We start from the raw sequence: 82,149 nt of genomic DNA on the forward strand, positions 1-82,149 counted from the left end.
TGCACCAGCGTGGCCAGGTAGCCGTCGGCGGCGCGGCACCGCCAGAACGCCCGCAGCCCGCGCAACTGGCCGCGGGTCATGTCTTCCCGCGCCTGCACCAGCACCACCCGCCCGGCCTGGGGTGGGCAGGCGTAGGCGGCCATGGCCAGACGGTTATGGTTGTAGACGTGGAAGTAGCGCTCGACCTGGGCGTCCTCGATACCGGGGTACATGCCGTTGAAGCGCACCAGCTTGTCGCGGAACTCGGCCATGTCGACGGTACCGATCTGCGCCCGGAAGGCCGGATCGTCCGAACCCTGGGTGTCGAGCAGGACCACGCTGACCTGCCCGTGTCCGGCCAAGCGCAGACGGCGGGCCATCTCGTAGGCCACCAGGCCGCCGAACGACAGCCCGGTGAGCAGCAGCGGGCCGTGCTTCAAAGGCTCGATCAGGCGCAGGTAGGCATCGGCCATCGCCTCGACCGTGGGCTCGGTGGCTTCGCCGGGGTTGAGCCCCGGCGATTGCACGCCGTACACACCAACCGCCTCGGGCAGCTCCTTGGCCAGCGACAGGTAGCAGAACGCGGTGCCGCCGGCCGGGTGGATACACACCACGTTGTGCCGCCCCTCGCCCTGGCGGAAGGTGATCAGGTTGCCGTTGTCCCCTTGAGTGGCGGCCCCGTTTCGCAACCAGCCGCCCAGGGCCTCGATGGTCGGGTGGCCGAGTACCACCCGCGCCGGGACCTCGACCTCGAAGGCCTGGCCGATCTGGTAGGCCATCTTCACCGCGGCGATGGAGGTGCCGCCGACGGCGAAGAAGTTGTCGCGAATGCCGATCTGTGGGGCCAGCAGCAGGCCTTTCCAGATCTGGTAGAGGGTCAGTTCGATATGGTCGCGGGGGCTGCCGAGGTTGACCTGGCGCGCGGCCAGATCGTGTTCGGCGCGCTCGGCCAGCGCCTGGCGATCGACCTTGCCGTTGGCGGTCAGCGGCATGGCGTCGAGCCACAGATAGCTGCTAGGCAGCACGGCGCTGGGCAAGGTGTCAGCCAGGTGCGCGCGCACGGCCTGTTCGTCCGGCCTGGCGGGCGCCACGCAACAAGCCACCAGGCGCTGGTGCTCGGCCTGCTCGCCGAGCATCAGTACCACGCTGGCCGTGATCCCGGGGAAGGCCTGCAGCCGCGCCTCGACCTCGCTCAGTTCCAGACGCACGCCGCGCAGCTTGACCTGGAAGTCGTCGCGCCCCAGGAATTCCAGTTGCCCATCGGCACGGTAGCGGGCCAGGTCGCCGCTGCGATAGAGGCGATCACCGGGCACGAACGGGCTGTCGATGAAGCGTTCGGCGGTCAGCGCCGGCAACCCGAGGTAGCCACGGGCCACGCCCACGCCGCCAATGTGCAGGTGGCCGGTGACACCGGGCGGCACCGGCGCATCGAAGTCGTCGAGCACATGGAAGCGGTTGTTGGCGATGGGCCTGCCGATCGGCAAGCGCAGGGCCGGCACCGCGTCACCCGGCGCCAGGGTCCAGATGCTGTTGATGACAGTGGTCTCGGTCGGCCCGTAGACGTTGTGCAGCCGCGCCTTGGGCAGGCGTGCGCGCAACAGCCGCGCCAGGGCCGGCGACAGCTCGCCGCCGCCGCAGAACACATCGCTCAGGCCGTGGCACAGGCTGGCCTCCTCCACCTCCAGGAACAGCTGCAGCATGGCCGGCACGAACACCATCGCGGTGACGCCCTGCTCGCGTACCAGCCGGGCCAGGTAGCCGGGCTCCAGATGCCCGCCGGGCCGGGCGATCACCAGGCGCCCGCCGGTGGCCAGCGGCCAGAAGGTTTCCCACGCCGAGGCGTCGAAACCGAACGGGATCTTGTGCAGCATCGCCCCGGCCTCGCCGCATACGCCCAGGCACCACAGCAGCAGGTTGCCCAGCCCGCGATGCGCGACCATCACGCCCTTGGGCAGGCCGGTGGTGCCCGAGGTGTAGATCACGTAGGCCAGGTGCTCAGGGGTCACGCCCACTTCATGGGCGGCCAGGTTGTCGGCGGCCAGGTGCGCCCAGCACGGGGCATCGGCCAGCAGGTCGAGGACCGGCGCCTCCCAGCCCGAGGCCTGCATGGCCCGGCCCAGGGTGGCGCGGGCCGCGCCCAGCGTCAGCAGTACCGCCGGGGTGCTGTCGCCCAGCATGTGGCCCAGGCGCCCGATTGGGTAGTCCGGGTCCAGCGGCACATAGGCGCCACCGGCCTTGAGCACCGCCAGCAGCGCCACCGGCAATGCCGCGCAGCGCTCCACGCAGACCGCCACGCGCACATCCGGGCCGACGCCCAGGGTGCGCAGGTGGCGCGCCAGGCGATTGGCCTGGGCATTGAGTTCGGCATAGCTCAGCGCCTCGCCCTCGAACACCACCGCGCAGGCCTGCGGGTTGCGCGCCACCTGCGCCTCGACCAGGCGGTGCACACAGTCGACCGGCGTCGGCAGCGGGGCCGGCCGGTTCCAGCCGTGCAGCACCTGCTCGCGCTCGGCCGTATCCAGCAACGACAGCTCGCGCAAGGGCCGCTTGGGATCGCCGGCCACCTGGGCGAGCAGATGGCGATAGTGGCCACTGAGGCGCTCGATGGTGCCGTGGTCGAACAGGTCGGTGTTGTACTCGACCAGCAGGTGCAGGGCACCGTCGCGCTCGCTCCACTCGAATGCCAGGTCGAACTTGGCGGTGGCGCTGCCAGTACCGTGAGGCGACAGTTCCAGGCCCGGCAACGCGACGGCGGCGCCCGGGGTGTTCTGCACCACCATCATCACCTGGAACAGCGGGGAATGGCCGGGGTCACGGGGTGGGTTGAGCGCCTCAACCACCAGGTCGAACGGCACGTCGTGGTGCGCGTGGATTTGCAGCATGTTGCCGCGCACTTCGCGCAGCAGTTCGGCGAAGGTCTGCGCCGGGTCGAGTTGCTGGCGGATCACCAGGGTGTTGACGAAGTGCCCGACCAGGGGTTCGAGCTCGGCCCTGCCGCGGTTGGCGAATGGCGTGCCCACGCACAGGTCGCGCTGCCCGCTGTAGCGCCACAACAGCACGTCCAGGGCGGCGAGCAGCACATTGAAGCGCGTGCCCTGGGTGTGCCGGGCCAAGGCGTCGAGCTCGGCAAGGGTGTCGGCGCCCAGTGTCGAGCTGAAGGTCGCGCCGACGAACCGCTGCACGGCTGGGCGCGGGCGGTCGCCGGGGATTTCCAGCAGGGTCGGCGCACCGGCCAGGGTGCGCCGCCAGAAGTCCAGCTGGCCCTGCAGCGCCGCGCCGTCCAGGCGTTGGCGCTGCCAGCAGGCGTAGTCGGCGTACTGTATCGGCAGCGGTGCAAGGCGCGCAGGCACGCCGCGCAGCAGCTCGGCGTAGGCGTTGGCGACCTCGTGCAGGATCACCCCCATCGACCAGCCGTCGGCGACGATATGGTGCACGCTGTACAGCCAAACATGATCCTCATCGCCCAGGCGCAGCAGCGTCGAGCGCAGCAGCGGGCCCTGGGCCAGGTCGAACGGCGCGTGGGCCTCGGCTTCGACGGCGGCGGCCAGGCGCTCCTGGCGCAGCGCCTCGGGCAACTGGCTCAGGTCCAGCACGGCCAGGGGCAGCGGCAGGCTCGCGTGCACCACCTGGCGCGGCTCGCCATCGACGCTGGCGAAGGTGGTGCGCAACATGGCATGGCGTTCGACCAGCACGTTCAGCGCTCGCTCCAGCACGGCAGCCTCCAGCCGGCCCTTGAGCCGCAGCGCCGAGGGCACGTTGTAGAACGGGTTGCCCGGTGCCAGCTGGTCGAGGAACCACAACTGCCGCTGCGAGAAGGACAGCGGGCAATCGACCTGCCCGTGCGGACGGCACGGGATCGGCGCGCTGTCGTCTGGCGCTGCGAGCAAGGCGATCAACGCCTGCTTGTGGGTCTTCAGCGCCGCCATCAGGGCGTCATCGAGAAACCCTTTAGGCGCCTTGCAGCGCAGCTTGTCGCCGTCCACTTCGAGGGCTACGCCATGGCGATCGAACAACGCCAGCAGTTGATGGGCGTTCATACTTCGAATTCCTCCATGTCGTTGTCGTCCTGCGCCGTCACGGCGAGTACCTCAGGCTGCGTGGTTGGCGTTGCATGGGCTGCGCGCAGGCCGCCCACCATCGAATAGACCAGCGCATGGTCGGCGCCCAGGTCGAACAACCCGGCCAACTGGCGCGCCTCCACCGAACCGACGCCGCACAGGCCCAGCCCCAGGTCGGGCGCGGCCATGGTCAGCAACTGCGCCATGGCGCCGGCCTCGATCAGACAGAACTCACGGCTGCCGTCACCGTACAGCGGGCGAATCGCCGCCAGGTCGGCAACGAAGAACAGCGCGAACGCCGCGCCCTCGTACACCGGCCGGTTGACGAAGTAGTCGTAGGTGTCGGCATCCAGCGCACCGTCGCCCATGGCCACCAGGCGATGAGCGACCGGGTCGTGGTAGTAGGCGCCGCCGGGCACCCCGAGCACCCGCCCCGGCTTGATGTACAGGTAGGTCTGCAGCGGATAGGCGCCGCCGGCCGAGGGGAACAGGTACTTCGCCTCGCCGTCGAGCTGCCCCTGGGCCAGCATCGCCAGCAGCCCGGCAAAGGCCTGCGCGGTGATCGGCTGTTCCAGGTAATGGCGCACCGAGCGGTAGTCACGATAACGCTGGATAAAGGCCGGATCGTCCGGCACGCCCAGGGGCACCTGCCGCGCATCGTCGGCGAAACGCCGCCGTGCGCGTTGCTCGGCCTTGAAGCGTGCGCGTTGCTGGGGATCGTCCAGCACCTCGTCGACCTGCGCCCTCGGCGCTTCGTGACGCTGGGGACGCTGGCGGTACAGCGCCAACAGGTTGAGCAGGGTCGGCTGCGCCAGCAGGTGAGCCACATGGGGACGGAAGCCCAGTTCGCTGGACAGCGCGTTGCTGATGCGCACGATGTCGATGGAGGTGGCGCCGAGGCTCAGCAGGTTGGCATCGGCGGCGATGGCCGGCTGGCCCAGTACCTGCTCGACGATCGCCACCAGTCGCTGTTCCTGCGGGCCGTCGAGCAGCAGCTGCGGGCCGCTGGCCGGCGCCTGCTCGGGTTCGGGCAGGCGGCTCTTGTCGACCTTGCCGTTGGCCGACAGCGGCCAGGCGTCCACGAAGGTGAACGATGACGGCAGCATGTACGCCGGCAGCTTGTCGGCCAGGTAGCCGGCGAAGTCGCCGACCTGCAGCGCCGGGTCGGCCTTGAGCACGTAGCCGGCCAGGCGTTTTTGCGCCTGGGCCTCGCCGAGGATGCGCACCACCGCGCTGTGCACGCCCGGGTGGCGATTGAGCACGGCCTCGATCTCGCCCAGCTCGATGCGATAGCCCTGGACCTTGACCTGGTTGTCGTCGCGGCCGAGGAACTCGATGTTGCCGTCGGGCAGCAGGCGCCCGAGATCGCCGGTGCGGTACAGACGCTCACCGCTCAGCGGGTGGTCGGAGAAGCTCCTGGCGCTCAGCGCCTCGTCGCGCCAGTAGCCCTTGGCCAGGCCAATGCCGCCGATGTACAGGTGGCCGGTGGCCCAGGTCGGGCGCACCTGCAGGGCCTCGTCCAGCACGTGGAAACGCTGGTGATCCAAGGCCTTGCCGTAGGGAATGCTGCGCCACGCCGGATCGACCTGGGTGATCGGGTAGCCGATCGACCAGATCGACGCCTCGGTGGCCCCGCCCAGGCTCATCATCTGCAACCCCGGGCGCAGTGCCCGGGCGCGTTCGGGCAACGCCAGCGGGATCCAGTCGCCGGACAGCATGGCCAGGCGCAGGCTCGCCGGCAGCGCCCTGCCCTCGCCCTCCAGGTACTCGACCAGCATGCCCAGCAGCGCCGGCACCGAATTCCACACACTCACCCGATGCCCCTCGACCAGGGCGGCCCAGTGCGCCGGGTCGAGGCTCAACTGCGGTTCGAGCATCACCACCGCCGCGCCCGCCGCCAGGGTGCCGAAGAAGTCGTACACCGACAGGTCGAAGCTCAGCGACGAGATGGCCAGCACGCGGTCCTGCGGGCCCACGGCGAAGCGCCGGTTGATATCGAGCAAGGTGTTGACCGCGCCCTGGTGGTCGATCACCACGCCCTTGGGCGTACCGGTGGAGCCGGAGGTGTAGATCACGTAGGCGAGGTCATCGGGGCGCACGTCCACTTCGCGCAGCGCTTCGGCCGCGCTGTGCGCCTGCTCGCTGACCGTCAGCGCGGTAATCTGCGCCGGCCACGCCACCTGCTCCAGCAGGCCGGGCTGGGTCAGCGCCAGGGTGGCCTCGGCGCGTTCGAGAATGTGCTGCAAGCGCGCCTTGGGCAGGGTCGGATCGAGCGGCAGGTAGGCGCCGCCGGCATACAGGATCGCCAGCGTCGCCACTACCTGCTCCCAACCACGCTGCATCACCACCGCGACCAGGCGATTGCGCTGCGCGCCGCGCGCTTGCAGTTGCGCGGCCAGTTGGCGGGCCTCCTGGCGCAGCTGGCCGTAGCTGAGCTCACGGGTGCCCAGCACCGCGACGGCCTGTGGCGTGGCCAGGGCCTGGCGCTCGAACAGCGCGTGCATCAACGGCAGGTCTCGTGGCGCCGCCGGTGCTTGCGGCAGGCGCGCCTGGGGCAGCAACTGCGGCGTGCTGGCGGCCCAGGCTTCAGGGGCGAGCAGGCGATCGAGCAGCGCGTTGTAGGCGGCGAACATCTGCCCGATCATGCCTTCGGGGAACAATGCATCGATGCTGTCCCAGTTGAACAGCAGGCGGCCTTCGAGCTCGAGCAGGGTGTGGTCGAGCCACACGTGCGGGGTCTGGGTGATGCTGTGTTCCAGCGTCGCGCCCAGGGCGTCGGCCAGGTTGAACTCGGCCAGCTCCGGCGCGGCTTCCGACAGGGTGCTGTTGAACACGATCGGCATCGCCGTCTGCTGCACGCCGCGGGCCTGGGACAATTCGCGCAGCACGCGCACGCCGCTGACCACCGAGTGGTCGATGTCTTGCCACAGGCGTGCCTGCACGGCGCGGGCCTTGTCGGTGAAGCTGGCGGTGCCGTCGATGGCAACCTCCAGCAGTACCAGGGAGGTGAAATCACCGATGATCGCGTCCACCTGCGGGTGCAACGGCAGGCGGTTGAACAGCGGCAGGCTGAGGGTGAAGCGCGGTTGCCGGCTCCACAGCGCCAGTACCTCGCTGAACGCGGTCAGCAGCATCACCGACGGGGTGACGCCGAACCGCCGGGCCATGGCCTTGAGCTGGGCCCACTGCGCCGCCGGCATGTCGCGATCGCGCCGGGTGAAGTGCGGGTTGGCGATGCTTTCCGGCTGGCATACCCGTGGCAAGTCCGGGGCCGGGGCCAGGTGCTCGATGCGCCCGCGCCAGTAGTCCAGGGCCTGCGCGTAGCGCTGGTCGGCGCGCAGCCGGCGCTCGGCCAGCACGTAGTCGCGGAAGGTCACGCCCGGCTCGGGCAGCGCCCGCTCGGGGTCGTGATAGAACCCCATCAGCTCGCGGGCGAGGATCTGCGTGCTGGCGGCATCGACCACCAACGCGTCGAGGCTGATATGCAGGTGGCTGATGCCATGGTCGAGCAGCGATACACTGAAGTCGAACAGCGGCCATCGGCTGGCGTCGAGCACCTGGTGCGACTGACGCTCGCGGGTGGCCAGCAAGGCCTGGTTGGCCGCTTCTGCGCCCAGGCCACGCAGGTCGTGCACGGCCATGCTGTAGCGCGGCACCTGCTCCAGCACTTGCTGGGTGCCATCGCCGAGGAACACCACTCGCAGCATGTCGTGGCGCAAGATCATGCGGTTGAGCGCGGCCTCGAAACGCGGCACATCGAACGCCGGTATGCGCAGTTCCTCGTAGCCGTGGGCGCTGACGCCGCCGAGGCTGACGCTGGCTTCGCGGCCGAACCAGTAGGCCTGCTGGATATCGGTGAGCGGGAACGGCGCGTGACGGCTCGCAGGATCGGGCCGCAGCGCCTGAACCTCGGACGCGGCCTGCCCGTGCGCCATGGCTTTGGCCTGGGCGGCCAGGTCCATGAGCACGGGCGCCTGGAACAGGCTGCTCAGCGACAGCTGCGTGCCCAGGCGCTGGTTGACCGCGTAGACCAGGCGCGTGGCCAGCAGCGAATGCCCGCCCAGGTCGAAGAAGTTGTCATGGATGCCGACCCGCTCGCACTTGAGCACCTCGGCCCAGACCTGGGCCATGCGCCGCTCGGTGTCGTCGCGTGGCGCCTCGAAATGCGCCGCGCCGCCGCGCTCGGGCGCCGGCAACGCCTGGCGGTCGAGCTTGCCGTTGCGGGTCAGTGGCAGTTGCTCCAGGCTGACCCAGGCGCTGGGCAGCATGTGCTCGGGCAACTGGCGCTGCAACGCGGCGCGCAGGGTCTGCGGCGCTTGCTCGCCGACCACGTAGGCCACCAGGCGTGGGTCGCCGGCGACGTCCTCGCGCAACAGCACGGTGGCGTCGCGCACGCCCGGTTGCTGGCGCAACAGGCTGTCGATCTCGCCCAGTTCGATACGGAAACCGCGCAGCTTGACCTGCTGGTCCGCCCTGCCCAGGTATTCGAGGTTGCCGTCGGCCTGCCAGCGCGCCAGGTCGCCACTGCGGTACATGCGTGCGCCAGGCTCGGTGCCGAACGGGTCAGGCAGGAAGCGCTCGGCACTCGCTGCGCTGCGGTTGAGGTAGCCGCGGGCCAGGCAGGCGCCGGCAATGTACAGCTCGCCGGACACCCCCACCGGCAGCGGATTGAGGTCGCCGTCCAGCACATAGAGCCGCGCGTTGGTGATCGGTTTGCCGATCGGCGGCAGTTCCGGCCAGTGTTCAGCCTCGTCGCAGGCGAGGCTGAACTGGCTGACCACATGGGTCTCGGTGGGCCCGTACTGGTTGCGCAGGCGCGCGCCACCCAGCCCGCAGACCAACCGGCGCAGCGCATCGTTGACCTGCAGCGCCTCGCCGGCGGTGACGATCTCGCACCCACCAGCCGGCCCGGGAGCGTCGGCCTCGGTCAGCGCGGCCAGTTGTTGCAACACGGCGAACGGCAGGAAGGCGCGCCCCGCCGCCTGGGCCACCAGGGTCGGGCGCAGGGCGACCAGGTCCTTGCGCCCGGCTTCGCTCATCAGCAGCAGGGTGCCACCCTGGCACAGGGTGCTGCAGATCTCCTGGAACGACACGTCGAAGTTCAGCGAGGCGAACTGCAGCACCCGGCGCGGCGCCGGGTCGTCGTCGAGTTGCCAGCCGATCAGGTTGTCCAGGGCGCGGCGGCTATGGGCCACGCCCTTGGGTCGCCCGGTCGAGCCGGAGGTGTACAGCACATAACCGAGGTTCGCCGGGCTGACCACCACCTGCGGATCGCTGGCCGGGCAGCCGGCCCAGCGGGCCGCGTCGCGATCCAGGCACAGCAGCTCGACCGTCTGTGGCAGGCCCGGGCACAGTGAGGCCTGGGTCAACAGCAGGCTTGGCGCGGCGTCGGAGAGCATGAAGGCCAGGCGCTCGGCCGGATAGGCTGGATCGAACGGCACATAGGCCGCGCCCGCCTTGAGGATCGCCAGCAGGCCGACGACCATCTGCGCCGAGCGTTCCAGGCACAGGCCGACCCGCTGCTCGGGGCCGACACCTTGGGCGATCAGGTGGTGGGCCAGGCGGTTGGCCGCGCGGTTCAACTCGGCGTAGCTCAGGGACTGCCCGTCGGCGACCAGCGCCACGGCACCCGGCTCACGCCGGGCCATGGTCTCCAGGCGCGCCATGCAGCCCGGCTGGCTGGCGGTGTCGCGGGCCGTACGGTTGAAGGCCTCCAGGACCTGCCCGCGCTCAGCGCCGTCCACCAGCTCAAACGTGGCGATCGACTGCGCGGGCTCATCGACCATGGCCTGCAAGAGGCGGCGCAGGTATTCGCCGAAACGCGCCACGGTAGCGGACTCGAACAACCCGCTGGCGTACTCCACGCCGCCGACGATCTCTCCGTCGCGCTCGCTCAACGCCAGTTGCAGGTCGAACTTGGCCACCCGCTGGCGCGCCGGCACGGTGCTGACTTCAAGGCCCGGCAAGGCCAGGGTCTGGCCCTGGTCCTGCTCCCAGGCGAACAGCACCTGGAACAACGGGCTGTAGGCCAGGCTGCGCGACGGGTTGAGCAGTTCCACCACCTGTTCGAAGGGCAGGTCCTGGTGGGCCTGGGCCTGCAACGTCAGCTGGCGGACCTGACGCAGCCATTGCGTCAGAGAAGGGGCGCCGCTGCGGGTAACGCGCAAGGCCAGGGTGTTGACGAAGAAGCCGATCAGCCCGTCCAGCGCCGGGTCCGGCCGGTTGGCCGAGGGTACGCCGATGACCACGTCGTCCTGGCCGGACAGGCGCATCAGCAGCAGCGACCAGGCCCCCAGCAGGACCATGAACAGCGTGGTGCCCTGGGCCCCGCACAGTGCCTTCAGGCGTGCGGTCAGGGCGCGGTCCAGCACCAGTGGCACGTAACCGCCGCGATAGTCCTGCACGGCCGGGCGCGGGTGATCGGTCGGCAGCGTCAACAGCGCCGGCGCGCCTTCCAGCGCCTGACGCCAGTAGCGGCGTTGGCAGTGCAGGCGCTCGCCGGCGAGCCACTGCCGGTGCCAGGCGGCATAGTCCACGTATTGCACCGCCAGCGCAGGCAACAGGGCCTCGCGGCCTTGCACGGCGGCGCCATACAGCGCCTCCAGGTCACGGGTCAGCACGCCTACCGACCAACCATCGGAGATGATGTGATGCTGGGTCAGCAGCAGCACATGCTCGTCCACCGCCAGGCGTACCAGGCAGGCACGCATCAGCGGCCCTTGGGCCAGGTCGAAGGGCCTTGCGCCCTCCTCCTCGATCAACGCCTCAAGGCGCGACTGCGCATCAGGCAGGCCGTGCAGGTCGACCTGGCTGAAGGCCATGCCCTGGTCCGCGGCGCCAATGAGCTGGCGACCCTCGCCCTCGATGCTGACGAAGGTGGTGCGCAGTGCTTCGTGGCGGGCCACCAGGCGGCCCAGGCTCGCGACCAATGCTGTCACCTGCAACGGGCCCTTGATGCACAGGTTCAGCGGCATGTGGTAGGCGGCATTGCCGCCCTCCAGCTGGGCCAGGAACCACAAGCGCTGCTGGGCGGACGACAACGTTTGCGCGCCGGATCGTTCGATTGCGACGATCGGCATGCGCGCCTCGTCCCGGCTGGCCTGGAGATGCTCGGCGAAGTCCTTGAGCCGCGGGTTTTCGAACAGCAGCGCCGGCGCCACTTCGCGGGCCAGTTCCTGGCGCACCCTGGCCAGGATGCGCATGACCAGCAGCGAATGGCCGCCAAGGGCGAAGAAGTGGTCGTTGCGCCCGACCCGCGCCAGGCCCAGTACCTCGGCCCAGATGGCCGCCAGGGTGGTTTCCAGCGTGCCCTGCGGCGCCTGGTAGTGGGCTTGCTCGAAGTCACCGGCCTGCGGTGCGGGCAGGCCGCTGCGGTCGAACTTGCCATTGGCGGTCAGGGGCAAGGCTGGCATGGCCACGTAGGCGCTCGGCAGCATGTAGTCCGGGAGATGCGCGCCCAGCTGTTCGCGCAGGGCCGCCGGGGTCAAGCCGGCGCCCGGCTGCTCGGCGTAGTAGGCCACCAGACGCGGCTCGCCCGGTGGGTCCTGGCGCAGCAGCACCAGGCTTTGCCGTACGCCGGCCACTTGTGCCAGGCGTGCCTCGATTTCGCCCAGTTCCAGGCGCAGGCCACGCAGTTTGGCCTGCTGGTCGCCGCGACCAAGGAACTCGAGCTGGCCATCGGCGTTCAGGCGCGCCAGGTCGCCGGTGCGGTACAGGCGCTCACCTGCCACATAGGGGCTGTCGATGAAGCGTTCGGCGCTCAACTGCGGCAGATTCAGATAACCGCGCGCGACACCGACGCCGCCGAGGTACAACTCCCCCTCCTCGCTCGCCTGCCCCTGCGCGTCGAGCAGGTAGACGCGGCAGTTGGCCAGCGGTCGACCGATAGGCAGCACGGCGTCGGCGATATCGAGCGCCGGTACTTCGTGGCAGGTACTGTCGATACTGGCCTCGGTCACGCCGTAGGCCTGCACGATCCGCACCCGCTCGCCGCACAGGCGGCGCAGCTGGCGGGCACTGTGGGCGGTCCAGACGTCCGAGCCGCACACCACGGTGCGCAGGAACGACAGGTCGCGATCGTTCGCCTCGGCCCAGTCCATCAGCGGGTTGAGCACCGCCGGCACGAAGTCGCCGAAGCCTACCTGCGCTTCGCTCAGCAGGCGGTACAGCGCGGGCGGGTCCATCAGCGTGTCACGCGGGCACAGCACCAGGGTGCCGCCAAAGCCCAGCGCGCGAATCAGGTCGGCGCTGAACACGTCGAACGAAAAGCCCGCCATCTGCAGGTGATTCAACGGTGCCTGCAGCGAATAGAAGCGGCCCCAGGCGGCGCTCAACGCAACCAGGCCACGGTGCTCGACCATCACCCCCTTGGGGATGCCGGTGGAGCCGGAGGTATAGATCACATACGCCAGGTGACGGGGCGTCAGGCCGATCGCCTGCGGGTCGGGATCAAAGACCGGCTGCTCGGCCCAGGCGTGCTCCTCGTCCAGGTCGAGTACCACTGCCGCCTGCTCCAGGCCAGCGAGCAACGCCAGTGCCCGGCCGTGGCCAAGCAGCACCGCCGGCGCGCTGTCGGCCAGCATGTGGGCCAGGCGCGCCCGCGGGTAGGCGGGGTCCAGCGGCACGTAGGCGCCCCCGGCCTTGAGCACCGCGAGCACGGCCACCAGCATGTCCAGCGATCGCTCGACGCACAGGCCGACCCGCACGTCCGGGCCGACACCCTGGGCACGCAGGTGATGGGCCAGGCGGTTGGCCCTGGCATTGAGCTCGCCATAGCTCAGCGCATCCTCGCCATAGCGCACGGCGATGGCTTGCGGCGCCCGCCGTACCTGCGCTTCGAACAGGCCATGCACGCACTGGTCGCTGTCGAACGGTGCGTCGTGGTGCCAGTTATCGGGTAAAACAGCGGCTTGCGCGCCGGCCATGCCGCGCGTGGAGGGGGTGTCGAACATCGGGCTGCCATCCGTGAGTATTGTTTTTATTCGGTGCGCGCAGGACGACGGGCGTCCTGCCGGTCGGGTCGGTCATTCGGGGGAGATCAGGGGCCAGGCGCGGCGCGGGCGCGCGCAGCAGTGAGGCGCACAGCGTACGACCGGGGGATGGCGCACGTGAAGGGACATGTGGCGAGCACGGGCGCATGGCCCGTCATATCGACGATTCCAGACTGCGTGACCAATTGAAACCTCACCATCCTTATGGGGGCATGCAAGGGCCACGAGCGTTGAGCCTGGGTGGTCCCTTCGGCTGCGTTACCGATGACCTGTGGGCCGTCGGTTTTCCAATTGCGCCGGGCTCCTGGCCCCGGGCGCTGGCGGATGATAACCATGAGGGTCCGCGGCAAGGCAACAAAAACAGAAAATTTAATGCTTGTTTGTTTGCCTGGCGGCCCTCCCCACTTACCGGTCAGGCCGCCAGGCCCCTTTCACTGCGCAGGCGCCACCGCCGGCGGTGGCTCGTTGGTCACCCGCAGGATCCCCCACAGCCCCGAGGCATTGCCGTACGCCGCATAGTCGCGGAACAGGTAGTCCCCCGGCACGGCGTTGGCGCCCCCGGCACTGGGCAGCATGAAGCTGAAGTGCGCCGCCGGCAGCACGCTTTCCTGCGCGCCCACATACATCGCCATCGGGTTGTAGCCGTAGCGCACCGAGCCGATGCCCGGCAGGCCCATGGGGTAGCCCTGCACATCGCTCTTCTCGGCCTGGTAGTTGTGCAGCGGCCACAGGTGCCCGTCGAGCTGGTAGGTGATGCCGCGGCTGCCACCGCTGGGCATCAGTACGTGGCTGCGCGCCGGCTGGCCGGGCTTGGCCCAGAGCACCGGGGTCTGCGGATCACCGCCGACCAAGGCATTGCTGTAGGCCATGTGGGCATTGGGCACATCGGCGAAGCCAAAGCCATCGGCATGGCCGAACGGCGCGTCCGGCGCCAGGCCGAAGCGCAGCCACAGCGGCTCGGTCTTGTAGTTCATCGCCATGTTGCCGTTGTCCTTCGGATCGCCGGGCACGCCGTTGCCCTCGGTGGCGATGCCCTCCACCGGCCGGCCATCGGCCCAGCGCATGTTCAGCGAGCGCTGCCACACGGTGACGAAGTCGCGGTAGTCAGGCTGGCCGCTGACCTTCACCGTGGCCTGGGCGCGGCTGGCGGTGTCCTCGGTCCAGGTCGCGCTTTGCGGCAACACGCTCATGGCGCCCACCAGGCCTTTCTGCGGCTGCTTGATGACATCCGCCGGGGTCAGGTTGAGGCCGCCGAACTCGATGGCCGTGGTGTTGATGTTGTCCACGGTGCGGCCCAGTTGCAGCACCGGCTTGCCTTCACGCTCCAGGTGCCCGGCGTAGTACTGGTACACCCGGTTCGGGTAGGCGCCGCTGTTGCCGGTGCGTGGCGGCACGGTCTGCACCGGGTTGAGGCCGACGTTGACGCCGTCCGACTTGGTGATGTCGTAGGCCAGCAGCTGCGCATGCAAGCCGACATGGCTGGACGGGCGCATCAGGTTGTTGTTGAACGCCGTGGAGCCCTCGCCGCCGGCGCGGTCGCGCTTGACCACGTTCTGCATCACCGCACTGCTGGGCAGGTCCGGCATCATCAACGGCAGGCGGTTCTCCAGGGTGATGCTGATGCAGTCGCCGGCGTTGGCGCGCAGCACCAGTGGCTCGACCGGCACGCCGGCCTTGAGCTTGCCGGTGCTCGCGTCGAGGTCGGCCTTGCGCACGTAGAGCACTGCGGTCGGGTCATGCAAAGGCGAACTGTGCCCACCCACAGTGAAGGTCGCGCCGTCTTCCTCGTCGGTGACGGTGGCCATGGGAATATCGACCTTGCGGCTGTTGAACACCAGGGTGCCACCATTGGCCTTGAGCGCGCCACCGACGTGCTGGCCGATGCCGGCCGGGTCATTGATGCTGACCCCGTGGCGGTTCTCGAGAATGTCGTTGGCCAGGGCCGCGACGATCTCGTAGCTGCGCTTGACCGTCGGCCGCGTGCCGATGCCGTTGGCGTTGGCCGTGGTCTTCGGACAGATGCCGTCGAAATTGACGGTGTTGCGCATGGCCACCGGCTGCGGATTGTTCGGCAGGGCGAACAGGTCGGCGCGTTGCGCGGTGTAGTTGCGCATGATGCCCCAGATGCCGTTCCAGTAGCCTTCCAGCGCCGCGTCCAGCGAGTACAGGTAGTCGCCGTTGGTGGCGGCGGAGCTGGAGATCATCGACACCGGTGCCATGAAGCCGAGCTGCTCGGAGATGCCCACCATCTGCGACGACTTCCAGCCCGAGTTGGAGCTGTTGCCGAAGCCTGAGCCGTTCTGCAGCCATTTCACGCCGTGCAGGGTGACGTTGTGTTCCTCTTCATGGCCGCCGGCATGCATGCGCAGGCGCACGTTGTCACCGGAATAGGTGCGCAGCAGCGGTGTGAACGGGTCACCCGGCTCGCTGCCCTTGTTGACGTGCGGCGGGAACAGCGTGGTGCCACCAGTGGGGCCGGTAGCCTGGGTGATCGCCGAGGGCGCCAGGTTCATCGCCGGGATGGCGCGGTCGGTGCGGCTCTGCATGGCGTAGGCCAGGTCGCCGCCGAGGCCATCAGCCTGCATGCCGCGCTTGCCGTCCGGGCCGACCTTGTTCGGGTCGAACACGCGCAGGGCCAGCGGTTCGTTGCGATAGTTGACGACGAACATGCCTGGGTCGTCCACCGAGATCGCCTGCGGGCACGGCCGGGTTGGGCAGCCTGGGCTCAGCCCGCCACGGGATTCGACCACCGACTCGAGCAGCGTCGAGGCCTTTTGCCGCACGGGCGGGTTGATGGCGTAGCGGAAGCTGTCGGCGGTGGCCGGATAGGCCTGGCCATCCGGTACGCCATTGGGCCCGGCGCCCACATACACGCCGGCTTCATAGGCGTGCTGGAAGTCGCTGTATTCGAGGAAGAACTCGCGGTAGCTGTCGTTCTTGCCATCGCCGTCGTGGTCGCCGGTCTGGATCACCGCCTGCCACGAGGTCGGGCCGCCATCCTGGCGAGTCGCCGGGTTGTACAGCTGTTCGCCGGTCTCGGCGTGGTACCAGGTAGAGCCTGCGGGTTCGGCCAGTACAGTGGCGTACAGCCCGAGCTGCTGGTGGGTCGATGGGCCGAGATGGTCATGGGTGAAGATGGTGCCCAGGCCACGGTCGACGTTGTGCACGTTCACCAGGGGGTCGGCGAACCAGCGTTGCATCGCGCTGCGCGCGCCAAGCCAGTCGGCCCGGCCGAAGCGTCCGAAGTACGGATGCTGCTTGGCTTTCGGGCAGGCGGCGGTGCCGTCGCGGGTATCGCCTTCGGTGCAGTTGTTGAAGCTGCGAATGGCGTGCACGCGCTCGACCACGCTGCCGGGCGAGAGGATGCCGTCCTCGTAGTTCCAGCCGTTGGCCGAGCCGTCGGCGGCGGTCAGGTCCCATTTGGGCAGGTGGATATGTTGGCCGATCACGTCGGTCGGGGTGCGAACCTGGTAGTCGTCCATCTCGTAGAACGATGGGATCAGGTTGGTGTGCACGTACTGGGTGCAGTCGAAGGTGTTCATGCGCATCACCAAGGGCTCTGGCGGGCGCTGCTTGGTGATCACCGGCCAGGCGTCTTCCCACAGGGCGAGGATGCGCGCCTGCGGGAAGTGGTAGCCGACCTTGTTGTACACCGCGTCGAACTGGATGTTGGCCGCCTTGTACATACGCGGCCGGTCGGCGGTGAAGGTGGACGAACCGCGGAAACTCATGCCGGTGAGGTTTTCGCCGCTGAAGAACTCGCCGACGCCCGAAGACTGGGTCAGGCGCTTGCCGCGGTCGTCCATGCACGGCTCATAGTACGGCGCGCCCGCCGTCGGCAAGGCGCCGTTGGTGCGGAAGGTCTTGGCCACCGGCGCGCTGCCGGGGATCAGGGCGAAGCTGGGATGCTCGGCCTTGGCATGGAACTGCATGGCCGCCTGTTCGACCTCGGTGCCCTCTTCGGGCAGGTAGATCGGCTTGGCCTTGTGCACCACCTTGGAGAAATCCAGCTTGGTGGTGGTGGTCACGGCGTCGCCACCGGCTGACACACCGTCGAGGGTGTGCCGGCCAAGGCCGCCATCCCAGCCGTCGACCTGGTTGGGGTCGAGGTTGGCCCACAGCGCCTTGCCGCTGTCCTTGAGCTGCCGGGCCAGCGTCGGGTCAAGCATGTCCAGTGGCGGGGTTGGCGGACGCTGGCCGACGCTGCTTTCCATACCGCCGATCCAGAACGGATAGCCGGGGTTTTTCAGGCTGCCGTCGGCGTTGCGATTGGGCTCGCTGCGGTCGACCAACGCGAGGGAGCCAACCGCACGCGGCGTGGCGGGGTCGCCGGAGTGATCGCCGCCCTCCTCTTCTCCGTCATCGCCATGTTCGGCGACCAGGGTCTCGGCCAGCTTGGGCACCACCGTGACCTTGCCCGGCATCGGCGCCATGGCCTTGCCGGGTAGCGGCACGATGGCCGGGATCGGCGTGCCGGCGATGATCTCGCCGTCGGGCAGCGCCCGGGCACCCGGGGCCGGCTTGCCATTGCGCAGGGCGAACGGCGTGGTGTGAAAGCCGTTCTCGCCCTCGCCGCTGACCGCCAGGCGGGTGCCTGGCTCGAACACATCATGTACCCGCCACATGGCCCACATGCCCTGGGCAAAGTGCGGATAGAAATGGCAATGATAGATGGCGTCGCCCGCTACCCGGTTGCGGTTGCCGGAGCCGCCGTTGGCGATTTCGTAGGTGTAGCCCACGCCCGGGCCGATGCCCTGGGCGTCGATATAGTCGGAGTTGTCATCGTTGGGGTTGAACAGCCACTGGTGCCCGTGCAGGTGGAAGATGTGCTGCTCGTGGCCATTGTGGGTGTTGCGGAACTTGGTGAAGTCACCGATGTAGCTGTGGTGCACGTTGGCCGGTTCCGCCGGGTACAGGGCCATGGTCGCCTTGACCCCGGTGGCGCTGGCCGGCGGCGTTTCGCCCGGGCGGATGTTCTCCAGCCCGACGTTGGCCGGGATATCCACCAGGGTGCCGATATCACCGACAGTGTGGGCACTGAGGAAGAATTCTTCGTAGGCGCACGACAGGCAGTCGTGCATCGGCCCCACGCCGAGACGATTAGCCACCACCTCGGCGCCCATGCCGCCGGAGCCGTAGTTGATCATGAACGAGTCGCGGGTCGGCTCCAGCACGTGGCCCATGACCGGGTCAGCCCAGTAACCGGGGAAGGCCTGGGTGGCGGCGACCTCGTCGGCGAACTGCGAGGCGAAGTCGCGGAAGGCTTCCAGGCGATTGGGCAGCGCCGGGTTGCGCTTGCCGACGCTTTCCAGCGGATAGGTGCTGGCAGGGAAGCTGCCGTCGGGGTTGGGGCCCATGACGATGGCGTCGGTCTCGCTGCTCTGGATCTCGTTGCCGTCGACCATCGCAATGATCGGCTTGCCGGCCTTGCCCTCGGCGATCCACGGCTCGACGTTGGGGTAGCGTGCCTGGTAGTCGATGACCGGCTGACCGGTGGCCGTGCGGCCGGTGGTGGCCAGGCGCATCTCTTCCTCGGTCAGGGTGTTGCGGTAGGTGCGCCCGGCCTTGGGCACCACCACCACCTGGCCGAACAGGCCGTTGGCGACGTTACCGCCGCCGCCCTGCCCGCCGAAGGTCGCGCCCTGGCTCGTAACGGCGAAGGCGCCTTCGCGCTCGGCGTACAGGGTGTAGCTGCGGGTGCCGCCCGGGGCGACCAGGAAGTTGCCGTTGCGCCCGGTGTTGGCGGCGATGTCGCCGATGCTGTTGACCGCCTGCAGGCCATTGACCTGGAAGCCCACATGGCGGTCGGTGACCTGCTCGTCAGCGACGAAGTGCTCGTTGCCCTCGTTCTCGACCTCGGCGCCCTCTTCTTCCTCGCCTTCGACTTCGTTCTCGTCGTGATCGATGCCGTGCTTGTTGGGGTTGGCCTGGTAGGCCAGCAGGTTGCTCAGGTTGACCGTCAGGCAATCACCCGCCGCCACCCGCAGCACGATCGGCCGCGGGCGCTTGTCCGGGCGCAGGGTGACCTTGCCCGGCACCGCGGCGCCGCCCTTGCTCAGGGGCGCGTGGTGCTCGTCCACCACGTCCTGGCGCAGGGCGAACATCATGCCGTTGGCGTTCTGCGCGCCGAGGCGGTTGAACATCAGGGGCTGGTCCAGCGCCACCACGTTGGCCACCAGCGTGCGCTGGCACTGCACGGCGGCCTCGCTGGATACCTGCCAGCCCAGCAGGGCCAGCAGGAAGGTGGACAGGACCGGGCCTTTGCGAGGGGTCGACATGGGGCACCTCCGGGGACACAGGGATACTGCGTGGAGGTGAGCAAGTGGCGTGCCATATGATTAACTGATTAATTTCAATTAGTTAAGCCATAAAAAATGGGGCCACTGGGGAAAATCCCCGATGGGTATGCCCCGAATCCGGGGCGGCTACGCAGCCCTCAAGCCAAGCGCCGACCCTGTGGGAGCTGGCTTGCCAGCGATGGGGCCAGTAGAGGTACACAATTACTGCAATAGCATTTAGTGATTGAACGCCAACGCAAAGGTGCAGTAAGCTCGGTCCCAATCACTGGAGAGCAACATGTCGAAACAAACCCGCAACCACGCCAACCACACCGGTCGCTCCGCGCACCGCGTGCTGGCCGTTGCCGGTCGTAACGCCGTTGCCAGCTTTTATTTTGGGTATTGGTTTAGCCACTAGGCGCCGATTACCCATCCGGCGCCCACCTTCGAGGGGCCGCCGAACATGAGAATACTCAAACCCCCGGTCGGCTTCCCGACCGGGGGTTTTGCTTTTCCGGGCCCACGAAACCTACCGATTACCTTGAGGACAGCGTCATGAACCACACCACCTACTACCGCACCTATGCATGGCGATTTAGCCAGTTCCGTTCGGGCCAGCCTGCCGCCTCCGTTCGGTCGATTTCCGGTGGCAATGCCGCACAGACACCCCATTTGACGATCAGTCGAACACCTCGATAGGGCCGACCGCGCGGGCCAGAACCCGCCGTCCGCCCAGGGAAAAAACGCCATGCAAGCCTCGAATCTCGCCCTGCCCCTGACCCAGCCGCACGCTGCCAACACCACCGTCAGCCAGCGCCTGCCCAGCCCGCACCTGCTCAAGCAGCAGATGCCGCTGTCCAGCGAACTCACCCAGCAAGTCCATGCCCAGCGCCAGGCGATCCGCGCCATTCTCGAAGGCCGCGACGAACGCCTGCTGGTGGTGGTCGGCCCCTGCTCGATCCATGACCCGCGCTCGGCCCTCGAGTACGCCGACCGCCTGGCCGCGCTCAGCCACGAGGTCGACGACAAGCTGCTGCTGGTGATGCGCGCCTACGTGGAAAAACCGCGCACCACCGTGGGCTGGAAAGGCCTGGCCTACGATCCGCACCTCGACGGCAGCGATGACATGCACGCCGGTATCGCCCTGTCCCGTGGCCTGATGCTGGGCATGCTCGAACGCGGCCTGCCGATCGCCACCGAGCTGCTGCAGCCGATGGCTGCCGGCTACTTCGACGACCTGCTGGGCTGGGCCGCCATCGGCGCGCGCACCACCGAGTCGCAGATTCACCGCGAGATGGTCAGTGGCCTGGCGCTGCCGGTCGGCTTCAAGAACGGTACCGACGGTGGTATCGGCATCGCCTGCGACGCCATGCGCAGCGCCGCCCACCCGCACCGTCACTTCGGCATGGACACGCAGGGGCATCCGGCGATCATCGAGACCCTGGGCAACCCGGACACCCACCTGGTGCTGCGCGGCGGGCACAAGGGCCCGAACTACGACGCCCAAAGCGTCGCCCTGGCGCGCCAGGGCCTGGCCAAGGCCGGCCTGGCGCCACGCATCATGGTCGACTGCAGCCACGCCAACAGCGGCAAGGACCCGGCGCGCCAGCCGGCGGTGTTCGAGGACGTGCTGGCCCAGCGCCTGGGCGGTGACCGCTCGCTGGTCGGGGTGATGCTCGAGGGCCACCTGTTCGACGGCTGCCAGACTCTCGGCAAAGGCGCGCTGAAGTACGGCGTGTCGATCACCGACGGCTGCCTGGGCTGGGACGCAACGGAAGCACTGCTACGCGACGCCGCCGCGCGCCTGTGAGTCTCTGCGGCAAGCCTGGCGAGACAGGGCACGAACAAGTGCGCTAGGCTTGCCTTTTCGAACCCAAGGAGCAGTACCCATGGCCCGAGCCACCGCCCGCCACATCCTGGTTGCCAGCGAAGACAAGTGCAACGAACTCAAAGCGCAGATCGAAGGCGGCGCCGACTTCGCCGAAGTCGCCAAGGCCAACTCCACCTGCCCGTCCAGCCGCCAGGGCGGTGACCTGGGCTCGTTCGGCCCGGGCCAGATGGTCAAGGAATTCGATACCGTGGTCTTCAGCGCGCCGCTGAATGTCGTCCAGGGCCCGGTGAAGACCCAGTTCGGCTACCACCTGCTGGAAGTGACCAGCCGCCAGGACTGATCCGGCATTGCCGTGGTCTTCCCCGTAGGAGAAGGTCTGCAGGAAGCAAGCTGCGTGGGAGCGGGCTTGCCCCGCGATGGTGTCCGCCCAGGCAGCGCTATCGCGGGGCAAGCCCGCTCCCACGATACCCGCTCCCATGTCAGACTTGGCGGTGTGCTGATAAGTTGCTTGTACCTGATGTTGTCCTTGTCAGCCCACGCCGCGCCCACCCACGCCCTCACCGTCTACGGTGAAGCCCCACGCTACCCCGCGAACTTCCATCACTTCGACTACGTCAACCCTGACGCCCCCAAGGGCGGCAGCCTGCGCCGCTCGGCCATCGAGATCGGCCAGTTCGACCATATCCTGCCCTACATCGACAAAGGCATCGGCGTCAGCCAGGTCGATGGCTGGCTGTACGCGCCACTGGCCGTGCGCTCGCTCGACGAGCCCTACACCGTCTACGGCCTGATCGCCCAGCGCCTGGAGCGCGGCCCCGACGACGCCTGGTTGCGCGTCTACCTCGACCCGCGCGCCACCTTCGCCGACGGCAAACCGGTGCGCGCCGAGGATGTGCGCTTTACCTACGACCTGCTAATGAGCCAGGGCAGCCTCAAGTACCGTACCCAGTTCGCCGAAGTGGCTGGGATCACCGTCGAAGGCCCGCGCCAGGTGCGCTTCGACTTCAAGCAACCCCATGGCCGCACCCTGCCGCTGGAACTGGCCGGCCTGCCGGTGCTGCCCGAGCATGACTGGCGCCAGCGCGACTTCGCCAACGGCGCCGGTTTCGACAAGCCCGTGGGCAGCGGCCCCTATCGCATCGGCAGGATCGACAATGGCCGCAGCATCACCTTCGAGCGCGATGCGAACTGGTGGGCGCGGGACCTGCCGGTCGCCCGCGGGCTATACAACTTCGCCCGCATTGGCGTCGAATTCTTCGGCGACACCGAAGTGGCCCGCCAGGTACTCAAGGGCGGTGGCTACGACTACAACCGCGAGTACTCCGCCACCGCCTACACCCTCGGCTACAACGGCGCGGCACTGGATGACGGGCGCCTGCGCCGCGCCCACCTGGGCCCGGCCAAGCCGCAGATCGCCCAGGGCTTCGTGTTCAACCTGGACCAGCCGCAGTTCAAGGACCGCCGCGTGCGCCAGGCCCTGGCCATGCTCTGGGATTTCGAGTGGAGCAACCGGCAGATGATGCGCAACATGTACATCCGTCAGCAGAGCCTGTACGCCAACACGCCGCTGGCCGCCCGCGCCCTGCCCGACACCGGGGAGCTCAAGCTGCTCGAGCCGCTGCGCGGCCAGGTGCCGGATGAAGTGTTCAGTCAGGTGTTCAGTGCACCGGTCACCGACGGCTCCGGCATCATCCGCCAGCAGCAGCTGCAGGCCCTGGCCTTGCTGCAGGACGCCGGCTGGCATCCCCAGGGCGATCGCCTGGTCAACGCCCAGGGCCAGCCGCTGAGCTTCACCTTCCTCAATGGCCAGTCGGGCATGGAGCGCCTGCTGCTACCGTGGAAGCGCAACCTGGCGCAGATCGGTGTCGAGCTGAACATCCGCAACGTCGACGCCGCCCAGTACGTCAACCGCGTGATGGCCCGCGACTACGACATGATCGTCACCGGCTACCCGGTGACTCTGTCGCCGGGCAGCGAGCAGTACAACTACTTCGGTTCCGCAGCGGCCAACGACCCCGGCTCGAACAACCTGATGGTGCTCAAGGACCCGGCGGTGGACCGCCTGCTCGACGGCCTGGTGCGCGCCAACAGCCAGGCCGACATGCTGCGCCACGCCCGCGCCCTGGACCGGGTGTTGCAATGGAACTACTACTGGATCCCCAACTACTATCCGCCTGGCAGCTCGACGGTGTGGTGGAACCGCTTCGGCCTGCCCAAGGTGCAGGCGGCCTATGACGAAGGCCTGGACACCTGGTGGGAAGTCAGCCCACGGGCACTGACCACACAGCAGATGGCCGAGCGCCTGGGGAACGCGCCATGACCACCTACATCCTGCGCCGCCTGCTGCTGATCATTCCCACCCTGCTGGCGATCCTGCTGGTGAACTTCGCCATCGTCCAGGCCGCGCCCGGCGGGCCGGTGGAACAGGCCGTGGCGCGCCTGCAGGGTATCGGCGGCGGCGCGCCTGGTGCACGGGTCGAGGCGGTGCAGGGCGAATCCCGCGCCACCCGTGGCCTGGACCCCAAGCTGATCGAGGAAATCAAGCGCCAGTACGGCTTCGACAAGTCCGCCCCGGAACGGCTATGGCTGATGCTTGGCCAATATGCGCGGCTGGACTTCGGCCAGAGCTTCTTCCGCGGCGCCAAGGTCACCGAGCTGATCGTGGAGAAACTGCCGGTGACCCTGTCGCTGGGCTTCTGGGCCACGTTGATTACCTACCTGGTGTCTATCCCCCTGGGCATCCGCAAGGCGGTGCGCCATGGCAGCCGCTTCGATGCCTGGAGCAGCGCGCTGATCGTGATCGGCTACGCCCTGCCCTCGTTCCTGTTCGCCCTGCTGCTGATCGTGCTGTTCGCCGGCGGCACCTCGCTCAACTGGTTCCCGGTGCGCGGCTTGGTCTCCGACGATTTCGACCAGCTCAGCTTGCTGGGCAAGGTCGCCGACTACTTCTGGCACCTGGTGCTGCCGGTGGGCGCCCTGGTCATCGGCGGCTTCGCCACCCTGACCCTGCTGACCAAGAACGCCTTCCTCGACGAGATCGCCCGCCAGTACGTGGTCACCGCCCGGGCCAAGGGCCTGAGCGAACGGCGCGTGTTGTACGGCCATGTGCTGCGCAACGCCATGTTGCTGGTGGTAGCCGGCCTGCCCCAGGCGCTGATCACGGTGTTCTTCGCAGGTTCCCTGCTGATCGAGGTGATCTTCTCCCTCGATGGCCTGGGGCGCATGAGCTACGAGGCGGCGGTGTCGCGGGACTACCCGGTGGTGTTCGGCACCCTGTTCATCTTTACCCTGGCCGGGCTGCTGATCCGCCTGCTGGGCGACCTGTGCTACACGGTGCTCGACCCGCGCATCGACTTCGACGCGAGGGGCCACTGATGTTCTCGCCCATCGCCCGGCGCCGGCTGCGACGCTTCCGTGACAACCGCCGCGGCTGGATTTCGCTGTGGCTGTTCGCCGGGCTGTTGCTGCTGAGCCTGGGCGCGGAGCTGGTGGCCAATGACAAGCCCTTGCTGCTCGGCTACCAGGGCGAGCTGTACACCCCGGCGCTCAAGCGTTACACCGAGCAGCAGTTCGGCGGGCAACTGCCGTTCCAACCCGACTACCGCAGCCAGTACGTGCGCCAGCTGATCGAGGGCCAGGGCGGCTGGATGCTCTTCGCGCCGATCCCGTTCAGCGCCGACACCCCCAACTACGACCTGCAGGTGCCCACCCCCAGCCCGCCCAGCACAAGCAACTGGCTGGGCACCGACGACCAGGGCCGCGATGTACTGGCGCGGGTGCTGTACGGCACGCGGGTCTCGCTGTTGTTCGCCTTCGCCCTGACCTTGCTCAGCGTGCTGATCGGCGTCACGGCCGGCGCCTTGCAGGGTTACCACGGCGGCTGGGTCGACCTGCTCGGCCAGCGCCTGCTGGAGGTGTGGTCGGGGTTGCCGGTGCTGTACCTGCTGATCATCCTGTCGGGGTTCGTCGAGCCGGATTTCTGGTGGTTGCTGGGGATCATGGCGCTGTTCTCCTGGCTGACCCTGGTGGATGTGGTGCGCGCCGAGTTCCTTCGTGGGCGCAACCTGGAATACGTCAAGGCCGCCCGGGCACTGGGGCTTTCCGACACCCAGGTGATGCTGCGGCATATCTTGCCCAACGCCCTCAACGCGACCCTGACCTACGTGCCGTTCATGCTTACCGGGGCGATCACCACCCTGACCGCGCTGGACTTCCTCGGCTTCGGCATGCCCGCCGGCAGCGCCTCGCTGGGCGAGCTGGTGACCCAGGGCAAGCAGCACCTCGAGGCGCCATGGTTGGGCTTCACCGCGTTCTTTGCCCTGGCGCTGATCCTGTCGTTGCTGGTATTCATCGGCGATGCGCTGCGCGAGGCATTTGATCCTCGCAGGTGATCGCCTGTAGCACCCTCACATCCAACCGCTGGACCAATGCATGCACGACAACCTCAAGGACTACCCCCAGGTCCGCCAACTGGCCATCCGCTCGCTGTTCGAGATCATCGAGCAATCCAGCGAAGGTACGGTGATCGTCGACCGCCAGGCGCGCATCGTCTGGATGAACGAGCGCTATGCCCGCCGTTTCGGTCTGGCGGATGCCGCCAGCGCCATCGGCAAACCGTGTGAAGCGGTGATCCCTGGCAGCCTCATGCGTGAGGTAGTGAGCGACGGCAAGCCAATCCTGCTGGATATGCTCGACACACCGAACGAACCCCTGGTGGTGATGCGCCTGCCAATCCACGACGATCAGGGCGCGCTGATCGGCGCCATCGGCTTCGCCCTGTTCGACGAGCTGCGCAGCCTGTCGCCGCTGCTCAAGCGCTACGCCAGCATGCAGCAGGAGCTGGCTTCGACCCGCTCGCAGTTGCGCGCGCGCCAGGCCCGCTACAGCTTCGCCCAGTTCGTCGGCAGCAGCCCCGCCTGCCTCGAGGCCAAGCGCCGCGCCCGGCGTGGGGCCGGCAGCGACTCGCCGGTACTGTTGCTGGGGGAGACCGGCACCGGCAAGGAACTGCTGGCCCACGCCATCCATGCAGCCTCGGCCCGCGCGCACAAAGCCTTCGTCAGCATCAACAGCGCGGCGATCCCCGAGGCACTGCTCGAGGCCGAGTTCTTCGGCACCGCCCCAGGCGCCTTCACCGGCGCCGACCGCAAGGGCCGCAACGGCAAGCTGCAACTGGCCGAGGGCGGCACGCTGTTTCTCGACGAGATCGGCGACATGCCGCTGACCCTGCAAAGCAAACTGCTGCGCGTATTGCAGGAGAAGGAATACGAGCCGGTGGGCAGCAACCAGATGCTGCGCAGCGACGTGCGGATCATCGCCGCCACCTCCATCGACCTGCAGGCGGCCATGGCCCGGGGTGCGTTCCGCGCCGACCTGTACTACCGGCTGAACGTGCTGCCGGTGCAGGTGCCACCGCTGCGCGAACGCCTGGAGGACCTGCCGGCGCTGTGCGAGGCGATCCTCGTCGAACTGGGCAGCCAGTACGAGCTGGAGGCCGAGGCCCAGGCGTTGTTGGGGCGCCATGCCTGGCCGGGGAATATCCGTGAGCTGCGCAACGTACTGGAGCGGGCGACCCTGCTGGCGGACCAGCCGCGACTGGGCGTGCATGACCTGGCGAACGCGCTGGGGCCGTTGAGCCCGGTGGCATTGGCCGCACCAGCGCTGGATTACCGCCAGGCGTGCGCCCAGTTCGAGCGCGGATTGATTGTCGATGCCTTGGCCCGCAGCGCCGGAAATGTGCCGGAGGCGGCGCAGGCATTGGGCCTGGGACGGTCGACGCTGTACAAGAAGATGGCGGCGCTGGAAATCGAGTCTCCACAATGAGACGCTCATCTCTTTTATGAGATGGCCACCAGGGCTTTGCCCTCGATCGCCGGCAAGCGGGTCCCACAGGGGCATACCGCGATCAACTGTGGGAGCCGGCTTGCCGGCGATGGGCCGCGGCGCGCCCCCACTTTCTCAAATCAGAGACACTGAGCTTCAGCGAAATAAGAAAAACCCATAAATTCAATGACTTAAGAAATTGGCACGATTTCCGCTACCTGCATTCCAACCATAAAAACAACAGTTGGAGATCCCCTTAGGATGACCGTGCTCATCGCCCTGGCCGCCCTGGCCCTGCTGATGCTCGCTGCCTACCGCGGCTACAGCGTGATCCTCTTCGCCCCCATCGCCGCCCTCGGCGCGGTGCTGCTCACCGACCCCGCCGCCGTGGCCCCGGCCTTCACCGGGGTGTTCATGGAGAAAATGGTCGGCTTCATCAAGCTCTATTTCCCGGTGTTCCTGCTCGGCGCGGTGTTTGGCAAGCTGATCGAGCTGTCGGGTTTCTCGCGCTCGATCGTCGCCGCCGCCATCCGCCTGCTCGGCACTCGCCAGGCGATGCTGGTGATCGTGCTGGTCTGCGCCCTGCTCACCTACGGCGGCGTGTCGCTGTTCGTGGTGGTGTTCGCGGTGTACCCGTTCGCCGCCGAGATGTTCCGCCAGAGCGACATTCCCAAGCGGCTGATCCCGGCGACCATCGCCCTGGGCGCGTTCTCCTTCACCATGGACGCCCTGCCCGGCACCCCGCAGATCCAGAACATCATCCCCAGCACTTTCTTCAACACCACCGCGTGGGCCGCGCCCTGGCTGGGCCTGATCGGCACGTTGTTCGTGTTCTGCACCGGCATGCTCTACCTGCAACGCCAGCGCAACAAGGCCCAGCGCAAGGGCGAAGGCTATGGGAGCAACCTGCGCAACGAACCGGAGACCGCCGACGACATCGCCCTGCCCAATCCCTGGCTGGCCCTGGCGCCGCTGCTTCTGGTAGGCGTGATGAACCTGCTGTTCACCCACTGGATCCCGCAGTGGTACGGCACCAGCCACACCCTGCAACTGCCGGGCATGGCCGCGCCGGTGCAGAGCGACGTGGCCAAGCTGACGGCAATCTGGGCAGTGCAGGCGGCGTTGCTGGTGGGCATCCTGATGGTGCTGGCCTGCGCCTTCGGCACCATTCGCCAGCGCCTGGCCGAAGGCACCAAGAGCGCGGTCAGCGGCGCCCTGCTGGCGGCAATGAACACGGCCTCGGAATACGGCTTCGGCGCCGTGATCGCTTCGCTGCCTGGCTTCCTGGTGCTGGCCGACGCCCTGCGCGGCATCCCTAACCCGCTGGTCAACGAGGCCATCACCGTCACCCTGCTGGCCGGCATCACCGGCTCCGCCTCCGGCGGCATGAGCATCGCCCTGGCAGCCATGAGCGACAGTTTCATCGCCGCCGCCAACGCCGCCAACATCCCGCTGGAGGTGCTGCACCGGGTCGCCGCCATGGCCAGCGGCGGCATGGACACCCTGCCGCACAATGGCGCGGTGATCACCTTGCTGGCGGTCACCGGGCTGACCCACCGCGAAGCCTACAAGGACATTTTCGGTATTACCCTGATCAAGACCCTGGCCGTGTTCGTGGTCATCGCCACGTTCTACGCCACCGGCATCGTATGAAGGAGAATGGCATGACGCTCAAAGGCAAGACCGCACTGGTCACCGGTTCCACCAGCGGCATCGGCTTGGGAATAGCTCAGGTGCTGGCCGAGGCCGGCGCCGACATCCTGCTCAACGGTTTCGGCGACCCGGCCGCGGCCATCGCCGAGATCAGGCGGTTCGGGGTCAAGGTCGCCCATCATCCCGCCGACCTGTCCGACGTCGCACAGATCGAGCAGATGTTCGCCCTGGCCGAACGCGAGTTCGGCGCGGTCGACATCCTCGTCAACAATGCCGGCATCCAGCATGTGGCGCCGGTCGAGCAGTTTCCGGTGGAGGCCTGGGACAAGATCATCGCGCTGAACCTCTCGGCGGTATTCCATGGCAGCCGCCTGGTGTTGCCGGGCATGCGCGCGCGCGGCTGGGGGCGGATCATCAATATCGCCTCGGTGCACGGCCTGGTGGGCTCCACCGGCAAGGCCGCCTACGTCGCCGCCAAGCATGGCGTGGTCGGCCTGACCAAGGTGATCGGCCTGGAAACCGCCACCAGCAACGTCACCTGCAACGCCATCTGCCCGGGGTGGGTACTGACGCCGCTGGTGCAGAAGCAGATCGATGACCGCGCCGCCAGCGGTGGCGATGCACAGCAGGCGCAACACGACCTGCTGGCCGAGAAGCAGCCCTCCCTGGCCTTCGTCACCCCCCGCCACCTCGGCGAACTGGTGCTGTTCCTGTGCAGCGAGGCCGTTAGCCAGGTCCGTGGCGCCGCCTGGAACGTCGATGGCGGTTGGCTCGCCCAGTAAAGGCTAGAGTGGAACAAGACAAGCCCGTTCCTCTACAGAAGCGGGCTCGCACCGCGATAAGACGCTCATCCCTGACCGAGACTCCCGGCATGAACGACGTACTCTGGCGCCCCACCACCACCCAGATCGAAGCCAGCCGGATGGATGCCTTCCGTCGTCGCGTCAACCGGCGCTTCAACCTTCAGCTCGACGACTACGCCGCCCTGCACCGCTGGAGCGTCGAGCAGCGCCCGCAGTTCTGGCAGACCCTCGCCGAGTACTTCCATGTGCAGTGGCACACACCGCCTTCGAGCATCCTCGAGGAAGGCGAACACATGGCCGACGCGTGCTGGTTCCGCGGCGCCACCCTGAATTTCGCCGAACACCTGCTGCAGCGCCACGACGACCGCCCGGCCGTGGTGGCCGTGCGCGAGGACGGCGGCCGCCACAGCCTCACCCACAATCAACTGGCCGCGCAGGTCGCCGGCTTGCAGCAGGCTTTTCGCCAGGCCGGGATCGCGCCGGGTGATCGGGTCGCCGCAGTCATGCCCAACACCTGGGAAACCCTGGTTGCCATGCTCGCCGCCACCAGCCTCGGCGCAGTCTGGTCCAGTTGCTCACCGGAGTTCGGCAGCCATGGCATTATCGATCGCTTCGGCCAGATCGCGCCCCGGCTGCTGCTGGCCTGCGCCGGTTATCAATATGCCGGGAAGGTCATCGACCAGGTCGAGAAGATCAACCAGGTCGTGGCCCAGCTACCGAGCGTCGAGCAGTTGCTGGTGGTGCCGCATACCCGGCCGCAGACCCGCGCCGATGAGTTCACCGGCAAGCCGACGACCCTGTGGGCCGACTACTTCACGCCCGGCGGTACGCCGACCTTCGCCGCGCTGCCCTTCGACCATCCGCTCTATATCCTGTATTCCAGCGGCACCACCGGCGTGCCCAAGTGCATCGTCCACCGCGCTGGCGGCGTGCTGTTGCAGCACCTCAAGGAGCACGGCCTGCACAACGACCTCAAGGCCGACGATGTGCTGTTCTACTACACCACCTGTGGCTGGATGATGTGGAACTGGCTGGCCAGCGGGCTGGCGGTCGGCGCCACCCTGGTGCTGTATGACGGTTCGCCTTTTCACCCAGGGTCCGAGCGCCTGCTCGACCTGATCGACGCCGAAGGCATCCGCGCCTTCGGCACCAGCCCCAAATACCTCGCCGCCCTGGAGCAGGCCGCTGTGGAGCCGGCGAAATCCCATGGCCTGGGCAGCCTGCGCCTGATCCTTTCCACCGGCTCGCCGCTGTCGCCCCACAGCTACGACTATGTCTACACCAAGGTAAAGGCCGACGTGTGCCTGGCCTCGATGTCCGGTGGCACCGATATCGTCGCCTGCTTCGTGGCCGGCAACCCGCTGCTGCCGGTGCGCCGTGGCGAGATTGCCGGCAAGGGCCTGGGCATGGCGGTGGAAGTCTGGGACGAAAGGCGCCAGCCGATCAGCGGCGCGAAAGGCGAGTTGGTCTGCGTGCATCCCTTCCCCTCCATGCCGCTCGGTTTCTGGGGCGACGCTGACGGTCAACGCTACCACGACGCGTACTTCAGCCAGTTCGAAGGTGTCTGGTGCCAGGGCGACTACGCCGAGCAGGTGCCTGGCGGCGGGCTGATCATTCATGGCCGCTCCGACGCCGTGCTCAATCCCGGCGGCGTGCGTATCGGCACCGCCGAGATCTACCGCCAGGTGGAAAAGGTCGGGGAGGTACTGGAAAGCGTGGCCATCGGCCAGGACTGGCATGACGATGTGCGCGTGGTGCTGTTCGTGCGCCTGCGCGACGGTCTGCAGCTCGACGAAGCGCTCAGCCTGCGTATCCGCCAGGTGATTCGCCAGTACACCACGCCGCGTCATGTTCCGGCGGTGATCGTCCAGATCAGCGACATCCCGCGCACCCTCAGCGGCAAGCTGGTGGAGCTGGCGATCCGCGACGTGGTGCATGGCCGGCCGGTGAAGAACACCGACGCCCTGGCCAACCCCGAGGCGCTGCAGCAGTTCCGTGACCGCCCGGAGTTACGCTGAGGGCGACATCAGGCATAATGTCGCCCTTTTACCCCGAAGCACAGGTAACCCCATGAAAGCCCAAGCCCGCCACATCCTGGTCAAGACCGCTGACGAAGCCGAAAAGCTCAAGCAGCGCATCGCCAACGGCGAGGCTTTCGACGTGCTGGCGAAGAAATTTTCCACCTGCCCGTCCGGCAAGCGCGGCGGCGACCTGGGTGAAATCCGTCCGGGCCAGATGGTCGGCGCCATCGACCAGGTGATCTTCAAGAAGCCCCTGCGCGTGGTCCACGGACCGATCAAGAGCAAGTTCGGCTATCACCTTGTGCAGACTTTCTATCGCGACTGAGCCTCGCTCTCGCGCCGTCTCTGCAACAACGAAGGCGATTGCTCGCCACTGGCGACCACGCGCTCCAAACCCTCCTGCACGGCAAGGCTGGCACTCTCCATCTCGGCCACCGCCTTGAGCATCGCTGCGGTATCGCCGCTGGCATGGGCATCGATGGCGTCGAATGCACATCGGTGCACGGCGGCATGGGGCGCGTCGATATCCTTGTACCCTGCAAGATGCGCATAGTGCAGGGCCCCGTCCCCCTCGCGATACCACTTGCCCAGGCGGCAGTGGGTATGGTCGGTAAAGTCCGAGCCGCGCTCCTGCGAGACCCCGAACAATACCTTGTAGACGCGGAACTTGTAGATCAGGTGATCGAGCTTGGCCAGCTCGCAGAAGCTGCGCAGCGCCGACACCGATGCCGATCCTTCGGCCACCGTCGACATGTCGAGCAACTGGCGCATGGTACTGGCCGCGGACTGGCCGACACCGCTGTATGACGACGAATGCTCGGCCAGGCTGGCGATATGTCCTCGGCTTTGCGCGCTGTCGGCACGAATGGCCGAGACCAGCGTGCCGATCTCGGCGGTGGCGTCGGCCGTGCGCCTGGCCAGGGTCCTGACCTCATCGGCCACCACGGCAAAGCCGCGCCCGGCATCTCCCGCCCGCGCCGCCTCGATGGCCGCGTTCAACGCGAGCAAATTGGTCTGGTCCGCTACCTCGCGGATGATCTCCAGCACACCGCCGACCTGCTGAGCCTGATGATCGAGCCTGCCGACCTTCTCCGACGCTTCGCCGGAGGCATCGGCCAGTTGCTCGAGATTGGTCGCGATCGCGTCGATACTGGCCTGGTTGCTGCTGGCGATACCCTGGATGCGGATGGCGTACTGCCGTTCCTGCTCCATGCTGTGGGCGAGGCTGGCGAACGAGGTCTGGGTCATTTCCAGGGAATGCGAGAACGCCGAGAGGTTAGCGGCCAGATGGGCGAGCACCTGGTTCTCCCGTGCCAGTTCCGCCGCCCTCGATTCCGCCTCGCGGACGCGCTGCTCAGATGCCGCCAACTGTGAACGGGAATGCTCCAGGGCGACGTTCAGCTCCTTGATCTGCGGGTCTTGCCGACCTGCCTTGCTCCACCACTTCACACCACGCTCCCGGGGTAGACCCACCGCTTGTCACCCGGCGAAAAAGCTCCGGGCAGAAACATGGAAAGGTCTCAGCAAGCGCAAAGCGCGGCAATACTCAGCTGCGAGGGAAAACAGCGGATCAGCGACGGGCCGCCAGCAGGCCAAGCCCCGCGCACCCCAGCAGCGAGGCGCTGACCCGGTTGAACATGCGCCGTGGCCCGGGCCGTTCGAACCAGCGCTGCAAATACGCGCCTAGCCCCGCATAGATGGCGATGGCCGCCCACTCCAGCAACAGGAACAGCACGCCCAGGCGCAGGAATTGTTCGCTGACCGGGGTAACGCTGCCCACGGTGACGAACTGCGGCAGGAACGCGGTGAAGATGAGTATTGCCTTCGGATTGCCCGCCGCCACCCAGAACTCCTGGCGCGCCAGCTTCCAGGTGCCGCGAGGCTGCTCGCCGGCCACCGCCGCCTCGCCGACCGGTGCCCGCCACAGCTGCCAGGCGATATAGAACAGGTAACCCGCGCCCAGCACCTTGATCGCCAGGAACAGGTACTCGCTGGTGTGCAGCACCACGGCCAGGCCCATCGCGGCCAGGGCGATCATGCCGCTGAAGGCGAGCAGGCGCCCGGCACCGGCCACACAGGCGGTGCGCAGGCCATAGCGGCTGGCATTGTGCAGGGACAGCAGGTTGTTGGGGCCCGGCGCCATGTTCAGGGCGAAACAGGCGGGGATGAACAGCAGCAGGCTCGACAGGTCCATTCTTGTTCTCCGGCAGGGACCGGCGCAGCGTCGCGCCTGGCGGGCAGGCCCGTCAAGCACAGTGGCGCGGCAAATGGCCGGAACAGCTGCCAGGCGCTAGACTGGCGCCCTCCGTACGTCTCAAGGCACCTCGCCATGAACCGCCCGAGCAGCGAAATCTGGTACGAACCGGCCATGCCGTACGTCGAGAGCCGGCGCGCCTGCCATAGCCGCGCCTGCTACAAGGCCCATAGCCACCCCAGCTTTTCCATCGGCGCAGTGGATGCCGGCAGCAGCCGCTTCACCGGCGCTGCCCGCGGTGAGGAGCGCTTGACGCCGGGTACCCTGGTGTTCGTGCCGGCGCAGCGGGTGCATGCCTGCAACCCGCAACCGGGACAGGCCTGGAGCTACCAGATGCTGCACCTGGATGCCGAGTGGCTGCGTAAGCTACGCCTCGAATCCGGCGTTGCCGCAGGCGAGCCCAGTGCCGTGGCCCGGGTCACTCGCTCGCAAGCGCTGTACCGGCAGTTCTGCGCGCTGAACAGGTTGCTGTTTTCACCGGCGGCAACCTTCGAGAAAGAGGCGGCGTTGGTGGCCTTCATCGGCGAACATGATTTCTCCATGCACCCAGCCTTGCTGCCGGCGCCACCCTTGCCGCCGTCGACACTGCGCGAACTGTTGGAGCACGCCCAGGAGCAGGACCTGGCCGAACTGAGCCTGGAGCGCCTGGCGCGCCAGGCCGGCATGGGGCGCTACCAGTTAATACGGGCGTTCAGCGTCGCTACCGGCATGACCCCTCACGCCTGCCTGCTCAACGCGCGGGTGAACAAGGCCCGGAGTCTGTTGCGCCAGGGGCAGGCGCTGGCGGAGGTGGCCTATAACCTGGGCTTTGCCGATCAGAGCCACTTCCAGCGGGTGTTCAAGGCGCATGTCGGGGTGACACCCGGGGCCTACCGGGCGACACTGAAGCACTGACATCACCGCACAGCGGCCCCCTGCAATAATCTTCAATACTCCACCCATCACCAGCAACAGACTGCGGCTACCTCCACCAGGAAGCCCGCCCCCATGCAACTGTTCATGCTCGTCGCCACCGCCCACTTCCTCGCCCTGCTCTCCCCCGGCCCGGACTTTTTCCTGGTCGCCCGCACCTCGGCCAGCGCCGGCTGGCGGCTCGCCAGTGGCGCCTGTGCCGGGATCGCCCTGGCCAACGGCGTGTTCATCAGTGCGGCGTTTACCGGGGTATCCTTTTTGCGCGATGGCAGCCCCCTGTTCGTCACCCTCCAGCTGGCGGGCTGTGGCTACCTGCTCTACCTCGGCCAACTGTTCCTGCGCCATGCCGGGCAAGCCACCCTGACGCACGGCGAACCTGGCGCGGCATCGTCTGCGCGTGGCTGGCTGAACTGTTTGGGCATGGGCTTCGCCTCGGGCATCCTCAACCCGAAGAACGCACTGTTCTATGCAAGCCTGGCGAGCATGATCGCCAGCAGCGGCACCTGGGCCAAGCTGGGCTATGGCATCTGGATGTTCGGCATCGTCCTGGCCTGGGATCTGGGGATTGCCGTGGCCATAGGCAACCCGCGGGTGCTGCGCCGCTTCGCTCGCGCCCTGCCCTGGCTCGAGCGTGCCTCGGGCTTGATGTTGATCCTGCTGGCCGGCGCTGTTCTCACGCACCTGGCCTGGCACTGAGCGGCTCAAGGCCGTCCAGTTCTAGCAGGCTAAAGTGACCGCGGCTCCAGCCGCCGGTGTCCAGGTGCCAGACGTTGCCCAGCACCTTGATCTCCAGCACCGGTGTATGGCCGACCAGCAAGGCGCGCAGGCCCTTGACCGGGCGGCTGTCGCCCTCCTTGAGGCGCCGGCGCGACCACTGGCACACCTCGCGCACCTGCAGGTCATCCCCGGCCAGCAGGCTCGCACACAGCTGGGGCCAGTCGTCGAATGGGCTGTCGGCATGCAGCAAGCCGACCGGTCCGCCCGCCGTGTCGACCTGCAAGGCGATCGGCAGGTGTTCGAACACCTCGACGAAACGCACCTGCTCGGCCTTTGGCAAATCGAGGAACCATCCGCCGCCGGCCGCCCGGTACATGTCCAGGTCGACCCGGCCACCGCGCAGGTGATTGACCGCCAGCGACTCGTGATTGCCCTGCACCGCATGGAACCAGGGCTCGGCCAGCCATTGCAGCGCCTGTGCGCTGCCCGGCCCGCGGTCGACCAGGTCACCGACGCTGAACAGCCGATCGACCACCGGATCGAAACCAACGGCCTCCAGACAGTCACGCAGGCGCTCGAAATGCCCATGGATATCGCCCACGGCCAGGTCACGGCCACGGCTGTTGGCGGCGATCCGCTTGAACGCACTCATTGCATCATTCCTCTGCTTCTGCCCGGCACCGGCGTAAAATAGGCGGGTAAACCGCCCGAATCCGGAGGTGCATCATGCGAACCACCCTGGCCAGTTGCCTGCTGATGGTGCTGGCACTAGACAGCATGGCACAGGGCACCTCGACCGCGCAGGTCGAGGTGCGTTTCGACCACCCCGAGAAATTCCGCGATGCCAGCCTCGACAACCGGGCCTACACTCGCGGCGCCGACCCGCAGGTGATGAAAGCCCTCACCCAGCACCTGCAGAAACTCGGCCAGCGCTACCTGCAGCCTGGCCAGCAACTGGTCATCGACATCCGCGACATCGACCTGGCCGGCCAGTTCGAGCCCTGGCACAACCAGGCTTACGATGTGCGCTTCATGCGCGAAGTCACCTGGCCCAGCATTGACCTCGACTACATCCTGCAACAGCCCGGCCAGCCCGCGCTAAAGGCCCAGGAGCACCTGAGCGACAAGATGTACCTCAGCCGCCCCGGCCGGCTGGGCAACAACGACCGGCTGTATGCGGAGAAGGCCATGCTTGGCGACTGGTTCCGGCAGCGCTTCGCCCAGCCGCCCTCTTGAGTGTCACCCCGCCAGGCGGCGCAGGGCGATAGGCGCGATCAGCCGATGGAACGGCGCCACCGGCAGCATGTACAGGCGGCCCAGCCGATTGTGCGTGCGCACCACGGTGCTCACCAGCACCTCGCAACGGCCCGCGGCCGTCGGGCGTCGCATCAGGGCGATGTGCACGTCCAGGTGCTGGTCGCGGTCAACCAGCAGCACCTCATCCTCGGTATTGGCCACCAGGGTGAAAATCCCCACCCGCTCTCCGGGCTGGTAGCTGCCCGGGGCGCGGGCCGGGTCGATGGCGGTCAGGCGCCCCAGGTCCTTGAGGCCGAGCAGCGCGACCAGGCGGTTGCGCAGCACCATCAATGTGTCGATCCAGCCGGGCATGCTCGTCATCAGGCGCAGGAAGTGCGCCATGGCCGGCCGCCCGTCGTCCGCAATTTCAATTGCCCGACAATGGCGAAAACCCGCCTGCGCGGCATGCGTGGCGATCAGCGAGTCGGCGGGTATGGCGGCGGCGTGGGTCATTGCGTTTTCGTCCATGAAATCGACACATCGGTACTGGGAGGGAACGGCCGTCGATTGTATCCTCGACAGCCGACGACATGCCAAGGACGGATGCTTCATGAAGATCTGCGCAGTACAGCTGGCTTTGAGCAAAGGCGATCTGGCCGCCAACATCGCGCTCCATCTGCGCGCCATCGAACAGGCCGCGGCCCTGGGCGCCGAACTGCTGGTGTTCCCCGAACTGTCCTTGACCGGCTACGAACCAACGCTGGCCCGGCAACTGGCCATGCCCGCCGACTCGCCGCAACTGGCACCGCTGCAAGCCGCGTGCGACCGCTTCGGCGTGACGGCGGCGGTCGGCCTGCCCATGCCGACCATGGCCGGCGTGCGCATAGGCATGCTGGTAGTGCGCCCGAAGCTGGCACCGCTGGTGTATGCCAAGCAGCGCCTGCATGACGACGAACTGGACTACTTCGTACCCGGCAGCACCTCGCTGGTGTTCGCCGCCGGCAGCCACCAGGTTGCGCCGGCTATCTGCTATGAATCGATGTTCCTCGAGCACGCCGCGCATGCCCAGGCGCAGGGCGCCGACCTTTACCTGGTCAGCGTGGTCAAGACCGAGGAAGGCATCCGCGCAGGGGCTGCGCACTACCCGCAGGTTGCCCGGCGGCTGCGCATGCCGGTGATCATGAGCAACTGCGTCGGCCCTGCGGACATTTACGTGGGGGCCGGGCAGTCCGCAGCCTGGGATGCCGAAGGCAACCTGCTGGCCTGCCTCGGTGATGCAGCACCAGGCCTTCTACTGCTCGATACGGCGACAGGCACTGCCCAGGCATGGCCGCTGGAGCTGTGCGCATGAAGTATGCGCTAGTGATCCTGGCCAGCTATGCCAGTGTCTGGTACCTGGTGGGCACCCTGATTCGCGGGCGCCTGGCCGATATCGCCGAAGGCCTGCGCCATCGCCCGGACGCCCCGCCTGCGGGGCAGTACCTGCGCGAAGTCCAAGCCCACGCCCGCCGCGCCCACCGCCACTACAGCCTGTTTGCCGGCACAATGCTGGCCCTGGTGTTGACGGTGTTTTGTGCCTGGCTCAGCTGACGCCTAGAAATCCAGCGCCAGGCTCTGGCGCCCCTCCAGTGCCAGCAGATACTGCTTGGCCGGCAAGCCACCGGCGAAACCGGTGAGGCTGCCCGAGGCCCCGATCACCCGGTGGCAGGGCGCGATGATCGAGATCGGGTTGCGGCCGTTGGCCGCGCCCACCGCCCGAACCGCATCGGGCTTGCCGATCTGCCGGGCGATCTGGCCGTAGCTGCGGGTCTCACCAAAGGGAATGGTCAACAGCGCCGCCCACACCTCACGCTGGAACGCGGTCCCGGCAAAGTCCAGGTCCAGCTCGAAGCGCAGGCGTTGCCCGGCGAAGTACTCGCCCAGCTGGCGGGCGGTCTCGCGCAGCACGCCGTGCTGGTCGTCGCGGTGCAGCTCGCCCAGGCGCACCCGGTTCTCCCGCTCGTGCTCCCACAGCACAGCGGCCAGCCGCTCGCCACGCGCCACCAGGGTCAGGGTGCCGACAGGCGATTGCATGAGGGTGAAGGCACAGGACATGGCAGGCTCCGGCAGGATGACGATCGCTGCACTGTAACCATCGCGGCGCGGCCACGCATCCGCTTTCTTGCCCAGCCATCGCCACTGGCCAGCCCGAAGCGCTACCTCGTACACTGAGGCGCCACTCGTTTTTCAAAGGACGGAAACACAGTGAACGACGCCTCGCCCGACATCATCATCGAACGCTTTGCCGAGCAGCACCTGCACGGTATCACCGCGCTCTACAACGAACCTGCGGTGTGCCGCCAGGTGCTGCAGATGCCCTACCAGGGCGTCGAAGTGTGGCGTGAGCGCCTGGCCGCCTACCATGACCGGCAAATCCGCCTGGTGGCGGTGCACCAAGGCCAGGTGATCGGCAATATCGGCCTGGACCAGAGCACGCGCATCCGCCAGGCGCACCTGGGCGAGCTGCTCATGGGCGTTGCCCAGGCCTGGCAAGGCAAGGGCGTCGGCTCGCGCCTGATGACGGCCATCCTCGACATTGCCGACAACTGGATGAATCTGCGCCGGGTCCAGCTGACCGTCTACGCCGACAACGAACCGGCACTGGCGCTGTATCGCAAGTTCGGCTTCGAGGTCGAAGGCCGGTTGCGCGACTACGGTGTGCGCGATGGGGTGTTTGTCGACGCGCTGTGCATGGCGCGGCTGCGTCAGTCGTAGAACACCATGCCTGTATAAGGTTTCGCCCGGCAGGCCGCCAGCCGCGATTGCAGATCGCCGACATGGGCTTCGAGCTGGTGGCCATCCGGGTCGAGGAAGTACAGCGAGTCTCCCTCGCTGCTGTCCTGCTTCCACAGGCGCACGCCGTGCTCGCGCAGGCGCTGGGCGAAGGCCGCGAAGTCGCTGTGGCGGATGGAAAACGCGTAGTGCGTGTAGGTGCGCTGCAGGTCGCCCGCCGCTACCTGATCGGCCGACAGGCACAGCCACAGTTCGCCCAGGCTCAGGTAGGCACCCCGCTCCCACCGAGCACTGAGCCTGAAGCCCAGTACCTGCTGGTAGAACACGATGCTGTCGGCGAGGTTGGAGACGGCCAGGGTGAGATGGTTGAATCCGTTCAACATGAGAATCGTCCGAGGTGAAGTAGGACAAGATCGTTTCGCGGGACGACGCAAACGGCAGCGCCCCGCGAAGCTGCGATCATACCCTCGAACACATCAGCGCGGCATCGAGCAGGCGCCCCTTGTCATACCAGGCATCGCGTTGATAGGCGGAGTATTGTTGCCGCCCTGGGGAGCCCTGGACCTTCACCAAACCGTCGGCCTTGTTCGGATCGGTGCTGGCGACAAACAGCTCGAGGGCGTCCTGGTTCTGCACGATAAAGGTCGTCGCGTTTGCAGGAAGCTCGGCCCTGACGCAGTTCAGGTAATCCGGCGGAGCTTTCGCGGTCACGCCGAAGGTGTTGTCGCTCCCGGCCCGGATATCGGGATCATGCGCGCAACCGGCCAGCAGCAGGCTGGCGGCCAATGCCATCATCAAGCGGTTCATACAGACTCCAACCACCCCAGCAGGATTTCCTGGACAGTCGCACAACTACCACCCTTTTTAATAGTCTGCTTACGATCTACAAGCCTAGCCCCAGGGTGACGGGCCCGGTATGCCGGTTCGCTATATCGCCTGGGTGGGCCGGTCGATCCGGTAGAGCACGTGCGGTCGCAACGAATTGCCTTCAGGCACCGTCACGTCGAGGAAGTCTTCCGTCGGCTCCGAACGCATCCCCAGCCTCTGCATCAATGCCCTGGACGGTGTGTTGATGCTGGAGGTGTAGCCGATGACCTGGCGCAACCCAAGGGTCGACCACGCGTAGGCCAGGCACGCACTGGCCGCTTCGAATGCATACCCTTGCCGCCAGTGGCTGCGCCCGAGGATCCAGCCGATTTCGACATGCGGGCCGCCCGGTATCTCGTCCCCGGTCGAGGACAAGCCAAGGCCGCCGACCAACGCGCCATCTGCCTTGCGCTCGAGCGCGACAAAGCCGAAACCATGCGTTTGCAGGTGCCGATCGCACTCGGCAAGCATCGAGCGGGTTTCAGCGGGCGTCAGTACTGCGGGGTAGTAGTAGCGCCTGACTTCGGGGTCGGCGTTGACGACGGCAAAGGCTTCGATGTCCCGCTCGGCCCAGGGGCGCAGGACAAGACGTGGCGTGTCGATGAACATGGGTTAGGCGCAACTCCCTTCTACCAGGCAGGACCGACATCGCCTTGCGATGCCTGCGAGGCATGGGAATCTAGCACATGCGCATGACCGCGGAACTCCGGCCCTCAATAGACCGGAGCCCGGACAGGTCAATCAATCGCGATCAAGCTTTGCCGAACACATAGAAGCTCAGGTTGGCCGAGCTCTTGCCCGCGGCGAACAAACCGCGCAGGTTGTTCATCGAAACGCTGCGAATGTTGAAGGTCTCCTGGGTGGAGTAGCTGTCATTGATGCTGACGTACTGCAGGTTCTTGTCGCTGCCACCGGAATAGTCCAGGCGAACCATGAAGGTGCCCGCGCCGGCGGTGGTCCTGAGGATGAAGGATTTGTACTGCTGGATCTGCGCTTCGACGAAGTTCGCGCCGGCCCGCTCACCTTCCTTGCCCTTCACATCGCAACGACCGCTGCTCAGGTAGGTATAGCCTGGGGGTACCTGAACATCGGCGGCCAGTTCTTCTTTGAAAGCCTGTTGCTGTGTCATGACTCATGCTCCTTATGAGTAGGATTTGCGTACAGCACTGGTGAGTCTACAAGCGCCAGGCAAGTCGGCACTGCTGGCGGACAAGCGGAGCACGCGAACGAGCACGCAAACACCCGAGCGAATGCAATCCTCACAGATGCCTGATCTCTCGCCCAGACGAATTCCCGAGCACTCTGTGCCCGGCCCCGATTCTGGGGACGTGTCCCCAGGCGTGGGGGTCAGGCACTGGCCTGCAAGAATACGAAAACCGCCACCACATCCAAGGCCAGCACGGCGGCCACCACGAAGCTCATGAAATAGAGGTCATCCTGGAACATGTCTGCACTCCCGCCTGGTGGGTTTGCTTGACTCAAGCAACTCCCATTCCAGCCTGCCCGCTTCAGGACCATGTCCATTGGTCAGACGTGGTGGGTCTATCGCGCAAATAGGCGCTTACTGATCACTCACTCCGGCTCTACGCAAGGATGCCAATCGAGGTGTGCCCCGATGAGACGCATCCAGAAAATCATCCAGCAGCGCCGTCGGCAGCTGCATGTGCACCTGCCGCCCAGCGAATTGAAGGCGTTGAGCCGTGACGATGGGCCCGGTACGGCGAAAGCGGCATGGCTGCCGGAGAGGCGCCAGACCACAACAAGAGATGCTAGGCTCCAGCGAACCTGGCCATCCAAGGTAGTGGAAATGAGCTTCGACTGGCACGCTGGACCTATCACCCGCACGACCCTGCTCGACAAGAACTACCGCAATACGCAGAAGGTCCGGCAGTTCCTGCTCGGTGAATGCGGCGCGGCGTTCAAGTTCGATCGGACCTTCATGGCCTGGATCAAGAGTGGAGCACCCTCCACCATGGGGGATGTCGCGGATGAATGGATGCGTACGCGCAGGTGACAGCCAGGCAGTTGATGCTGCCCGCCGATCACTCCGGGATGTCTTTCAGACGAAAAAGCCCGCCAGATGGCGGGCTCTCTGCCTGAGACGCGGGATCAGTTTGTCTGAATGCCTTTGATCAACTGAAGACGCATCGGGTAGCCCTGGCCAGGCTGGACCACAGTCTCGGTTTCAACGGTCTGCACGACTTTTCCCTGGGCATCTTTGGTGACGGAAATGGTCTTGCTGTACGAGCTTTGGACAACGCAGCCGCTCAGAGTGGCGCTGGCAGCGATAAGTGCCAGGAAAATAACGTGTTTCATATCGAGCATCAATCCTTGGAAATGGGCGGCGCGCAATGTAGCAACATGCCATCATCCAGGGAAGCCTGCGGTTTCAGTTCGGCTTTGGTAGTCCTTGTCATCCCCCACGTGTCGCTCCCTGGCTCGTCCACCTGCCCCTCTGTAGATTCCCTGACAGGCAAGCCAATGTGAAACCTTCTTCACGCTTGAGCATCAGCCCGTGCGAGTAAATCAGTCAAATTTCAGAACTGAAAAAAGCCATCGAACTACTTGCTTTAATTATTTCATGGTCTTAACTGCGTAGCACAACAACCCATACTGGAAAAAGGCATGAGCCCTCTTATAGCCCCATGAGCTAACCTAACTACTAATCACAAGTAGCAGTGGCAAGTCTGCAAATTCCAAATAGCGAGCCGACTCATGGAATCTACAACCCAAAGGGACTTAAAATATGAAGCTCACGATCACCAATGGCGCAAGCACATCGATTGACATTGCAGTGAGTGCATGGCGTAACGACGGCAATGACAGTTACTACTCGATAGCTCAAGGGGAGTCTGATACCTGGGACCGCAGCGACGCAAGAGGGTACTTGATGGCGGTAAAAATGAAATCCCAGGTAAAAACCTACTACATATCCCAAACCAGCAAGATAGTTGTTGAAGACAACATTGTAAAAGACCACGGCCAAACCCTTAACCCGCTATACGCAGTAAACAACATGTAATACCAGCAGTAGTTGTCAACTGCAGAATGACTGGCATGCTGCACAGTGCCAGTCTTCTGCATGCCACTTTGCCCTGGGCATCCACGGTCGTCCGAATACAAGATGACCATCGGGCCACCGGGCCTGAAAGGCTTACCCGTGGTGAAGCCGCCAGTAAGCCGACCATCACTGAGCTCGGTGTATGTCGGGGGCGTGTAAGAGGTCAAACTCTACTACAGCCAGGTGATAGCCAAGCCTTGCATCATTTCCGTGATCTTTGTCGCGATACCTCGCACCTAGTCCAACGCGCCATTGAGCACCTCGTAGATTATACCGGTGGTAATCGCAACGAGAATTAAGTCCGTTCCGACCTGTTGCCACTCATAACCATCGTAGCGCGGCAGATGACCCAGAAGTCTGCCATCGAGCTTTTTCGCGATGCCAGGAGGGAGCGGTTTTCCTCGTGCTAAATTCTTCTGGATGCCGGGCGGCAAGGCTGGCCCTGGACTCCAGTAGTTGTGGTAACTGCTCAGTATGTTTAGGACGCTGCCACGATCAATTCTTGGGCCGTCATCCCAGCCATTATGCCCTGAACTCTTTCCCTTCGCCCCGCCGCCCTCTGCCCCATGGCCTTGAATATTCTGCGAGTTACCCTTTCCGTGCCCCTGCCCTTTTCCATTGCCGGGATCAGCAGCGGCACTTATTGAGCCCGTAACAAGGGCAGCACTCGCGAGCAATGAGATCAAGGTTTTTGATTTGAGCATGTCCGTTCTCTCATAAAAAGGGCCCCCCCTCCAATGTAGACGACGTTGCCCTAAAAAGTTCATTCACCACCACGCCGCCACCAGCACGGAGGGCAAAGCCGCCTGACCCTCCGGCGCTGCGCGCCAGCACCTTCCCCTATTCAACGATAACGCCGACCCGGCGAGGATCCACCATGTTTCTGCACCGCCTGTGCAGCAAGACTATCCTAAGCCGTTCAGGCGGCCGCGCCGCCGCCCGTGATGCAAGCGACACTCCGTCGCTACGAGGCCTTGCACCGTACCAAGGGCACCGCTGAGAGCCTGGCCAAGGCAGAGGTAACCGCCGAGCTGGCATCTCGCTTCGAGCGGACCATCGCCAAGACCTTGTGCGAGGTTGAGGAAAGGACGCAGACAGCAGGGATAGGTTCGTTTTGCTGAACCAGAGGGCTTGGCGCGCTGCAGTACGACAGGGAGTACGCCGAGCTGCGAAAGCCAGGGATAGAGATTAGCGGCCAAAACGCCCTACGTGTTTCCCCGTCAAAGGGAAGTGAGAACGTCAAACAGACGTCGGACGTGCACAAACAGCGGGTTCCGGTGCTGAATGAGCTGGGGATCAGAAGGAGGCCCCCATACAACTGTCGTCACACCTATGCGACAATATGCTTAATGTCTGGCCTCAACCCCGCATTTTATCGCCCAACAGCTGGGTCACAGCGTGCAAATGCTGCTGTCGACGTATGCGCGTTGGCTCAACTCAAGCTCCGACTGGAGCGAGCTGGAAAAGCTCAAGATTGGTATCAAATTGGTATCAGCCGAGAATCCAGCCGCGTAAGTTACTGATAGGTAAGCGCTTTGATCTCCACCGCTAACATCACCATGCAGTTCGGCTCCAAGCCCCTGTTTGAAAACGTCTCGGTCAAATTCAACAACGGCAACCGCTACGGCCTGATCGGCGCCAACGGTTGCGGCAAGTCGACCTTCATGAAGATCCTCGGTGGCGACCTGGAGCCGTCCGGCGGTCAGGTGATGCTCGAGCCCAACACCCGCCTGGGCAAGCTGCGCCAGGACCAGTTCGCCTACGAAGAGTTCGCCGTGATCGACACCGTGATCATGGGCCACGAGCAGCTGTGGAAGGTCAAGGCCGAGCGTGATCGCATCTACTCGCTGCCGGAAATGACCGAGGAAGACGGCATGGCCGTCGCCGAGCTGGAAACCGAGTTCGCCGAGATGGACGGCTACACCGCCGAATCCCGCGCCGGCGAGCTGCTGCTGGGCCTGGGCATTCCCCTGGAACAGCACTTCGGCCCGATGAGCGAAGTGGCGCCAGGCTGGAAACTGCGCGTGCTGCTGGCCCAGGCGCTGTTCTCCGACCCGGACGTGCTGCTGCTCGACGAACCGACCAACCACCTGGACATCAACACCATCCGCTGGCTGGAAACGATCCTCACGGCGCGCAACAGCACCATGATCATCATTTCCCACGACCGCCACTTCCTCAACAGCGTCTGCACCCACATGGCCGACCTGGACTACGGTGAGCTGCGCCTGTTCCCGGGCAACTACGACGAGTACATGACCGCGGCCACCCAGTCGCGCGAGCAACTGCTGTCGGACAACGCCAAGAAGAAAGCCCAGATCGCCGAGCTGCAGACCTTCGTCAGCCGCTTCTCGGCCAACGCCTCCAAGGCCAAGCAGGCCACCTCGCGCGCCAAGCAGATCGACAAGATCCAGCTGGCCGAGGTCAAGCCATCGAGCCGTGTCAGCCCGTTCATCCGCTTCGAGCAGACGAAAAAGCTGCACCGCCAGGCGGTGATCGTCGAGAAAATGGCCAAGGCCTTCGACGACAAGGTGCTGTTCAAGGACTTCAGCTTCACCATCGAAGCCGGCGAGCGCGTGGCGATAATCGGCCCCAACGGTATCGGCAAGACCACCCTGCTGCGCACCTTGGTCGGCGAAATGAAGCCGGACGCGGGCGCGGTGAAGTGGACCGACAGCGCCGAAGTGGGCTACTACGCCCAGGATCACGCCCACGATTTCGAGGACGACGTGACGCTGTTCGACTGGATGGGCCAGTGGACCAGCGGCGAGCAGGTTATCCGCGGCACCCTGGGGCGCATGCTGTTCTCCAACGACGAGATCCTCAAGTCGGTGAAGGTGATCTCCGGTGGTGAACAGGGCCGCATGCTGTTCGGCAAGCTGATCCTGCAAAAGCCCAACGTACTGGTGATGGACGAACCGACCAACCACCTGGACATGGAATCGATCGAGGCGCTGAACCTGGCGCTGGAAAACTACCCGGGCACCCTGCTGTTCGTCAGCCACGACCGTGAATTCGTGTCGTCGCTGGCCACCCGCATCATCGAGCTGACGCCCGAAGGCGTGGTGGACTTCAGCGGCACCTATGACGACTACCTGCGCAGCCAGGGTGTAGTGGTCTGATCCAACGCTGAGTCATCCTCATCGCGGGGCAAACCCGCTCCTGCAATGCCTTCGCGGCATTCGCAGGAGCAGGCTTGCCCCGCGCTGCGTTTAATTAGTTAGCCTGCTTCCTTTTCCCTCTCGCCGCAGCCATGATGGGCACAGCCCCACCGCCCGCCCGCGAACGAGCCCATGACAGCCCCTCACGCTTCCAGTGTCACCCTGCAGATCCTCTCGATCGTCTTCTACACCTTCATCGCCTTCCTCTGCATCGGCCTGCCGATCGCGGTGCTGCCTGGCCATGTGCACGATCAGCTGGGTTTCGGCGCGGTGATCGCTGGCCTGACCATCGGCCTGCAGTACCTGGCCACCCTGCTCAGCCGGCCTTTTGCCGGGCGGGTGGCAGACACACTGGGCGGCAAGCGCGCCATCCGCTATGGCCTGTACGGCATCGCCGGCTGCGGCGTACTGACCCTACTGTCGGCCTGGGCCCTCGCCCTGCCCTGGCTGAGCCTGGCGCTGCTGTTGGGCGGCAGGCTGCTGCTAGGCATCGCCCAGGGGCTGATCGGCGTTGCGACCCTGAGCTGGGGGATCGGCCAGGTGGGGCCGGAGCATACCGCCCGGGTCATTTCCTGGAACGGCATCGCGTCCTATGGCGCCATCGCCATCGGCGCGCCGGCCGGCGTGCTGCTGGTGGACGGCCTGAGCTTCGCCGTGCTCGGGCCAGCGCTGCTGGGACTGGCGCTGCTGGCCCTGCTGGTGCTGCGCACGCGACCTGACGTGGTGGTGGTGCGGGGTGAGCGGTTGCCGTTCTGGTCGGCGTTCGGGCGGGTGGCGCCCTGCGGCCTGGGGCTGACCCTGGCGTCGATCGGCTACGGCACCCTGACTACCTTCGTCACCTTGTACTACCTGGAACGCGGCTGGGTCGGCGCAGCCTGGTGCCTGAGCGCCTTCGGCCTGTGCTTCATCCTGTCGCGGCTGCTGTTCGTCAACGCGGTCAACCGCTTCGGCGGCTACAACGTGGCCATTGTCTGCATGGCCACCGAGGTCCTGGGCTTGACTATGCTATGGCTGGCGCCCTCGCCGCTGTGGGCGATGCTCGGTGCCGGGCTGACCGGCTTCGGCCTGTCGCTGGTATACCCGGCCCTGGGGGTCGAGGCGATCCGCCAGGTGCCCAGCAGCAGCCGTGGCGCCGGACTGGGCGCCTACGCGGTGTTCTTCGACCTTGCACTGGCCATCGCCGGCCCGGTGATGGGCGCGGTGGCAGTACACCTGGGGTATGCCTCGATCTTCGCTTTCGCCGCCCTGCTCGCCCTGTCAGGGGTGGGCCTGACCCTGTTGCTGGCCCGCCGCGGCTGAACGTTCGGCGGGCTCCGGTGCACCCAGTGCCTGGCTGAAGAAGGCCGTGGTCTCGCTGCGCAGCGAGCGATGGATATGTCGACGGTCGACACCCTCGGCGTCCTTGCACAGCACCGGCATGCGCTGGTGTTGCTCTTCGTCGCAGGGGGCCATGAACACGAAATGCCCGGCACCGGTCAGCAGGCGGTAGTCAGGTGTTACCGGCAGCTTGCGCGCCAGGGCATCGGCGTTGTGCTCCAGGGCCAGTAATTGGTCATTGTCGCCGCTGTAGATCAGCGCCGGCACCTGCACGCCGGCCAGGGCGTGGCGACCGAACATCAGGCTCAGCGGCGCCATCAGCATGACCGCGCCCACCCTGGCGTCGGCGCGGGGCGCCAGTTCACTGTGGTCGGCGATCAGCACGCCATGGGTCTTGCAGGCGTCGGCGTCACCGGGGCGTTGCTCGCAGTAGCGGCGCAGGCGTTCGAGGTCGGGCCGCGCGCCAGAAAGGATCAGCGCGGTTTCGCCGCCAGCGGAATAGCCAATCACCCCGACCTTGCCATCATTCAGGTACGGCGCGAGCAGCCTGTCGTTTCGCGCCGCAGTGATCGCGGCGCTGATCTGCAGCGGCCGGCCATAAAGGTTGCTGAGGGTGCCCAGGCGGCTATGGTCGCGGTTGTTGTCCCCGGGATGGACCACCGCCACCACCACGAAGCCCTGCCGGGCCAGGCCGTTGGCCAGGTCATGCAGGGCCATCGGGCTGCCAGTGTTTCCATGGGAGATCACCAGCAGCGGGAACTGGCCCATGGCTACCGGCGCCTCTTCGGCGACACGGGTCTGGTAGCCCTCGATGCGCACCGGGCGCGCTTCGCCGCCGGAGGGGTAGAACGCCAGGGCCTGCATGGGTTTGGCGTCCACCGGATCGACCAGGGTCAGCCGGTGCAATCCGGCCACCCACGGCGCTGCATCGGCGCGGGCCAACAGGCCGCCCAGCAGTAATAGCGCCATCAGCTGGCGGGTTCGCTTCATCGCAGGGCGCTCCCAGGTTCAAGGCACTGCGCAGTACACGGGTATGGATGCCAGCATAGAACCCGGTGCGCTGACGACACATGAAAACTGGATGAAAAAAGCCGGCTGGCGCACGAGGCGACAGCCGGCTTTCAGTCGATGGCATCGATCAGGCGGCAGCGAACAGCTCACCTGCAATCTGCGCCTGGGCGGCATCGATGGCCTTGGCGCGGTGCTCCGGGCCGTAGGCCAGGCCATGGGCGCGGACGATTTCCAGGTCGGTGATGCCGATGAAGCCGAGGAACACCTTGAGGAAGTCCTCATGGCCAACGCCGGTCGGCTGACCCTGGTGCAGGCCACCGGCGGTGGACACCAGGATCACTTTCTTGTCACCGCACAGGCCTTGCGGGCCGGCTTCGGTGTAGCGGAAAGTCTGGCCGGCTACCGCCACGCGGTCGATCCAGGCCTTGAGCTGGGTCGGCACGGTGAAGTTGTACATCGGCGCACCAATCACCACCGCGTCGGCGGCGAGGAATTCTGCCAATGTTTCGGCGCTGAGGCTGGCTTCATGAGCCTGGGCGGCATCGCGCATTTCCTCGGGGGTACCGGCGGCCACCAGGGTAGCGGCGGAGAAGTGGCTGATGGCGTCGCTGGCCAGGTCGCGGTAAACCACTTCGATGCTCGGGTCGGCGGCCTTCCAGGCTTCGACGACTTCGCGGCTCAGTTGGCGGGAGGCGGAATTGTCGCCCAGGATGCTCGAATCGATATGCAACAGTTTCATGGGTCTCTCCTGTGAATGAAGACCGCGGCGGTGGGCGATCACGATGGAGAGAATCCTACCGGCACAGCGAATAGCTGATAAGTCGGCAAAAATGCGTTAGTTTGTTCCACTGATGGAACAATGGGGCTGTCAAATGCAAGACCTTAACGACCTCTTCTACTTCGCCCGGGTGGTCGAAGCCGGTGGCTTCGCTGCCGCCGGGCGCCAGCTGGGCATTCCCAAGTCGCGCCTGTCGCGGCGCATCGCCGAGCTGGAGGAGCGCCTGGGCACGCGCCTGCTGCAGCGCACCACCCGGCAACTCAAACTGACCGCCGTGGGCGAGCGCTACCTGAGCCACTGCCAGGCGATGCTGCTGGAGGCGGAGATGGCCGATGAAGTGGTGGCCAGCATGTCCAGCGAGCCCAGGGGGCGGTTGCGGGTATCGTGCCCCGTTGCCCTGGCCCATGCATTCCTGCCGGATATCATCAGCCGCTTCCTTGCCCAGTACCCCTTGGTGCAATTGGACATGGTGCTGCTCAACCGCCGGGTCGACCTGATCTCCGAAGGCATCGACGTGGCCCTGCGCGTGCGCGACCTGGGTGATGAGGACCCCGCCCTGGTCACCAGGCGCCTGCGCCAGGCGCAGATGCAACTGGTGGCCGCGCCAGGTTTTGCCGACCATATCCGCGAGCCCGCACAGCTGGCGACCCTGCCGGTGCTGGGCGCCGCCGAGGCCGACCGACTGGTGCATTTTCGCCTGCATGGCCCCAACGGCCGGCAGGAGGAAGTCGCCCTGGAGCCGCGCCTGGCCATCGACGACTTCGTCGTGCGCAATGCGGCGGTACGCACCGGCCTGGGTTTCACCGCCCTGCCGTCAATGTTCTGCGAGGAGGAACTGGCCCGTGGCGAACTGGTGCGCCTGCTGCCAGACTGGTCGCTGCCTGGCGGCTACCTGCAGGCGGTCTACCCACACCGGCGCGGCCTGCTGCCGGCGGTACGCGCATGGATCGATCACCTGGCGACCTCGTTCGAGGCCTGTGGAGAGCGTTATGTCTGAGAAAAGGATGACCGAGGAGCAAGTGGCCGCGCTGTGCCTGGCCCTGCCGGGCGCACAGGAAGACTACAAATGGGGAGGCATCCGCGTGTTCTCGGTGGCAGGCAACAAGATGTTCGCCGTGCAGGACCTGGGCGGCGCGGGCCTGTCATTCAAGGTGGCCGATGAGTTGTTCCTGGGCTATTGCGACCGCCCTGGGGTGCGCCCGGCCCCCTATCTGGCACGGGCGAAGTGGATCAGCATGCTGCCACCCTACCCCATGGGCCGCGACGAACTGAGCGACCTGCTGCGCCGCTCGCACCAGCTGGTGGTGCGACGCTTGCCAAGGCGCCAGCAAGTTGGGTTGCTGCTGGGGACGGGCGACGCCTAGTGTGGTGTTTTGCAAATACGACCAATAAATCGCGAGTGTTTTTGCGCTCAGGCAAGGCGTCGCGACGAGTCGTAGCCCAGCTACGGCGAAGAGCGACAACGCCGCATGAGCGCAAAAAGCGCCGCGAGTTATGGTCGTTATTTGTGAAACACCACACTAAGGGTCAACCCGACAATGGCGGCCCCTTGAGCTCGACCCGGTTGCCGTCCGGGTCGAAGCAATACAGCGACAGCCCCTCTCCCTCGGCCCCATAACGTTTTTCGGCAGCCTCCACCCTGACCCCGGCCTCGCTCAGCAGTGCGCGCAGCGCCTGCTCGTCGAACGGCTCGATGCGCAGGCACACATGATCGACATTATGCCCACACTGGCCGGGCGCCGCGCCGCCCTGGCGCCCCAGCGGGCCGTCGACTGCCACCAGGTCGATCAGACCATCACCGGCGCCGAGGTGGATCATCCCCAGCGTGTCCCGGCGCTTGCGCACCGGGCAGCCGAGCAGCTCGTGATAGAAAGCCAGGCTGCGAGTCAGGTCGCTGACGCGCAGGACGACATGGTCGATGCGTAGTACGGCGAAAGCTGGCATGGCGAAGCTCCACGATCAGGCTTTGCCTAGACCATAGCAGCCGACCTGTGAAGACACCCTAGGTCGTTGGCGTCAATGACCGACGGCGGGTACACAGCAGCCGCTGTGGGGCAAACGGCCGTATACGTGTCAGCCATTGCCCTGGTGGCGGCGACAATCATGTACCGCCCCACGCGCCACCACCTGCCCTTGAATGGCCGCTCCCATCTTTTGGAATGTGACCATGCACCACAGCGAACCGCCCTACCACCAGCAACAGATCCTGCGCAGCCTGCCGGGCTGGACCAGACACTTGCACCCCCACCACGCCAGTCGACTGCTGCGGCGCGCCCACCGCGAGCATGTCGAGCAGGACGGGCAAATCGCCCCCTGGTTCGCCCAGGCCTCGGCCGCCCGGCGGGCCGAGCTGCGCCAGGCCATCAAGCAGCGCACGACGAGCCATCAGGCGCTGGCCAAGGCACTACAAGGTTTGCGCGGCATCACCGAGTTCTGCGAGCCGCTGCTGCAGGCACGGCTGGGCATTCAGGTGGCGCTGACGCAGGCCCAGTTCAGGCATCAGCCATTCACGTCGAGCCTGGGCGGTGAATTCCCCGACCCGGACGCTTCCCATCATGTCCCCCGTACACCGGCCTCGATCGAGGAACCTGCCGGCACAGCCAGCCTCACCAGCCTGCTCGAGGCGGCCCTGCACAATTTTGAAGGCATGACCGAGGTCGGCCCTTTCAGCACCCTGCAAGTCAGTGTCGACGACAGCAGGGCACTACCCGGCCTGAGCACCACTGCGTTTGTCACCCACTGCCGTGCACTCGACCTGGGTCGGCGCTATCAGGAGCACCTACAGGATATCTACGGCGGCCAGCGTGAAGCGCTGTTGCGCGCCCTGTGGGGCCAGGCTCGGCGCGATGAGCTCACAGTACAGGCGCTGATCGCGCGAATGCGCGGACTCCTGACAGACGACGGCCTCCAGTCCCTGCAACAGCTGTGTAGCACGGGCTCGATACCATGCTACCGAGGAGCACCGGCCAAAGTAGCGGTCTTGCGCATGCTGGACATCCAGCTGCACGATCTGTTGCTGTTGACATCCACCAGGCCGTCCACGCCATCGTGCATCGCCTACCTGCCTTTCGACGACGCGCAACCAGTGCAGGAGTTCAACAACCTGCTGGCCTTCGGCAGGTACCTGCGCCGCCGCTTGCTGGAACCCGCCTACCGCGAACGCTTCCTGGAGCATGTCGCCCTGAAGGACCGCCCGCAAATGGCGAGCAAGCTCAAGGCCAGACTGTTCGAAGCCACCGCAGGTGGCTTGAGCCCGCTGGAAACACCGTCCCCCGCCTTCGCCGAAACCGAGCCCGGCACACATCCCTGGCAAGGGTTGCAGGCCACCCTTTCGCGACAGGAGCAGGATACGCCCCGTCCCACCCGCTTCCCGGCACTGGCGATCCATGCGGTCGCGGTCGCCTTTCCGGTATGGCCCAAGCTGTTCAATGACCATGTCCAACGCCTGCAGGAGGACGCGCGCCGCGTCGCGGTGCCAACGGCGGACATCGATGCCAAGGCCAGGCGTGAGCGCCTGGCGTTGTGGGGCGAGCGTGGCCTCACCCTGCTCGGGGTGGCGGCCATGTTCGTCCCCGGCCTGGACGTTGCCATGCTAGCCGTGGGTGCGGGCCAGGTCATGGCGAGCATTTTCCACGGTTTCGAATCCTGGTCTGAAGGTGACAACGCCGAAGCGGTGAACCAGGTCGAGTCGCTGCTGGTCAACCTGGGCAGCGTGGCCGCCATTGCCGGTGTTACCAAGCTGGCCAAGGCCTCCGGCTTTGTCGACTGGATGCAAAGTGTCTGGCTGGATGGCGAGAAGCTGCTATGGCACCCCCAGCTCGAGCAGTACCGCAGCCCAGTCGAGTTGCCGGCGGACCTGCAGCCGGACGCGCAAGGCATCTTCCGCCATGACGACCGGCATTTCGTCGACCTGGACAATACGCTTCACGAGATTCGCCAAGACCCTGAGGGGCACTGGCATGTTGTGCACCCGGCCGACCCACGGGCCTATCAGCCACGGCTGCACGGCAATGGCAGAGGGGCCTGGCGCATGGCGCACGAGCGGCCACAGGACTGGGGGCGGGTCAAGCTGATGCGCCGGCTAGGCCCGCTTGCCAACGGCTTGACCGATGAGGAGCTGATTGCAGTACTCGACAGTACCGACCTGGAACGCGGTGTGCTCGAGCAGGTCCACGTCGATGGCCGGCGCCCTCCCGCGCTGCTTGAGGACGCCATTCGGCGCATCAAGGCCGACCGCATCCATCTCGATCCAGCCACGCCAGCTTCCGCTCCGGCGCTGATGATCGGGCGCGCGTTCCCCGGCCTGCCCAGTCAAGCACTCGAAGAGCTGGTGGGCGCGGCCAACAGCGCCGAACGGCAAGCCCTGAACAGCGGACGGGTTCCTCTGCGACTGGCCGAAGAGGCGCGACTGATGCAAGCCCGGGTCCGACTGGACCGGGCGATTCTGGGCTTGTACCGCCCCGGCCTGGCCAATGACGACAGCCGGCTCATCAGCGATAGCCTGTTGGCCGCACACCCACAATGGACGCCCGAACAGCGCTATCACGCCGCACTGGCCAACCGCACGGCGACCGCACGCCTGCTCGGCCAGCAACCTGTACGGCCGGGCTGGCGCTCACCCTTGCGCCTGAGCGAAGGGCGATACGGATATCCCCTTAGCCCCGGTTTATTCGCCTCACGGGCAGAGCGCGAGCTGCATGCCCTGTATCCGGGGATGAACGGTCGCGAGGTCCGCCAGTTGCTGGCCACTTTGCGTGTCCGGGGAAGTGTGACCGAACAGATACAGGCACTGCGCACCCAACTGTCCTCGCTGCGCGACCAGCTTCACGCCTGGGCTACCAGAGGCGCCCACGACTGGGGTGAGGAAGTCGGTGCTTATTACACCAGGACCGCCGACCAACTCGTTCGGGCCTGGCAACGCCTGGACGGCGACATGCTGAGCCTTTCGAATGTCGCCCTCGACGCCCTGCCGACACTCACGGCACGCTTCGACCACATCACCACGCTGTCGCTGGAGAATCTCAATGTGATCGAGATGCCCGCCGACTTCCTCCAGGCCTTCCCATCGCTCAGGCGGGTGGATGTACGAAACAGCCCCCAGTTGAGCGCCAGTTCGATCCTCCAGGCATTGCGCAACGCCCCACAGTTGCGGGAGCTGCGCTTGAGCGGCACCAGCCTGGGCGCGCTACCCGCCGCGGCCCATGAAGTGCTGCCCACCTTGCACGGCCTGCGTAGCCTGGAATTGCCACATCACCGCTTGACGCTCACCGTGCAAGACGTGCGAATGCTCACCGGCCTGCCGCTGGAAACCCTGGACTTGCGAGCCAATCGTATTGCGCTGGACGCCGACACGGCGAATACGTTCAGTTCGATGCGAACACTGCGCCACCTGCACCTGAGCGACAACCCCCTTGCCATAAGTCCTAACCTGACCGGCCTGGACAACCTCGCCACCTTGCGTCTGGACAACAGCCGACTGCGCTTGTGGCCCACTGGGTTGAGCGACCTGATGCAGCGTAGCCCTTGCATGTTGCGGGTGGTGGACCTGAGCATGAACAGCATCGAACAGGTGCCGGGGCTGCCCGCGCTCTTGTCATCACCCTACCTGGGCGAACTGCTGGCCAGGCGTGCGCAGTATCGCTGGCGGTTCGATTACAATCCGCTGGACGAGACTACCCGCGAAAGCCTGCAGATTGTCGGCGCGTCGGTCGGACAACGTGTCGAGGGCCTCGACGCCACCGCTCCACCAGTGCGAATTGACTGGCTGCAAAGCGCCAGCCAGCAACAGCGGGCAACCTGGGGGGCGCTGTTCGACACGGGCGGCAATACCAACCTGCGCCAAATCGTCGAACAGGCGGGCATGTCGGCCAGTGCCCGTCGCCAGCCCCGAGCATTTGCCCGACAAGTATGGACACTGCTCGAGCGCGCAAGCGCCAGTACCCGACTGCGCGCACGCCTGGACGAAGTGGCCGGCGAGTTCCCGGTGAGCTGTGGCGATGCCGGGGCCGATGGTTTCGGCACCTTGCAAATCGAAGTGATGGCCTATGATGAAGCCGCAGGCGCAGAGGTAGCCACGCCACCGCTGTTCCAGTTCTTCCGCCGCCTGTTCCGCCGCGACCAGGTGAACAGGCTGGCCCAGGAGGTGTTCAACGCCCGCGTGGCCCGGCGCAATGCCCTGCACGCATTGGATGCCTGGGCCACCCGGCCGCTGGCCGAGCGCGGCGCCAGACCCGTGCTGCCGCCCCTGCATCACGTCGACACATTGTCCGACGACGTGCTGCACAATGGCCTTGGTGAAGGGCTGGACCTGATCGAGATCCGCCTGGCCCTGCGCAGCGGCCTGGCCAGCCGGCTGGACTTCCCCGACCCCCAGCAGGCCATGTTGTACCGGCACACGGCTGAAATTTCCGCGAGGACCGAGGAAGCGGTGCACGATGAGGTCGATGCCCGGGACCATGACGCCGGGGCACGCCGCCAGTGGATCGCCCGGCAACCGAGCTGGCGGCGCCTGCTGCGCCGGGAACACAGTGCCCATTTCGAGGTGCTCAGAAAGCGCTGGGACGCAGGCCTGGACTACCTCGACGGCAACGACCTCGACGGCCCGCTCGAGCCGCCGGTGATCGAAGCGCTGACCCAGGCCCTGGGCCGCAGCCCGCTGGCCAAGGATGGCCAGCCCCTGCGCGAGCCCATTTCCAGCGACCGCTACGTCGCGGGCATGAACCGCATGGCGCTGGGCCTGGAACAGGACGAAGACGCCCTCTATCTGCGCCTGACCCGCCGCCGCGACCCCAACAACTGAGCCTACTGGCCGCGCAGGTCTTCGAAGAAGGCCTGCCGCCCCTGTACCTGGCTTGACGCACGCGGCTGCGCGGCAGCCTCGCCGCTGGCTCGTTCCACGTGCCAGTAACAGTGCCGAACCGCACGCGTCACCGCCACGTAGGCAAGGCGCTGCACCTCTTCCTTCTGCGCCGTATCGAACGCCTGGGCGTCCCCTGGCTTGCCCAAGCCGGCCAGGCGATACGCCTGGTTCTTGTAGGGCGAGCTGGTCAGGTAGTGGCAATCGCCGAGCATGAACACCGCATCTGCTTGCAGTCCCTTGGCGCTGTGATAGGTCAGCTGACGCAGGCGGCGCTGGCCGTGCGGCAAGCTAGAATCAACTTTAACTATTGGTAATAAATACTTTTCAATCAATAACTTATCGCTGGTTTTTCGAAACAGCATCATGACCGTTTCACCCCGCTGATAATGCTCGATCACGGTTTCGGCCAGTGCCGCCTCGTCCCGGTCGAAAACCTTCACCGGCGACAACGGCAGCTCGGCTGCCAGCCCGCTGGCCCTGGCCTTCTTGCCGGTGATGGCCGGCGCGCCTTTGACCAGATGCTCGGCGGCCTCGATGATGTACTGCTGGCTGCGGTAGTTCTCCACCAGCATCACCCGCGTGTTGGCCGGTGACGGGAAGGCCTTGGTGAACTCCATGAAGTACTTCGGCGAGCTGCCGCGCCAACCATAGATCGACTGCCAGTCATCGCCCACGCACATCAGCGATGAATGTTGCGCCACCCGCCCGCTGTGCATGGCCGGCCCACGGCGGCGGATTTCGGCGAGGCAGGCACGCAGCCAGCTGACGATCTGCGGCGAGACGTCCTGGAACTCGTCGATCATCAGGTGCGCCATTGGGCGCAGCAAGGGGGCGGGCAGCAACCCGAGGTTCTCCGGGTTGTTCTCGCCGAACAGGGCGAACATGCGGTTGTAGGTCATCACCGGCGGCGACTGCGCCAACAGGTGTGCTTCCAGTGCCTTCCAGAACAGCGCGAGGGCCTCGAAGAATGCCGCGTCGCTATCGCCAGAAGGGAAACTCATGGCGGCCACGGCGTTGTTGACGTCCAGGCCGAGGTTCTCGATGAAGCTCGCAGCGGTGACGAAGGCGTCGAGCAACGGCGCCGGGGCCAGCTCGCCCTTGACCTTGTACTCGAAGCCCGGGCCGGCCACGGCATCCCCCGCCAAGGACGTTGCAAGCCGTTTTGCCGAAGAGTAATTATCAAGCCATATCAATGGCTTATCACAGAAAGCTTGAAACAGGGTCCGCTTTACCGCCCATTCCGCGCGCACCGCCAGCTTGGCGCCCGGGCGCTGGTACTGGGCACTTTCGGACGGGTCGAAGCCCAGTACCACCCAGGCGTCCAGCCCTTCCAGGCGGCCATGGACATGAAAACGGCTACCGCGGATCTGCACCGTATCGCGGCAGGGTTCGATACCCTTGATCGGCCAGGCACCGGCGGCGAACCACAGGTCCTCGATCACATCGCACAGTTCCTCGTCGCGCTGGGCGGCCAGCTGGGTGACCTGCACACGCTTGTGCACATCCGGATGATCCGGGTCCATCGGCTTGAGCAGCAGTGCTTCCTGGCGCAACGCGCCGACCAGCTGGGCAAACCGCGGGCTCTGGCCCAGCAGCTCGCTGTAGCACTGGTTGAGCTGCTGACGCTGGGCATCGTTCAGGCGCAGGTCGAACGGGTTGCTGTCAGCGTTTGCCTCGCCGCCTGCGGGCATCTCGTTGCCCAGGGTCTCGAACGCCCGCACCTGGGCGAAGCCTGGCAAGCTGCGCACCAACGGCAGGATGCGTGAATGGAAAGTGCGCACCAGCTCCCGCCCCTGGGCAGGCGACAGCTCGAGCTGCCACAGGGCAAACACCTGCAGCAGGCGCTGGATGAAGTCACGGCGCGACTCGCGGGTGAAGGTCACCACGGTCAGGGCATCGAGCTCGAAGCCCAGGTAGTGACGCAGCAGCAGGATGCGCAGCACCAGCGAGGTCGACTTGCCGGCCCCGGCGCCGGCCACGACGCAGGTCGAGGGTGTGTCGCTGAAGATCAGCTTCCATTGCGCCGCGCTCGGTTGCGCCTCGGCAGGCAGACGCCTGGCGACATCAGCCTTGAAGCGCTTTTTCAGCTCGGCGGTCAGCGGCAGGCGCCAGTCGTCGAACAGGTTGTCGTCCTGCCCGGGTACACCGGCATTCTCCGGGCGGGCATCGCGGATCACCAGAACCTGGCGCCCAGCCTCGAATCCAGCGACCCGACCCTGCTCGTAGCCCTCACGCAAGCCATCGGCATGGCCGTTGCGCTGCCCCGTGGCGTGGCCGAGGAACCAGGAATCGCGGTGCTGCGCCTGCAGGCGTGACAGGCCCTGCCCCAACAGGCGGGCGGCCAGGCGGCGCAGCCAGGGCAACTGGGCGGGAGGGGTCAGGTCGGCCGGGGCCCGGGGATGCTCGTGCGGCACGGTCACTCCATTGAAAATCAGAACAGCCGGCATGTTCGCCTCATCCGCGTAAAAGTGCCAGCGAATGCTTATGGATCATGGGATTAGGCGATGAACCGCATGCGGAGTCGCATAATTAAATATCGTATTTATAGATACTTAAGAGCCGATATTTACGCTTTTTATCGATACTTAAGATGCGCATCATGGCCTCATTCCACCGAATCAGAGGAACACCACCATGCTGCAACTACGGCCCTTCGAAAGCCTTGGCCACGCCAACCACGGCTGGCTCGACGCCCATCATCATTTCTCCTTCGCCGAGTACCATGACCCGGCACGCATGCACTGGGGCAACCTGCGCGTGTGGAACGACGACCTGATCGCCGCCGGCGCAGGCTTCCCACCGCACCCGCACCGTGACATGGAGATCATCACCTACGTTCGCGAAGGCGCCATCACCCATCAGGACAGTTTGGGCAACAAGGGCCGAACCGAAGCCGGCGATGTGCAAGTCATGAGCGCTGGCAGCGGCATTGTCCACAGCGAGTACAACCTGGAGAAGGTCGACACGCGGATCTTCCAGATCTGGATCATCCCGGAAAAGGTCGGTGACGCGCCCTCCTGGGGTACCCGCCCGTTCCCCAAGGGTGAACGTGGCGAGGGCTTCGTGACCCTGGCCAGTGGCCGCGAAGGCGATGACGACAGCCTGCGCATCCGCACCGACGCCCGCCTGGTGGCCGCGACTCTGCGCGCCGGTGAAAGCGCCGAGTACCGCCTCGATGAGGGCCGTCGCGGCTACCTGGTGCCGGCCAAGGGACGGATCGAGGTGAACGGCTTGCAAGCCAAGGCCCGTGATGGCGTGGCGATCGAGCAGGAGACGCGGCTCAAGGTGACAGCATTGGAAGACAGCGAAATCGTGCTTGTCGATGTAGCCTGATCGACCTTGGCCGGTTTCCCGGCGCAGGCCACTATCGCACTTTTTCGCGTTTGTGCGCTCTATGCATGGCCAGGCCCCACCGATCCCCGGTGGGACCGACTTTTCCAACCGGTGCCGATGGCCGTACGAAGACGCCTTCCATTCCCTCGCCGACTGCTGATGGCCGGCAGCCTGGCCTGTCTGGTCGCCTGCACCCAGCAGCAGGGCCGCGACATGCTCACCCAGTTCAGCAACGGCAAGCCCGACGAGCTGTTCCAGACCAGTGTCGACCGCATGGCCACCCTGGCCATGCGCGACAACCTGCAAAGCCTGTACCTGCTGATGAACAAGCTGTACCTGCGCAACCCCAACCAGTGGCGACAATCGGGTTACCTCGACGCCACCACCGCGGCGCGGCAGATCCGCATCGCCATCGAGCAGCGCCAGCCCCTGGCGCAGTTGGGCGAGCGCCGCGACCTGGCGGCCTTGAGCTACGCCCTGAGCCCGGAGTTTCGCGGAGACCGGGTGGGTGCGTTCATTTACGCCATTGGCAGCATGCTGGTCACCGCCCACGGTGGGCGCACCGAGTTCTACATGACCGACACCCTCGACCCGTTGTTCATCCACAATGCCGCGCGCAACATCGAGAAGGCCACCTGGATGCTCGGCCAGCGCCAGGATGCCAATGGGGTGCTCCTGCTGTTTTCCAACGAAATTTCCGAACAAGGCAGCAACCTCAGCTTCGCCGTGGAGTTCGGCAAGGTCGTCGCCCGTCTCGACCTGCTGTCGCAGATGCTTGACGAGCGTTATCGGCGGATCGGCCTGAATTACGCGCAAAGCCTGCTGTTGATGAATTTCCTGCCGGTGCAATGAGCCGCGTCCGCTAATCGCACAAGCCAGCCCGAGGCGGCACCCGCTGTTCGCCCGGCGTTTGTCGGGCCGCATTGCCCCGGTCCCGACTTATTGCATACTGTGGAAGCTGCCAGCCAACCTTCGCCTGCCTCTACGTGCGCCCGGTGGCTGGCCAGAATGACCGTGAACGATCGCTTGCGCAGCCTCCGGGCCGCAGCGAACGGCGCCCAGAACAATAACGATGGCGAGTACCTTGCCCATGGAAAGCCGCCTGCTGAGCGAGCAAAGCTGCGTGTTCCACCACGCCGACCCCTATGCCGTGTCCGCCTATGTGAACCACCATGTAGGGCAGCACCATATAGGCCTGTCCCGCACCACCCATCCCCAGGCAAGCCTCAGCCACCGCAAGTTCGCCGAGCTGGACCTATGCCGCCTCAGCTACGGCGGCAGCGTGCGGGTCACCTCACCCGCGCTGGAGACCCTCTACCACCTGCAGGTGCTGCTCAGCGGCAATTGCCTGTGGCGCGGCCCCCAACGCGAGCATCACCTGCTGCCGGGCGAGCTGTTGCTGATCAACCCGGACGACCCCGTGGACCTGACCTACTCCGAGGATTGCGAGAAGTTCATCCTCAAGGTCCCGGCCAGCCTGCTCGACAGCGTCTGCGACGAGCAGCGCTGGCAGCGGCCCAGTGGCGGCGTGCGCTTTTTGCGCAACCACTATCGGCTGGACGAGCTGGGCGGGTTCCTCAACCTGCTGGGCATGGTCTGCAACGAGGCCGAGGCAAGCGGCTCGCTGCCTCGGGTACAGAGGCACTACAGCCAGATCGTGGCCAGCAAGCTGCTGACCCTGATGACCACCAACGTGGGCATGGAAACACTGAGTGGCCCAGGCGCGGGGCTGGAGCGGATCCTGGACTATGTGGAGCGCAACCTGATGCTGGACATGACCGCCGAGACCCTGGCCGAACAGGCGAACATGAGCGTTCGCTCGCTGTATGCATTGTTCGATCGTCACCTGAACACCACCCCCCGGCAGCACATCCGGCAACGCAAGCTGGAGCGCGTGCGCGCCTGCCTGAGCGACCCGAGCTGCACGGTGCGCAGCGTGACCGAACTGGCCCTGGACCATGGCTTCATGCACCTGGGGCGGTTTTCCGAACGCTATCGCCAACAGTTCGGAGAGTTGCCGTCGCAGACCCTCAAGCGGCGCGGCTGAGCCGTATTCGGCCTAACTGGCGAATGAGGCGCAGAGTCATCAGCTCCGTCGCCGTTTCAGTTGCTGCTTCAACACCCGCAACGGCGGCGCATAGAAGAACCCGAACGACACGCTGCCCTGGCGGCCCTTCACCGCATGGTGCAGGCGATGGGCCCGGTACAGGCGCTTGAGGTAGCGGTTGACCGGTTTCGGCGCCCGCGGCCAGTGCCGGTGAAACACCCCATCATGGGCCAGAACGTAGGCCAGCCCATAGCCCGCCACGCCGCCACCGACCCATTGCAGCGGCGCGTGCCCGGCCTTGCCCAGCGTCATCAGGGCAGCGGCGATCAGCCCGAGCGCCAGCAGGTAGAGGTCGTTGGTTTCCAGCATGCCCAGTTGCGGCTCGTGGTGCGAGCGGTGCAGCCACCAGCCCCAGCCGTGCATGACGTACTTGTGGGCCAGCGTGCCGACGCCCTCCATGGCCACCAGGGTGCCGAACAGCACGGCGAGATTGAACAACATGTATCGGTCCGGGGGGTTGGCAACGAAATGCGCAAGCGTACCATTGCCGCCAGGTCATTCAGAGGGATTTTCCATGAAGGATGTACACGCCTCGGCCAGCACCGGCTACACCCGCCAGTCGGACAACTATGAGCAAGGTCGGCCGGACTACCCCGTCGCCTTGCAGGACTGGTTACGCGACACCCTGGGCATCGGCGCCGGGACCCCGGTGCTCGACCTGGGCGCCGGCACCGGCAAGTTCACCCGTCTGCTCAGCGCACTGGCACCACACCTGACCGCTGTGGAACCAGTGCCCGCCATGCGCGCACGCTTCCACAAACGGCTGCCCGACATCCCCGTGCTCGAGGGCACCGCACAGCACATCCCGCTGGCCGAGGCCAGCCAGCAGGTGCTGGTCTGCGCCCAGGCCTTCCACTGGTTCGCCGATGCCGCCGCCCTGGAGGAAATGCACCGGGTGCTGGCCCCCGGCGGCCGTCTGGGTCTGATCTGGAACGTGCGCGACGAAACAGTGGACTGGGTGGCGCGGATCACCGAAATCATCACCCCCTACGAGGGCGACACGCCACGTTTTCACACCGGGCGCTGGCGCGAAGCCCTCGCAGGCAGCCGCTTCAGCACTCCGCAACTGACCACCCTGCCCCATGTCCATGAGGGTGACCCACAGACCGTGATCCTCGAACGCCTGCGCTCGGTGAGCTTCATCGCCGCCCTGCCCCAGGCCGAACAAGACGAGGTCATGGGCCAGTTGCAAAGCCTGATCGACAACCATCCGGGCCTCAGGGGCCGTGAGCGCATCGCCTTCCCTTACCGCACCCAGGCCTACGTCTGCCAGCGCCTGCCGTAACAGGATTGTCATGATTCATGCCTTGACCCCGCGCGGGTCGAGGCGTATGGTCCGCCGCGCATTCAAGCATCCCTCACCCAGGAGACCCCTGCATTGGACAGTAGCCCCAGTCGATTGCGACAGGCCCACACGGCGAGCTAGTCCGGCAGCGTTCCTGCCACTGTCTCGCCGTACTCGGTAGACGGTGGTTTCCTTCGGCCCTCCCCGGCTGAACATTCCTCCTTGCTTCCCAGCCCTGCCACCCGGCATGGCGCGTGGTCCTGCGCATTCCTCGTTTGCAATCGCGCCGTCTCAAGTCGGCGCCCATGCGGGCCAGCGCCCGCAGAACGGAGTTCGCTATGGATTGGAAAATCTTCCTGCTGCGCGTCAGCGTGGCCCTGCTGCTCGGTGCCCTGATCGGCGCCGAGCGTCAACTGCGCCAGCGCCTGACGGGCCTGCGCACCAACGCCTTGGTCAGCACCGGCGCCTGCCTGTTCGTGTTGATGACCCAGGCAGTACCGGGCATGGCGCCCACCGATGCCTCGCGCATCGCCGCCTATGTGGTGTCGGGCATCGGCTTTCTCGGCGGCGGCGTGATCATGCGCGACGGCTTCAACGTGCGTGGCCTGAACACCGCCGCCACCCTCTGGTGCACCGCCGCGGTCGGCGTGCTGTGCAGCCTCGGGTTGTTGCTGGAGGCGTCGCTGGGCAGCCTGGTGGTGCTGTGCGCCAACATCCTGCTGCGCGACCTCGCCCAGCGCCTCGACCGCCAGGACGTGCTGCCGGCCAGCGAGGTCGAGCAGCGCTACGAGGTGCGCATCGTCTGCCGCGCCGAGGACGAAATCCAGGTACGTAGCCTGATGCTGCACAGCCTAAGCGACCCGGGCCTGCGCCTGCAGTCGCTGCACAGCGAGGACCTGTCCGACCCGGCACGCCTGGAAGTACGCGCCGAACTGCTCGGCACGCCCCAGGCGCCGACCCAGCTGGAGCGCTTGGTCGGCCGGGTGAGCCTGGAGAAAGGCGTCAGCTCGGTGCGCTGGCAGTTGCAGCTGCAGGCTCAGGGCCTGAACATCGATTAGGGTCTGTACGAAATGTGTCTGCGCGAAGGCCAGACAAGGCGAAACGGGGGAGGAAGCGCAGTGTACTGGAGTACATGAGCATTCCGAGCCCCGTTTCAACGCAGTATGGGCGAGTGCAGATACATGTCGTACAGGGCCTAGACGCTGTCGCGCACATGCCGCTCGCGCAGCTCCTGGCGCTCCTTGGCCTCGACGCACAAGGTCGCGGTGGGCCGCAGCAGCAGGCGGCGCAGGCCAATCGGCTCGCCGGTTTCCTCACACCAGCCGTAGTCGCCCCGGGCCAGGCGCTCCAGCGCCTGGTCGATCTTGTCGAGCAGCTTCTTTTCCCGCTCCAGCGAGCGCAGTTGCCAGTGGCGCTCTTCTTCGGCGCTGCCGATGTCGGCCGGGTCGCTGTGCACTTCCTGCTCGCGCAGGGCGCGGAACTCCTGTTCGATACGGCCCTGCAGCTCGCCGCGCTGGGCCAGCAGCAAGTTACGGAAGAATTGCCGCTGCGGTTCGTTCATGTAGGCGGCGGCAGGTTGTTGCAACAATTGCTCTTCAGTCATGGCAAGGTTCCGAAATGCTGGGGGCGCGTCGCGCCCCTTTCGCTGGCAAGCCAGCTCCCACAGGGGCTGCGCAGCGGCCCCTGGCTCAATCAACGGTCGAACATCAAGGGCAGTCCCTGGCACGGGTCGCGCACCTGGCCCTGGTGCCAGGCCAGTTGCCCCGACACCACCGTGGTACGTACCACATGGTGAAAAGCGCGCTGCTGGAACGGCGTCCAGCCGCAGCGCGCCAGGATCGGGTCGTCCGCCACGGCCCGTGGCCTGGCCAGACGCTCGACGATGGCGAAGTCTGCCCAGTACCCCTCGCGCAGAAAACCGCGTTCGCGAATGGCGAACAGCTCGGCCACCGCGTGGCTGGTCTTGGTCACCACCTGGGCCATGCTCAGCACTCCTTCGCTGACCAGTTCCAGCGCCGCCGGGAGGGCATGCTGCACCAGCGGCAGGCCTGACGGTGCGCGTGCATACACCCGCCGTTTCTCCTCCAGCGTATGCGGCGCGTGGTCGGTACCGATCACATCGATACGGTCACGGGCCAGGGCCTTGCGCAAGGCGTCACGGTCGGTGCCAGTCTTGATCGCCGGGTTGCACTTGATCAGATGGCCGAGGCTGGCGTAGTCGCTGTCGTCGAACAGCAGGTGGTGCAAGCACACCTCAGCAGTGATGCGCTTGCCGCTCACCGGGCCGGGCGTGAACAACGCCAGCTCGCGTACCGTGGTCAGATGCAGCACATGCAGGCGCGTGCCAAAACGCCGGGCCAGTTGCACGGCCAGGCTCGAGGAACGGTAGCAGGCATCGGCATCGCGGATCAGCGGGTGCGCGGCCGGGGGGATGAACTCGCCGTGGCGCGCCCGCCACCAAGCCTCGTTCTGCAGAATGCTCGGCGTGTGTTCGCAATGGGCCAGGACGATGGTCGGCGCATAGATGAAGAGTTTTTCCAGCACCTGCGGATCGTCCACCAGCATGTCGCCAGTGGACGCGCCCATGAACACCTTGATCCCGGCCACTTCGCGGGGGTCGAGGGCGGCAATGGTGTCGAGGTTGTCGCGGCTAACGCCGAAATGAAAGCCATAGTTGGCCCGTGAGCCCGCAGCCGCCCGGCGCTTCTTGTCGGCCAGCGCCTCCAGGGTCAACGTGGGCGGGTTGGTGTTGGGCATGTCCATGAAACTGGTGATACCCCCGGCCACCGCTGCCCGCGACTCGCTGGCGATGCTGCCCTTGTGCGGCGCCCCCGGCTCGCGAAAGTGCACCTGGTCGTCGATCATCCCCGGCAGCAGCCAAGCTCCCTTGGCATCAATCTCCAGTGCCGCCCGGGCGTTGTCGAGGCTGCCGGCGATCCGTTCTATGCGCCCATGGCGCACCAGCAGATCGGCTTCGAATTCACGCCCCTCGTTGACCAGTCGCGCATTGCGCACCAATAGCGTGTCCATGCTCAGAACTCGTTCTGCAAGGCCTTGTAGCCCTGGACCAGGTCGATATTGGTGCGCGCCACGTCCTCGGAAAACTCCGAGGCCGATACGCTGACCGGCGGGTAGCGCTCCAGGTCGGTATGCGGACCGATGTGCTCGGTGGGCGGCACGTAAAAGCGTGGCGGCAAGTCGCGGCCGTCGACCACCGAGTTGTGCCGCACCACGCTGCCATCACCGACCTTGCAGTTGAACAGCACGCTATTGAAGCCGATGAACACCCGGTCGCCGACTTCGCACGGGCCGTGGACGATGGAGCGATGGGCGATCGAGCTGTACTGGCCGATGCGCACCGCCGCGCCGGACTTGGAATGGATCACCACGCCATCCTGGATATTGGAATTGGCGCCGATGACGATCGGCTGCATGTCGCCGTCGGCGTCCACCTCGTCGGCGCGGATCACCGCGTAGGGGCCGACGAACACGTTGTCGTGGATGATCACCTTGCCGCAGATGATGGCGGTGTGGTCGATATAGGCCGATTCGGCGATTTGCGGGAGATGGCCGGAGGGGTTTCTGCGGATCACGATGAGGTCCTGCCTGTGAGGAAGATCGCAAATGTTACGTTATAACAATTACATTGCAACACCTTCCCGCGTCGATCTGGCAAACTGCGTCTTCTTGCGCAGCGACGCCACGCCCACAGGTCTTGTCTCCACCATGCTTGTCCGCCTCACCCGCATCGAGGATGTTCCCTTGCTCCCGGCCCTGGAACGCTCCGCCGCCCAGGCATTCCGGCAATTGCCGCACCTCGCCTGGCTGGCCGACAGCGACGTGATGGATGAAACCCAGCACCTGGCATTCGTGAGCGAAGGTTGCAGCTGGGTCGCCGCGGATGATCAGGGCCAGGCACTGGGTTTTCTCTGCGCCAGCGTTGCCGACGACGCCTTGCACATCCATGAGCTGTCCGTGCGGCAAGAGGCCCAGGGCCAAGGCCTGGGCCGGCGCCTGCTGGACCAGGCACGGGATGCCGCCCGCCACAAGGGCCTGGCCTGGCTGACCCTGACCACCTTCGACGATGTCCCCTGGAATGCCCCGTTCTATCAGCGCTACGGCTTCGAACGTCTGGCGGTGCGACAGCTGGATCATCGCCTGCAGACGATCATCTCCAGCGAGCTGGCCCACGGCCTGACCGATCGCTGTGCCATGCGCTTGGCCATTACCTGCGGCCCCTAGACGCTGCCGATTTGACTTCGCATTGGCATCAGAACCGCTGCGCGACCATCTTGAACGGATACGGCTGCGCCTTGTACTTGCCGATCTTGCCGCGCTTGGGCAGCGTCACCTTGTGCTCCCGGCTGAGGTCCTTGTAAGGGATCTGCTGCAACAGGTGGCTGATGATATTCAGCCGCGCCTTGCGCTTGTCCTCGGAGCGCGCCATGTACCACGGCGCCCAGGAAGTATCGGAGGCGGCAAACATGTCGTCGCGGGCGCGGGTGTAGGCGTCCCAGCGGTTGTAGGACTTGACGTCCATCGGCGACAGCTTCCACAGCTTGCGCCCGTCGCTGATGCGGTCCTGTAGCCGACGGGTTTGTTCCTCGGCACTGACCTCGAGCCAGTACTTGATGAGGATGATCCCCGACTCGACCATCATCCGCTCGAACATCGGCACCACGGTGAGGAACTTGTGCGCCTGCTCTTCGGTGCAGAAGCCCATCACCCGTTCTACCCCGGCGCGGTTGTACCAACTGCGGTCGAAGATCACCACCTCGCCGGCCGCCGGCAGGTGGGTCAGGTAGCGCTGGGCGTACATCTGGGTCTTCTCGCGCTCGGTGGGCGCCGGCAGCGCCACCACGCGGAACACCCGCGGGCTGACGCGCTCGGTGATGGCCTTGATGGTGCCACCCTTGCCCGCGCCGTCGCGGCCTTCGAAGACGATGCACACCTTCAGGCCCTTCTCCACCACCCACTGCTGGAGTTTGACCAGCTCCACATGCAGGCGCTTGAGTTCCGCCTCGTAGGTCTTGCGTCCAAGCTTCTCGTCGACCTCACCCTTGCGCTTGCCCTTGGCCATTGCCTGCTCCTCTCTGCCCGCTTCAGGTCGCCCCGACGGCGCCGGGGCGGAACCAGCAGAGTATGGCTGAACACCCACCGTTTGCCGGTTGGCCGCCAGTCGGTGCCAGAGGCAGGCTTTGCCAAACAGCGCACAGCACGGGCGATATGTCGTCGTGCCACGATTGCGGCCGCTCTGGCGCGCGGGTTCTAATCCTGCCCTGCGCTCCACCCAGCAATTGGCAATACAAGGAAGCCTTACAATGGACAGGAAGATCATACCGCTGGCGTTGCTGGCGACCCTGGTCGGCTGCTCGGACAACCAGCAGCCCCGTGAAGCCGACCTGCGCCAGGCTGCCCAAGCCTACCTCGACAGCCAGTACCCGCACTGTTTCGTGATCAGTGCCTTCCCCACCCGCACCCGTGACTTCGACGTCGAAGGGACCAACCAGGCGTTGCATGCCCTGGCCCGGGTCGGCGTGGTCAGCGAACGGGAGGTTGCCCGTACCGAAGTCCCTGAGCGGCTGTGGCAGCCGGCACGCACCGACATCTACTACGCCTACGACCTCACCGACGAAGGCCGCCGCTACTACAAGGCCGATGCAAGGCGCAAAGCGAACGGCGCCAGCACCGGCGGGCTGTGCTTCGGCAAGGCCCAGGTCACCGCCATCAACAGCGTCGGCAAGCCTACCGAACATGATGGGCGCAAGCAGTCGCAGGTGAGCTACAGCTACCAGGTGAACGAACTGCCGAGCTGGGCCAGCGACGCGGCGGTCCAGGCCGGCATCGCAGGCCTCGGCCAGGCAGCCGCCAGTGTCGCCAAGCCGCTGGAGGAAACCCGCGCCATGGTGCTCACGGAACAAGGTTGGGTCCACGAGCAACTGCTGGCCAACTGATCGCGGTGTTAATCCTGGGGAAATCCGCGCACGCCATCCTTGCCTCAACCCGGCCGCCTGGCGGCCGTTTTTAGGTCAATCGATGGAGACCCCAGTGATGAAAACCCTAACCTGTGCACTCGCCCTGCTGGCAACGATCTCGGCCACCTCGGCCTTTGCCGAAGGCGGTGCCGACCGACTCAAGGAACGCAGCGACCAATGGGCGCTGCAACGCCAGCAGACCGAGCAGATCGCCAAGGGTGACGCCCAGTCACCCGCCCAGCAGCAAGCCCAGCAGACCCAGGACAGCGCCAACACCCCCTCCAGCTGATAGGCCCCATGGGCATTTTTGTTCAATACCCGCGCCGCAGCATCGGGCAGGATAGCCGCACTATCCTCGCCATAAGGAAACGCCCGATGAGCCTGACACTGTCCATGGCGGCCTTCGCCCTCGCCGCCTCCATCTCCCCCGGCCCGGTCAACATCGTCGCCCTCGGCAGCGGCGCGCGCCATGGCCTGCGGGCCAGCATCGGGCATGCGGCCGGTGCCACCCTGGGTTTCTGCCTGCTGCTGGTGCTGGTCGGGCTGGGCGTGCATGAGCTGCTGCTGCGCTGGCCGTTGCTGGGGCAGCTGTTGCATTGGGGCGGGGTGTTGTTCCTGCTGTACATGGCATGGAAGCTGGCCAGCGACGACGGCGCGCTGGGCGCCGAGGATGGCCAGCGGGCGCCAAGCGCCTGGCACGGCGCGGCCATGCAGTGGCTGAGCCCCAAGGCCTGGCTGGCGGCCGTGGCCGGCATCGGCGCCTATACCGGCGGCGAGCAACAGCTGTTGTGGCTGTTCACCTGGATCTACGGGCCGATCTGTTTCGTCTCCGTGGCCAGTTGGGCCTGGGCCGGCAGCGTGATCCGCCAGTATCTGGCCGAGCCGTGGCGGATGCGTCTGCTCAATCGGGTGCTGGCGGGGTTGCTGGTGGCGAGCGCGGTGTACCTGATGGTAGGAGGTTGACAGTTCGTGCCCTATCGCGGGGCAAGCCCACGTGCTTTTCAGGCGTTGCGATAGTGCCCCGGCGTGGTCGCCAGGTACCGTTTGAAAGCCCTCTGCAGATGCGCCTGGTCGGCAAAGCCGGCTTCCAGCGCCACCTCGGCGATGGCCCTGCCTGCGCGCAACTGCGCCCGGGCATGCTGCACCCGCTGGTCGAGCAGGTAGGCGTGCGGCGATAGCCCGAAGCGCTTGCCGAATGCGCGGGTCAGGTAGGCCCGTGACAAGCCCGCCGCAGCACAGATGTCCTCCAGGGTCAGCGGATCCAGACGGTGGGTGCGAATGAACGCGGCGGCCATTTCCAGGCGTGGATGCGCCTGTGGGTGACGCGCCGCGCCGCCCTCGAGATAACCTGGCAGCTCTGTGAAGAACGTCGCCAGCCGCTCGGCCTTGTCCAGCGCCTCGCTGTCGAGCAGCCCGGCGAACAGGTCGAGCAACCGCCCGTACAGCGCAGTCGACGTGCTCAATGTCGCTGCCGGCAGTTCGAACCCTCGAGCCTGCAGCCACGGCAAATCAACGAACAGCATCAGGTAGGACCAAGGTTCGCCCTGGAGGGGGTTGCAGGTGTGTACCACCCCTGGATTCATGAGCACCGTGGTCCCCACGGTCACCTCATGCCGTGCATCACCGGTCAGGTAAGTGCTGCGCCCGCCGGTGATCACGCCGATGGAAAAGCTCGCGTGGGAATGCGCGGTGTAGCACACCTGGCGGCCATCCCCGACCAGACGGGCCTCGACGAAGGGCAATGCCGGATCACGCCAGAACCGCGAGACCTCGATCATCGCCCCACCCTCACCCTTCGCCGCCCTGCACCACCACCAGCAACTGCGCCTGGCGCTCGCCGACCGAACGCAGGCGGTGCGGGGTCTGGGCATTGAAATGCAAGGCGTCGCCGGCCTCCAGCAGCACCCGCTCGCTCATGAAGTCGACCTCCACCTGCCCCTCGTGGACGAACAGGAACTCCTCACCCTCGTGTTCCTTGAAGGTCGGGTCGCTGAACTCGGTCGGCGGCTGGATCAGAAACGGCAACAGGCTGCGCTGGCCGACCTGCGAGGTCAGCACCGCATAGCCCGGCCCCTCGCCACCGCCCACCAGCGCCTGGCGCTCGCCGCGACGCACCAGGCTGTAGCGCGCCTGGCCGTCGTGCTCGCCGTCGAACAGTTCCTCGACATTGACGTTCAACGCCCGCGCCAGCTTCAGCGCCGCGGCAATCGACGGCGTGTTGAGGCCACGCTCGACCTTGGACAGATAGCTCTTGGTCATGCCGGACTTCTCGGCCAGCTGCTCAAGGGTGATGCCCAGTTTCTTTCTCAGCAGTTTCAGTCGGATAGACATGTGAAGCAGGTTTCCCGAACAAACGCACTTGCGCATGACACTTTGTGTCATATAGGATTATTTGTGTCATCTGATGGTTCGCCCCCTCACCGTCCAAAGCTCGGGGGCGAGCCAACCCTGACATCCGTCATCACGCCACAGAGGAAAGCTCCCCATGGCCAATACCCTTACCCTCAGCAAAGACCAGCTGGTGCAAAAGGCACTGACACAGATGCAAGGCTCGCTTGCCGATAATACGTGGACTGTGCGCGAAAAGCTGGCCCTGACCTGCCGAATTCTCTTCGATAACGGCCACGACTCGGGCCTCGCCGGGCAGATCAGCGCCCGTGGCCCGCAACCGGGCACCTTCTACACCCAGCAACTGGGCCTGGGCTTCGACGAGATCACCGCCGGCAACCTGCTGCTGGTCAACGAAGACCTCGAAGTGCTGGAAGGCGAAGGCATGCCCAACCCGGCCAACCGCTTCCACAGCTGGGTGTACCGCGCCCGCCCCGACGTCAACTGCATCATCCACACCCACCCCACCCACGTCGCCGCGCTGTCGATGCTGGAGGTGCCACTGCAGGTCTCGCACATGGACCTGTGCCCGCTGTACGAAGACTGCGCGTTCCTCGAAGCCTGGCCGGGCGTGCCGGTGGGTAACGAGGAAGGCGAGATCATCAGCGCCGCCCTGGGCGACAAGCGCGCCATCTTGCTTTCGCACCACGGCCAGCTGTCCACCGGCACCAGCATCGAACAGGCCTGCGTCTACGCCCAACTGATCGAGCGCGCCGCGCGCCTGCAACTGCTGGCGATGGCCGCCGGCACCATCAAGCCAATCGCCCCGGAGCTGGGCCGCGACGCCCACGACTGGATCGACCGGCCCAAGCGCCACGGCGCCGCCTTCAACTACTACGCCCGGCAGGCCCTGCGCAGCCACGCCGATTGCCTGAACTGATCCCTTTACGCCTTGCTTGCGGAGCCTTGCACAATGACTAATCAATTCCACGGCATCATCGGCTACACCATCACCCCGTTCAGCGCCGGCGGCGAACAGCTCGACCTGCCCGCGCTGGGCCAGTCCATCGACCGCCTGATCGCAGGCGGCGCCCACGCCATCGCCCCGCTGGGCAGCACCGGCGAAGGTGCTTATCTGAGCGACAGCGAATGGCAGCAGGTCGCCCAGTACAGCCTGGAGCGCATTGCCAAGCGCGTGCCGAGCATCGTCAGCGTCTCCGACCTGACCACCGCCGGCGCCGTGCGCCGCGCCCGCTTCGCCCAGCAGCACGGCGCCGACGCGGTAATGGTGCTGCCAGCCGCGTACTGGAAGCTCAGCGAAGCCGAGATCCTCCAGCACTACCGCGCCATTGGCGCGGCCATCGACATCCCGATCATGCTCTACAACAACCCGGCTACCAGCGGCACCGACATGCCGGTGGAGCTGATCCTGCGCATCGTGCGCGAGGTGGACAACGTGACCATGGTCAAGGAGAGCACTGGCGACATCCAGCGCATGCACAAGCTGCAGCTGCTCGGCGAGGGCCAGGTGCCGTTCTACAATGGCTGCAACCCGCTGGCGTTGGAAGCCTTCGTGGCCGGAGCCACGGGCTGGTGCACGGCGGCGGCCAACCTGATTCCCGAACTGAACCTGCGGCTGTACCAGGCGGTGCAGAGCGGTGAGCTGGAACAGGCCAAGGCGCTGTTCTACCGCCAGCTGCCGTTGCTCGACTTCATTCTCAAGGGCGGCTTGCCGGCGACCATCAAGGCTGGCCTTGAGATGACCGGGCTACCGGTAGGCGAACCACGTCGACCGGTGTTCGGGCTGGATGCCGAGGGCCGCGACAAACTGAAGACGCTACTCGACGCTTTGCGTCAGGGTTGATGTAACAAACGCACCTGTGGAAGTTCGCTTCCACAGGTCATTGCACACACTTGAGAACCCCACCCCAAACCCGGAGAATGCCCCCCGACCCAAACGACCAGAAGACATGGAAAAGGACCTTTCCAGTGAACCAGAAACAACGCGACACCCTCAGCAAGTTCCTCAGCTACGTACTGCGCCACGCACCCGAATCCATCGACCTGTCCCTCGACCGCGACGGCTGGGCCGATGTCGACGCGCTGATCCACGGCGCCGGCAGGCAAGGTCATGCCTTCGACCTGCACGCCCTGCGTGAAGTGGTCGAGACCAATGACAAGCGCCGTTTCGCCCTCTCCGACGATGGCCGCCGCATCCGCGCCGCCCAAGGCCACAGCAGCAGCCAGGTCGAAGTGCGCCACGTCGCCAAGGCGCCACCCGCCCTGCTCTATCACGGCACCACCAGCCGCTTCCTGGCCTCCATCGAAGCCCAGGGCTTGATCCCGGGCAGCCGCCATCATGTGCACCTGAGCGAGGATCCACAGACTGCGTTGACGGTGGGCAAGCGATATGGTCAGCCAGTGCTGCTCACGGTCGATACCCAGGCCATGTGCGCAGCGGGAGCAGTGTTCTATCAAGCGGATAACGGTGTCTGGCTGGTAGACCAGGTGCCGCCGGTATATCTGTCACGCCAGGCAGAAGCATAAGCCTGCAAGGAGCGGCCTTGTGCCGCCCGAGCGGTTTAAAGCGGGCCAAGCGTTTCATTGGTAAAGTACCGCGTATACTTATCAATCGCGGGCTCCATCCCACCACGCCCCCCTGATCACACCTGCGAGTCAGTCGAGTTACTCTGGTCGTAGCTGAAAAAGGTCTTGACCTGCCCGCCCCGTCGGTAGGAAAGGGTGAACGCGGTCCAGTGATCGCCTCGCTGGGCGGCGCTTTGCCGCAACTGCTTCACCAGTTTGAAGATCACCGCGTTATTGAAGTCCGTTTCAACATCCGTGATCTCAGCCTGCACCTAGGAAAATAAATCTGTCCCCTTTTCTCCAAAGTAAAGGTTAGAGTAGACAAATAAATCTGCCCCTCTTCTACCCCTCTGCGTACCTCCACCTATAACATCCGGCTCAACTGGTCTGGCGCATTTGCACCATCAACCTCTAACTATAACGAAATCCAGAAGAACATCAGAACCTGAAATCGTGTCAAGAAAATACCTGGCTGACTCCCTCGACGCAGCAGGAAATCTCTTTCCAGCGGATACCGCCAAAGAAGAAAAGTCTGCGGTACAATCCAAGTCAGGAATTCGTTTATCGCCCACAATTTTAAATCCCTCGACTCCGAGCACAGCCGCATCGTGCACCTCACAAAAATCTAGCAACTTACCTCCATCTTCTAAATTGAATAGAGGTGTATCACCCCACATCCTAGTAGGTTCTGGCCCCACACCCACAAACATGAACTCCTGCATTACTAATCCCAATGGGCTACCCAATTTTTATCTGACACCTGCACGATTGCATCTTTCCTGTCATTCCGCACAACGCAAGAAACATCTTTTGCTATATATTCATTTTCCGGATCATTGAAACGAGTACCTGCGCATTGGCTGCCTCCAGTTTTGCAAGCAGGCCGGATGCCTTGTCCGACTGCAGATCGTCATACCTATCCACGGCTACTCCTTCCATGTCACGAATCAGCCGAAACTCGCTCACGACAACGCCGGTCAGATGCTATTAAACTCCCGCCTGTGTGTGGCGAACATGCTTTTCGCCCCAGGCTTAACACCTGTACAAATTGCAAAAATACTCATTGATACATTTCCCATTCAACACTTGTTTCGAATCGAAATCCAAGGTTTGAGAGACGACAACTCCTGGCCTCAGGCTCTCTGGAAAATCTTCAATCGATGCATACTCCCCTGGCACCAGAAACCTGAAGTAGTCTCCCATACTCGTAGGGCCATCAAACCCAACGGGAAAATCCTCTCCCTCTCGGGAACCTTCGACGGCGTGATAGACAAAGAAACCTTTGTTGAAGGCAAGGCTGGCTTCACTGTAGGTTCCTCGCTCTTCGAGATCGCGCAACAGCTCACCCAGAACGAAAGCCTTGTCTCTTCCTTGCCAGCGCCATGCCGAATACAAGTCCACCGTAAAGCCACATTTCTTCAAAGGTGGGTACGACCGAAAGACCTGAGACTCCTCCCACATGAATTCACTGAGGGCGTCCAGCATTTCCTCCGCTCCACTCAGTGCCAAGAGCACTTTCGGAATATCACCAAAACAATTGTTCACCATGACCGCAATTCGACCAACTCTATCCATGGCCAACCACGTGTATATGGTACCGAATCCGGGTTCCCATTGTTCATCAAGGCTCATTACCGGCTCCCCTTAGGCCATGTCACCGCGCAATTTTCGCAAGTTTTTATGATGGCGCCGGGAGGAACATCGTCTCGTCGCCAGACATCACGGGGCCTGACGGCTTCAGTAAATTTTATGTTCCCAGGCACAGCGCCCTGCCTTACCAGTTGATCCGCCGCCGAAATTTCGGCGCAGGCACCCACCTTATTCTTGCAGAAGTCCGTAAACTCACCAACCTTCACTCCCAACTGCGTTTCTATATAAGCGACCGTGGCAGGATGCAGTGAATCGGCAGTAATCGACGCGTTACTGCTTCCCACCGCAACTTTTCCTGTCAACGGATCGAAAGCACCTACCATCGTGGCACTTTTCGTCGCCTGTGTCTTGGATGGAATACTATTGATTGCCGTCAGGAGATCATGGGCAGCCTGGTTTTCAAGAGGGTTCTCGGAAAATACAAGCCCGATATCCTGCTGGTGGCTCGGGGTCACATAGACATCTCGCCCGTGCTGCCCATCAAGCTGACTTCCCCCGGTATGCGGCGTCGTGACGACCTGCCCGCCCTCACCATACCCTCCACTGCTAGGATTCTGCGTCCCGGCCTCAACCAACAATCCTTCGTACTTCTTCAGCCTCGGATCAAGCACGTGAATAGGCAGCCCTTCATTTTGCAGGGACACCTCGACGATCAGCTTGATCATCTGCGCACGCTTGTTGAGATCGCTGACATTAGCCTCGATCTCGTCAATCGCCCTCGACACCGCAGCCTGCATTTCCTCCTGACGCTCTGGTGCAAGTTGGCTAACACCCAGGGCAGTAGCCAGTGCCCCCATCAACACATAACCGGCATAGGCCACCGGGACGAAATTCTGCTGCCCAGGTTTCTGCCCGTTCAGTTTCGCCATGTCATTGAGGATCTTGGCCACCCTGGCCGGGTCCTCGCCGGCCACCTCGGTCAGGCGTTGGGCAACGATATCGAACGCCTCGCTGTTCTGATTGCCAGCAATACGACCGAGCAGCGACCTGACGACGTTCGAGCGCGTCTGTTCGTAGCGACTGCCCAGTTGACGATAAATCTCGCGCGTAGCTAACCCGAAATTCACTGAATCAGGGTTAGTGCCAACAGCCAGCGCCGCGGTCGCAAGGAACACGTCACCTAGTTTGTTAAGAGCCTCTTCACTGTTCTCCCCATACTTTGCCGCGCTGTCTTTCCACTGCTGCAGCGTCTGGACGGGATTCATCACCGCGTGGGTAGAGGACCCAGTCGCATAAAGATCAGTGCGCGACTCATGGTCCCGCGTGATCTCGTAAGCCTTGTCCAGATCCCGATTCAACCCGACAGTGGAGTCCTTCCCCGTCTCCGCATCCTCGCGCACAGTGATATCACCCGCCCCCACGGTGGCACGGACGATCTGCTCGCGGTCCTTCTCGTACTTCCAGCCACTGACGCTCCAGCCGTTCTCGCCTTTGTCACCCTTGCCCGTCTGGCTGCTGTCCTGCTGTGTTGCTGCTGTCCCTTTTTTCCAGGTACCACCGACGTTCAGGTAATAGCCGCGTTCCTGGTCCTTGCCGGCGATATCACTGTGGCCCAGCGTGCCGGTATCGAGCTTGAGGTTGCCGTTGTCGGAGGCGATCAGGGCACCATCGAGCTGGGTGTGGTTTTCGGTGCGGATGTCGACCTTGTCCCGGGCAGTAATGCGGGTCTGGTTTTCCACCCACTCGGTTTCGCCCGTGGTCTTGCCTTTGCCGACCGAGCCGCTGATACCCGAGCCCGGGCCTACCGTGACGGTGGCGCTCAGGTCGAACTCTTTGCCCTTGACCTTGCCGGTATCGATGGCCGAAGCCACGTTCAGGTCGCCGCCCACACGACCGATGACTTCGTCGCCGCGTACCTGGGCGCCTTTGATGTTGGTGTTCTTGCCACTGGTGAACTTCAGCTGGTCGCCTGCGTAGACGTAGGCTTCCTGGTGTCGCTGTGCGTCGCGTTCCAGCTGGCCCTTGCCCAGGTTGACACTGGCGTAGATCCCCACCCCTTCCGAGCCGAACGCCAACCCGACTTCACCACCGCCGTTGCGACGGTTCTGTTCGTAGTGCGAGTCGTTCTGCGCGGCGCGGATGTTCAGGTCATTGCCTGCGGCAAGGTCGATGTCACGCCCGGCCTTGACCTGCGAACCGACGATGTTCAGGTCGTGGCTGGCGTCGAGCTTGATATCGCGCCCCGCGTCGAGCTGGCTCGGCGTCGAGTTGCCCTGGGTGCCATCGGCACCCGCAGCACCATGGCTGGCGCCGATGCCGACCTTGATGCCGCCACTGGTACCACCGTGAACCCCGGCCCAGTTCTGCGACTCGCGGGTCTTCTGGGTGCTGCTGCCGTGGGCGACATCGATATTGATGTCACGCCCCTTGACGTCGATGTCCCGCCCGGCCTGCACTTGGCTGCCTTTGACATTGACGTCGTTGCCGGCCTGCAGCTTGATATCGTTGCCGGCCTCCAGGCTGGAGCCACGGTTGCTTTGCTCGATGCTGGTCTGCTGGTTCTTCTGCGAGCTGTTGCCGATCTTGAGGTCGCCGGTTGGCCCGGCAAGGAACTGGTTGATGCCGTCGATGGCCTGCAGGGTGCTGGCGACCTTGCTCACGCCATTCTCGCCCTTGCCGGCGTTGCTCACCGCGTCCTTGGTGCGCCCGAAGTTATGGTTGATCGAGGCCCCGGCACCCTGGGTCGCATACTCCCGCTCCTGCTCGTGGATACGGGTTTCACGCGCCGCGTCGATGTTGATGTCGCGGCCCGCGCCCAGGCTGATATCGTGGCCTGCTATCAAGTCCGAGCCGGTCTGATTGATATCACGCCCCGCGTTGACCTCCAGGTCCTGGCCAGCCTTGATCTGGCTGGCAGAGGCCAACTGTTCGCGCAGGCGATCCTTGGCCAATTCCTTCTCGACGCCCGCGAACACCTTGATCCCGTTGTCGTCGGCACTGGTACTCAAACCGATCTTCGAGGTTTTCGACCAGGTCTTGCTGTCGCTCTGGTTCTCGGCGGCGGCGACGTTGACATCACGTCCCGCGTTCAAGCTGACATTGCGACCGGCATTGACACCGCTGCCGAGCACGTTGATATCACGCTCGGCCTGGAGCGAGGCATCACGCACGGCCAGGACCTGGCTGCCGACGCTGGTGCTGCTGCGTGCTTCCTGCCCGGCTTTCTTCGCCGAGGCTACCGAAACGGACGGGACGACGACGATGCCGGGGGCAACCGACATGCCGATCTTTTTCTTGTACGAGTCGCTGTGGCTGTAGGCCGTGTCGTTGGCCGACACCAGGTTGATGTCGCCCTCCTTGTCCAGCAACCCCGCACGCAGCTCGACGTCCTTGCCGGCATTCGCCTCGCTGGCGCGCAGGCGCACATCGTTGCCTGCCGCAACCACGATGTCGTTGCCGGCATCCAGTTCACTGCCGACCTGCGTGGCGTGGGTCTGCAACTGGCTCTTGCCGCTTTTCGACAGGCCAAGGAAACCGGACTTGCTCTTCTTGCTGTACTCGCCGTGCTCCTCGACACCGGACAGTACCGCCACATCGCCGGTAGCCCCGAGCATGACATCACCGCCGGCCTTGAGCTGACTGCCGATCACCGCGACATCGCGGCCACCGTCCAGGGCGATGCCGCCATCGGCCTTCTTGCTGACGTTGACGGTCAGGTCGCCGCCGGCCTCGATCACCGAGGCGACGTTGGTGCTGTGGTAGCTCTCCTGCTGCTTGGAACTACTGCGACCGAACGAGCCCTTGCTCTTCTTCAGGTAGTACGAAGCACTTTCGTTCTGGTCGGAGGCGATGGTCAGGTCGCGCTCGGCGTCGATGTCGACATCGCCCTTGCCCTTGACCTGGCTGGCGACGATGGCCATGTCCTGGCCTGCGGACAGTGAGACGTCGCCACCGGCCTTGAGCGTGGTCGAGACCTGGGTGACCTGGTCTTGGGACTGGGTGACCTTCTTGCTGCGGCTGAAACTGTGGGCTTCGTTGGCGGCGGAGCTCAGGTTCAGGTCTTCGCCCGCAGCCAGGGTGAGGTTGCGCCCCGCGTCGATCTGGCTGGCCACGGCGGTGAGATCGCGACCTGCGCCAATGCTCAGGTCGCGACCGGCTTCAAGGGTAGCGCCGTGTTGCTGCACGGTGCTGCTACGCTGAGATCCGGTATAGAACCCCTCGCGCTGCTCGACCGCCAACAGGCTCACGTCGCGTCCAGCACTGAGCGACAGGTCCCCCTCGCTCTTGATCACGCCGCCGATGTTCTTGATGTCCTGACCGGCTTTCAAGGCCAGGCCATTGGACGCCTCGATACGCGCGGCATTGTCGAGGTAATCCCATTGGTTGGTCACCCCCCCATAGGACATCGTATGGCGCACTTGGTCGCGCTGGTTGATGATGTTGCCGCTGACTGCGGTCAGGCTTACATCGCGCCCGGTGATGATGCCGCCGGCGCTATTGCTCAGGTTGTTGCCGGCCAGCAGTTCCAGGCGTTCTCCGGCGTGGATCAGGCCGGTGTTGACCAGGTTGTTGCCGGCGGTGGCGGAGAGGTTGCGACTGGCCTGCAGGATCCCGACGTTGGTCAGGTTCTCGCCGGCGATCAGTTGCACGTCCTGGCCGGCGATCAGCGCTCCGTTGGGCGCCAGGCGGTTATTGGCCTGGGCCAGGTAAAGCACCGGAACCAGGACTTCCTCGCCGTTGACCTGGTGTTTTTCCATCCACACGATGTCATGGGTCAGCGCCGCCACCTGGGAAGCCGTCAGTCCCACCCCCAGACTTAGCTGGAGCTGATCCTTGCTACGGATGGCATTGTCCATCAGGTACTTGAACAGTTGCTCACCGGAGGTCTGGCCATCGATGAACTGCTGGCCGGTGCGGGCCACCACCGCTTGCTGGATCAGGCGCTGTTCGTAAAGACCATCGCCCAGGCGCTTCCAGCTCTGGTCCGGGTCGTAGCCCAAATTGCCGAGCAGGTAGTCGGAACTCATGAACTGCTTGAGCTCGGTGAGGACCGGGTTGGTCTCGATCAGATACTTGTGCGGCTTGCTGACGTACGGATTGCCTACCGTCGGGGTAAGACCGGGAACTCGCGGCATGCCGCTGATACCCAAGTTGCTGGTAACGCTCAGCGCTTGCCCTGTGGCACCGAGGGAACGTTGAGGCACCTGGACATCCACGGATGCACCAGTCGGTGCGAGAACACCAATGCTGCTGGCTTGCCCGGCCAAGGTGCTGGCTTGATGGCCGACACGCTCGATCTGGGAATCGGAAATCCTTGTGGATACCGCATCGCCGGCTTGCAACGTTCCTGTCCCGACCACAGGCGTCAGCGCTTCACGCTCTCTTGTGGAAATCGCGGACGTCGCAAACGTCCAGCTTGGGGACGAAGCCATTGCCGAGTTACCGCTCGCCCCGCTCAGTCGGAACAATCCATTCTGTCCGGTAGGCAACGTAAAGCTGCCTAACGTCAGCGGATTGACCTGCTGGCGAGCGAGATCGGGAGGCAACTGCGCATGCAGCGAAACCAGAGCAGTGCCCGTGGCGCCAGGCAGCGCCGGATCGAAAGACTTGGCCACCGGGCTACCGATGGCCTGGCTCTGTTGGATGACGCTGTTGGTCAGGTTCTGCGTGGCATTGATCTGCACGCGGCCACCCGCTTGCACGACCGCGTTGATCACGCCAGCCTGTCCAGGCAAGGCAACGGTACGCGTATCAAAGAAGTTCTGTACCTGCGCCGGCAGCGCAACGCGAGTGCCGCCGGCACTGTAAGCCGGGGCAACGTTCAGAAAGCTCACGCCGTGTCGCCAGCCCCAGCTATTGATCCAACCCAGGCTGAAGCTCTCTTCGTAGGCTTGAGGCGAACCGGAAATTCTCGGGACGGCAACAGACTCATTCCATCCGGCATCCCAGTGCCTGAAGTTGGCCACGGGCCCACGGGCCCATCGGGAATTCAGGGTAGTCATGGAATAGCCGGGATCATTCGCGGCGTTGTACTGGGCAGCCGCGGCAAGCCAGTCCCGCCCACCAACGCTTACGTTGAACGACTTGAGCGTCTTGAACGAACCGAAGCTCGTCCCGACGTTGTTGAAGGTAGCGAAGTCAGCGATCAGATCACCGCGCGCCGACATGACCGAGTTTGAGTTGGTGAGCGTTTGCCCCTGCATTTGCAGATGCCCACCCGCTGCAATCATCGAGGCGGGCGTATCGATTTCGAGCTTGGTCTCATAAGACTCCTGCAGGACGTAGTGGCCTGAGGCACGTCCGGTGGAGCGCAGGCCGATCGCACCCGAGATCAAACGGTCGGTAGTCTTGATGAACTCCTTCCTGTTATCGATCGTCGCAGCGCGCAAGGACATGTCTGCGGCACTTTCCAGACTGCCGGAAATGTTCTCCAGCAGGGTAGCCCTGTTACCCGCGCCATCCCGCGCCACCGTCAGCCCAGCCAGGCTGTAAACGTCGCCGTAGAAGTTGGTCAGGCTGTCGGTATACAGTTGCATGTCGCCGCCGCTGAACAGCAGCCCACGGTCA

At 65.3% G+C, this 82,149-nt stretch carries 65 protein-coding genes and 3 pseudogenes (1 of these 68 cut by a window edge); 36 read left to right on the forward strand and 32 right to left on the reverse strand.

Translation table 11 applies throughout. From position 1 onward, the window contains the following. The 3 genes from ACQ4OD_RS01320 to mnxG all read right to left on the reverse strand — a co-directional run. Positions 1-4,016 carry the 5' portion of an amino acid adenylation domain-containing protein gene (locus ACQ4OD_RS01320; protein WP_430943759.1) on the reverse strand. The gene continues 100 nt to the left of window position 1, outside the view, so 4,016 of the gene's 4,116 nt are visible here — the first part of the coding sequence; it begins with the start codon at positions 4,014-4,016; the stop codon falls past the left edge of the window. Then, positions 4,013-12,988, reverse strand: coding sequence for an amino acid adenylation domain-containing protein (locus tag ACQ4OD_RS01325; protein ID WP_430943760.1), 8,976 nt, complete (start codon positions 12,986-12,988; stop codon positions 4,013-4,015). The genes ACQ4OD_RS01320 and ACQ4OD_RS01325 overlap by 4 nt, the downstream gene beginning before the upstream one ends. A 470-nt stretch (positions 12,989-13,458) precedes the next feature. Continuing rightward, positions 13,459-19,305, reverse strand: coding sequence for a manganese-oxidizing multicopper oxidase MnxG (gene mnxG / locus ACQ4OD_RS01330; protein WP_430943761.1), 5,847 nt, complete (start codon positions 19,303-19,305; stop codon positions 13,459-13,461). Between the two features lie 748 nt (positions 19,306-20,053). Between mnxG and ACQ4OD_RS01335 the strand changes: the two genes are divergently transcribed. From ACQ4OD_RS01335 to ACQ4OD_RS01380, 10 genes are all read left to right on the forward strand, one after another. Next, positions 20,054-21,115: a 3-deoxy-7-phosphoheptulonate synthase gene (locus ACQ4OD_RS01335; protein ID WP_198754123.1), complete on the forward strand. Its 1,062-nt coding sequence runs from the start codon at positions 20,054-20,056 to the stop codon at positions 21,113-21,115. 79 nt (positions 21,116-21,194) lie between these two features. After that, positions 21,195-21,476 carry a peptidylprolyl isomerase gene (locus tag ACQ4OD_RS01340; RefSeq protein WP_110604628.1) on the forward strand — a complete coding sequence of 94 codons (282 nt, stop codon included), beginning with the start codon at positions 21,195-21,197 and terminating at the stop codon, positions 21,474-21,476. Between the two features lie 177 nt (positions 21,477-21,653). After that, positions 21,654-23,456, forward strand: coding sequence for an extracellular solute-binding protein (locus ACQ4OD_RS01345; RefSeq protein WP_258597928.1), 1,803 nt, complete (start codon positions 21,654-21,656; stop codon positions 23,454-23,456). After that, positions 23,453-24,511, forward strand: a complete 1,059-nt coding sequence (locus ACQ4OD_RS01350) for a microcin C ABC transporter permease YejB (RefSeq protein ID WP_102681940.1) — start codon at positions 23,453-23,455, stop codon at positions 24,509-24,511. Before ACQ4OD_RS01345 ends, ACQ4OD_RS01350 begins: the two co-directional genes overlap by 4 nt. After that, the gene (locus ACQ4OD_RS01355; RefSeq protein WP_094009978.1) at positions 24,511-25,527 is read left to right on the forward strand and encodes an ABC transporter permease; all 1,017 of its coding nucleotides are present in this window, start codon (positions 24,511-24,513) and stop codon (positions 25,525-25,527) included. The genes ACQ4OD_RS01350 and ACQ4OD_RS01355 overlap by 1 nt, the downstream gene beginning before the upstream one ends. 40 nt (positions 25,528-25,567) lie before the next feature. Then, positions 25,568-26,956, forward strand: a complete 1,389-nt coding sequence (locus tag ACQ4OD_RS01360) for a sigma-54 interaction domain-containing protein (protein WP_430943763.1) — start codon at positions 25,568-25,570, stop codon at positions 26,954-26,956. A gap of 261 nt (positions 26,957-27,217) precedes the next feature. Next, a complete protein-coding gene (locus ACQ4OD_RS01365; RefSeq protein ID WP_102684277.1) occupies positions 27,218-28,609 on the forward strand; it encodes a GntP family permease in 1,392 nt (463 codons plus the stop codon). A gap of 11 nt (positions 28,610-28,620) precedes the next feature. Continuing rightward, positions 28,621-29,391: a 3-hydroxybutyrate dehydrogenase gene (gene hbdH / locus ACQ4OD_RS01370; RefSeq protein ID WP_430943764.1), complete on the forward strand. Its 771-nt coding sequence runs from the start codon at positions 28,621-28,623 to the stop codon at positions 29,389-29,391. Between the two features lie 89 nt (positions 29,392-29,480). Then, positions 29,481-31,430, forward strand: a complete 1,950-nt coding sequence (locus tag ACQ4OD_RS01375; RefSeq protein ID WP_430943765.1) for an acetoacetate--CoA ligase — start codon at positions 29,481-29,483, stop codon at positions 31,428-31,430. Positions 31,431-31,482: 52 nt separating this feature from the next. Next, complete coding sequence (locus ACQ4OD_RS01380) at positions 31,483-31,758, forward strand: peptidylprolyl isomerase (protein WP_013972552.1); 276 nt, start codon at positions 31,483-31,485, stop codon at positions 31,756-31,758. Here the strand turns inward: ACQ4OD_RS01380 and ACQ4OD_RS01385 are convergent. The 3 genes and pseudogenes from ACQ4OD_RS01385 to ACQ4OD_RS01395 form a co-directional block, all read right to left on the reverse strand. Beyond that, a complete protein-coding gene (locus ACQ4OD_RS01385; protein WP_408981083.1) occupies positions 31,746-32,204 on the reverse strand; it encodes a CZB domain-containing protein in 459 nt (152 codons plus the stop codon). The genes ACQ4OD_RS01380 and ACQ4OD_RS01385 overlap by 13 nt on opposite strands. A gap of 36 nt (positions 32,205-32,240) precedes the next feature. Further along, positions 32,241-32,480 (reverse strand): annotated as a pseudogene (locus ACQ4OD_RS01390) (methyl-accepting chemotaxis protein); the annotation flags it as partial. 523 nt (positions 32,481-33,003) lie between these two features. Next, the gene (locus ACQ4OD_RS01395) at positions 33,004-33,627 is read right to left on the reverse strand and encodes a LysE family translocator (RefSeq protein ID WP_198755070.1); all 624 of its coding nucleotides are present in this window, start codon (positions 33,625-33,627) and stop codon (positions 33,004-33,006) included. Positions 33,628-33,762: 135 nt separating this feature from the next. Here ACQ4OD_RS01395 and ACQ4OD_RS01400 point away from each other — a divergent pair, with 135 nt between their 5' ends. Then, positions 33,763-34,581: an AraC family transcriptional regulator gene (locus ACQ4OD_RS01400; RefSeq protein WP_430943766.1), complete on the forward strand. Its 819-nt coding sequence runs from the start codon at positions 33,763-33,765 to the stop codon at positions 34,579-34,581. 93 nt (positions 34,582-34,674) lie between these two features. Then, the gene (locus ACQ4OD_RS01405) at positions 34,675-35,295 is read left to right on the forward strand and encodes a LysE family translocator (RefSeq protein ID WP_430943767.1); all 621 of its coding nucleotides are present in this window, start codon (positions 34,675-34,677) and stop codon (positions 35,293-35,295) included. Here the strand turns inward: ACQ4OD_RS01405 and ACQ4OD_RS01410 are convergent. Continuing rightward, on the reverse strand, positions 35,273-35,968 hold the full coding sequence (locus tag ACQ4OD_RS01410) for a metallophosphoesterase (RefSeq protein WP_198755067.1): 696 nt from the start codon (positions 35,966-35,968) through the stop codon (positions 35,273-35,275). The genes ACQ4OD_RS01405 and ACQ4OD_RS01410 overlap by 23 nt on opposite strands. 74 nt (positions 35,969-36,042) lie before the next feature. Here ACQ4OD_RS01410 and ACQ4OD_RS01415 point away from each other — a divergent pair, with 74 nt between their 5' ends. After that, on the forward strand, positions 36,043-36,552 hold the full coding sequence (locus ACQ4OD_RS01415; RefSeq protein ID WP_198755066.1) for a DUF3016 domain-containing protein: 510 nt from the start codon (positions 36,043-36,045) through the stop codon (positions 36,550-36,552). Positions 36,553-36,555: 3 nt separating this feature from the next. On the opposite strand, the gene ACQ4OD_RS01420 is transcribed toward ACQ4OD_RS01415, so the two are convergent. Then, positions 36,556-37,080, reverse strand: a complete 525-nt coding sequence (locus tag ACQ4OD_RS01420; protein ID WP_232968084.1) for a DUF2867 domain-containing protein — start codon at positions 37,078-37,080, stop codon at positions 36,556-36,558. Positions 37,081-37,162: 82 nt separating this feature from the next. Between ACQ4OD_RS01420 and ACQ4OD_RS01425 the strand changes: the two genes are divergently transcribed. Then, entirely contained in the window at positions 37,163-37,903 is a 741-nt protein-coding gene (locus ACQ4OD_RS01425) for a carbon-nitrogen hydrolase family protein (protein ID WP_430943768.1), read from the forward strand. Next, positions 37,900-38,142, forward strand: coding sequence for a hypothetical protein (locus tag ACQ4OD_RS01430; RefSeq protein WP_430943769.1), 243 nt, complete (start codon positions 37,900-37,902; stop codon positions 38,140-38,142). Before ACQ4OD_RS01425 ends, ACQ4OD_RS01430 begins: the two co-directional genes overlap by 4 nt. Before the next feature lie 3 nt (positions 38,143-38,145). Here the strand turns inward: ACQ4OD_RS01430 and ACQ4OD_RS01435 are convergent, their stop codons facing one another. Further along, positions 38,146-38,646: a methylated-DNA--[protein]-cysteine S-methyltransferase gene (locus tag ACQ4OD_RS01435; protein WP_430943770.1), complete on the reverse strand. Its 501-nt coding sequence runs from the start codon at positions 38,644-38,646 to the stop codon at positions 38,146-38,148. A gap of 150 nt (positions 38,647-38,796) precedes the next feature. Here ACQ4OD_RS01435 and ACQ4OD_RS01440 point away from each other — a divergent pair, with 150 nt between their 5' ends. Further along, complete coding sequence (locus ACQ4OD_RS01440; protein WP_198755062.1) at positions 38,797-39,306, forward strand: GNAT family N-acetyltransferase; 510 nt, start codon at positions 38,797-38,799, stop codon at positions 39,304-39,306. On the opposite strand, the gene fos is transcribed toward ACQ4OD_RS01440, so the two are convergent. The 4 genes from fos to ACQ4OD_RS01460 all read right to left on the reverse strand — a co-directional run bounded on the left by fos (position 39,297) and on the right by ACQ4OD_RS01460 (position 41,320). After that, on the reverse strand, positions 39,297-39,707 hold the full coding sequence (gene fos, locus ACQ4OD_RS01445; protein WP_430943771.1) for a fosfomycin resistance glutathione transferase: 411 nt from the start codon (positions 39,705-39,707) through the stop codon (positions 39,297-39,299). The genes ACQ4OD_RS01440 and fos overlap by 10 nt on opposite strands. Positions 39,708-39,783: 76 nt before the next feature. Further along, positions 39,784-40,131, reverse strand: coding sequence for a hypothetical protein (locus ACQ4OD_RS01450; RefSeq protein ID WP_232968083.1), 348 nt, complete (start codon positions 40,129-40,131; stop codon positions 39,784-39,786). 120 nt (positions 40,132-40,251) lie between these two features. Next, positions 40,252-40,800 carry a GNAT family N-acetyltransferase gene (locus ACQ4OD_RS01455; RefSeq protein ID WP_198755060.1) on the reverse strand — a complete coding sequence of 183 codons (549 nt, stop codon included), beginning with the start codon at positions 40,798-40,800 and terminating at the stop codon, positions 40,252-40,254. Positions 40,801-40,942: 142 nt separating this feature from the next. Then, positions 40,943-41,320 carry a hypothetical protein gene (locus ACQ4OD_RS01460; protein WP_102684263.1) on the reverse strand — a complete coding sequence of 126 codons (378 nt, stop codon included), beginning with the start codon at positions 41,318-41,320 and terminating at the stop codon, positions 40,943-40,945. 678 nt (positions 41,321-41,998) lie between these two features. On the opposite strand from ACQ4OD_RS01460, the gene ACQ4OD_RS01465 reads away from it, so the two are divergent. Then, a complete protein-coding gene (locus ACQ4OD_RS01465) occupies positions 41,999-42,205 on the forward strand; it encodes a DUF6434 domain-containing protein (RefSeq protein WP_023629947.1) in 207 nt (68 codons plus the stop codon). 95 nt (positions 42,206-42,300) lie between these two features. Here the strand turns inward: ACQ4OD_RS01465 and ACQ4OD_RS01470 are convergent, their stop codons facing one another. Further along, positions 42,301-42,507, reverse strand: coding sequence for a hypothetical protein (locus ACQ4OD_RS01470; RefSeq protein ID WP_102684281.1), 207 nt, complete (start codon positions 42,505-42,507; stop codon positions 42,301-42,303). 430 nt (positions 42,508-42,937) lie between these two features. Here ACQ4OD_RS01470 and ACQ4OD_RS01475 point away from each other — a divergent pair, with 430 nt between their 5' ends. Then, positions 42,938-43,213 carry a hypothetical protein gene (locus ACQ4OD_RS01475; RefSeq protein ID WP_102684262.1) on the forward strand — a complete coding sequence of 92 codons (276 nt, stop codon included), beginning with the start codon at positions 42,938-42,940 and terminating at the stop codon, positions 43,211-43,213. A gap of 86 nt (positions 43,214-43,299) precedes the next feature. On the opposite strand, the pseudogene ACQ4OD_RS01480 reads toward ACQ4OD_RS01475, so the two are convergent. Both ACQ4OD_RS01480 and ACQ4OD_RS01485 read right to left on the reverse strand, forming a co-directional pair. Then, positions 43,300-43,401, reverse strand: a pseudogene (locus tag ACQ4OD_RS01480) (VOC family protein); the annotation flags it as partial. Positions 43,402-43,488: 87 nt separating this feature from the next. After that, the gene (locus tag ACQ4OD_RS01485) at positions 43,489-43,956 is read right to left on the reverse strand and encodes an anti-virulence regulator CigR family protein (protein ID WP_430943772.1); all 468 of its coding nucleotides are present in this window, start codon (positions 43,954-43,956) and stop codon (positions 43,489-43,491) included. 345 nt (positions 43,957-44,301) lie between these two features. On the opposite strand from ACQ4OD_RS01485, the pseudogene ACQ4OD_RS01490 reads away from it, so the two are divergent. From ACQ4OD_RS01490 to ACQ4OD_RS01500, 3 genes and pseudogenes are all read left to right on the forward strand, one after another. Continuing rightward, positions 44,302-44,767 (forward strand): annotated as a pseudogene (locus tag ACQ4OD_RS01490) (site-specific integrase); the annotation flags it as partial. Between the two features lie 20 nt (positions 44,768-44,787). Then, the gene (locus ACQ4OD_RS01495; protein ID WP_046855494.1) at positions 44,788-46,374 is read left to right on the forward strand and encodes an ABC-F family ATPase; all 1,587 of its coding nucleotides are present in this window, start codon (positions 44,788-44,790) and stop codon (positions 46,372-46,374) included. A 171-nt stretch (positions 46,375-46,545) separates the two neighbouring features. After that, positions 46,546-47,712, forward strand: coding sequence for an MFS transporter (locus ACQ4OD_RS01500; RefSeq protein ID WP_102684259.1), 1,167 nt, complete (start codon positions 46,546-46,548; stop codon positions 47,710-47,712). Here ACQ4OD_RS01500 and ACQ4OD_RS01505 read toward each other — a convergent pair. Then, positions 47,671-48,720 (reverse strand): alpha/beta hydrolase family protein, encoded by a 1,050-nt coding sequence (locus ACQ4OD_RS01505; RefSeq protein WP_430943773.1) that lies wholly within the window; start codon positions 48,718-48,720, stop codon positions 47,671-47,673. The two genes, ACQ4OD_RS01500 and ACQ4OD_RS01505, sit on opposite strands and share 42 nt — an antisense overlap. 148 nt (positions 48,721-48,868) lie before the next feature. Next, positions 48,869-49,480, reverse strand: coding sequence for an FMN-dependent NADH-azoreductase (locus tag ACQ4OD_RS01510; protein ID WP_046855491.1), 612 nt, complete (start codon positions 49,478-49,480; stop codon positions 48,869-48,871). 133 nt (positions 49,481-49,613) lie between these two features. Here ACQ4OD_RS01510 and ACQ4OD_RS01515 point away from each other — a divergent pair, with 133 nt between their 5' ends. Next, positions 49,614-50,516: a LysR substrate-binding domain-containing protein gene (locus tag ACQ4OD_RS01515; RefSeq protein WP_102684257.1), complete on the forward strand. Its 903-nt coding sequence runs from the start codon at positions 49,614-49,616 to the stop codon at positions 50,514-50,516. After that, the gene (locus tag ACQ4OD_RS01520; RefSeq protein WP_110701295.1) at positions 50,509-50,883 is read left to right on the forward strand and encodes an MmcQ/YjbR family DNA-binding protein; all 375 of its coding nucleotides are present in this window, start codon (positions 50,509-50,511) and stop codon (positions 50,881-50,883) included. The genes ACQ4OD_RS01515 and ACQ4OD_RS01520 overlap by 8 nt, the downstream gene beginning before the upstream one ends. Positions 50,884-51,046: 163 nt before the next feature. On the opposite strand, the gene ACQ4OD_RS01525 is transcribed toward ACQ4OD_RS01520, so the two are convergent. Next, on the reverse strand, positions 51,047-51,463 hold the full coding sequence (locus ACQ4OD_RS01525; RefSeq protein ID WP_198755055.1) for a VOC family protein: 417 nt from the start codon (positions 51,461-51,463) through the stop codon (positions 51,047-51,049). 223 nt (positions 51,464-51,686) lie between these two features. Between ACQ4OD_RS01525 and ACQ4OD_RS01530 the strand changes: the two genes are divergently transcribed. Further along, complete coding sequence (locus ACQ4OD_RS01530; RefSeq protein ID WP_430943774.1) at positions 51,687-56,318, forward strand: NEL-type E3 ubiquitin ligase domain-containing protein; 4,632 nt, start codon at positions 51,687-51,689, stop codon at positions 56,316-56,318. 2 nt (positions 56,319-56,320) lie between these two features. On the opposite strand, the gene ACQ4OD_RS01535 is transcribed toward ACQ4OD_RS01530, so the two are convergent. After that, entirely contained in the window at positions 56,321-58,825 is a 2,505-nt protein-coding gene (locus ACQ4OD_RS01535) for a UvrD-helicase domain-containing protein (RefSeq protein ID WP_430943775.1), read from the reverse strand. A 187-nt stretch (positions 58,826-59,012) separates the two neighbouring features. Here ACQ4OD_RS01535 and ACQ4OD_RS01540 point away from each other — a divergent pair, with 187 nt between their 5' ends. The 3 genes from ACQ4OD_RS01540 (at position 59,013) to ACQ4OD_RS01550 (ending at position 61,758) form a co-directional block, all read left to right on the forward strand. Further along, entirely contained in the window at positions 59,013-59,711 is a 699-nt protein-coding gene (locus ACQ4OD_RS01540; protein ID WP_102684252.1) for a pirin family protein, read from the forward strand. A gap of 159 nt (positions 59,712-59,870) precedes the next feature. Then, a complete protein-coding gene (locus ACQ4OD_RS01545) occupies positions 59,871-60,563 on the forward strand; it encodes a hypothetical protein (RefSeq protein ID WP_232968082.1) in 693 nt (230 codons plus the stop codon). Positions 60,564-60,801: 238 nt separating this feature from the next. Next, a complete protein-coding gene (locus ACQ4OD_RS01550) occupies positions 60,802-61,758 on the forward strand; it encodes an AraC family transcriptional regulator (protein ID WP_430943790.1) in 957 nt (318 codons plus the stop codon). Between the two features lie 39 nt (positions 61,759-61,797). Here the strand turns inward: ACQ4OD_RS01550 and ACQ4OD_RS01555 are convergent, their stop codons facing one another. Next, positions 61,798-62,259: a sterol desaturase family protein gene (locus ACQ4OD_RS01555; protein ID WP_198755051.1), complete on the reverse strand. Its 462-nt coding sequence runs from the start codon at positions 62,257-62,259 to the stop codon at positions 61,798-61,800. 73 nt (positions 62,260-62,332) lie between these two features. Here ACQ4OD_RS01555 and ACQ4OD_RS01560 point away from each other — a divergent pair, with 73 nt between their 5' ends. Together ACQ4OD_RS01560 and ACQ4OD_RS01565 are read left to right on the forward strand one after the other, a co-directional pair. Next, positions 62,333-63,103, forward strand: coding sequence for a class I SAM-dependent methyltransferase (locus ACQ4OD_RS01560; RefSeq protein ID WP_430943776.1), 771 nt, complete (start codon positions 62,333-62,335; stop codon positions 63,101-63,103). A gap of 338 nt (positions 63,104-63,441) precedes the next feature. Next, on the forward strand, positions 63,442-64,161 hold the full coding sequence (locus ACQ4OD_RS01565; RefSeq protein WP_198755049.1) for an MgtC/SapB family protein: 720 nt from the start codon (positions 63,442-63,444) through the stop codon (positions 64,159-64,161). Positions 64,162-64,298: 137 nt separating this feature from the next. On the opposite strand, the gene dksA is transcribed toward ACQ4OD_RS01565, so the two are convergent. The 3 genes from dksA to ACQ4OD_RS01580 all read right to left on the reverse strand — a co-directional run bounded on the left by dksA (position 64,299) and on the right by ACQ4OD_RS01580 (position 66,696). Next, positions 64,299-64,706, reverse strand: a complete 408-nt coding sequence (gene dksA, locus ACQ4OD_RS01570; protein WP_102684247.1) for an RNA polymerase-binding protein DksA — start codon at positions 64,704-64,706, stop codon at positions 64,299-64,301. An 89-nt stretch (positions 64,707-64,795) separates the two neighbouring features. Next, a complete protein-coding gene (locus ACQ4OD_RS01575) occupies positions 64,796-66,133 on the reverse strand; it encodes a dihydroorotase (RefSeq protein WP_430943777.1) in 1,338 nt (445 codons plus the stop codon). Between the two features lie 2 nt (positions 66,134-66,135). Further along, positions 66,136-66,696 (reverse strand): carbonate dehydratase, encoded by a 561-nt coding sequence (locus ACQ4OD_RS01580; RefSeq protein WP_102684245.1) that lies wholly within the window; start codon positions 66,694-66,696, stop codon positions 66,136-66,138. 133 nt (positions 66,697-66,829) lie between these two features. Between ACQ4OD_RS01580 and ACQ4OD_RS01585 the strand changes: the two genes are divergently transcribed. Next, positions 66,830-67,345, forward strand: coding sequence for a GNAT family N-acetyltransferase (locus ACQ4OD_RS01585; RefSeq protein ID WP_198755047.1), 516 nt, complete (start codon positions 66,830-66,832; stop codon positions 67,343-67,345). A gap of 28 nt (positions 67,346-67,373) precedes the next feature. Here the strand turns inward: ACQ4OD_RS01585 and ppk2 are convergent, their stop codons facing one another. Continuing rightward, on the reverse strand, positions 67,374-68,183 hold the full coding sequence (ppk2, locus tag ACQ4OD_RS01590; protein ID WP_430943778.1) for a polyphosphate kinase 2: 810 nt from the start codon (positions 68,181-68,183) through the stop codon (positions 67,374-67,376). Positions 68,184-68,424: 241 nt separating this feature from the next. On the opposite strand from ppk2, the gene ACQ4OD_RS01595 reads away from it, so the two are divergent. The 3 genes from ACQ4OD_RS01595 (at position 68,425) to ACQ4OD_RS01605 (ending at position 70,041) form a co-directional block, all read left to right on the forward strand. After that, the gene (locus ACQ4OD_RS01595) at positions 68,425-69,057 is read left to right on the forward strand and encodes a hypothetical protein (RefSeq protein ID WP_198755045.1); all 633 of its coding nucleotides are present in this window, start codon (positions 68,425-68,427) and stop codon (positions 69,055-69,057) included. 97 nt (positions 69,058-69,154) lie between these two features. Then, a complete protein-coding gene (locus tag ACQ4OD_RS01600) occupies positions 69,155-69,367 on the forward strand; it encodes a hypothetical protein (protein ID WP_198755044.1) in 213 nt (70 codons plus the stop codon). Between the two features lie 86 nt (positions 69,368-69,453). Beyond that, complete coding sequence (locus tag ACQ4OD_RS01605; RefSeq protein ID WP_258597982.1) at positions 69,454-70,041, forward strand: LysE family translocator; 588 nt, start codon at positions 69,454-69,456, stop codon at positions 70,039-70,041. Positions 70,042-70,079: 38 nt separating this feature from the next. Here the strand turns inward: ACQ4OD_RS01605 and ACQ4OD_RS01610 are convergent, their stop codons facing one another. Both ACQ4OD_RS01610 and ACQ4OD_RS01615 read right to left on the reverse strand, forming a co-directional pair. Next, positions 70,080-70,856 carry an AraC family transcriptional regulator gene (locus tag ACQ4OD_RS01610; RefSeq protein WP_258597984.1) on the reverse strand — a complete coding sequence of 259 codons (777 nt, stop codon included), beginning with the start codon at positions 70,854-70,856 and terminating at the stop codon, positions 70,080-70,082. Positions 70,857-70,866: 10 nt separating this feature from the next. After that, positions 70,867-71,409: a helix-turn-helix domain-containing protein gene (locus tag ACQ4OD_RS01615; RefSeq protein WP_038706211.1), complete on the reverse strand. Its 543-nt coding sequence runs from the start codon at positions 71,407-71,409 to the stop codon at positions 70,867-70,869. A 154-nt stretch (positions 71,410-71,563) separates the two neighbouring features. On the opposite strand from ACQ4OD_RS01615, the gene ACQ4OD_RS01620 reads away from it, so the two are divergent. The 3 genes from ACQ4OD_RS01620 to ACQ4OD_RS01630 all read left to right on the forward strand — a co-directional run bounded on the left by ACQ4OD_RS01620 (position 71,564) and on the right by ACQ4OD_RS01630 (position 73,953). Then, entirely contained in the window at positions 71,564-72,346 is a 783-nt protein-coding gene (locus ACQ4OD_RS01620) for an aldolase (protein WP_430943779.1), read from the forward strand. A 33-nt stretch (positions 72,347-72,379) separates the two neighbouring features. Next, the gene (locus ACQ4OD_RS01625; protein WP_430943780.1) at positions 72,380-73,270 is read left to right on the forward strand and encodes a dihydrodipicolinate synthase family protein; all 891 of its coding nucleotides are present in this window, start codon (positions 72,380-72,382) and stop codon (positions 73,268-73,270) included. A 125-nt stretch (positions 73,271-73,395) separates the two neighbouring features. Continuing rightward, positions 73,396-73,953 (forward strand): RNA 2'-phosphotransferase, encoded by a 558-nt coding sequence (locus ACQ4OD_RS01630; RefSeq protein ID WP_430943781.1) that lies wholly within the window; start codon positions 73,396-73,398, stop codon positions 73,951-73,953. Positions 73,954-74,069: 116 nt separating this feature from the next. Here the strand turns inward: ACQ4OD_RS01630 and ACQ4OD_RS01635 are convergent, their stop codons facing one another. The 5 genes from ACQ4OD_RS01635 to ACQ4OD_RS01655 all read right to left on the reverse strand — a co-directional run bounded on the left by ACQ4OD_RS01635 (position 74,070) and on the right by ACQ4OD_RS01655 (position 82,118). Beyond that, positions 74,070-74,264 (reverse strand): hypothetical protein, encoded by a 195-nt coding sequence (locus tag ACQ4OD_RS01635; RefSeq protein ID WP_430943782.1) that lies wholly within the window; start codon positions 74,262-74,264, stop codon positions 74,070-74,072. A gap of 132 nt (positions 74,265-74,396) precedes the next feature. Further along, the gene (locus tag ACQ4OD_RS01640) at positions 74,397-74,714 is read right to left on the reverse strand and encodes a hypothetical protein (RefSeq protein WP_430943783.1); all 318 of its coding nucleotides are present in this window, start codon (positions 74,712-74,714) and stop codon (positions 74,397-74,399) included. A gap of 2 nt (positions 74,715-74,716) precedes the next feature. Then, positions 74,717-74,881: a colicin E5-related ribonuclease gene (locus ACQ4OD_RS01645; RefSeq protein WP_430943791.1), complete on the reverse strand. Its 165-nt coding sequence runs from the start codon at positions 74,879-74,881 to the stop codon at positions 74,717-74,719. Positions 74,882-75,024: 143 nt separating this feature from the next. After that, complete coding sequence (locus ACQ4OD_RS01650; protein ID WP_430943784.1) at positions 75,025-75,624, reverse strand: hypothetical protein; 600 nt, start codon at positions 75,622-75,624, stop codon at positions 75,025-75,027. Continuing rightward, positions 75,624-82,118 (reverse strand): hemagglutinin repeat-containing protein, encoded by a 6,495-nt coding sequence (locus tag ACQ4OD_RS01655; RefSeq protein ID WP_430943785.1) that lies wholly within the window; start codon positions 82,116-82,118, stop codon positions 75,624-75,626. The genes ACQ4OD_RS01650 and ACQ4OD_RS01655 overlap by 1 nt, the downstream gene beginning before the upstream one ends. Positions 82,119-82,149: the final 31 nt, after the last annotated feature.

The organism is Pseudomonas sp. WC1, assembly GCF_050586565.1.
In the GTDB taxonomy this organism is placed as follows: domain Bacteria; phylum Pseudomonadota; class Gammaproteobacteria; order Pseudomonadales; family Pseudomonadaceae; genus Aquipseudomonas.

Bases quoted from the DNA above. Each gene is read 5' to 3' on its own strand.
- ACQ4OD_RS01460 (WP_102684263.1), bottom strand. From the start codon at position 41,320: ATGACACAGCAACAGGCTTTCAAAGAAGAACTGGCCGCCGATGTTCAG.
- ACQ4OD_RS01555 (WP_198755051.1), bottom strand. From the start codon at position 62,259: ATGTTGTTCAATCTCGCCGTGCTGTTCGGCACCCTGGTGGCCATGGAG.
- ACQ4OD_RS01410 (WP_198755067.1), bottom strand. From the start codon at position 35,968: ATGAGTGCGTTCAAGCGGATCGCCGCCAACAGCCGTGGCCGTGACCTG.
- ACQ4OD_RS01435 (WP_430943770.1), bottom strand. From the start codon at position 38,646: ATGTCCTGTGCCTTCACCCTCATGCAATCGCCTGTCGGCACCCTGACC.
- ACQ4OD_RS01600 (WP_198755044.1), top strand. From the start codon at position 69,155: ATGAAAACCCTAACCTGTGCACTCGCCCTGCTGGCAACGATCTCGGCC.
- hbdH (WP_430943764.1), top strand. From the start codon at position 28,621: ATGACGCTCAAAGGCAAGACCGCACTGGTCACCGGTTCCACCAGCGGC.
- ACQ4OD_RS01430 (WP_430943769.1), top strand. From the start codon at position 37,900: ATGAAGTATGCGCTAGTGATCCTGGCCAGCTATGCCAGTGTCTGGTAC.
- ACQ4OD_RS01620 (WP_430943779.1), top strand. From the start codon at position 71,564: ATGGCCAATACCCTTACCCTCAGCAAAGACCAGCTGGTGCAAAAGGCA.
- ACQ4OD_RS01510 (WP_046855491.1), bottom strand. From the start codon at position 49,480: ATGAAACTGTTGCATATCGATTCGAGCATCCTGGGCGACAATTCCGCC.
- ACQ4OD_RS01360 (WP_430943763.1), top strand. From the start codon at position 25,568: ATGCACGACAACCTCAAGGACTACCCCCAGGTCCGCCAACTGGCCATC.
- ACQ4OD_RS01655 (WP_430943785.1), bottom strand. From the start codon at position 82,118: ATGCAACTGTATACCGACAGCCTGACCAACTTCTACGGCGACGTTTAC.
- ACQ4OD_RS01345 (WP_258597928.1), top strand. From the start codon at position 21,654: ATGTTGTCCTTGTCAGCCCACGCCGCGCCCACCCACGCCCTCACCGTC.
- ACQ4OD_RS01365 (WP_102684277.1), top strand. From the start codon at position 27,218: ATGACCGTGCTCATCGCCCTGGCCGCCCTGGCCCTGCTGATGCTCGCT.
- ACQ4OD_RS01470 (WP_102684281.1), bottom strand. From the start codon at position 42,507: ATGAAACACGTTATTTTCCTGGCACTTATCGCTGCCAGCGCCACTCTG.
- ACQ4OD_RS01565 (WP_198755049.1), top strand. From the start codon at position 63,442: ATGGATTGGAAAATCTTCCTGCTGCGCGTCAGCGTGGCCCTGCTGCTC.
- ACQ4OD_RS01560 (WP_430943776.1), top strand. From the start codon at position 62,333: ATGAAGGATGTACACGCCTCGGCCAGCACCGGCTACACCCGCCAGTCG.
- ACQ4OD_RS01505 (WP_430943773.1), bottom strand. From the start codon at position 48,720: ATGAAGCGAACCCGCCAGCTGATGGCGCTATTACTGCTGGGCGGCCTG.
- ACQ4OD_RS01540 (WP_102684252.1), top strand. From the start codon at position 59,013: ATGCTGCAACTACGGCCCTTCGAAAGCCTTGGCCACGCCAACCACGGC.
- ACQ4OD_RS01595 (WP_198755045.1), top strand. From the start codon at position 68,425: ATGGACAGGAAGATCATACCGCTGGCGTTGCTGGCGACCCTGGTCGGC.
- ACQ4OD_RS01400 (WP_430943766.1), top strand. From the start codon at position 33,763: ATGAACCGCCCGAGCAGCGAAATCTGGTACGAACCGGCCATGCCGTAC.
- ACQ4OD_RS01530 (WP_430943774.1), top strand. From the start codon at position 51,687: ATGCACCACAGCGAACCGCCCTACCACCAGCAACAGATCCTGCGCAGC.
- ACQ4OD_RS01615 (WP_038706211.1), bottom strand. From the start codon at position 71,409: ATGTCTATCCGACTGAAACTGCTGAGAAAGAAACTGGGCATCACCCTT.
- ACQ4OD_RS01455 (WP_198755060.1), bottom strand. From the start codon at position 40,800: ATGTTCATCGACACGCCACGTCTTGTCCTGCGCCCCTGGGCCGAGCGG.
- ACQ4OD_RS01415 (WP_198755066.1), top strand. From the start codon at position 36,043: ATGCGAACCACCCTGGCCAGTTGCCTGCTGATGGTGCTGGCACTAGAC.
- ACQ4OD_RS01395 (WP_198755070.1), bottom strand. From the start codon at position 33,627: ATGGACCTGTCGAGCCTGCTGCTGTTCATCCCCGCCTGTTTCGCCCTG.
- ACQ4OD_RS01335 (WP_198754123.1), top strand. From the start codon at position 20,054: ATGCAAGCCTCGAATCTCGCCCTGCCCCTGACCCAGCCGCACGCTGCC.
- ACQ4OD_RS01515 (WP_102684257.1), top strand. From the start codon at position 49,614: ATGCAAGACCTTAACGACCTCTTCTACTTCGCCCGGGTGGTCGAAGCC.
- ACQ4OD_RS01625 (WP_430943780.1), top strand. From the start codon at position 72,380: ATGACTAATCAATTCCACGGCATCATCGGCTACACCATCACCCCGTTC.
- ACQ4OD_RS01350 (WP_102681940.1), top strand. From the start codon at position 23,453: ATGACCACCTACATCCTGCGCCGCCTGCTGCTGATCATTCCCACCCTG.
- ACQ4OD_RS01585 (WP_198755047.1), top strand. From the start codon at position 66,830: ATGCTTGTCCGCCTCACCCGCATCGAGGATGTTCCCTTGCTCCCGGCC.
- ACQ4OD_RS01475 (WP_102684262.1), top strand. From the start codon at position 42,938: ATGAAGCTCACGATCACCAATGGCGCAAGCACATCGATTGACATTGCA.
- ppk2 (WP_430943778.1), bottom strand. From the start codon at position 68,183: ATGGCCAAGGGCAAGCGCAAGGGTGAGGTCGACGAGAAGCTTGGACGC.
- ACQ4OD_RS01500 (WP_102684259.1), top strand. From the start codon at position 46,546: ATGACAGCCCCTCACGCTTCCAGTGTCACCCTGCAGATCCTCTCGATC.
- ACQ4OD_RS01520 (WP_110701295.1), top strand. From the start codon at position 50,509: ATGTCTGAGAAAAGGATGACCGAGGAGCAAGTGGCCGCGCTGTGCCTG.
- ACQ4OD_RS01605 (WP_258597982.1), top strand. From the start codon at position 69,454: ATGAGCCTGACACTGTCCATGGCGGCCTTCGCCCTCGCCGCCTCCATC.
- ACQ4OD_RS01325 (WP_430943760.1), bottom strand. From the start codon at position 12,988: ATGTTCGACACCCCCTCCACGCGCGGCATGGCCGGCGCGCAAGCCGCT.
- ACQ4OD_RS01355 (WP_094009978.1), top strand. From the start codon at position 24,511: ATGTTCTCGCCCATCGCCCGGCGCCGGCTGCGACGCTTCCGTGACAAC.
- ACQ4OD_RS01340 (WP_110604628.1), top strand. From the start codon at position 21,195: ATGGCCCGAGCCACCGCCCGCCACATCCTGGTTGCCAGCGAAGACAAG.
- ACQ4OD_RS01610 (WP_258597984.1), bottom strand. From the start codon at position 70,856: ATGATCGAGGTCTCGCGGTTCTGGCGTGATCCGGCATTGCCCTTCGTC.
- ACQ4OD_RS01650 (WP_430943784.1), bottom strand. From the start codon at position 75,624: ATGAGCCTTGATGAACAATGGGAACCCGGATTCGGTACCATATACACG.
- ACQ4OD_RS01450 (WP_232968083.1), bottom strand. From the start codon at position 40,131: ATGAACCGCTTGATGATGGCATTGGCCGCCAGCCTGCTGCTGGCCGGT.
- ACQ4OD_RS01425 (WP_430943768.1), top strand. From the start codon at position 37,163: ATGAAGATCTGCGCAGTACAGCTGGCTTTGAGCAAAGGCGATCTGGCC.
- dksA (WP_102684247.1), bottom strand. From the start codon at position 64,706: ATGACTGAAGAGCAATTGTTGCAACAACCTGCCGCCGCCTACATGAAC.
- ACQ4OD_RS01380 (WP_013972552.1), top strand. From the start codon at position 31,483: ATGAAAGCCCAAGCCCGCCACATCCTGGTCAAGACCGCTGACGAAGCC.
- ACQ4OD_RS01525 (WP_198755055.1), bottom strand. From the start codon at position 51,463: ATGCCAGCTTTCGCCGTACTACGCATCGACCATGTCGTCCTGCGCGTC.
- ACQ4OD_RS01465 (WP_023629947.1), top strand. From the start codon at position 41,999: ATGAGCTTCGACTGGCACGCTGGACCTATCACCCGCACGACCCTGCTC.
- ACQ4OD_RS01640 (WP_430943783.1), bottom strand. From the start codon at position 74,714: ATGCAGGAGTTCATGTTTGTGGGTGTGGGGCCAGAACCTACTAGGATG.
- ACQ4OD_RS01535 (WP_430943775.1), bottom strand. From the start codon at position 58,825: ATGCCGGCTGTTCTGATTTTCAATGGAGTGACCGTGCCGCACGAGCAT.
- mnxG (WP_430943761.1), bottom strand. From the start codon at position 19,305: ATGTCGACCCCTCGCAAAGGCCCGGTCCTGTCCACCTTCCTGCTGGCC.
- ACQ4OD_RS01375 (WP_430943765.1), top strand. From the start codon at position 29,481: ATGAACGACGTACTCTGGCGCCCCACCACCACCCAGATCGAAGCCAGC.
- ACQ4OD_RS01545 (WP_232968082.1), top strand. From the start codon at position 59,871: ATGGCCGGCAGCCTGGCCTGTCTGGTCGCCTGCACCCAGCAGCAGGGC.
- ACQ4OD_RS01405 (WP_430943767.1), top strand. From the start codon at position 34,675: ATGCAACTGTTCATGCTCGTCGCCACCGCCCACTTCCTCGCCCTGCTC.
- ACQ4OD_RS01485 (WP_430943772.1), bottom strand. From the start codon at position 43,956: ATGCTCAAATCAAAAACCTTGATCTCATTGCTCGCGAGTGCTGCCCTT.
- ACQ4OD_RS01550 (WP_430943790.1), top strand. From the start codon at position 60,802: ATGGAAAGCCGCCTGCTGAGCGAGCAAAGCTGCGTGTTCCACCACGCC.
- ACQ4OD_RS01575 (WP_430943777.1), bottom strand. From the start codon at position 66,133: ATGGACACGCTATTGGTGCGCAATGCGCGACTGGTCAACGAGGGGCGT.
- ACQ4OD_RS01385 (WP_408981083.1), bottom strand. From the start codon at position 32,204: ATGCGCCAGTTGCTCGACATGTCGACGGTGGCCGAAGGATCGGCATCG.
- fos (WP_430943771.1), bottom strand. From the start codon at position 39,707: ATGTTGAACGGATTCAACCATCTCACCCTGGCCGTCTCCAACCTCGCC.
- ACQ4OD_RS01420 (WP_232968084.1), bottom strand. From the start codon at position 37,080: ATGGACGAAAACGCAATGACCCACGCCGCCGCCATACCCGCCGACTCG.